The 92,784-nt window shown below is 60.0% G+C and carries 88 protein-coding genes (1 of these 88 only partly in view); 35 read left to right on the top strand and 53 right to left on the bottom strand.

Annotated elements, in window-relative coordinates; translation table 11 throughout:
- Positions 1-1,021: PDR/VanB family oxidoreductase (locus tag ABRP84_RS04940; protein WP_349852894.1), on the top strand; the 1,021-nt coding region annotated here is incomplete at its 5' end.
- A 75-nt stretch (positions 1,022-1,096) separates the two neighbouring features.
- On the opposite strand, the gene ABRP84_RS04935 is transcribed toward ABRP84_RS04940, so the two are convergent.
- The 4 genes from ABRP84_RS04935 to ABRP84_RS04920 all read right to left on the bottom strand — a co-directional run bounded on the left by ABRP84_RS04935 (position 1,097) and on the right by ABRP84_RS04920 (position 5,670).
- Positions 1,097-2,020 (bottom strand): DMT family transporter, encoded by a 924-nt coding sequence (locus ABRP84_RS04935; protein ID WP_349852893.1) that lies wholly within the window; start codon positions 2,018-2,020, stop codon positions 1,097-1,099.
- Positions 2,021-2,165: 145 nt separating this feature from the next.
- Positions 2,166-3,542 (bottom strand): acetyl-CoA carboxylase biotin carboxylase subunit, encoded by a 1,377-nt coding sequence (gene accC / locus ABRP84_RS04930; protein ID WP_023023364.1) that lies wholly within the window; start codon positions 3,540-3,542, stop codon positions 2,166-2,168.
- A 17-nt stretch (positions 3,543-3,559) separates the two neighbouring features.
- Positions 3,560-4,111: an acetyl-CoA carboxylase biotin carboxyl carrier protein gene (gene accB / locus ABRP84_RS04925; RefSeq protein WP_349852892.1), complete on the bottom strand. Its 552-nt coding sequence runs from the start codon at positions 4,109-4,111 to the stop codon at positions 3,560-3,562.
- Positions 4,112-4,113: 2 nt separating this feature from the next.
- Positions 4,114-5,670 carry a hydroxymethylglutaryl-CoA lyase-like TIM-barrel protein gene (locus tag ABRP84_RS04920; protein WP_349852891.1) on the bottom strand — a complete coding sequence of 519 codons (1,557 nt, stop codon included), beginning with the start codon at positions 5,668-5,670 and terminating at the stop codon, positions 4,114-4,116.
- A 425-nt stretch (positions 5,671-6,095) separates the two neighbouring features.
- Here ABRP84_RS04920 and ABRP84_RS04915 point away from each other — a divergent pair, with 425 nt between their 5' ends.
- A complete protein-coding gene (locus ABRP84_RS04915) occupies positions 6,096-7,442 on the top strand; it encodes an MFS transporter (protein ID WP_349852890.1) in 1,347 nt (448 codons plus the stop codon).
- 75 nt (positions 7,443-7,517) lie between these two features.
- On the opposite strand, the gene ABRP84_RS04910 is transcribed toward ABRP84_RS04915, so the two are convergent.
- The gene (locus ABRP84_RS04910; protein WP_284641414.1) at positions 7,518-8,159 is read right to left on the bottom strand and encodes a 3-oxoacid CoA-transferase subunit B; all 642 of its coding nucleotides are present in this window, start codon (positions 8,157-8,159) and stop codon (positions 7,518-7,520) included.
- The gene (locus tag ABRP84_RS04905) at positions 8,159-8,902 is read right to left on the bottom strand and encodes a CoA transferase subunit A (RefSeq protein WP_005278125.1); all 744 of its coding nucleotides are present in this window, start codon (positions 8,900-8,902) and stop codon (positions 8,159-8,161) included. Before ABRP84_RS04905 ends, ABRP84_RS04910 begins: the two co-directional genes overlap by 1 nt.
- Positions 8,903-9,017: 115 nt before the next feature.
- On the opposite strand from ABRP84_RS04905, the gene ABRP84_RS04900 reads away from it, so the two are divergent.
- Together ABRP84_RS04900 and ABRP84_RS04895 are read left to right on the top strand one after the other, a co-directional pair.
- Positions 9,018-9,791 carry an IclR family transcriptional regulator domain-containing protein gene (locus ABRP84_RS04900; RefSeq protein WP_284624378.1) on the top strand — a complete coding sequence of 258 codons (774 nt, stop codon included), beginning with the start codon at positions 9,018-9,020 and terminating at the stop codon, positions 9,789-9,791.
- A 9-nt stretch (positions 9,792-9,800) separates the two neighbouring features.
- Entirely contained in the window at positions 9,801-11,018 is a 1,218-nt protein-coding gene (locus ABRP84_RS04895) for an acetyl-CoA C-acetyltransferase (RefSeq protein WP_349852889.1), read from the top strand.
- A gap of 46 nt (positions 11,019-11,064) precedes the next feature.
- Here ABRP84_RS04895 and ABRP84_RS04890 read toward each other — a convergent pair whose 3' ends face one another.
- Both ABRP84_RS04890 and ABRP84_RS04885 read right to left on the bottom strand, forming a co-directional pair.
- Positions 11,065-12,351 (bottom strand): acid phosphatase, encoded by a 1,287-nt coding sequence (locus ABRP84_RS04890; RefSeq protein ID WP_349852888.1) that lies wholly within the window; start codon positions 12,349-12,351, stop codon positions 11,065-11,067.
- 144 nt (positions 12,352-12,495) lie between these two features.
- On the bottom strand, positions 12,496-12,621 hold the full coding sequence (locus ABRP84_RS04885) for a hypothetical protein (protein ID WP_349852887.1): 126 nt from the start codon (positions 12,619-12,621) through the stop codon (positions 12,496-12,498).
- Positions 12,622-12,759: 138 nt separating this feature from the next.
- Between ABRP84_RS04885 and ABRP84_RS04880 the strand changes: the two genes are divergently transcribed.
- Positions 12,760-13,041, top strand: a complete 282-nt coding sequence (locus ABRP84_RS04880) for a hypothetical protein (RefSeq protein ID WP_023023385.1) — start codon at positions 12,760-12,762, stop codon at positions 13,039-13,041.
- 53 nt (positions 13,042-13,094) lie between these two features.
- On the opposite strand, the gene dnaG is transcribed toward ABRP84_RS04880, so the two are convergent.
- A complete protein-coding gene (gene dnaG, locus ABRP84_RS04875; RefSeq protein WP_349852886.1) occupies positions 13,095-15,014 on the bottom strand; it encodes a DNA primase in 1,920 nt (639 codons plus the stop codon).
- A gap of 225 nt (positions 15,015-15,239) precedes the next feature.
- Between dnaG and ABRP84_RS04870 the strand changes: the two genes are divergently transcribed.
- Entirely contained in the window at positions 15,240-15,662 is a 423-nt protein-coding gene (locus ABRP84_RS04870; RefSeq protein ID WP_034659067.1) for a guanyl-specific ribonuclease, read from the top strand.
- 2 nt (positions 15,663-15,664) lie between these two features.
- Positions 15,665-15,898 carry a hypothetical protein gene (locus tag ABRP84_RS04865; protein ID WP_349852885.1) on the top strand — a complete coding sequence of 78 codons (234 nt, stop codon included), beginning with the start codon at positions 15,665-15,667 and terminating at the stop codon, positions 15,896-15,898.
- A gap of 172 nt (positions 15,899-16,070) precedes the next feature.
- Here ABRP84_RS04865 and ABRP84_RS04860 read toward each other — a convergent pair whose 3' ends face one another.
- From ABRP84_RS04860 to ABRP84_RS04845, 4 genes are all read right to left on the bottom strand, one after another.
- On the bottom strand, positions 16,071-17,363 hold the full coding sequence (locus tag ABRP84_RS04860; protein WP_349852884.1) for a deoxyguanosinetriphosphate triphosphohydrolase: 1,293 nt from the start codon (positions 17,361-17,363) through the stop codon (positions 16,071-16,073).
- A 50-nt stretch (positions 17,364-17,413) separates the two neighbouring features.
- Positions 17,414-19,177, bottom strand: coding sequence for a hypothetical protein (locus ABRP84_RS04855; RefSeq protein ID WP_023023394.1), 1,764 nt, complete (start codon positions 19,175-19,177; stop codon positions 17,414-17,416).
- 3 nt (positions 19,178-19,180) lie between these two features.
- Positions 19,181-19,816, bottom strand: coding sequence for an ABC transporter ATP-binding protein (locus tag ABRP84_RS04850; RefSeq protein ID WP_023023396.1), 636 nt, complete (start codon positions 19,814-19,816; stop codon positions 19,181-19,183).
- A 144-nt stretch (positions 19,817-19,960) separates the two neighbouring features.
- Positions 19,961-20,536, bottom strand: coding sequence for a YdcF family protein (locus ABRP84_RS04845; RefSeq protein WP_284869539.1), 576 nt, complete (start codon positions 20,534-20,536; stop codon positions 19,961-19,963).
- 71 nt (positions 20,537-20,607) lie between these two features.
- Here ABRP84_RS04845 and ABRP84_RS04840 point away from each other — a divergent pair, with 71 nt between their 5' ends.
- Positions 20,608-22,605 carry a TPM domain-containing protein gene (locus ABRP84_RS04840; RefSeq protein ID WP_349852883.1) on the top strand — a complete coding sequence of 666 codons (1,998 nt, stop codon included), beginning with the start codon at positions 20,608-20,610 and terminating at the stop codon, positions 22,603-22,605.
- Positions 22,606-22,653: 48 nt separating this feature from the next.
- Here the strand turns inward: ABRP84_RS04840 and ABRP84_RS04835 are convergent, their stop codons facing one another.
- From ABRP84_RS04835 to ABRP84_RS04825, 3 genes are read right to left on the bottom strand one after another with little or no spacing between them, the layout of a single operon-like run.
- Positions 22,654-23,169, bottom strand: a complete 516-nt coding sequence (locus ABRP84_RS04835; RefSeq protein WP_349852882.1) for a hypothetical protein — start codon at positions 23,167-23,169, stop codon at positions 22,654-22,656.
- An 11-nt stretch (positions 23,170-23,180) separates the two neighbouring features.
- Positions 23,181-23,690, bottom strand: coding sequence for a hypothetical protein (locus ABRP84_RS04830; protein ID WP_349852881.1), 510 nt, complete (start codon positions 23,688-23,690; stop codon positions 23,181-23,183).
- A gap of 4 nt (positions 23,691-23,694) precedes the next feature.
- Positions 23,695-25,074: a glycine--tRNA ligase gene (locus tag ABRP84_RS04825; RefSeq protein WP_284853558.1), complete on the bottom strand. Its 1,380-nt coding sequence runs from the start codon at positions 25,072-25,074 to the stop codon at positions 23,695-23,697.
- A 188-nt stretch (positions 25,075-25,262) separates the two neighbouring features.
- Here ABRP84_RS04825 and ABRP84_RS04820 point away from each other — a divergent pair, with 188 nt between their 5' ends.
- Both ABRP84_RS04820 and ABRP84_RS04815 read left to right on the top strand, forming a co-directional pair.
- Complete coding sequence (locus ABRP84_RS04820; RefSeq protein WP_349852880.1) at positions 25,263-25,427, top strand: ArsR family transcriptional regulator; 165 nt, start codon at positions 25,263-25,265, stop codon at positions 25,425-25,427.
- Between the two features lie 194 nt (positions 25,428-25,621).
- Complete coding sequence (locus tag ABRP84_RS04815; protein WP_084529590.1) at positions 25,622-26,041, top strand: Fur family transcriptional regulator; 420 nt, start codon at positions 25,622-25,624, stop codon at positions 26,039-26,041.
- A 44-nt stretch (positions 26,042-26,085) separates the two neighbouring features.
- Here ABRP84_RS04815 and ABRP84_RS04810 read toward each other — a convergent pair whose 3' ends face one another.
- From ABRP84_RS04810 to hemW, 11 genes are all read right to left on the bottom strand, one after another.
- Complete coding sequence (locus ABRP84_RS04810; protein WP_349852879.1) at positions 26,086-26,838, bottom strand: isoprenyl transferase; 753 nt, start codon at positions 26,836-26,838, stop codon at positions 26,086-26,088.
- A gap of 10 nt (positions 26,839-26,848) precedes the next feature.
- Positions 26,849-27,565 carry a DNA repair protein RecO gene (gene recO / locus ABRP84_RS04805; protein ID WP_349852878.1) on the bottom strand — a complete coding sequence of 239 codons (717 nt, stop codon included), beginning with the start codon at positions 27,563-27,565 and terminating at the stop codon, positions 26,849-26,851.
- Between the two features lie 6 nt (positions 27,566-27,571).
- Positions 27,572-28,609: a GTPase Era gene (gene era / locus ABRP84_RS04800; protein ID WP_023023416.1), complete on the bottom strand. Its 1,038-nt coding sequence runs from the start codon at positions 28,607-28,609 to the stop codon at positions 27,572-27,574.
- Between the two features lie 900 nt (positions 28,610-29,509).
- Complete coding sequence (locus ABRP84_RS04795; RefSeq protein ID WP_023023423.1) at positions 29,510-30,529, bottom strand: formamidase; 1,020 nt, start codon at positions 30,527-30,529, stop codon at positions 29,510-29,512.
- Between the two features lie 127 nt (positions 30,530-30,656).
- Positions 30,657-31,505 carry a pyridoxal kinase PdxY gene (pdxY, locus tag ABRP84_RS04790; protein WP_023023424.1) on the bottom strand — a complete coding sequence of 283 codons (849 nt, stop codon included), beginning with the start codon at positions 31,503-31,505 and terminating at the stop codon, positions 30,657-30,659.
- Between the two features lie 51 nt (positions 31,506-31,556).
- On the bottom strand, positions 31,557-32,177 hold the full coding sequence (ybeY, locus tag ABRP84_RS04785; protein ID WP_023023427.1) for an rRNA maturation RNase YbeY: 621 nt from the start codon (positions 32,175-32,177) through the stop codon (positions 31,557-31,559).
- Positions 32,178-33,155, bottom strand: a complete 978-nt coding sequence (locus ABRP84_RS04780) for a PhoH family protein (RefSeq protein ID WP_005284200.1) — start codon at positions 33,153-33,155, stop codon at positions 32,178-32,180.
- A gap of 10 nt (positions 33,156-33,165) precedes the next feature.
- Entirely contained in the window at positions 33,166-33,909 is a 744-nt protein-coding gene (locus ABRP84_RS04775) for a 16S rRNA (uracil(1498)-N(3))-methyltransferase (RefSeq protein ID WP_023023429.1), read from the bottom strand.
- Complete coding sequence (gene dnaJ, locus ABRP84_RS04770) at positions 33,909-35,069, bottom strand: molecular chaperone DnaJ (RefSeq protein ID WP_023023431.1); 1,161 nt, start codon at positions 35,067-35,069, stop codon at positions 33,909-33,911. Before dnaJ ends, ABRP84_RS04775 begins: the two co-directional genes overlap by 1 nt.
- Positions 35,070-35,149: 80 nt before the next feature.
- Positions 35,150-36,190 carry a heat-inducible transcriptional repressor HrcA gene (gene hrcA, locus ABRP84_RS04765; protein WP_023023433.1) on the bottom strand — a complete coding sequence of 347 codons (1,041 nt, stop codon included), beginning with the start codon at positions 36,188-36,190 and terminating at the stop codon, positions 35,150-35,152.
- 164 nt (positions 36,191-36,354) lie between these two features.
- The gene (gene hemW, locus ABRP84_RS04760) at positions 36,355-37,494 is read right to left on the bottom strand and encodes a radical SAM family heme chaperone HemW (protein ID WP_023023436.1); all 1,140 of its coding nucleotides are present in this window, start codon (positions 37,492-37,494) and stop codon (positions 36,355-36,357) included.
- A 149-nt stretch (positions 37,495-37,643) separates the two neighbouring features.
- Here hemW and ABRP84_RS04755 point away from each other — a divergent pair, with 149 nt between their 5' ends.
- The 4 genes from ABRP84_RS04755 (at position 37,644) to ABRP84_RS04740 (ending at position 42,486) form a co-directional block, all read left to right on the top strand.
- Entirely contained in the window at positions 37,644-39,032 is a 1,389-nt protein-coding gene (locus ABRP84_RS04755; protein WP_023023438.1) for a hemolysin family protein, read from the top strand.
- Positions 39,032-40,090 (top strand): CNNM domain-containing protein, encoded by a 1,059-nt coding sequence (locus tag ABRP84_RS04750; protein ID WP_023023440.1) that lies wholly within the window; start codon positions 39,032-39,034, stop codon positions 40,088-40,090. Before ABRP84_RS04755 ends, ABRP84_RS04750 begins: the two co-directional genes overlap by 1 nt.
- A gap of 110 nt (positions 40,091-40,200) precedes the next feature.
- Positions 40,201-41,355: an ATP-binding protein gene (locus tag ABRP84_RS04745; RefSeq protein WP_023023442.1), complete on the top strand. Its 1,155-nt coding sequence runs from the start codon at positions 40,201-40,203 to the stop codon at positions 41,353-41,355.
- A 165-nt stretch (positions 41,356-41,520) separates the two neighbouring features.
- Positions 41,521-42,486 (top strand): hypothetical protein, encoded by a 966-nt coding sequence (locus tag ABRP84_RS04740; RefSeq protein WP_023023444.1) that lies wholly within the window; start codon positions 41,521-41,523, stop codon positions 42,484-42,486.
- Between the two features lie 129 nt (positions 42,487-42,615).
- Here the strand turns inward: ABRP84_RS04740 and ABRP84_RS04735 are convergent, their stop codons facing one another.
- From ABRP84_RS04735 to ABRP84_RS04720, 4 genes are all read right to left on the bottom strand, one after another.
- Positions 42,616-43,296: a hypothetical protein gene (locus ABRP84_RS04735; RefSeq protein ID WP_005278077.1), complete on the bottom strand. Its 681-nt coding sequence runs from the start codon at positions 43,294-43,296 to the stop codon at positions 42,616-42,618.
- Between the two features lie 224 nt (positions 43,297-43,520).
- Positions 43,521-45,353, bottom strand: coding sequence for an AMP-dependent synthetase/ligase (locus ABRP84_RS04730; protein WP_023023446.1), 1,833 nt, complete (start codon positions 45,351-45,353; stop codon positions 43,521-43,523).
- Positions 45,354-45,504: 151 nt separating this feature from the next.
- Positions 45,505-45,780 (bottom strand): hypothetical protein, encoded by a 276-nt coding sequence (locus tag ABRP84_RS04725; protein WP_023023448.1) that lies wholly within the window; start codon positions 45,778-45,780, stop codon positions 45,505-45,507.
- Positions 45,773-45,976 carry a hypothetical protein gene (locus ABRP84_RS04720; protein WP_023023450.1) on the bottom strand — a complete coding sequence of 68 codons (204 nt, stop codon included), beginning with the start codon at positions 45,974-45,976 and terminating at the stop codon, positions 45,773-45,775. The genes ABRP84_RS04725 and ABRP84_RS04720 overlap by 8 nt, the downstream gene beginning before the upstream one ends.
- A gap of 38 nt (positions 45,977-46,014) precedes the next feature.
- On the opposite strand from ABRP84_RS04720, the gene ABRP84_RS04715 reads away from it, so the two are divergent.
- The gene (locus tag ABRP84_RS04715) at positions 46,015-47,277 is read left to right on the top strand and encodes a carboxylesterase family protein (protein ID WP_349852877.1); all 1,263 of its coding nucleotides are present in this window, start codon (positions 46,015-46,017) and stop codon (positions 47,275-47,277) included.
- Between the two features lie 6 nt (positions 47,278-47,283).
- Here ABRP84_RS04715 and idi read toward each other — a convergent pair whose 3' ends face one another.
- Together idi and ABRP84_RS04705 are read right to left on the bottom strand one after the other, a co-directional pair.
- Positions 47,284-47,826, bottom strand: a complete 543-nt coding sequence (gene idi / locus ABRP84_RS04710; RefSeq protein ID WP_023023455.1) for an isopentenyl-diphosphate Delta-isomerase — start codon at positions 47,824-47,826, stop codon at positions 47,284-47,286.
- On the bottom strand, positions 47,823-48,371 hold the full coding sequence (locus tag ABRP84_RS04705; RefSeq protein ID WP_023023457.1) for a hypothetical protein: 549 nt from the start codon (positions 48,369-48,371) through the stop codon (positions 47,823-47,825). Before ABRP84_RS04705 ends, idi begins: the two co-directional genes overlap by 4 nt.
- A 167-nt stretch (positions 48,372-48,538) precedes the next feature.
- Here ABRP84_RS04705 and ABRP84_RS04700 point away from each other — a divergent pair, with 167 nt between their 5' ends.
- The 11 genes from ABRP84_RS04700 to ABRP84_RS04650 all read left to right on the top strand — a co-directional run bounded on the left by ABRP84_RS04700 (position 48,539) and on the right by ABRP84_RS04650 (position 63,464).
- Positions 48,539-50,425: an ABC transporter ATP-binding protein gene (locus ABRP84_RS04700; RefSeq protein ID WP_023023459.1), complete on the top strand. Its 1,887-nt coding sequence runs from the start codon at positions 48,539-48,541 to the stop codon at positions 50,423-50,425.
- A gap of 42 nt (positions 50,426-50,467) precedes the next feature.
- Entirely contained in the window at positions 50,468-51,598 is a 1,131-nt protein-coding gene (locus ABRP84_RS04695) for a MalY/PatB family protein (protein ID WP_023023461.1), read from the top strand.
- Between the two features lie 214 nt (positions 51,599-51,812).
- On the top strand, positions 51,813-53,240 hold the full coding sequence (gene brnQ / locus ABRP84_RS04690) for a branched-chain amino acid transport system II carrier protein (protein ID WP_023023463.1): 1,428 nt from the start codon (positions 51,813-51,815) through the stop codon (positions 53,238-53,240).
- Positions 53,241-53,429: 189 nt separating this feature from the next.
- Positions 53,430-54,449, top strand: a complete 1,020-nt coding sequence (locus ABRP84_RS04685; RefSeq protein WP_023023465.1) for an LLM class flavin-dependent oxidoreductase — start codon at positions 53,430-53,432, stop codon at positions 54,447-54,449.
- Positions 54,450-54,637: 188 nt separating this feature from the next.
- Positions 54,638-56,158 (top strand): ABC transporter substrate-binding protein, encoded by a 1,521-nt coding sequence (locus tag ABRP84_RS04680; RefSeq protein WP_349852876.1) that lies wholly within the window; start codon positions 54,638-54,640, stop codon positions 56,156-56,158.
- Positions 56,155-57,120 carry an ABC transporter permease gene (locus ABRP84_RS04675; RefSeq protein WP_023030384.1) on the top strand — a complete coding sequence of 322 codons (966 nt, stop codon included), beginning with the start codon at positions 56,155-56,157 and terminating at the stop codon, positions 57,118-57,120. The genes ABRP84_RS04680 and ABRP84_RS04675 overlap by 4 nt, the downstream gene beginning before the upstream one ends.
- The gene (locus tag ABRP84_RS04670) at positions 57,117-57,938 is read left to right on the top strand and encodes an ABC transporter permease (RefSeq protein ID WP_349852875.1); all 822 of its coding nucleotides are present in this window, start codon (positions 57,117-57,119) and stop codon (positions 57,936-57,938) included. Before ABRP84_RS04675 ends, ABRP84_RS04670 begins: the two co-directional genes overlap by 4 nt.
- Positions 57,935-59,383 carry an ATP-binding cassette domain-containing protein gene (locus ABRP84_RS04665; protein WP_349852874.1) on the top strand — a complete coding sequence of 483 codons (1,449 nt, stop codon included), beginning with the start codon at positions 57,935-57,937 and terminating at the stop codon, positions 59,381-59,383. The genes ABRP84_RS04670 and ABRP84_RS04665 overlap by 4 nt, the downstream gene beginning before the upstream one ends.
- A gap of 61 nt (positions 59,384-59,444) precedes the next feature.
- On the top strand, positions 59,445-61,136 hold the full coding sequence (locus tag ABRP84_RS04660; RefSeq protein WP_349852873.1) for an FUSC family protein: 1,692 nt from the start codon (positions 59,445-59,447) through the stop codon (positions 61,134-61,136).
- A gap of 145 nt (positions 61,137-61,281) precedes the next feature.
- Positions 61,282-63,084, top strand: a complete 1,803-nt coding sequence (locus ABRP84_RS04655) for a BCCT family transporter (RefSeq protein WP_349852896.1) — start codon at positions 61,282-61,284, stop codon at positions 63,082-63,084.
- Positions 63,084-63,464, top strand: coding sequence for a hypothetical protein (locus ABRP84_RS04650; protein WP_284869577.1), 381 nt, complete (start codon positions 63,084-63,086; stop codon positions 63,462-63,464). Before ABRP84_RS04655 ends, ABRP84_RS04650 begins: the two co-directional genes overlap by 1 nt.
- Before the next feature lie 69 nt (positions 63,465-63,533).
- Here the strand turns inward: ABRP84_RS04650 and ABRP84_RS04645 are convergent, their stop codons facing one another.
- Positions 63,534-64,910 carry a M20 metallopeptidase family protein gene (locus ABRP84_RS04645; RefSeq protein WP_284869579.1) on the bottom strand — a complete coding sequence of 459 codons (1,377 nt, stop codon included), beginning with the start codon at positions 64,908-64,910 and terminating at the stop codon, positions 63,534-63,536.
- 157 nt (positions 64,911-65,067) lie between these two features.
- Here ABRP84_RS04645 and ABRP84_RS04640 point away from each other — a divergent pair, with 157 nt between their 5' ends.
- Positions 65,068-66,057: an HNH endonuclease signature motif containing protein gene (locus ABRP84_RS04640; RefSeq protein WP_349852872.1), complete on the top strand. Its 990-nt coding sequence runs from the start codon at positions 65,068-65,070 to the stop codon at positions 66,055-66,057.
- Between the two features lie 397 nt (positions 66,058-66,454).
- On the opposite strand, the gene efeB is transcribed toward ABRP84_RS04640, so the two are convergent.
- From efeB to lepA, 4 genes are all read right to left on the bottom strand, one after another.
- Positions 66,455-67,681, bottom strand: coding sequence for an iron uptake transporter deferrochelatase/peroxidase subunit (gene efeB, locus ABRP84_RS04635; RefSeq protein ID WP_349852871.1), 1,227 nt, complete (start codon positions 67,679-67,681; stop codon positions 66,455-66,457).
- On the bottom strand, positions 67,681-68,802 hold the full coding sequence (locus tag ABRP84_RS04630; protein ID WP_349852870.1) for an EfeM/EfeO family lipoprotein: 1,122 nt from the start codon (positions 68,800-68,802) through the stop codon (positions 67,681-67,683). Before ABRP84_RS04630 ends, efeB begins: the two co-directional genes overlap by 1 nt.
- Positions 68,803-68,805: 3 nt before the next feature.
- Positions 68,806-70,704: a phospholipase C gene (locus tag ABRP84_RS04625; protein ID WP_349852869.1), complete on the bottom strand. Its 1,899-nt coding sequence runs from the start codon at positions 70,702-70,704 to the stop codon at positions 68,806-68,808.
- 250 nt (positions 70,705-70,954) lie between these two features.
- On the bottom strand, positions 70,955-72,805 hold the full coding sequence (gene lepA / locus ABRP84_RS04620) for a translation elongation factor 4 (RefSeq protein WP_349852868.1): 1,851 nt from the start codon (positions 72,803-72,805) through the stop codon (positions 70,955-70,957).
- An 18-nt stretch (positions 72,806-72,823) separates the two neighbouring features.
- On the opposite strand from lepA, the gene ABRP84_RS04615 reads away from it, so the two are divergent.
- Together ABRP84_RS04615 and rpsT are read left to right on the top strand one after the other, a co-directional pair.
- Positions 72,824-73,360 (top strand): type II toxin-antitoxin system PemK/MazF family toxin, encoded by a 537-nt coding sequence (locus ABRP84_RS04615; protein ID WP_005278018.1) that lies wholly within the window; start codon positions 72,824-72,826, stop codon positions 73,358-73,360.
- 220 nt (positions 73,361-73,580) lie between these two features.
- Positions 73,581-73,844 carry a 30S ribosomal protein S20 gene (gene rpsT / locus ABRP84_RS04610; RefSeq protein WP_023023493.1) on the top strand — a complete coding sequence of 88 codons (264 nt, stop codon included), beginning with the start codon at positions 73,581-73,583 and terminating at the stop codon, positions 73,842-73,844.
- A 97-nt stretch (positions 73,845-73,941) separates the two neighbouring features.
- On the opposite strand, the gene ABRP84_RS04605 is transcribed toward rpsT, so the two are convergent.
- Entirely contained in the window at positions 73,942-74,520 is a 579-nt protein-coding gene (locus ABRP84_RS04605) for a TetR/AcrR family transcriptional regulator (RefSeq protein WP_349852867.1), read from the bottom strand.
- A 341-nt stretch (positions 74,521-74,861) separates the two neighbouring features.
- Here ABRP84_RS04605 and ABRP84_RS04600 point away from each other — a divergent pair, with 341 nt between their 5' ends.
- Complete coding sequence (locus ABRP84_RS04600) at positions 74,862-75,704, top strand: DNA adenine methylase (RefSeq protein ID WP_349852866.1); 843 nt, start codon at positions 74,862-74,864, stop codon at positions 75,702-75,704.
- The gene (locus ABRP84_RS04595; RefSeq protein ID WP_349852865.1) at positions 75,697-77,058 is read left to right on the top strand and encodes a type II restriction enzyme; all 1,362 of its coding nucleotides are present in this window, start codon (positions 75,697-75,699) and stop codon (positions 77,056-77,058) included. The genes ABRP84_RS04600 and ABRP84_RS04595 overlap by 8 nt, the downstream gene beginning before the upstream one ends.
- Here ABRP84_RS04595 and ABRP84_RS04590 read toward each other — a convergent pair.
- The 11 genes from ABRP84_RS04590 to ABRP84_RS04540 form a co-directional block, all read right to left on the bottom strand.
- On the bottom strand, positions 77,055-77,702 hold the full coding sequence (locus ABRP84_RS04590) for a LysE family translocator (RefSeq protein ID WP_239268680.1): 648 nt from the start codon (positions 77,700-77,702) through the stop codon (positions 77,055-77,057). The two genes, ABRP84_RS04595 and ABRP84_RS04590, sit on opposite strands and share 4 nt — an antisense overlap.
- Entirely contained in the window at positions 77,699-78,088 is a 390-nt protein-coding gene (locus ABRP84_RS04585) for an ankyrin repeat domain-containing protein (protein WP_349852864.1), read from the bottom strand. Before ABRP84_RS04585 ends, ABRP84_RS04590 begins: the two co-directional genes overlap by 4 nt.
- A 10-nt stretch (positions 78,089-78,098) precedes the next feature.
- A complete protein-coding gene (holA, locus tag ABRP84_RS04580) occupies positions 78,099-79,067 on the bottom strand; it encodes a DNA polymerase III subunit delta (RefSeq protein ID WP_349852863.1) in 969 nt (322 codons plus the stop codon).
- A 7-nt stretch (positions 79,068-79,074) separates the two neighbouring features.
- A complete protein-coding gene (locus tag ABRP84_RS04575) occupies positions 79,075-80,478 on the bottom strand; it encodes a ComEC/Rec2 family competence protein (protein ID WP_349852862.1) in 1,404 nt (467 codons plus the stop codon).
- 20 nt (positions 80,479-80,498) lie between these two features.
- Entirely contained in the window at positions 80,499-81,152 is a 654-nt protein-coding gene (locus ABRP84_RS04570) for a ComEA family DNA-binding protein (RefSeq protein ID WP_349852861.1), read from the bottom strand.
- A 157-nt stretch (positions 81,153-81,309) separates the two neighbouring features.
- Positions 81,310-82,107: a DegV family protein gene (locus ABRP84_RS04565; protein WP_349852860.1), complete on the bottom strand. Its 798-nt coding sequence runs from the start codon at positions 82,105-82,107 to the stop codon at positions 81,310-81,312.
- Positions 82,107-82,805 carry a histidine phosphatase family protein gene (locus ABRP84_RS04560; RefSeq protein ID WP_349852859.1) on the bottom strand — a complete coding sequence of 233 codons (699 nt, stop codon included), beginning with the start codon at positions 82,803-82,805 and terminating at the stop codon, positions 82,107-82,109. The genes ABRP84_RS04565 and ABRP84_RS04560 overlap by 1 nt, the downstream gene beginning before the upstream one ends.
- Positions 82,806-82,812: 7 nt before the next feature.
- Positions 82,813-83,256, bottom strand: a complete 444-nt coding sequence (gene rsfS, locus ABRP84_RS04555) for a ribosome silencing factor (protein WP_005277990.1) — start codon at positions 83,254-83,256, stop codon at positions 82,813-82,815.
- Positions 83,257-83,373: 117 nt separating this feature from the next.
- Entirely contained in the window at positions 83,374-83,991 is a 618-nt protein-coding gene (gene nadD / locus ABRP84_RS04550; protein ID WP_005277988.1) for a nicotinate-nucleotide adenylyltransferase, read from the bottom strand.
- 18 nt (positions 83,992-84,009) lie between these two features.
- Positions 84,010-84,867: a cutinase family protein gene (locus ABRP84_RS04545; protein WP_349852858.1), complete on the bottom strand. Its 858-nt coding sequence runs from the start codon at positions 84,865-84,867 to the stop codon at positions 84,010-84,012.
- 73 nt (positions 84,868-84,940) lie between these two features.
- Positions 84,941-86,209: a glutamate-5-semialdehyde dehydrogenase gene (locus ABRP84_RS04540; protein ID WP_239268691.1), complete on the bottom strand. Its 1,269-nt coding sequence runs from the start codon at positions 86,207-86,209 to the stop codon at positions 84,941-84,943.
- A 224-nt stretch (positions 86,210-86,433) separates the two neighbouring features.
- Here ABRP84_RS04540 and ABRP84_RS04535 point away from each other — a divergent pair, with 224 nt between their 5' ends.
- From ABRP84_RS04535 to ABRP84_RS04520, 4 genes are read left to right on the top strand one after another with little or no spacing between them, the layout of a single operon-like run.
- Positions 86,434-87,510, top strand: coding sequence for a metal ABC transporter substrate-binding protein (locus ABRP84_RS04535; RefSeq protein ID WP_349852857.1), 1,077 nt, complete (start codon positions 86,434-86,436; stop codon positions 87,508-87,510).
- Positions 87,510-88,208, top strand: a complete 699-nt coding sequence (locus tag ABRP84_RS04530; protein ID WP_023023527.1) for a metal ABC transporter ATP-binding protein — start codon at positions 87,510-87,512, stop codon at positions 88,206-88,208. The genes ABRP84_RS04535 and ABRP84_RS04530 overlap by 1 nt, the downstream gene beginning before the upstream one ends.
- Positions 88,205-89,029, top strand: coding sequence for a metal ABC transporter permease (locus tag ABRP84_RS04525; protein WP_349852856.1), 825 nt, complete (start codon positions 88,205-88,207; stop codon positions 89,027-89,029). The genes ABRP84_RS04530 and ABRP84_RS04525 overlap by 4 nt, the downstream gene beginning before the upstream one ends.
- Positions 89,017-89,814: a metal ABC transporter permease gene (locus ABRP84_RS04520; protein ID WP_349852855.1), complete on the top strand. Its 798-nt coding sequence runs from the start codon at positions 89,017-89,019 to the stop codon at positions 89,812-89,814. The genes ABRP84_RS04525 and ABRP84_RS04520 overlap by 13 nt, the downstream gene beginning before the upstream one ends.
- Before the next feature lie 26 nt (positions 89,815-89,840).
- On the opposite strand, the gene ABRP84_RS04515 is transcribed toward ABRP84_RS04520, so the two are convergent.
- The 3 genes from ABRP84_RS04515 to proB form a co-directional block, all read right to left on the bottom strand.
- Positions 89,841-90,515 carry a metal-dependent transcriptional regulator gene (locus tag ABRP84_RS04515; RefSeq protein WP_349852854.1) on the bottom strand — a complete coding sequence of 225 codons (675 nt, stop codon included), beginning with the start codon at positions 90,513-90,515 and terminating at the stop codon, positions 89,841-89,843.
- Between the two features lie 171 nt (positions 90,516-90,686).
- Positions 90,687-91,616, bottom strand: a complete 930-nt coding sequence (locus ABRP84_RS04510; protein WP_349852853.1) for a D-isomer specific 2-hydroxyacid dehydrogenase family protein — start codon at positions 91,614-91,616, stop codon at positions 90,687-90,689.
- Positions 91,617-91,639: 23 nt separating this feature from the next.
- Positions 91,640-92,784 carry the 3' portion of a glutamate 5-kinase gene (gene proB, locus ABRP84_RS04505; RefSeq protein ID WP_023023537.1) on the bottom strand. It continues 88 nt past the right edge of the window, so only the last 1,145 of its 1,233 coding nucleotides appear in the window; its start codon lies off the right edge, out of view — the gene reads right to left on this strand; its stop codon occupies positions 91,640-91,642.

The raw sequence follows: 92,784 nt of genomic DNA, 5'->3' as shown, positions 1-92,784 counted from the left end.
GCTTGCCGATGCCCCCTCCACCACCGCCACAGTGCAAAACGTCACCGCCGTTGCCGATGACCTTGCGGTCATCGAATTTTCGCTGGACGGTGATGCTCCGCTCGCAGATTACTCCCCCGGCTGCCACGTCGATATCACCCTCCCGGGAGCAAATGGCGAGATGCTTACCCGGCAATACTCGGTTTTTGAGCTGACCGGTTCCTCTTCGCCTGCCGCTGGCCAACAGGAACGGCCAACGTACGGCGTCGCGGTCAAGCGGGAAGAAAACTCCACGGGTGGATCGATTGCGATGCTAAAGCTGCGCAGCGGGGATAGCTTTGAGATCTCGCAGGCGTTTAATAACTTCGAGCTCGTGGCAAACGCTGGCTACTACGTCTTGGTCGGCGCCGGAGTGGGCATTACGCCGATGCTCTCTATGGCCCAATCCCTCGAGCGCGAGAACAAGCCATATATCGTGCTCTTTTTCGCGCGCGATAGCCACCACGCAGTGCTCCTCGAGCAATTGCGCGACACCTGCGGCGATAAGCTCATTGAGGTCTTTGGCCGCCCGCGCGAGAAGCAAGCAGACATCTACCGGCACTTGTTGGGCCAAGCGCCGAAGGAGACGGCCTTTTATGTCTGCGGACCGCAAGGCTTTATGGATTCTGCCAAGGAAGTCGCGCTCGACTACCTGCCCGAGCACGCATTTCACTGGGAGAACTTCCACCCCGATCTAAAAGCACTGTCCGGTGAGAAAAACGCCGGGGCTGGCGACGGGCCATTCGATGTAGAATTTTGCGGCGAGACGGTAGAAATTCCAGAGAATAAGACGGTCCTAGAGGTCCTCGAGGAACTCGATCTGCCCGTAAAATCGCGCTGCTTGGAAGGCACGTGCAGCACCTGCATCATGCGCGTGGTCGACGGCGAACCAGATCACCGCGATTCCGTCTATGACGCGCAAATGTATGCCGATGGTGCTTTCGCGCCGTGCGTCTCCCGCGCATTAAGCCCCAAGCTCACCTTGGAGCGCTGGCGGCAATAAAACCAGCTCTCTTACGCTACTCGGGTGGGGAAGCTGGGCTGGGAAAATTGGGGCATCGGCAAGCGCAGCACTGACCTATAGGGCGCGCACCATAATCACGCCGATGATGACCAAGACTAGGCCGATGATGCGGTGCACCGGCGGCAGGCCGCGCTCGGCATTGCCCCAACCCAGCGATTCGATGACCTGGCCGCAAATGATTGAACCTACTAGCGAGCCGATAACCGTCGTGCCGGTGCCAATCATGGGCGAAAGCGTCGCGCCGCCCACCACAAAGAGCGCGCCGAGCACACCACCAAGCCACATCCACCAGGGCCCGGGTGCGATGCCGCTCAATAAGGCGCGGCGAGGAGCCTTCCACCCCAGGGTTAGCAGGGCCAATAAAATCACGCCAACGCCCAGGGAAATCACGCTGGCGGGCATGGGGCTGTGCAACGCACCTCCCAGGTAGCCGTTAACGGCTGTTTGGGTGGCAGAGCCCATGCCGATGAGCACGCCGAAGACACGCCACAGCCACAGCGAAAGCCCGGTAGCTTGTGCGCGGGTGGTGACGGCACCCCGGCCTATTTCTAATACCAAGGCGATGCCACCCACCACAATGAGGGCACCGAGGACGCGCAGCGGGCCGACCGGCACCAGCGGCGATTCAAAAAGGCCGGTCAGATCATAAACTAGGCCCATCGTCACCTGACCCAAGATGGGAAGAATGACGGTCTCTACGCTGCCGATGCGCGGGAAGAGCAAGATATTTCCCACGATGAAGGCCACGCCCATAAAACCGCCGAGCCATACCCACCACGGTTGCGCGGCCGCCAGCGCCAGGTCCGGTATCGCGTCACCGGTGACTATCAGCGCGAGGATGGCGGAGACGGCAAAGCCGATAATAAAGGAGAAGAACCCGGCAGCGATGGGCGAGCCCACGGACTCGCGCAGACGAGTATTAATGGCCGTTTGCGCCGGCACGATGGCGCCGACCAGCATGGCGGCGATAACCAACATTGTTTTTCCTTCCCCACAGGTTTGGGTCTAAGCAAAGCCTGGGACTAGGCGTGACATAGAGCTATAAATTTAGAGACTTAAAATGCAAAAGAGTGCAGGCCAGCACAAAGCGGAACCTGCACTCTCTCGCTAGAAGGAGCCGGGGTTAGTCATCCGTAGGGATGGAGTCGGTACCTTCCAGCAGCTTGGCAACGTAACCAGTGTTGAACTCGCCGCTGCGGAACTTTTCACTGTCCAACAGCATGGCCTGGAATGGCGCCGTGGTGACAACGCCTTCTACCTGCAGCTCGTCGATGGCGCGCAGCATACGGGTAATGGCCTCATCGCGGTCTTCTGCCCATACGATGAGCTTGCCCACCATGGAGTCATAGAACGGCGGGATGGTGTATCCCGTCTCGATGTGGGTATCCATGCGCACACCGAAGCCACCTGGCACGCGGTAGTGTTCGATCTTGCCCGGCCGCGGCGCGAAGTTCTGGTTCGGATCCTCGGCGTTGATGCGGCACTCGATGGCGTGGCCACGAATCTCCACATCATCCTGGGTGATGGACAGCTTTTGCCCGGAGGCAATGCGCAGCTGCTCCTTGATGAGGTCCACACCGGTGATCATCTCCGTTACGGGGTGCTCCACCTGGATGCGGGTGTTCATCTCGATGAAGTAGAACTTATCCTCGATGTTATCGAAGACGAACTCGATGGTTCCGGCGTTTTTGTACTTCACCTCTTTACACAGGTTAATCGCGGCTTCCTGCATTTCCTGGCGCAACTCATCAGTCAGCACCGGCGAAGGGCCTTCCTCAATGAGCTTCTGGTTGCGGCGCTGCGAGGTGCAGTCGCGCTCTCCCAGGGCAACGGCATTTTCGCCATCGGCCAGCACCTGAATCTCGATGTGGCGGATATCCGTCAAGAAGCGCTCGATATAGACCGACGGGTCATTGAACGCGGACTCTGCCTCGTTCATGATCTCGTTGAGGTCCTTTTCCAGCGTGTCCTCGGATTCCACGACGCGCATACCGCGTCCACCACCGCCGGCGGCTGCCTTAATCAGCAGCGGGAAGCCGGTCTCGCGGGCAACCTCAAGCGCCTCATCGAATTCGGTGACCACGCCGTCGGAGCCCGGAACGGTAGGAACACCGGCGGACTTAGCGATGCGCTTAGCCGCGATCTTGTCACCCATCAAGCCGATGTGCTCAGCTGAAGGGCCAACAAAGCCGATCTCTTCTTCTTCCACCATGCGGACAAAGTCCGGCTTCTCGGACAAGAAGCCGTAGCCCGGGTGAATGGCATCCGCCTTGTACGCCATGGCTGCGGAGATAACCAGCTCAGGGCTGTTGTAGCTCTTGGAGACATTCGCTGGGCCGATGCATACTGCTTGATCGGCGAGCTTTACCGGCAAGGAGTCCTTATCGCCTTCGGAATAAGTAAGGATGGACTTAATGCCCAATTCCTTGCAGGCGCGAATGATACGAAGCGCAATCTCACCGCGGTTAGCGATGAGCACGCTACCTAATAGATCTGACATATTTTCCTCCAGATCGATTACTTCGGCTGGATGACCATGATGGGCTGACCGTGCTCCACGGCATCCTCGTTATCAACGAGGATTTCCTTCACGGTGCCGGCAACCTTGGACTCGATGTTGTTCATCAGCTTCATGACCTCAACGATGCAGAGCACCTGGCCAACCTCGACCTCGTCGCCCACCTTGACGAACGGATCTGCGCCTGGCTTCGGAGCAGCGTAGAAGGTACCGACCATGGGAGCCTTCACGGTCTCGCCCTCTGCGGAAGGCTCACCGGAGCCGGAAGCCTTGGGCTCTTCCTTCGGTGCTTCCTCTTGTGCAGGAGCAGGCTTGGACTCAGGCTCAGCGGCAGGCGCGGAAGCCGGTGCGGCTTCCTGTGCTGGTGTTGTTGCTGGAGCTGCGGCCGGAGCGGCTTCCGGAGCCGGCGCCGGGCGGTTCAGGCCGCCCGGGGTGCGGGACATCGCGAGCTCGACATCGCCGTACTTAATCTGCAGCTCTTGGATGTCATCAGAAAGGTTGGCCCACTTCAGCAGGGACTTCAGGTCGTGCAAGTTGGTGGAATCAGTCATGGTTACTTTTCTCCTTTGGTGAGGTTGATTTCCAAGTCGGAAGTCTTGAGGCGGAAGTCGGTGGTATCGGAAGAGTCGTAGATTTGCTGTACCAGGGAGGTAAGGACGCCGCCCTTGACGCCTTCACCCTCGCCGCCGCGGCCTTCGGCCACAAAGCGCTTCATCTCATCGACCTGGCTGCCGGCGAACATCACGCGCAGCAACAGGGTGTCGATGTCCTCGTCCGGGTGGGCCTTCTTCAGATCCGGCAGAACCGGCTTGAGTTCGGGGATTTCCTCCGTGATTTCGGAGGAACCGTTGGCCATGATCTTCTCCAGCACGTCTGGGTCTAGCGGAGCGAGCGGCTCGCCGTAGTAGCCCAAGGCGTACTTCTTAATCTCGTTCGGGACCACGGAGTAACGGTCACCCGTCATCACGTTCATGACGGCCTGGGTACCCACGAACTGGGCAAACGGCGTAATCATGATGGGGTATGCGAGCTCTTCGCGCACGCGAGCCACCTCGTACAGCAGTTCTTCGAAGCGGTCACCCAACCCAGCGGTTTCCAGCTGGGATTCGAAGTTGGTGAGCATGCCGCCAGGTAGCTGGTGCATGTAGTGCAAGCCATCGAATGCGCGCGGAACGCCAACCGGTTTATCTTCCGTATCGGCGATTTCCTGAATGCGCTCGCTGGCGGAATCGATACGCTCATCGTCGACGTCCACCGTGTAACCCAGCGCGCGAAGATCGCGCACCACGGCTTGGGTGGCTGGCTGTCCCGGGCCATTGGCCAGCGGAGCGATAGAGGTGTGGATGGAGTCCACGCCCAATTCCGCTGCGTAGAGGTAGGTCAGCGGCGACAGTCCGGTCAGCGAGTGGGTGTGTACTTCGAGCGGTACGTCACCGATGGAGCTGCGGATCGCCGGGATGAGGGTCTTCAAACGGTCCGGAGTCAGCAGGCCGCCGGCGTCCTTCAGCATGATGCGGTCCACATCGGTGCGCTCGAGCAGCTCCGTAGCCTTCCGCTTGTACAAATCATCGGTGTGCACCGGGCTCAAGCAGTAGGACAATGCACCGAAGGTTTCGGCACCGAGTTCCTTGGCCAACTTGAGGCCCTGGTCGATGTTGTCGATGTCATTCAAGCCATCAAAGGAGCCGATCACACGGAAGCCATTGGCATAGAGGCGCTCGGTCCAGTTCAAGATGGCGTCATCCGGCAGGAAGTCGAAGGAAGCCAGGTTCTTGGAACGAATGAGGGCGCGGAACTTGGTGCCCGGCGCGGCGTTCTCGTGCACGAGGCGAACGCGCTCCCACGGGTCTTCTTTGAGGTAGCGCACGGAGACGTCGAATTGGATGGGCGCTACCAAGTCCACGTGCTCGAAACCAGCGTTGGTGATGTCATCCAATAGCGAAAGGATGTGGCTCGTGGTCATGCGGGTGGCCCAGATGCTCTGGTGCGCATCGCGCAGGGTGGTATCGATGATGTTGATCTTGCGCTCGCTATCGGCTGGGCGTCCGCCCGCGGCCATGATTTCGGCGAGGCCTTCTGTGCTTAGTTCCTCGGGACTAAGAGCAGTCATAAATCCCTCCTTAGGGTGTGGCTCCGGAAAGACTCGGTTGGTTCACAGTGATGGTTCACTTTGGTGGTTCAAGACTCTTCGAAAACCTTCCGTGTCGTGGCTCACACGCTACACCACGCCTAAATCTTCAGTGCCGGAATTACAGCCAGAAATGACCTTTTCCTGCGAATTCCAAGCTCGTTACGGCAAAGAATTTGCCCAAATACCCCTATACGGGGTCACATTGCGCACTACTGTTCACTTAGCGAACGTAAAGTTTTTTCGGTCACCTCCCCTAAAAAGTGGTGGACGACATGCACTTTCTAGCCAGCAACCACATCCACCTCGATGGTGTCGGAATTTGCGTGGCTCACATCGCGAACTAATCGAAGTGTGATGTGCGTAATATCTTCCTCAATATTTCGGACCCATCCCTAGGAGGAACATTGACTTCTACCGCCCCACCGAGCCCCACGCCCACCACGCCAACGGGTGCGACGAAGATAGACCGCAAATCCCTCGCAGCCAGCCTGACCGGCCAGGTCCTTGAATGGTACGAGTGGAGCTCGTACGCGGTCTTCGCCCCGTTCATCGCCGCGGCGATGTTCGACAAGGGCGATACTGCTTCCGCACTGCTTGCCACCTTCGGTGTCTTCGCCGTCGGCTTCTTGGTCCGCCCGCTGGGCGGCATCATCTTTGGCCGCATCGCTGACCAGCGGGGCCGCAAGACCGTCTTGATGACTACCATCATCATGATGGCCAGCGCCTCCGTCCTCATCGGCTTGATGCCCACCTACGAGACCATTGGCATCTGGGCTTCTGTCGGCCTGCTCTTCATCCGCGTGCTGCAGGGCTTTGCACACGGCGGTGAATCTGCAGCCGCCAATAGCTACATTCCCGAAATCGCCCCGAACGCCCACCGCGGCCGCTGGGGTTCCATGGTCTACGTCTCCATCTTCGGCGGCTCGGTCATCGCCTACGTCTTGGGCGGCGGTATTTCGCTGGTCCTGACGGACGAGCAGATTGGCGCATGGGGCTGGCGCATCCCGTTCCTCTTGGGTGCCGTCGCAGCGCTGATCGCGTTGTACCTGCGCCGCCACATGAAGGAATCCGATCACTTCCAGGAGATCGATAGCGCGGAGCCCACCGTTGAGGCCCCGAAGCGCACCAAGAAGTCCGTGAATTCGCAAAAGCCTGCCTCGGTTGTTCGCCCGGCATGGCAGAATATCTTGCTCGTCGTGGGCATGGTCTCCGGCGTTACGGCCGCGCACTACACGTGGACGTCCTATGTTTCCACCTACGCCATTAGCCACGAGGGCATGTCCACCCAGGGTGCTTATTGGGTCACCGTGGCCGCACAGACCGCGGGCCTCATCGCCCTGCCGCTGTGGGGCAGCCTGTCCGATAAGATTGGCCGCAAGCCCGTCATTTATATCTGTGCGATTGGCCTAGCCGTTCTGCAGATCCCGCTAATGAACTTCATCGATGACCGCCCATGGACCCTGCTGGTGGCCTCCACTGTCGGCGTGGTCATCGTCGCCGCCGGCGGCGCGCTGTTGTCCTCCATCATGTCCGAGGTCTTCCCCACCGCTCAGCGCACCCGCAGCATCGGCCTGGCCTACTCGCTGTCCGTCGCCGTCTTTGGCGGTACCGCACCGTATATTTACCAGTGGTTCGTGGCCCACGGCCTTACCTGGGCTTCTGGCTTCTACGTGGTCGCACTGTGCATCCTCACGCTTGTCAGCATGTACATCCTGCCTGAAACCAAGGGCGTGGACCTGCGCGATGTCTAATCCACCCACGTAACGCTAAAATCGCCGCTTCCCAGTCTTTCCCGGGAAGCGGCGATTGTTTACGTCCATAACTAATTAGTCAAGCGCTACCTTAAAGGGCGCGTCCGTAACCTCACGGATGGACTCCTCGGTTTCACCCTCGGCGACCTCGATAAGCGTCAGGCCCTCCAGCTCGTCCACAGTGAATACGGCGCGGTCGGTGATGATGAGATCCACACACCGCGCGCCGGTCAGCGGCAGCTGGCACTCCGCCAGAATCTTGGAATCGCCGTGCTTGGAAACGTGCTGCATCATCACCACGATGCGCTTGGCGCCATGCACTAGATCCATCGCACCGCCCATGCCCTTGACCATCTTGCCGGGAATCATCCAGTTGGCTAGGTCGCCAAATTGGGATACCTCCATGGCACCGAGCACCGCGACGTCGATGGCGCGGGAGCGGATCATGGCAAAGGATTCGGACGAGGAGAAGAAGGATGCGCCAGGGGCTTCGGTAATGGTTTCTTTACCGGCATTGATTAGCTCCGGATCCACCTGGTCCTCTTCAGGGTAGGCGCCAACGCCCAAGATTCCGTTCTCGGAGTGCAGGACCACCTCACGGCCCTCTGGCAGGTAGCCAGGGATGAGCGTCGGCATGCCGATGCCCAGGTTGACGTAGTCACCATTGTCCAGTTCTTGTGCGGCGCGCGCCGCCATTTCTTCGCGTGACCAGGTCATTACTTGCTCACCGTCCTGAATTCGATTCCGGTTTCTTGCTTGCCCACTTCCACTACGCGGTCCACGTAGATGCCGGGCACATCCACCTCTGCGGGCGGAACGGCCTCTACCAGCTGTTCCGCTTGCACGATGGTGATATCGGCAGATTTGGCTGCATCTGGGTTGAAGTTCTGGGCGGTCTTATTAAAAGCGAGATTGCCAAAGCGGTCCGCGCGAGCGGCGTGGACGAAGGCGAAGTCCGGGGTGAGTGCTTCTTCCATAACGTAGAGCTCGCCATTGAACTCGCGGGTTTCCTTCGGGGCGGAGGTCTCCGCGATGGTGCCGTCGGGATTGTAGCGGGTGGGGATATCGCCATCGGCAAGCGGCGTGCCCACGCCAGCCTTGGTGTAAAAGGCTGGAATGCCCGCGCCACCGGCGCGCATGCGCTCTGCCAAGGTACCCTGCGGGGTGAACTCAACAGTGAGCTCGCCCTCGAGGTACTGACGCGCATATTCCTTATTGGTTCCCAGGTAGGAACCGATGGAGCGGGCGATGCGGTGATCCTTGAGCAGCAGGCCCAAGCCGAAATCATCCGTACCAAGGTTATTGGAAATGATGGTGAGCTCGCTCGCGCCCTGGGAACGCAGCGCAGCAATGAGTTGCGCCGGGATACCCACAAGGCCGAATCCGCCCACCGCGATGGAGGAACCGTCCGGGATATCCGCGACGGCCTCCTCTACTGAGGCTATGACTTTATTCAACATGGCCTTAGACTACGTGCGGTTCACAGACAGCACAAGGGTTCAGAATGCGAACATTATCGGGTATACTAAAGAGACCTGGGCCACTTAACCCTAAAAATAGCTTGGAGGACACACCGTGGCAGATACCCCCGTAGTGCAATCTCTAGCCCGCGGACTCAACGTCATTCACTCGTTTAATGGCGAACGCCCGCGGCAGACACTGGCCCAGGTCGCCGAGGTCACAGGCTTAGCGCGCGCCACCGCACGCCGCTTTCTACACACGCTTGTCGCAGAAGGTTATGCCCGCACCGATGGCTCAGATTTTTGGCTCACCCCCCGCGTTTTAGAACTGGGCTATTCGTACCTATCGAGCTTGGGACTGCCAGATATTTCCCAACCCCATTTGAGGGAGTTATCCACCAAACTCGATGAGTCCTGCTCCGTCAGCGTGCTCGACCGCGACACCGTGGTCTATATCGCCCGCGCCGCAGCGCACCGCATCATGTCCACCAATATCACCATCGGTACGCGCTTCCCAGCGCACGCTACGTCCATGGGTCAGGTGCTGCTCGCTGATTTAACGCCGGCGGAGCTGGATGAGTATTTCGCCACCACCGCCCCGCTCGAGCAGGTCACCCCGCACACCCTGGTATCCCAGGACGCGCTGCGAGCCCGCCTCGGTGAGGTGCGGCGGCGCGGCTGGGTCATCGTGGATCAAGAGCTAGAAATCGGTCTGCGCTCCATCGCCGTTCCCATCCGGGATCGCACCGGGCGCGCAGTAGCGGCCATCAATATTTCCACCCAGACCTCCGTGTATTCCACCCAAGATCTCACCGCGCAGATCCTCCCGGAGCTCCTCACTACGTGCGCGGCCATTTCCCACGATCTCACTACCACCGAAATTTCCTAAGGAGAATCCATGCATACCCAAGACGTTGTCCTGTGCTACCCCAAGCGCACCCCAGTCGGCCGCTACGGCGGCGCGCTCAAATCCGTAGCCGTCCAGGATCTAGCCAGCTTGGTGGTATCTACCATCGTGGAAGAATCCGGCATCGATCCGAACGCCATCGATGACATTATCCTCGGCCAAGCCTCCCCGAACGGCGCTGCGCCTGCCCTCGGCCGCGTCGCCGCACTCAATGCCGGCCTGCCCGTCTCCGTGACCGGCATGCAGCTCGACCGTCGCTGTGGCTCCGGCCTGCAAGCCATCGTCACCGCCGCCGCCCACGTCGCCACCGGCGCAGCCGAGGTAGTCATCGCCGGCGGTGCCGAATCCATGTCGCGCACCGAGTACACCGTGGACGGCGACATTCGGTGGGGTGCGAAGGGCGGCAACATGGTCTTTCGCGATCGCCTCCAGGAGGCCCGCGAAACCGCCGGTGGCAAAAACCACCCCATCCCCGGCGGCATGATCGAAACCGCCGAGAACCTCCGCCGCGAGCGTTCCCTGTCGCGCGAGGACCAAGATGAGCTTGCGGTGCGTTCCCACCTCAATGCCGTCCGCGCGCAAGAGCAGGCGCTTTTCGATGCCGAAATCGTGCCCGTCTCCGTTCCCCAGCGCAAGGGGGATCCCATCATCGTGGACAAGGATGAGCACGTGCGCGCCGATTCCAGCGTGGAAAAACTATCCAAACTGCGCCCGGTGATGGGCAAGCAGGACGACGAGGCCACGGTGACCGCAGGTAACGCCTCCGGCCAAAACGACGGTGCCGCCGCCGTGCTCGTTACCACCCGCGAAAAGGCCGACGAGCTCGGCCTCGAGCCGATGGTGGTATTGAAGGGCTGGGCGCTTGCCGGTGTAGAACCAGAGCGCATGGGCATCGCACCAGTTGAGGCCACCCGTAAGGTCATGGACCGCCTCGATCTCACCTTCGATGACCTCGACCTCATCGAGCTCAATGAAGCCTTTGCCGCGCAAGCCCTCGCGGTACTAGATCAGTGGGGCATTTCCCCCGAAGATCCTCGCTTCAACCCCAACGGTTCCGGCATCTCGCTGGGCCACCCGGTGGGCGCGACCGGCGCCCGCATCGTGGTTACCGCCGCGCACCACCTGCGCCGCACCGGTGGCAAGCGCGCGCTGGTCACGATGTGCATCGGCGGCGGCCAGGGCCTTGCCGCCATAATCGAACCCGCCTAGTCCTCGCAGTGAGGGCCTAGGCGGTATCGGGGGACGGGCGACCAAGCTAGCCTTGGACGCTCACGCTGCCATCTGCATTAACGGTAACTTGCGCCGCCATGGCGCGGGCCACGTTAAGCCGCTGCCAGGAGCCGTCCTTGCCTTGCCAATCCAATGGATTGCCGGCAGGGCGTGCGGTCTGGCGTAGCACCTCGGCGCGCTGTTCCGGAGTCAGATCCGGGTGGGAAGCAGCGAGTAGTACCGGGGCGGCCTGCGGCACAACCATCGGCGCATCCGTTGGATTGCTTTGAGTGAAATCATAATCCAAGAACTCCGTGTATTCGTCTACAGCATCTGTAGTGGACCGGTATTCCTTGCCATCGGCCTTATCCTGTGCGACGAGTTCTTCTACAGATTTGCCCGTCCGCCACTGAATCTCTTCCCGAATTTCCTGCGCAGCCTGTTGCAATGCATCGCGCATGCGGTCATCGTTCAAACGATCCGCCGCCGCAGCTTGACCAGTCATGCGGCCTCCGATGACGTCCAATGGGTAGTGCACACCCAGGACGACGCGGTGGTTTCCTGCTTCGGCGCCGCGCAGCATCAACTGCGGGCCTACCTCTGGGAGCATTGAGGCCATCAAAGTGGTGATCCACGTTGCCTGGTTAGTGTGCCCAGAGGGGAAAGCCGGCGAGGTGGAATAGAGATCCTTCGACTCGTCTTCGTAGCGGTTAATAGCATCGGGTGCCTGCACGAATGGGCGGTCGTAATGGAAATAGTACTTTTCTGCGAAGGTGGAGCTAGCTATCCCACCGGCACGGGCGGCGTAGCCATTGCCCAGCAAGTACTGGGTCTTTGGCAGTCGATGCTCTGCCAAGGCCTCGCGGAATGCGCCGCCCAGGCTCTCTCCCATGGAGTCAGAAATGGCTTCTAGCATCCCACCGGAGCTTGCCTTGGCATCGGATTGCGCACGGGCGATCAGCTCAGGGTCATCGGCAGCCGCATTGTTAATTGCCACTACCTTGTCCATGTTTTCTTCAAGGACCTCAGGCTGGTGCTTAATCTGGTCAAACCCGCGGACAACCTGCCAATAGTTGCCAAATTGGTAGGACGAGATATCGGATTCAAAGCCTGCAAGATAGTCCACACCAAAGGGCTGAGGAACCGGCGCGCCTGGGTGTTGCACTGGAGAGGGGCCAATGCTGGATCCACTGCTAGATCCCTGTACCTGCGGCACCTTGGACGAAAGCTCACCCGCCTGCGCGGCGGGTGCAAAGGAAGCAACGGTGAAGCTGGCGGCCGCTCCGAGAGCAAGTACTCGGCGCGAAACACCACGATTGAAAATACGGGTCATATATCGCAACTTTCAGCTAGAAGTGATTTCCTCTGCACACTAACCAGCTAACGTTAAGGAAGAATGAACTTCGCACTAACCCTTTTCAGCGCTTTTTTAAACAAATAGTTATATGACCGCTCAAGCTAATCGATGCCTCCCTGCCTACTCCACCCAGAACCGTGTCTCCTCGGCCGGTTCGGCACCTGGCACGGACAAGCCCGCCGTGGCGAGCGCAGCAAATGCCACCGCGGCGGCCATGGCCGAATCTCGCTGCTGATGAAGAATCATTAACTCAACCTAGCGCGAATAGGTGCCAATGAAAACAGGAAAGCACTTCCAGCGGGCAGTTTCGGCGCGAAAGCGTACATACGCGGTAAGCTAGAGAGGAACTTTTGCTCGCATAGGATAAAGGGGAATTAGTCAATAATGATCCAATTCGTCTTCGGCGCCGCCGCAGGGTACGTATTTGGCACCAAAGCGGGCCGCAAGCGCTACCACCAAATGAAAAGCGCCTACCAAAAGACCGTCAACTCCCCCGCCACCAAATCTGCGGTGCGCTCCGCGCGCAAGATGGTAGCCAACCGCCTGGATCCCGAGCCACGCATGCGCGAAATCCACGACCTTTCCGAAAAGCGCCGTGGCAAAGGCAAGGCTCGCGGGAACCAGGCTCCACAGGCAGACCGGATTTATGAGCCCGATGAGGATTAAAACCCTTCCCCGTGCAGCACCTGAACTAGCGCTCGAGTGCCTGCCCGGGGATTTTATATACCTGGCGTTCCGCGAAAGGCGCGGTCATTTAGCTCGCGGCGGGCCTGCTCCAAGGCAATGAGGTCCGCGAACAGGGAGTTATAGCCGGCCTCATCATCGGTAGGCCGCATCCGGCCCAACTGGGCTTTCAGCTGTGCAATCTGATCGCCCACGACGGTTTCCTGCAGCCGCGAGAGCACGGAATCCGCATATTTTTCCGCGCCCACGTCCGTGGGCAGGATAGCCTCGACTGCCAGCTCGGAGACGAAATTCCTTCCCGTAAGATCCTGCATTTCCCCGGCAACGGCGGCAATCCAATCCACCCCGGACATAGTGGCGCCCTTGTCTGCCCCGCCCACGGCGGAAATCGCCTGCCGGACAATGCGGTAGGCGTCGTTGGTATAGGCATCGGCAGTAATGCCATCAAAGTACGAGCCAACGACCTCCGGCATCTGCAAGGCCAACTTTAGCGCCTCCCGCTGCGGCCACAGATGGGTCTCCTTCGGGCTGGGCGGATGGATCATGGGCACATCCTGCTGCGCCGGCTGCGGCTGTGCATTATCAAAGCGGCGTATCGTCGGCTTATCCGCCTTCTTCGGTTTCTTCGCCTCCGCGCGCACTTGGCGGAGCACCTCTTCCGGATCGTTCCAGCCCACCCAGCCGGCAAGCCGGCGGGCGTACTCGCGCTGCAGGGGCTGGTCCCGGATTTGCGCGACGATGGGCACCGCCCGCCGCAAAGCCTGCAAGCGGCCTTCGGCAGTATCAATCCGGAAATCAGCAATAACTGACTGAATGACGAATTCAAACATGGGGATGCGGTCTGCCACCAGATCGCGCACCGCGGCATCGCCCTTTTCAAGGCGCAGATCGCACGGGTCCATGCCGTCTGGCGCCACAGAGACGAAGGATTGTCCGGTAAATTTCTGCTCCCCGTCAAAGGCACGCATCGCGGCCTTCTGTCCCGCTTCATCACCATCGAAGGTGTAGATGAGCTCGCCGTGGAAATAAGAATCATCCAGCATGAGCCGACGCAGCACCTGCAAGTGCTCCCCACCAAAGGCCGTACCGCACGAGGCCACGGCAGTTTTAATGCCTGCCGCGTACATGGCCATCACATCCGTATAGCCTTCCACCACCACGGCCTGGTGTCCTTCTGCAATATTGCGCTTGGCCAAATCCAGCCCAAAGAGCACCTTGGACTTGTGATAAAGCATGGTCTCGGGCGTATTCATGTACTTGCCCAGCTTGTCATCATCAAAGAGCTTGCGCGCACCAAAGCCAATGACGTTGCCGGAAAGATCCTTAATGGGCCACAGCAACCGGCGGTGAAAACGGTCAATGGGTCCGCGCTTGCCCATCTTGGAAATGCCGGCCGCCTCTAGTTCTTCAAAGGAAAAGCCCATGCGCAATAGGTGCTTTGTGGCGGTGTCCCAACCTTCTGGGGCGTACCCGCACTCGAAATCATAAATAACCTCGCGGCTAAACCCGCGGTCCAGCAAAAAATTGCGCGCCGTTGCCGCCTCTGGGGTTTCCAGCTGCTTCCGGTAGAACTCGTGCACCGCTTTATTCGCAGCGATGAGCCGCTGCCGAGTACCCGGCTTCTCATTGCGCGCACCGGTCGAGCCGCCCTGGTAATTAATGTGGTAGCCGATCTTCTGCGCTACGGCTTCCACGGCCTCCGGAAAAGAGACCTGTTCCATTTCCATTAGGAAGCTGAATACATCGCCGCCTTTACCGGTGGAAAAGCAGTGATAGTATCCCCGCTGCGGGCGGACGTGGAAGGACGGCGTCTTTTCATCCTTGAAAGGGCTCAGGCCCTTCAAAGAATCATGCCCTGCTGGTTTGAGCTGCACATATTCGCCTACGATTTCTTCTAAAGGCGCGCGTTCACGGATAGCTTGGATATCACTGTCCGGAATTCTGCCCTTTGCCATGGCTACAGACTACCCCGCCCATTTATCGAATGCTCAACCGCCAAAGCCAGGATGGTCGCATTAGGTTGTCCCGATCAACAAGTACACAGAATCACCGTGTTTTACCCACATGTGGGGCAGCCTTTCGCCAGGTATTCCCACCCCCGGGACGGGGCAATTTTGGATATTGCTCTTGACGCAGTGGACGTTTATGTTTTCGAGATATTTCCTGCAACAATAGAGAGCATGTCCAAGTCCAAAGCGTCTAAGAAATCGCTTCCAGTGGCCCTTGGTGGACTCGCCATCGTCGCAGGCGCTAGTTATTTCGGCTTCGACCTCGGCGGTGATGAGGATGCAACGTCGACGGATGAGACCTGCGCAATTTCTTCCCTTCCCAGCGAGGCCGAAGAAACTGCAGACGATATTCTGGCCGGCGGCCCTTATGACTACCCCGACAAAGACAATTCCCATTTTGGCAATTATGAAGGCGTCCTCCCCCAGCAGGCGCAGGACTATTACCGCGAGTACACGGTAGAAACCCCTGGCAGTAATCATCGCGGATCGAGGCGCATCGTCACCGGCGGTGGCACCGAAACCGACCCCGATGTGTGGTACTACACCGATGACCATTACCAAACATTCTGTTCTATCCCGGACGCAGAGGATTAATAGTGCACCGCATTTTAATTACGGAACCCATCCGTACCCGTACGGATTTCTTCAATGCCTTAGGACGCACCCATGGATGTGTGGATTGTGGCCCGCGCAGCCTAGAAGATCTAGCTAAATTCCTGCGCGAGAATGAAATATCCACCATCGTGGCTGCCAACATGGAAATGGAATTGGATGACTTCGCGGCCATCGCCGCCGTTGTCCACGATGAAGGCGTTAGGCTCGCGCGCTAATAGCTAGTCCGCAGATACTGACATTCCGCGATGCTATAGGTCCACTGCAATAACTGAGCATTGCGCGCCCTCAAGTATCACTTTTCCGCCTCAAAAATAGCAGCGGAGGTTGCACTTTTAGAGAAAGACCGCGGCCAAGCCCCTCAAAAGGGCAACCAAGCCTGCAAAGCTATTAGTCCAAGAACCCCGAAAGGTCAGCGCTCCGGCGGGCCAGCCGCTCGAGGCGGGATTCGGTCATGGAAGCGATCTGATCAATGATGGCGCGGTCGCGAGCGGCGTCGGTATCGGCCTGCTCCCACCACAGGCGGAAGGTGGCATCGAGCGAACCGGGCGCACCGGCAACGAGGTAATCGTAGACGCGGTAGATGCGCTCGCGCTGGCGGTCTTGGCGCGCTAGGTGCGCCGGTTCGTCCATTACGTAAAGCACAGCAATCGTCTTTAAGAGCTTGACCTCTGCCTGCGCCAAGGGCGGAACGCGCAGGTCACCGTGCATGCGGCCGAGCGTATTGGCGCTGATGAGCGCAGCATTCGCCTCCGAGGTTGTGCCAATAGTGGCACCCACATAGCGTCCCACCAGCTCAGAGGTCATCTTTTTCAGCTTGGCATAATCGCGCAGGGTGTAGTCGAAATTGCCAAGGGCGTTGATGACATCGAGATTGCGCAGGCTATCGGCGGCTTCCAAGAGTTCATCGGCAGTTCCGCCAAAGGCCCCGGCGCCCTTTTCTGCAAGGTGGGCTAGCTCCACCAAATCCCACAACACGTTCAAGGAAATGCGCTGGGAGATGATGCCGTCTTCCACGTCGTGCACGGAATAAGCAATGTCATCGGACCAGTCCATGACCTGGGCCTCGATGCACTTTCGGTTATCGGTGTGGCCCTCGCGCAACCACGTTAAAAGGTCCGAGTCCTCATCATAAGCGCCGTATTTCCGGTTGATGGTGCCATCCGGATTGGTCTTGGTCCAAGGATATTTGCACGCGCCATCGAGCGCAGCGCGGGTGAGATTGAGGCCAAAGCTGTGGGCGGTGCCATCGGCGTCCTCGACGAGGACTTTGGGCTCTAAGCGGGTCAAGATGCGCAGCGTTTGCGCATTTCCCTCGAAACCGCCTTGCGCGACCTCATTGAGCGCATTTTCGCCGTTGTGACCATAGGGCGGGTGGCCAATATCGTGGGTGAGCCCGGCCATGTCACAGAGATCCGGATCGAGGCCGAGGCCGGCGCCGATGCCACGGGCAATCTGGCCAACCTCGAGCGAGTGGGTAAGCCGCGTGCGCGGGGTATCGCCATCGCGTGGGCCTACGACCTGGGTTTTATCCGCCAATCGCCGCAGCGCAGCCGAGTGCAAGACGCGGGCACGGTCGCGGGAGAATACCCCGCGGTGTTCTTCGATATCGCTAATCGTGGATCCCTTGGGCCGTTCTTCGGCCAGCCGGGCAAAATCAGCTGCAGCATAAGAATAAGACACGCTCTAAGTTTATTCTGTGAACTGGCCTTTTGGGGCAGCAACGTGGCTGCTTAGCTCTTTGTACCTTGCGGACCTTTCACGAAATTACCGCCGATCGAAGCCAAGCCGACGACCACAACTAAGAAAAAGATGAGCCCAATAGGAACAGCGGGGAAATGTAGCACAAGCTTTTGCGCAATATTGTAGTTCATGTACAGACTCAAAAGTCCGGCTGATCCTAGCGATAAAACTACTGCAAAGGCAGACGGCAGACAGTTAGCAAGTATCCTATTGCGGTGTGCTTCTGCGGCTGAAACTCCTTGCTGCCAAGCGATGGTAACGAAGCGGATGAGCCGACCTTGCTGTGCCAAGGCGAGTCCGAAAATGAGAACCGCTCCCCCAACAATCACATAAGCGAACAGAGGGATAAACTCGCTAGTACCTGTACCATTCGGACCGTAAAACAATGTCGAAGGTAAGTTCTCGGCCCATTGATTAGCGCCTATAACGTGCAATGCCCCGAAATCCCGCAGCTCTACTTCCTTCGAGAATACAGCTACAGAGTAGGCTGCACCTTCTTCTTCGGCCCTTTCCCACGCAGGATCCTCCCGAGAATTAAAGGTTTGATCCCATGGCCGCATCCAAGTCTGATCAAACGGCGATCTAGGTTCCCGCTCGGTTACCGTTGGGTTTCTCACCAACGAGCCGACCGTTCCTTCCCGATCTTCCACTAAAGCAAAGACCGCGCCTTCTTCTGGGGTGGAAGGCTGAAGTCCGTTTGGGCCCTCGACAGCAGGCACCCAGCTAAGAACACCTAAGCAGTCTTCCGAGTGGGTCCGGCAAGCATTCTCAGCGTTAACCGAGCTAGAAGTGTCGCCTTCCTCCGGCGTCGCGACGTACACATCCTTAGCGTTGTCTGCTAATGCTTCTCTAGCGGAGAAAAGTGCAGAATCATTCGCAATAAAAAGAATGATTGGAAACATGACAAAGATACAAGAAACCCGCAATACGGTAGTAGCAATAAAGGACCGTGTGTACCGGACTCCCAAAAGCAGAGGACTCCATCTCCTGAGCTTAAGGGCAAAAAATTCGACAAGATAGAGGACAACAGCGTAAATAAATACAGAAGCCGCACTCACCAAAAACGGAACGCAATATACAAAGATCAATGGCCACCTACTTGCAGGTGTCGCCTGAGGAATTAATCCAAGTCCTCCAAGTAGCACGGCAAAAGCCACTATACCCAGCGGATAGCGAAGAAGCTGTGCAGCTCGTGGGCTTCGTGGTATTGAATCCCTACTAGTCGGGCCCCGACTCAAATTCTCCAAAACCTTCGTTTCCTGTTGAAAGGGAACAAAGCTCAGGACTGTGAGTATGCACCACGAAATTGGCGCAATTAGCAACGGTGAAGGAAGTCCTTTGGGAAGCTCAACGCCAAAGCCCGAATACAAAAAGAGAAAGATTGGTTTCATCAACACGGGAACAAGAAAAGCGCTGATAATAGCAAAGCACGCATACGCCGTAAGTAATTCGAGAAATAATTCTCGCCGAATTCGCTTTAGCGACAGTCCAAATAGACGAAGAGCTTCATAGTGGTGGCGCCTCCCTTCCACCACATGCCTTATGCAGTATTTGAGAGCTAGGGCAAAGGGAACAGTGGAGATAATAGCTGAATACATCAGCCCCATTGACATAGATTCAGCTACCTCTTCCGCAGCTATAGTCGAGATCAACAGGCTCACGAAGAACATAAGTACAAGCGCCGTTGTGAGCAATGGAATACTTTCCGCGAAAGTGTCTTTGCGTATCCTAGATTCGACCGCGCGAAAGTTCATTAGTTAACCCCCGATTTCCAAGACCTGATCAGTAAATTTCTCTAATCGGTCGTCATGGGACACGACCAATGCGATTGTCCGGTTTTCTTTTACATAGTTATGCAAATAGCGCAATACTGAGTACGCATTTTTCTCATCTAACGCGCTTGTTGGCTCATCTGCGAGAATTAGTCGAGGCCCTTTGGAAATCGCCGTGGCTATGGCTGCACGTTGACGTTGCCCGCCCGAAAGCTCGTGTGGAAGTGAGTCAGCATATTCACTCATGCTAAATTGAGCCAACAGCGAACGATTGTCTTCCTGCGTTGTAGAAGTCCCACTTAGCTCTCGAGCGAAGGATAGGTTTTCGTCGATCGTCAGACAGGGGACTATGCCGGAATCTTGAAAGACAATTCCCATTGACTTCGCTCGAAGCCTATCTCTGTCCTTTTCAGAAGAGCTCCACAAATTGTTTCCGAAGATGTTAACTGTTCCCGATGTGGGTTTTTGGAGGCCACAAACCACACGGAGCAGTGTAGTTTTACCAGACCCAGAGGCTCCACGAATCCAGGTGAGGGTACCTGGCTCATGCACGGAATTGATGGAAAATAACGGTCTACTTTTCCTGCTTAACTGTACCACTAGGTCTTCTAGTTGCAGCATGTTCTCCACGTGAATCTCCGAAGCATTTCAAAATGTGCGAGGATAGCTTTTCATGATGACCCGATAACCACATCAATAAACAAGATCCCCTATTTAAAAACTATCATCAGCCTATAAAATAGCATATGAAAATCACTTTTATATTTAAGGAGTCCTTTCTTTATTTTGCATCGTTTCGTGCCGCAGCTTCTGATTCGGCCGCAGCATCAGTTCAATACGGTACAGGCGCCTTTTCCAGGCACGCGCGCACCGGGGAGAAACGATGCTGGCGAGCCCAATATAAAACAGCCCGCCGGATTCGTGCGCGAGGTAGCGCCACCAGGGCTTGGAAAAGCGCCGGGCGGGATAATAGGGCGTGCCCGAGACCGAGGCATTGAGCCCTTCTTGCTTGGCGATGACCCACGTGCGCAACCTGTGCAAGGGATCGGTGACGATGATGGCATCGGCAAGGCCGTGGGCATCGATAACCGCAGCTAAGGACTCACGCGTATCGAGGCCTTCCTCCACGGCGGATACCTGCAGCCCAGGGAAGTTCTCGCGCAGGTAATCGCGCGCGACCCCGGCCTCGGTAAATCGATCCCCGGGCAGCTGGCCGCCGACGGTTATAACGGGCAGGCCGCGGGAGGTGGCCAGCTCCCCGGCATGGCGCAGACGCCCGGCTAGGATGCGGGAGGGGCGGCCATCGTATTGCGCGGTGCCTAAAACAACGACGTATTTCACAATACTTCCCACCCTACTGCCTGCAGAGGAGGTTCTCCGGATTGGGCGTTCGGGCAGGTAGAGTTGTGGGCATGAATCTTAGTGCACGAATCGGCCGCGCTACCATCGCGGCATTTTTGCTCGGCTGCACCTCCATTGGCGCAGGCCAGGCCCTAGCCGCGGAGACCACTACCATCGCCCAAGCCCCGGATACGGCAGCGGTGACGGATAGGGTAAACGATAAGGCAGGGGTCTTAAGCACCGAGGAAATTAGGGAGATCAATGAGAAGATCACCCAGCTACAAAAAGACCAGTCGCTCATCATCTTCGTTGTCTTCGCAAACGATCTTGGCACTGATCCAGAAAGCTATGCACGCAACATCGTCAACGAGAAGGGCCCGAATTCCGCGGCCTATGTCGTTGGCGTGAACGAGCGCCAGGTGGGCGTGCAGACCGGCGATCAATGGCCCGAGGGCCGCCTGGATCAGATGTACGATGCCGCCTATAGCAAGCTCTCCAATGAGGAATACGGCGCTTCTGCGATCGCGCTTGCCGATGCTGCCCTTGGTAACTCCAGCTCCTCCGATTCTTCTGGCATGGCCTGGTTGGGCGGTGGCGCCGCCGCCATCGTCGCTGCAGGAGGTGGCGTCTGGTATTACTCGCGCCGCAATACAAAGAAGAGTAAGGCAAAGATTTTAGAGTCTGCCCGCGAGATTGCGCCAGAAGATACCGATCAATTAAACCGGCTGCCGCTAGATACCTTGGATAAATTGGCCCAGGAAGAGTTGGTTTCCACGGATGAATCCATCCGCCGCGGCAAGGAAGAGCTCAATATCGCCCTGTCTGAATTCGGGCCGGAGCGCACCCGCCCGTTTACCAAGGCGATGAATCATTCCACCTCTACCCTGCAAAAGGCCTTCAAGATTCGCCAGCGCCTCGATGATGCGGTACCGGAATCCCAGGCCGAGCGCCGGCAAATGCTGGTAGAAATAGTCTCCACCTGCGGCCAAGCCGATGACGCACTGGATAGCCAGGCAGAAGAGTTTGCCCGGATGCGAGACCTGCTGCTGCAAAGCGACTCTAAGTTGGACGAACTCACCCAGCGCACCGTCGGGCTGCGCACTCGCCTGCCGGGCGCCGAAGGTACCCTCACAAAGCTTCAAAAGGACTACCCCACAGAGGTCTTATCCTCCATTGCAGATAACCCTGAATTGGCGAGCGCCTCCCTCGATGAGGCGGAAAAGCTCCTGGACCAAGCCCGCGAGGTGCAAGGCCAGCCGGCCGGGAAACAAGGTTCGCTCGTGGGGCTTATCCGCGATATCGAGCACGCCACGGAGGCCACCGATAGGCTCCTGACCGGAGTGGAGCACGCCGAGGAGAATATTTCCTCCGCCCGCCGTAATCTGGGTGCGCTTATCACCGAGGTCGAGGGCGAAATCGAGGAAGCCCGCGAGCTAGAGCGCCAAGGCAAATCCCAGGGAACCCAGGCGGATTGGGAGGCCCTCGAGGAGCTGCTTGAGCGCGCTTCCGCCGCGGTAACTGACGCCAAGCAGCAGGGCGATACGGATCCCTTGGGCCAGCACACCGCGCTCATGAGCATCGATACCGAGCTTGATGAACGTCTTGACCGCGTGCGGGAAAAGACTTCTACCCACGCGCGCCAGATCGAGCTTTTCCACCAGCAAATGTCGGTGGCAGAATCCAATATTCAGGCCGCCGAGGATCTCATTTCCTCGCGCGGGCGCATTGTTGGTTCCGGCGCCCGCACCGCGCTTGCCGATGCCAAGCGTCTCCACGCCCAAGCCCTGCACACCCAGCGCAGCGATATCCGCGGCGCGTTGCAATCCTCCCGGGAAGCCGTTGCCGCAGCGCAAGCCGCCTTGCAGCGGGCCAAGGATGATTCCGACGAGTATCGCCGCCAGCAACAACGCCAGCAGACGAGTTCTGCGGCCGGCAATATCATCACCGGTATGGTGTTGGGCCAAATCCTTGGCGGCGGTGGCCGCGGCTTCGGCGGTGGTTTCAGCGGCGGCGGCGGAGGATTCTCCGGCGGCGGTGGCGGAGGCGGTTTCCGCGGCGGCTCCTTCTAAGGGCGGTGCCTTCTAAGCCGCCGGCTTGGAAGGCCTGCTGGTTGGCGGTTAGCCGCGCACGATGCGCGGTGTGGCATCGACAAGCAGGCAGGCATAACTCAGCACCACTGCATCCACCTCCGGCAGGCCCTGCCCGCTGGGGTTGGATAACTCTAGGCCGCTCCCCCGCGGGTTAAGGCGGGCAACTTCGGAGCCCTCCGCGCTACCATCTTCGGCAAGGGCCAGTATGCGGCGCTGCTTACCAAAGATTGCGGACCGCTCCAAAAGATAGTGGGTGTCTCCGCAGGTAGCGCGCAGGCGCGTGACGGTCAAACCCGCCTGCGAGACTTCACACTGCTTTGCTGCCTCGGAGTCCGCGCTGCGGCTGGCACGCGGCAGCGCCCGCAAGAAAAAGCGCGGGGATGCGGTCGTCCCGTCTAGCGAGGTCTCCACGTCAAAAAGCGTATCTGGTTGTGTGGGATCCCCAGAGAGCGCGCCGGCAATGGTCAGTGCTCCGTCTCGCACCCAAGCGATATCGGTTCCGCGCGCATCGCGCAGAGTAGCACCATTCCACTGCCACGGCATCGTTCCCGCCATTAGAAAATGAACACCGCCAACAGGGCGACGATGGAGGCCAATACCAGCGTGATGATCCATACCCACGCGGAATTTTTGGTGTTCTTTTCCAAAATCGCGCGGGTAAACCAGCTCAGACCGGCGATCTCGGCGGTGCTCAGACCTTCTGCATCGTCCTCGAATTCCAAGATGGCCTTACGCACACCGGAGTTCTTAGCGGAAAACTGCGCCACCTTATTATCATCGACATCATCAATGATCCAATCGCCGCTATTTTCATTGACGTAGTGAAAAGTGCGGCCATTGAGCGAGGCTTCAAGGCGCTTATCGCGGCCGAGGCGGCCAGCAAGGCGGTAAACGGAGCCATCATCAAGCGTGGCCGAAGCCCCCAAATCGCTGACCTCGACGCGCCAAAAGTTCCCGTCTACATCGGCGGAATGTTCCGCAAAGACGCCTAGGCGCTCCGGGCCCTCCTCAACGAGGAGGACGGGCTTGTCGCGCTCGGAGCGATCCCAGCTGGTGTAGTGCATCTGCTTAGCACCCAATCAGGCGCGCGGAGAGGTAGGACTCAAGATCCTCAATCTTTACGCGCTCTTGCTCCATGGTGTCGCGCTCGCGCACGGTTACTGCGTTATCCTCGAGCGAATCGAAGTCGAAGGTGACGCAGAATGGCGTACCAACCTCGTCCTGACGGCGGTAGCGGCGGCCGATGGCTCCAGAGACATCGAAGTCCACGTTCCAGTAGGCGCGCAGCTTATCCGCCAGCTCGCGGGCCGGAGTGGATAGCTCCTCCTTCTTGGACAACGGCAGGACGGCAACCTTGATGGGCGCCAAGCGGCGGTCCAAGCGCAGAACCACGCGCTTGTCGGTGCCGCCCTTAGCGTTCGGTGCCTCTTCCTCGTCATAGGCATCTACCAGGAAGGCCATCATGGAACGGCCCAAACCAGCGGCCGGCTCGATGACGTACGGAATCCAGCGCTCATCATTGGCCTGGTCATAGTAAGACAGATCCTCGCCAGAGCCCTTGTCGTGGACGGAAAGGTCATAGTCGGTGCGGTTGGCCACACCTTCCAGCTCACCCCACTTGGAGCCCTTGAAGCCGAAGGCGTACTCCACATCCACGGTGCGCTTGGAGTAGTGCGACAGCTTTTCCTTTGGGTGCTCGTACAGGCGCAGGTTTTCTTCCTTGATGCCCAGGTCGGTGTACCACTTGTAGCGGTCATCAATCCAGTACTGGTGCCACTCTTCGTCCTCGCCAGGCTTGACAAAGAACTCCATCTCCATCTGCTCGAACTCGCGGGTGCGGAAGATGAAGTTACCCGGGGTGATCTCATTGCGGAAGGACTTACCAATATTGGCGATGCCGAATGGCGGCTTCATGCGCGAGGAGGTCATCACGTTCTTGAAGTTGATGAAAATGCCCTGTGCGGTCTCCGGGCGCAGGTAGTGCAGGCCCTGCTCGTCATCGACTGGCCCCAGGAAGGTCTTCAGCAGGCCAGAAAAGGCCTTCGGCTCGGTCCAGTCACCCGGCTGGCCGGTTTCCGGGTCGTTAATATCAGCCAGGCCGTTTTCTGGCTCGTGGCCGTGCTTTTCTTCGTAGGCCTCGAGCAAGTGGTCGGCGCGGTAGCGCTTACCGGTGTGGCGGGATTCCACCAGGGGATCGGTAAAAACCTCCACGTGGCCGGAGGAGACCCACACCTGGCGCGGCTGGATGACGGAGGTATCCACACCTACGACATCGGGGCGAGATTGGACCATGTGGCGCCACCACTGGCGCTTAATGTTTTCCTTCAACTCCACACCAAGAGGACCATAGTCCCAAGCGGAGCGGGAACCGCCGTAAATCTCACCCGCCTGGTAGACCAAGCCGCGGCGTTTACACAGATTAACAACGGTATCGATAAGGGATGCCATGGTTGTAAAGGACTCCTCTGGTAGGGGATAGTCGTGACAATCTCATTCAGTCTAACCCTTATCCCCCATCAGTAGTGGGATCAGGGGGTGCAAATTTAAATCGGTTAATGTACAGGTAATGAACAACTTGAGGTAATATAGTAGTGGTCGACAGATAATAGATACCGTATTGAAGGTGCCCACTCCCTATGACGACCGTTCAATTAGCATTTAATAACTCTGCGGCCGCAAGCGTTATCGCGGCCCTCGATTCCCCGCTGCGCATTTCCATTATTACCCGCCTAGCGGAGCGCGACCATTACGTACACGAGCTGGTTAAAGCCACTGGGAAGTCCCAGCCGCTGATTAGCTAGCACCTGCGAGTTCTTAAGCAAGCAGGAATTGTCAGCTCTGAGCGCAATGGGCGCGAGGTGACATACTCTCTGGTCGCACCGGAGGTTTTAACCCTTTTGGAAGACGCCGCGAAAATCGCCTCTTAATAACCGGTCTGCATATAAAGACGATTTATTATAGCGCTTGTTGAAAAAGAGTTGATAATATGAATGTCATGTCCATTCATGAGAGTATCCCCAAGCTCGGCTCGCGCAATACTAAACAGCGCACCGCGGTTGTTGAGGTCCTGCGGGACATCGACAAGTTCGCCTCCGCCAAGGAAATTTATCACCAGCTCCAAGAGCGGCAAGAAAAAGTCGGTCTCACCACTGTCTACCGCACCCTACAATCTCTTTCCGATATTGATGCCGTAGATGCACTACACATGCCCAATGGCGAGACCCTGTACCGCCATTGCGAATCCGATGCGCACCACCACCACTTGGTATGCACCAAATGCGGCCGCACCGAAGAAATCGATGGTGGACCCATTGAAAAGTGGGCTTCGGCCGTAGCCGCCGAGTACAACTTCGAGCTTACCGGCCACGACGCGGAGATCTTCGGCGTCTGTTCGCAGTGCGCGGCCGCACAGTAGTCACCGCACGGTAGGCTCGCGCGCCTTCCTTAGCTGCTACTTCCCTACTTCACAGCACCGAAGCGGCGATCCCGGCGGGCATATTCCTCAATGGCGGCGAAGAGGTCCTCCGGTGTGAAATCAGGAAATAGCTTGTCCTGATAAATCATCTCGGCGTAAGCGGACTGCCACAGCAGGAAGTTCGAAGTGCGCTTCTCACCGGAAGGCCGCAAGAATAGGTCCACGTCCGGCATGCCGGGATCATAGAGATGCTCTGCGATGGTGCTTTCTTTAATATCGCGCGGCCGGATTTCACCAGCGGCGACCTTTTCCGCAAGCTGGCGCACGTCATCGACCATTTCCGCCCGGCCACCGTAATTAACGCACATGGCCAGCGTCATTTTCGTATTATTCTTGGTCAATTCTTCGGCGGCCTCAAGCTCTTTAATCACCGAGCGCCACAGGCGCGGGCGACGCCCTACCCACACCACGCGCACGCCGCGCTCATTGAGCCACTCGCGCTGCCGCCGCAGCACATCGCGATTAAAGCCCATCAAAAAGCGCACCTCTTCCGGGCTGCGCCGCCAGTTTTCAGTGGAAAACGCATATGCCGAAAGATACGGTACACCGGCGGCGAGGCAGGCATCGACGACATCGAGAAGCACCGCCTCTCCCCTGCGGTGGCCTTCCGTGCGTTTCATGCCCTTTTCTTGGGCCCAGCGGCCATTGCCGTCCATCACCAACGCAATATGGCGTGGCAGCAGCTCATCCGGAATATTCGGCGGGGTCAGGCGACGAGAAGGATCTGGGGTAATCACGGGCTACAGTTTACTGTTCCATCACCTGTAATGCGGACACATTTCGCTCCATGTGCCACTGCAGGTGCGCCCGCGCTAGCCGATGCCCCTCCTGCCGCTGCGCATTAGTCGGATCCGTCGGGTAGCCATGTGCCAAAAGCCACAAGTGGTGCAGGGTTTCCGGATCCACCTCCGCAGCTCCTGGCGGCCGGCATTCGTGGCAGGCGGCGCCGCCGACGGCCGGGTGAAAGGCATGGTGCGGGCCGGGGCGCTGGCACTGGGCGCAATCAAAAAGGCTCGGTGCCCAGCCGGCATGCGCCATGGCCTGCAATAAGAACGCATCAAGCGTTTGCGTCGGCTCCTCGGTTTGCAGCTGCTCGAGCGTCGCCACCACCGCGTTGTAGAGGTACGGGTCGCCGTCTCCATCCGCGTAGATGAGCCGCTCGGCCGATTCCAAGACCGCACAGGCGGCCGTATAGCGCTCGTAGTCTTCGATGAGGCGCGCACCAAAATAATTCACCGTATCCGCCTGGGAAATCGTGGCCAGGTTCTTTCCTATATACAGCTGCACATCCAAATTGACGAAGAGCTGCAGCCGCGATCCAAAGCGGGATTTTGCTCGGCGCACGCCCTTGGCCACCGCACGCACCAACCCATGGTTTTGGGTGAGCAGTACGATGACGCGGTCGGCTTCCCCAAAATCATAGGAGCGAATGACCACGGCGCGGTCGCGATAATTTTCGCGCATGGCCTTTTAGAACCCGAGCCTGCCCAGCGACTTGGCATCAGATTGCCAGTTCTTCAGCACCTTGATGCGCAGATCCAGGTACACGTTCTGGCCCAGTAGCTCCATGATTTCCTTGCGGGCATTGCCCACGATGCGGCGGAAACGCAGGCCATCTTTACCCTCGATGATCCGCTTTTGCCCTTGACGCTCCAAGTACATGATGGCGTGAATATCCAGCACTCCCTCACGCGTGCGCGAAGGCAGCATTTCATCAATCTGCACCGCAACCGAGTGTGGTAGCTCTGCCTTCAGGCCAGAGAGCGCAGCCTCACGGATGAGTTCTTCGATGCGCTTTTCTTGCCCCTCATCCGTGATGTGATCATCCGGGTAGAACTTCGGGCCCTCCGGCAAGTGCTCCACGATGACCTGCACCAAGTCATCCAGTTGCACGCCCTTTTTACTAGAAACCGGAATCACCACGGCCTCCGGATCTTCTTGCGCCAAGAGCTCGTGCAAGGCCAAAAGCTGCGCGCCCACCTGGTCCTTAGAGGCTTTATCCAGCTTGGTCACGATGCCGATGATGGGGGTCTTCGGCGCAATCGAGCGCACATTATCCAGGATCCACCGGTCACCCGGACCGATCTTCTCATCAGCAGGAATGGTCAAGCCGATGACATCCACATCCGCATACGTTTCTTTAACCACTTCATTAAGCCGCTCGCCCAACAAGGTGCGGGGGCGGTGCAGACCCGGTGTATCCACCACGACGACCTGTGCGTCCTCGCGGTGAACCAGACCGCGGATGGTGTGGCGGGTCGTTTCCGGCTGGTCCGCGGTAATGGCGATCTTTTGGCCCACCAGCGCGTTGGTCAGCGTGGATTTACCCGTATTCGGGCGGCCCACAAAGGATACGAATCCAGAGCGGAATCCTTCTGGGGTATCCGTGTACTGCGAATAATCTAACGGAGCTGCCTTCTCCCCGGCGGCTTCCGGAGCAGCATCATCGGGGTCATCTGGCAGGCCCTCGAATGCCGCATCAAACTGTGTATCAATGTCAGAACTCATTACCTGCAATGATAACCCACCGCACCAAAATCTCCGATTGTTTCACGCACTAACAAATCTGCAGGCTAAGCTAAGACCGTTCTCTCCTCCTCGGTGTATTTCTCACCGCTTCCTGAAAGACACTCCGCCATGCCAACCAAGTCTCCCCTACTGCTCCTAGGTGCCATCCTCACCATTTCCATTAGTGCTTGTTCATCCCCTGATGCTGGCCCCTCGCCTTCCGAAGAGGAATCCACCAGTACTTCAATCAGTCCATCTTCCAGCTCACCTAGTGCGACCTCATCGAGCAGCATTGCACAATCAACCACGCAAGAGCCCACTACCGAAATCCCAACAGAACCAGAAACCCAAGTAGCAGCTGAGGAGCCAGGTGCACAACCGCAGGCGGCAGCCGCTGAGCCAGAGCTGCTGTATTGCGAAATAGGCCTTGGAGCATTCGGGAAGTTTTCTGATGACTCTTCCCACCAAACCGAACTGTGCAATACCCCTGCACTCCAGCGTTCCATGCGCGCGGAACGAGTATGCGGTGGCCTTAATGGACACTTGCTTTATCCAGACGAATGGCCAGAGCTTTGCAACGGTGGCGCTCCATATTCGGGAACGCCGCAGGGCGGAGCGTCACCAGAATCCTATGACGACGATTCTCTTGCGGAAACGCCCTCGCAGGCACAAGGCCTCTAGAGCTGCGTCTTCAGGCTGTGCCCCGTCGGCTTTTCGCAGATGCTATAGGTCCACTGCTATAACTGAGCATTTTCGCACCTGAAATGTAGCAAATCGCGCTCAGATATACCCGAGGACGTTGACCTTTTGCATTTTCGATCGGCCCAACACCAGCCCGAAGGCCCCGTACCCTCAAAATGTACGAGGGTGCGGGGCCTTCAGTAGCTAATAGCCGTGTACCTATTTCTTGAATTCGTCCGGAAGCGGGCCAAGCTGCGGTCCGTCCGGATAGTACTTCCAGCCGTCCTTAATACGGACATCGTCGGACCACGGTAGTTTGTACTCGCCCTTGGCGAGGTCTTCTACCCAGGTGAGGTAGTTTTCGGTCTTTCCGCCTGGGTAGCCAACATAGCCGCGATTACCCAGGTTGAAGATGTTGTTTTCGAGGCCCCAGTTGATGCGCGCCTTATCAGCCAGCGCTGGGAATACCTCTGCAGTGACGATTTCGCCCGGGTTGCGGTGGCCCTCAGAAATCATGTGGCCGTCGTAGTTGCAGACATTGCCTTCACCGAAGTAATAGAAGACTTGGTCATAGCCCGCCAAGTTCACCGATGCCGTGTACATGAGGTTCTGGAAGGCGTTGGTCTTATTGGTCATGATCCACTGGTCTTGGGTCTGGGTGGAATAGCCCGAGATGCGGATATAAACATTGGCTCCCTTATACGCTGCTTCGCGGGCGAGCTCGGGGAACATGCCATCGTGGCAGATATTGACTGCAAGCTTGGAACCCTTGGGGCCATCGCATACCGGCATGCCCAGGTCACCTGGGTACCACGGCTCGATGGGGGTCCATGGCTGCAGCTTGCGGTAGTGCAGCGCAATCTCACCGTCGGAGTTGATGATAATCGCCGTGTTGAACGGCGGCTTTCCCTCTTCATGGTTGGGTTCCATGATGGAGAAGACGCCCCAGACGTCGTTATCCTTACAAGCCTGCTTGTACTGGTCCACCTTGGGGTCATCGAGGCCGATGAGGAATTCATCGTAGGACCAAATCTTGGTGTTCAGGCCCGAAGAGGAGTATTCCGGAAAGACGATGAGATCTAGGTCTGGGTAGCCAGCCTTGGTCGAGGCCACCATGCGGCAGATTTCATCGACGTTTGCTTGAACGTCTTCCGGGGAATTGACTACGGGAACTGGGTATTGAATAAGGGCCATCAACAGGCCGTCGGGGGATGCGCTGATACTTCCGGTGCTGGACAAGACGGGACTCCAATCACGTCGTTGATTACGTTACACCTATCACTTTATAGGTATTCACCAAGTTATGCACCAAAACAGCGGATTACTTGTCTCGGATTGCAGACCACACCACTCCACCAGTGCAGCTTTAGAGCTCCTCCGCCTGGAATTGCATACTCGGGTGGGCGAAGGCGTCCTGAGCTTGAATAAGCTGCAGCTCAGTGGATTCCGCCTCATACGTCGTGCGCAGAAGCTCATAGACGGAAGATGCGGTGCGGCGCAGCGCCTCTTTCACGTCATCGGTTTCAACGTAGTGGCCAGTAAACAGCGCCGCGGTCACGTCACCAGAGCCGTTGCGCTTAACCGGCAACAGCGGGGTCGAGAGCAAGAAAGCGCGTTCACCATCAACGGCGAGCATCTCAATCTGATCCGCAGGGGTTTCCGGGCGTTTTACGGAGGTAACCAATACCGTCTTCGGCCCCATTTCCTGCGCCTTCTTCACCGCAGCCAAGGTCTGGTCCAAGGTATTGACCTCGGTACCGGTAAGGTAGCCCAGCTCAAATTGGTTCGGGGTGATGATATCGGCCACGGGCACCACGCGGTCACGCAGCAGCGGCGGAATGTCATCTGAAACGAAGCAGCCCGACTTCGCATTACCCATCACGGGGTCGCAAGCGTACAGCGCCTTGGGGTTGACGGCCTTGATTCGGCGAACGGTGTCCACGATGGCATCAGCAATGTCGGAGCCGCCCTGGTAGCCAGAAAGGATGGCGTCGATACCTTCAAAAGCACCGCGCTTTTCGATGCCATCGATGATCGACGTGACATCACTGGCCGGAATCATCGGTCCACCCCAGTCACCGTATCCAGTGTGGTTGGAAAAATTCACCGTGTGCACGGGCCACACCTCGTGGCCGGCGCGCTGGAGAGGAAAGACGGCCGCGGAATTTCCCACATGGCCGTAGGTGACATGAGACTGGATGGAAAGGATAGTCATAGCTATCCATTGTGCTACTGCTTATGCACAGAGACAAAGGAATGGGCGAAATTATTCTTGGGTTTCCTCGTCGCGTGGTTCCCCAATCGCGGGGATGCCGCCGCCGGGTACCTGTTCATCGAGGCGTGCTCGCTCGGCAGCATCCGGAAAGGCCTTCGGGCCCGAAGGCTTTGGCTGGTAGCTCTTCCCGCGTGCAACGAGGTCATCGTACCAATCCGCCAGCAGTTCATTCTGCCGGGCAAACATTTCCTTTTCTTCCGCCGCGGTGGCGTGATCGTAGCCCAGCAAGTGCAGGCAGCCGTGCACCGTCAACAGCGCGAGCTCGTGCCCGAGCGAATGTCCGGCGGCATCGGCCTGTCGCAGAGCGAACTCGGGGCATAAGACAATATCGCCAAGCATGGCAGGGCCCGGATCGGCGGCATCGGGGCGCCCGCCACCAGAAGTGGCGCCGGGGGTAAGCTCATCCATGGGAAAACTCATGACATCGGTAGGGCCTTCCAAGTCCATCCAGCGGATGTGCAGATCCTCAATGGACTTCAGATCCACGCAGGTAATGGTGCATTCCGCATCGGGGTTGATGTCCATGGCACCGAAGGTAAAAGAGGCGACATCGATAAGCATCTCCTCGTTGACGCCATCAAAACCCGACTCGTTGAGAAACTCGATACTCACTTATTTCCCCTCGTTTTCCGCAGCCTGTTTATTGTCAAAGGAATCATAGGCATCCACGATGCGGCCGACCAGCTGGTGGCGCACCACGTCCTGGGCGCTGAGATCCGCAAAGTGGATATCGTCCACGTTATTGAGAATTCGTCGCACGATGCGCAGGCCGGATACCTGCCCGCGCGGCAGATCCACCTGGGAAATATCGCCGGTGACCACGATGGTGGAGCCAAAGCCCAGGCGGGTCAAAAACATCTTCATCTGAGCCGGCGTGGTGTTTTGCGCCTCATCAAGGATGACGAAAGCATCATTGAGCGTACGCCCGCGCATATACGCCAGCGGGGCGACCTCGATGATGCCGGCATCCATCAGCTTGGGGATCATCTCTGGATCGAGCATGTCCCGCAGCGCGTCATACAGCGGGCGCAGGTACGGGTCGATCTTGTCATTCAGCGTACCCGGCAAAAAGCCCAGGTTTTCGCCCGCCTCGACCGCCGGACGGGTAAGAATAATGCGCGAGACTTGCTTATTTTGCAGCGCCTGCACGGCCTTCGCCACCGCCAGGTAGGTCTTGCCGGAACCGGCCGGGCCAATGCCAAAGACCACCGTATTATTGTCGATGGCCTGCACATATTCGGATTGCCCCACGGTCTTAGGGCGGATGGACTTGCCGCGGCGCTTGACGATGTCCGCCGCCATCGCCGCTGCCACCGACTGCGGCGCCTCTACGGCGACCATGTCCATGGTGTGCTTGACCGTATCGGTAGATACGGCATGGCCGCGCCTAGCGATGGCCTCGAGCTCATCGAGGATCTTCGCCGCGCGGGCTACCTCGTAATCGGGGCCGGTGACGGTGACAATATTGCCGCGGGCAAAAAGGTCCGCATCGAGGCGGTCATTGAGCACGCGGAGGTTATCGTCCGCGCTGCCCAAAACGCTGCTGACATACGCGGAATCGATCTCACATTTCTTGGTGATGATAGGCACGTCTAATAGGCTACCAGCGCTCAGTCCGCATGCCGATAGCCGCCAAGGCCACCATCGCCGCGCTGGCGGTGCGCAAAACCTCCGGGCCCAATTTGATAGGAACGGCCCCGGCCTCGCGCAGGGTTGTCAGCTCATTTTCCCCGATTCCGCCTTCGGGGCCGACCAGGAGGAAGACCTCGCCGCGCAAGTCCACCTCGCGGATGGATTCGGTGGCTTCCTCGTGCAGGACTAACACGCGCGCGGATTCTGCGCGCTCTGCTAGCTCCGCAACCAATTGGCGGGTAGTCAGCGGGCCGCGGATCTGCGGGATGCGGTCTCGCCGAGATTGCTTTGCGGCCGCTTCGGCTGCGGCCTGCCATTTGGTTATGGCCTTCGGCGCCTTCTTCCCGTCCCACTTGGCCACGCAGCGATCCGCCTGCCAGGCGATGATCTCATCCGCCCCTGCCTGTGTAGCCAAGTCAACGGCTAGCTCGGCGCGCTCGGATTTGGGAATCGCCTGCACCACGGTTACCCGCGGATTCGGCTCCGGTAGCTGGGTAACGGACTCGACGGTGCCGGTCAAGTGGTCCTTGCCCGAGGTCTCGGTGACGGTGAGGGTAAGGCGGATTCCGGTGCCATCGATAAGCGCCAGCTTCTCCCCCTGCTGCATCCGCTTGACCGTCACGGCGTGGCGCGCCTCAGGCCCAGACAGCGTGATGGCGTCTCCGGCCTGGGCGGCGGAGAGATCCGGGTGGATGAAGACGGGCAGCGACATTAGCGGCGGAACTTATCGCGCAGGCGGGTAAAGAAGGAGTCTTCCTGCCCGTCGCTGGCGGTGCGCACGCGGGCGCCCTCATCGCGGGTATTGCGGATCTTTTCCAGCGCCTCGCGGCTCTTGCGATCCAGATCCTTGGGGACGACCACATCCACGTGGGCAAACAGGCTGCCGTAACCATCGGTGCGCAGGCGTGGCATGCCCGCGCCCTCGACCTTGATGGACTCGCCTGGCTGGGTGCCCGGCTCGATATCGATGGTGAGCTCTTCGCCATTAAGCTGATCGATGGTGAAGTTGGTGCCCAGCGCAGCGTCGATCATCGGCACGTGCACGGTGACGTTCAAGTCATCCGCATTGCGCTGGAAGACCTCGTGTTCTTGGGTGTGCACCTCAACGTAAAGGTCACCTGCGGGCCCGCCGCCGTGGCCGACCTCGCCCTGGGAGGCCATGCGGATGCGCATGCCATCGTTGATGCCAGCCGGGATGGACACCGTAAGGTCGCGACGCTTTTTCACGCGGCCATCGCCGGCGCACTGGTTGCAGGGATCCTCAATGATTTCGCCAAAGCCCTGGCACTTCGGGCACGGGCGGGTGGTCATCACATTGCCCAAGAAGCTGCGCTGCATCTCCTGGATCTCACCCATGCCATTGCAGTTATCGCAGGTAACGGGCTTGGACTTGGAGTTCGAGCCGGTGCCGCCGCAGGAATCACACAGCACCGCGGTATCGACGGTGACCTTCTTCTTCAGGCCGGTATAAGCCTCTTCCAGGGTAATTCGGGTGCGCAGGAGGGCATCGTTGCCGGGCTGCACGCGCGACTTAGGCCCGCGGGATCCGCCGCCGGCGCCACCGCCGAAGAACTCGGCGAAGATATCACCTAAGCCACCGCCGCCGAAGCCGCTAAATCCGCCGGCACCGGCACCAGCGCCACCGCCGCCTTGCTCCATGGGATCGCCGCCCATATCGACGATCTGGCGCTTTTGCGGATCCAGCAAAACTTCTTGGGCAACCGAGGCCTCGCGAAATTTCTCCGCCGCTGCCTCATCATCCGGGTTCACATCCGGGTGATACTTGCGGGCCAGTTTGCGGTACGCCTTCTTAATTTCCTGGTCCGTTGCGTCCTTATCAACACCGAGGATGCCGTAATAGTCACGAGCCACTGTTAGAGATATTCCTTCTCGATCGTCTTGTTGGTATTACCTTGAAAAAATTTATGTAGCGACCGGCTAGTCTACCCGCACTACTCGCCGGCCAAAATTTCGCTTACGTATTGTGCAACAGCAGAGACCTTAGAGATTGTTCCCGAATAGTCCATAAACGTCGGGCCCACCACGCCGAGGCCGCCCAGCGTCGCCGCCTGTCCCCCGGTTCCAAAACCATACCCGGCGGCAACGACGGAGGCATCACGCAGTTGATCCTCTTCGTTTTCGTCTCCAATCACCACGGAAACATTGCCCAGATCCGGCACCCGCGCCAACAATTTCAGGACGACGACCTGTTCTTCTAAGGCCTCGATAATTTTGGGCAGGCCTTCTGGGAATTCGCGGGCGACGCGGGTGAGGTTGGAGGTGCCCGCCATAATCAGGCGATCGGAAGGCTGTTCCACCAAGGTTTCAATGAGCGTGGTCGCCACCTTGAGCACGTGGTGGCGGATATCTAGAGGGGCGTCATCGACGAGGTGGGCGAGCTCCACGGAGGCATCAGTAAGCGTCTTGCCCACTAGCGCATTATTGACGATGTCCCGCAGGCGATACGTCTGGTCTTGGTCAATGACCTCATCCAGTTCCACGTTGCGTTGATCCACGCGGCCATTATCCGTAATCAGCACGAGCAGCACCCGCACCGGAGATAGCGTGACCACCTCGCAGTGCTTGACGCGCGAGACCTTCAAATTGGGCAGCTGCACCACGGCCGCCTGCTCCGTGACCTGGGCCAAAAGCTGCACGGAGCGGCGAAGCACATCTTCGAGGTCTACCCCGCCTTCCAGGAAGTTCAGCATCGCTTTGCGCTCAGGGGTAGAAAGCGGCTTAACCTCGTGGAGAGAATCAACGAACTGCCGGTAGCCCTGCTGCGTGGGAACGCGCCCTGAGCTGGCATGCTGCTGCGAAATCAGACCCTGAGATTCCAGCACAGCCATGTCATTGCGGATGGTCGCGGAAGAAACGCCCAGCCGGTAGCGCTCTACCAGCGTTTTGGAACCGACGGGTTCTTGGGAGGCAATGTAATCCGCAACGATGGCCCGCAGGACCTCCTTGCGGCGGGCATCAGTTGAGGTGGACACTTCTCAACGCTCCTATTCTCTGCGGGTTAGTTTAAGTCGATGTACCGGCGTCTCTCTATAAATACAGCGTAAATCCAGTGCCAATCTTAAAAGTCTAACAAGAATAAGCCCGAATAAGAGGTTTTGGTGGTTCAGGGGAAAATATAAGAACTTTCTGGCGGCGGCTAGGACTCTTCGGCGATGAGGAGGTCGGAGACAATGCCATCGGCAAGCAGGCGCCCGCGCTTGGTCACGCGCACGCGCTGGCCGGCGCGCTCGAGCAGGCCGCGGTCGATGAAGCCCTCCAACGCAGGGGCTGCGTGGGCATCGAGCCAGGATTCTGGGATGCCCTCGCGCAGGCGCAGGCCGAGCATCACCTTTTCCATGTGGCGATCTGCCCCCGTTAGGGTTTCGCTGTCTTTAATGGGCAGCTCACCGTTTCCTATCGTTTGGATATAGCGGTTGGGGTGCTTGACGTTGTAAAAGCGCTCGTCGCCTAAGTGGGAGTGGGCACCGGGACCTGCGCCCCACCAGTTGCCGTCGACCCAATAAATGCGGTTGTGCTCGCATTCTCCGCCGGGCAGCGACCAATTGGAGACCTCGTACCACTCGAATCCGGCGTTTTCCAGAGTGGAGGAAATCATTTCGTAGCGCCGGGCCAGCACGTCTTCATCCGGAGCGGGCAACAGTCCCTTATTCACCTTGCGGGCCATACGGGTGCCGTCTTCTACGATGAGCGAGTACGCGCTGACGTGGTCGACGCCGGTCTCGAGCACACGGTCCAAGGTCTCGCGGACGTTATCGTCGGTTTCGGTGGGCGTACCGTAAATCATGTCGAGGTTAACGTGCTGGAAGCCGGCCGCACGGGCCTCGCGCGCGGCGTCGAAGGCGCGCCCGGGGGTGTGGGCGCGCTCGAGCACCTGGAGCACGCTGTGCGAGGCGGACTGCATGCCGAGGCTGATGCGGTTAAAGCCGGCATCGGCAAGCGCGGCAAAGTACTCCGGCGAGGTGGACTCCGGGTTGGACTCGGTGGTGACCTCGGCACCTGGGCTAAGCCCAAAAGTAGAGCGCACCGTATCCAGGATGCGGCTCAGGCCCTGACCACCCAAGAGCGAGGGAGTGCCGCCGCCGATGAAAACCGTATCCGCGGTGCGCCCCACGCGGCCAGCCGCCATCTCCAGCTCCTTGTCTAGGGCGTCGAGGTACGGTCCGGTGAGATCTCGCGGGCTGCCCAACTCGCCGGGGGTATAGGTATTGAAATCGCAATAGCCGCAGCGGGTGGCGCAAAAGGGAACGTGGATATACAGCCCGAATGGTTCAGTCATGAATCAAACCCTAATAGGCGGGGAACAAAATGGCCGAAATGGGTGTTAAACATGTAGTATATTGCCAACTTCCCGCGTATAGAAAGGTACCTTCAGTGGAGCCTCCCAGTCGATGTCCCCGCCACCTTATAGGCGGTGGGGAGTAACTCATGTTATCGGCTATTTTGATGATCCTGGCTGGCTTTGTCGTCATCGGAATCATCATCGTCGCGAACGCTTATTTCGTGGCGCAAGAGTTTTCATTCATGTCTGTGGACCGCACCCAATTGCGGTCCATGGCCGCTGAAGGTGATAAATCCGCCCAGCGCGCGCTGGACATTACCAAACGCACCTCCTTCATGCTTTCCGGTGCGCAGCTCGGCATTACCATTACCGGCCTGCTCATTGGTTATGTGGCAGAGCCCCTAGTGGGCCAGGGCCTTGGCGTGCTGCTCGGCGGCGTAGGCATTCCCACCGGCGTATCCGTGGCTATCGGCACCATCGCGGCGCTGTTTATTTCCACCATCGCCACGATGCTTTTCGCGGAGCTTTTCCCTAAGAACTACACCATCGCCGCGCCCATGAAAACGGCGCTGCGCTTGGCCGCGTCCACGCAGTGGTATCTGCTCATTTTCGGCTGGCTCATCCGCTTTTTCGAGTACTCTTCCAACGCGATTTTGAAGCTATTTCGCATCGAGCCGGTAGAAGACGTCGATTCTTCCGCAACAGCCGATGACCTCGAATCCATCGTCGATTCCTCGCACGAAACTGGCGTTTTGGATGAGGATACTTATATGGTCTTGGACCGTTTGCTCGACTTTCCAGAGCACGACGTCGAGCACGCCATGATCCCCCGCTCCCGCGTGGACGTGATCGACCCAGGCACCACCTTGGGTGAGGTGCGCGAATTGATGTCTGAAAACCACACGCGCTACCCCGTCATCGATGATGAGCACAATCCCATCGGCGTGGTGCATCTTTTCGATGTCTTGGGCTCCGATCTCCCTGCTGCCACTAGCGCTACTGCCATCATGCGCGAGCCCTTGGTAGTTCCGGAGCTTATGCCGCTTCCCGATGTCGTCGATGAACTGCGCGGCGAAGAACAAAAGCTGGCCTGCGTCATCGATGAGTACGGCGGATTTGTCGGCATCGTCACCATGGAGGACTTGGCCGAAGAGATCTTGGGCGATGTCACCGATGAGCACGATATCGAGGAAACCGAAGAAATCACCGAGCAGGACGAATCCCACTGGCTGGTGGATGGCGATACGCCGCTGGATGAAATCGAGCGCGCCATTGGCCACGATCTTCCGGAGGGCGATTTTGAAACCATCGCCGGCCTGCTCATCGCACATGCCGGCGCCCTGCCAGAGGTAGGCGAGGTCCACACCATCGACCTAGAGGCCGAGCCGGACGACTGGGTGGATCAGGACGAAGCACCGACTCGCTCCATTCGCATGCGCGTGGATGACGTAGACCGCCACGTGCCATCCTCCCTGGCCATCGAGCTTATTGAGGACTACGTTCATGACAGCGAAGAAGAAGAGGAGGAGGCATAATGACCGATACGTGGTGGTTCAACCTCATCGTCACGCTGCTCATTATTGCGGCTTCCGGCTTCTTCGTGGTCATCGAGTTTTCCCTCATGGGCTCGCGCCGCAACCGGCTTGAAGAAAACGCGGAATCCTCGCGCACCGCCCGCGCCGGCCTGCGCTCGCTCAATGAGCTGACCATCATGCTGGCGGGCGCGCAATTGGGCATTACTGCTGCCACCTTCGTGCTCGGCGCCGTGACCAAGCCCTGGGTCCATCACCTCCTGATGACCCCGCTAGAGGCCCTTGGCCTGCCGCTGGGCATTGCCGATGTCGCCAGCTTCATCCTCGCGCTATTCATCGTCACCTTCCTACACTTGGTGCTGGGTGAAATGGCGCCCAAGTCCTGGGCCATCGCCCACCCAGAATCTGCCCTGCAGGTCATTGCCATCCCCGCCCGCGGATTCGTGTGGGTCTTCCGTCCGCTGTTGAAGTGGATTAACACGATGGCCAATAAGTTGGTGGCCATGACGGGTGAGGAACCGGTCGACCGCGCCGGCGCTGCCGGCTACGATGCCGAGACGCTGCGCACCTTGGTCGAGCACTCCCGCGAGACCGGCGCGCTTGACGATAATTCCGCCAACCAGATTTCCGATGTCATCGAGCTCGAGAACTCCACGGTGGGCGCCATGGCGCGCGCCCACGGCTCCGAAGTTGTGCCCCTGCCTTCCGATGCCACGGTGGAACAGCTCCAAGAGCTCGTCCTGCGCAAAAACATCATGCGCGTCCTCGTCTTCCCCAAGGATTCCCGCGTGCCCCGCGTGGTGCACGTGCGCGATACCCTCTTGGCCAATCCCGATACCCCAGTCCTCGAGTTTTCCCGCGACCCGATTTCCGTCTCTTCTGCTACCACCGTGCAAAAGACGCTCGATCACATGCGCGCCCGCAATGAGCAGCTCGTTGTCGTGGGCAAGGCGGATAAAGACAAGGCCGTGTGGATCCTTACGTGGGATGACATCATGGGCCAGCTGTGGCCGCAGATTACCGAGCAGCTGGACAAGGTCACCCCTCCCCCTGCGGTATAGCGTCCTCACCGAAACCAACCAGTCCCGTTGGTTTCGGTACCTAATAGTTTTATAAACAAAATTCAAAAGATAAACAAGCGTACACAAGCGCGGTGTTTTACACTTGAGCTATGACCCACCGGAAGAATCCGTTTACCGCCACGCTTGGAGCCACGCCTCCCTACCTAGCTGGCCGTAAAGACTCCATTGAGGAGTTCGCTTATGCCTTGGACGATGGCCCCGGATCCCATGAACGTATTTCTCTCGTCGTGGGTCCGCGCGGTATCGGCAAGACGGTGTTGCTCAATGCTTTCGAAGACACCGCGTCAGATCGCGGTTGGCGCATCCTTAATGACACGGCATCTGCCGGTTTTGCAGAGCGGCTCCGAGCTGAAATTATTAATACCCTTCAACTCAACCGCACAGCGCTAAAAGGTTTCAACCTGCACCTTTTTCAATTAGGCATAGGGATGGAATGGGATCCAAGGACATTATCCGTGGAATCCTATCCCTTAAGAAGGGCTTTGAAAGACCTCCTCCATGCGCAGCGCGAACTCGACCAGATTTCCCACGGCGAGCCCACCGGGGTGCTCATTACGTTGGATGAAATGCACCACCAGCGCAGTGATGAGGTCATCGATTTTGGTGCTACCATCCAGCACCTCGTGCGAGAAGGGGAAAATATTGCCGTGGTCATGGCAGGGATCCCTTCCTCGATTAAACCGCTTTTAGCCAGCCAGGATGACTCTAATCCTGTCACTTTTCTCCGCCGTGCGAACCGTATTGAATTGGACCGAGTGGCGGATACGGACGTCCGGAAGGCACTCAAGGCTCCCGTAGAAGAAACAGAGGTTAATTGGGACAAGGACGCGCTGAAATCTGCCGTATCCGCTTGCCAGGGATACCCCTTTATGATTCAGCTCGTCGGCCTATGGGCTTTCCGCCACCGAACAGACAATACGATTTCGGTGGAAGCTGCGCAGGAAGGCATTTCCAAAGCACGACGAAAGCTAGGGCAGCTAGTCCATGAGCCCGCCCTAGCGGAGCTTTCCCCCATCGATCGGACATTCCTGCTCCATATGGCGCAAGACAATGGCCCCTCATCCATGAGTGATATCACGGCCCGCCTAGGAAAAAGCTCGCAATATGCATCCAATTACCGCCGCCGCTTGCTTGACTCGGAACTAATCGAGATACCAGCCAGTGGCCAAGTAGACTTTGCCCTGCCCTACCTTCGAGATTATTTGCGCGAGCATGCCGCTAGCTTGGTAATCGATTCGTACTAATCAAGCTCAGTCGCACAACCCACCAATAGCGCGGGTGTGGATAACTTAAGCTCGTGGCGCCACTCGAGCACCACGGTTCACACTTAGTGAAGATTCAACGAGAACTCCACAGCCTCGCGCGCATTCGGGCAGCAGGCATCGTGCGCCTCATATGTGCTCGGGGTCATGAGCAAAGCACTAACTAATATTCCTTCCATCCGGCACAACCATCCCACCTTCGGCCGCGACCTCGATAACGGCACCTACCTCAAGCTCGCGCCCCGCATCGCGGTACACCGCGACCATTACCACGGTTTGAGCCTATCCTCCCAGCTGCGCCTGCGCGCCATCGCCGCCGCCCGCAGCGCTTATACCGCGGTGCTCATCTCTAAGTCCGCCGCCCGCGTCCACGGGCTATGGGTGCTTGCCTCCGCGGAAGAAAAGGTGGAAATGGCCCTTCCCCATAACTCTTTACCCAATAAAGATCGGCGCCATCCAGAACGCATGTACCGCAAAACGAAATTACCCGAACCGATGCTGGTGCATGGCTCCCGCACCGTTTCGCCAGCCCGAGCTGTGATCGATATCGCCCGATTCCACGGTTTTCGCGAAGGTCTCGTTGCCGCCGACTCTGCCTTGCGGGCAGGAATTACAAAGAAGAAACTCAGGCAGGAATTCGCGCGGATGGGCAGGGTGCGCAATAGCGCGGTCGTCCGGGACGTGATCCACCACAGCTGCGCCGCCTCCCCGTCTCCCCATGCCTCCTTTGCCCGCGCCCTGCTCATCCAGGCGGATTTTCCGTGGCCAATGTTTTTCGAGGTTCAGTACACTGCCCTTCCCGGCATTACCGCGGAGTTGTGTATCAATAAGACCTACATCATCGACATCACTGAACCGAACGATGACCATACGGCCGGGGCCTCTTCCACAGCCGTTGGGCGGCCAGACGACGCCGCGGCCACCACGATGCCAACGAAGCCGCGGGACCAAACCGGCCAATCCCGCGAAAAGCGCCTGCACGATGCGGGTTTTACCGTCATACGATTTTCCCCGCGTCAGTTAGTACAGCACCCGGAACGCTTCATCACTGAGGTCACTGCCACTATCTCTGCGCGCCAGAACGCGGTACGCACCCAGTGGTCTCGCCGCTGAATTCTCACTGGCACCGGAGATTTCGGCAGGTTCGCGGGATGGTCATTTACAAATGAAACGGCCACCGAGAGAGGGAATCTCGGTGGGCCGCTAAAATTCCCTTGCTTTAAGCAAGGAAGTCTAAAGGATCTATGCAGTTGTGGCCCGGCGGGCTGCCTCGCGCTTGGCGCGGACTTTTTCTACGACCGCGGCAATGCGGGCGCGTTCTTCTAGGAATTGCGGCGGGTTATGCCCGCGCATGGAGCGCACGTACGCCGGGTGCGTATCGAGCACGGTGTGCTTCCACGCCTGCACGGCGATGAGCGCGGATTCCCCTGTGCACTTATACAGGTGCGGCAGGGAGACCATGTCGAGGTTGCGGGCGACGGCATCGGTTTGCGCCAGCACGTAGTCCACGACCTCACGCAGGTAATCTGCTACCGCCTGCGTGCGCTGCCGCAGCGCTTCTGCCAATTCATGCACGACGATGGGCTTGGCAATGGGATAGCGCTCATCCAACAGGCGCGGGGTGAGCTGCTCCGGCTCCTCCGCATCATTCGCGCCGGAGGGAGCGGCAGAGATGGTTCCTGAACGCACACCGGACACCAGCGCTTGGCGAAGCCCAATTAGCTCACCCACGCAGCGGCCCGAGTCCACGCGGGCATCGTCGACAATATCGCCGAGTTCTGCCAGGCAATCCATGGACAGTTCCTCATCCCAATCCTCGATTGCTTCAATGAGGTGCTCGAGGTATTCCGCGACTTCGTCGCCGATATTATAAATCTCCTGGGTGAGCTCGCGGTGACGCAGCTCGGCGGCGATCTTCTGCATAGGCTTCGAGCCACTCCTTCCGCGGTTTTCTTTTTCTAACCTCTAGTAGAGGTTGAGGTTTTCGGCGACGACTCATGACTCTATGCCAGATCGTCCACCGCGAGAGCGCGACACTCCGAAGCGTTTCACAGGTTTATGGCAGGTTCGCGCTTCGCCCATTGTGACCTGCAAGAAGAAAAACACCCGAGGAATAAAATCCCCGGGTGTACCCGTTTCGCGCCTTTCTAGCGCTTGTAAATGTGCTCGATGGCGCTGGCGTAGCGTTGAGCCACCACGTTGCGCTTGACCTTCATCGTTGGGGTGAGCTCATTTTCATCCTCAGTAAGGTCGCTTTCTAGGATGTAGAACTTCTTGATGCCTTCCGCGTGGGAGACAGTGGTGTTCACCTTGTTGACGGCGTCTTGCACCTCGGCGCGCAGGGTGGCGTCGGTAGCCATGTCGCTCATGGAGCGGTTTTCTGGGATATTGTGGTCCAATTTCCACCGCTTGAGAATATCTGGATCCAAGGTGATAAGCGCTCCCACGAACGGCTTACCATCACCTACGACCATGGCCTGCGAAATCAGGGGGTGCCCGCGCAGGATATCCTCCATCGGGCCAGGCGATACATTCTTACCACCTGCGGTGACAATCAAGTCCTTCTTGCGGCCGGTGATGGTGAGCTTGCCATCATCGTCGATTTCCCCCAAGTCACCGGTGTTATACCAGCCATCCTCGAAGGCTTCCTCCGTGGCCTCGGGGTTATTCCAATACCCTTGGAAGACCATGCCGCCCTTGATGCAGACTTCGCCGTCATCGTTAATGCGCATGGTCACCCCGCCCAGCGGCGGTCCGACGGTACCAATGGATTGGTCCAAGTAGTCCACGGCCGCGGCCGCAGCGGTCTCGGTCAGGCCATAGCCTTCAAAAACGGGAACACCAATGCCGCGGAACCAATGCAATAAATCGTGGCCCATCGCGGAACCGCCGGTGATGCAGTACCGAACATTGCCGCCCACGCCCTGGCGGATGGTGGAATAGACCAGCTTGTCAAAGAGCTTGTGCTTAATTTTCAGCAGACGGTCTGGGCCTTCCGGCGTATCGAGTGCCTTGGAGTATTCGATGGCAATCTTTTCGGACTGCTCAAAAAGGAAGCTCTTGATGCCAGAATCCGCCGCCTTCGAGGCCGCAGAGTTGCGGACCTTTTCAAATACGCGCGGCACGCCCAAAATCACGTTGGGGCGAGAGCGGGCGAATTCGATGGAGATGGTGGAAAAATCGGACCAGTGATTCTGTGAAGCACCGCGAATGGCCACGGCGATCGATACGGCACGGGAAAAGACGTGGGCCAAGGGCAAAAATGTCAGGGTGTGGCTACCCGGCACGGCGAATACGCCGATGGGATTGGTGGTCAGCGCCCTAGCTTCTGAGAGCCAATTCCGGTGCGTCAGGATGCAACCCTTCGGCCGGCCGGTGGTGCCGGAGGTATACACCAAGGAGGCAAGATCATCGGTATTGGTGGCGGCAATGCGCGCAGATACCTCGTCGGTACCAATGCTGCGGCCTTCGAATTTCAAGGTATCGATAGCAGAAGAATTAATCTCTAGTACGCGCCGCAGCTGCGATGGCGAGCCCTTCAGGTTTGGTTCACCGTCGTCTTGTAGGACCAAGTTTTCTACCAATTCGGAGTGCTCGCGGGTTTCGGTAATGGCCAGCACCGCCCCGGAATCCTCAATGATCCAGCGCACCTGGGAGGCGGACGAGGAAGGATAGACCGGAACCGATGCCGCGCCGGCTGCCCAAATGGCGTAGTCCAGCAGGGACCATTCGTAGCGGGTAGCAGAAATGAGGGCAATGCGATCGCCCTGCTTCACGCCTAGCGCGATTAAACCCTGAGCTACTTCAAAGACCTCATCGATAAATTCTTTACCGGTGACATTGACCCACTCGTAATTTGCTGGGCGGGTAAACATGACGCCGTGCGGACGCTTCTTCGCGGTATCCATTAGGGCGGTGAGGCAGGTCTCCCCCGGCTCAATGGTAAATTCCGCCGGGGTGTGCACTTGTTGCAGGGTCACGCGATATCCTTTCGCACAGCTAATAATAATCTGTGCCTACTGTACCAACCGGAGAGCGTATCAACGCGTTTCACCCACGATCGAAGCTGTAATTATTCAGGGCTTATAACACCAGAGTGGCCTATTTATTGGAGCAATTCACCAGCTTGCCCTAGGGCCACAGGCTGCCGATGAGTGCAACGATGAGAACTAGCGCAATCATGGACCACAGCGTGAGCGAGACCCGCGATTTGGGCAGGGAGCGCTTGCGGCGAACGGACTGGGAGGTGCCGGCAACCGGCGTAGTTGTAGCGCGCTCATCCTTTTTGCGCTCTGGATCCCACAGGCCTTCGCGGGGATCTACCGGCTGGATCCTATCCGAGCTGGCGCCGGGTACGTCGCCGCTAGCTGCGTTATCGCCCGCGCCCTCCGAATGTTGTTCAGCCATGGTCTTTTACTGTAGTGCCGCGATCGCGAAACTGGGAAATTAGGGCAGCGCTGCGGTCCACGGCCCACATCAGGCACCAAGCAAGGCCAATCATGATGGGCACCACGATGATGACCACGATGACCATCTGTACCCACACGGGCGCCTGCACCAAGAACTGCGAAAATGCGCTGCTCACCTCAGTCAACCACTCCATGGGTCCTTATATTACTGCCTCACGGTAATCTGGCAGGTATGTCGAGCGCACAGATACCCGTCACTATTGCCACCCCATCTGGACGCATCACCGGCTTTAGCCGCGATGGCCTCTCCTATTTTCATTCGCTGCGCTTTTGCGAAATCCCTAGCCGCTTCGCCCCGTCGCGGCCACTGGAAAAGCCTCTCGACCAAGATGCGCGCACACCGCAGCCGGATGAGGTAGCACTCAGCATCACCGCCCCCGAGAACGCCGCGGATTGCCCCGTGGTGGTCTATATCCACGGGGGAAGCTTTGAAGGCGGTTCGCATGAGGACGAGCGGGTGCCAGGCACGGTAACGGCCCGCAAGGGCATCATCCAAGTCCGGGTGGGCTACCGCGTGGGCCTGGCCGGTTTCGCCCGCTTTGCCGACGATGAAGCGGACCGCTACCGCGGCATCGATGACTGCGTGCTGGCTTTGGAGTGGTTACAGGACAATATCGAATCCTTTGGCGGGGATAAAACGAATATCACCCTGGTGGGCCAATCCGCCGGCGCGGCGATTAGCCTGTGGCTTGCCCGGCGCGATCACTACCGCGGTGCTTTTCGGCGGGTCCTCGCCCTATCGCCTGTCTATCCCCGCGACACTTTTGAACACCGCGTAGCGGGATTGCACAGGTACCTCTCGGTCCCCATCGAACAAAGCGTTTTGGAATCGCTGTCGCCCGAGGCATTAGAAAAGGGTTACAAAAAGTTCCGCAAGAAGCACCGCTATGACTTGGCCCTCGGCCCAGCGCCGATGCAGGCCTCCGAATTGGCGGATATCCCCATCGTGGTGAGCTCTACCCGGGATGAGTTTTATGATCTTCCGGCCGGCAAGCGCATCGATAATATGGCCCTGGGCAAGTTTATTTGTAATTACCTTTCCCAACGCTTCGGCTTCCCACACGGGCGCTACACGCAATGGCGCCAGCTCGCGCAGTACGTGGACCCGGACCGCCTGATGGGCCGGATGATCGGCGATTCCCTCGTTCGCCGCTGGACGGCGCAGGTAGCCTCCGGCGCGCCAGGGCCTACCTGGATGATGGAGTTTACGAGGAAGCTTAAGCCAGCGCTGCACTGCGATGAGCTCTACCCGCTCTTCGGCACCGACTGCGAGCTAAATGAGTGGCTCTGCCACTTCGCCACCACCGGCGAGCCGGGTTTCCCTCGCTATGGCAGCGACCACCGCGTCCTCGAGTTTGATTTGGATACCGGGGATCGGCGCATTGCTTATGCCACCCTGGATTACGTGGCGGCGGCGTTTTATGAAGAGGACTAACTGCTACTACGCCTGAAGCGCCGTGCGCAATTCAGCTTCCGCCAGTTCCTCGCACATCCACGGGCTAAATACCGCCGGCACGGCATCGGTTGCGGCGATGAGGCGAGTTGGCTCGACCCATTCCCAAGAGTCGACCTCGTCCGAGTTCGGCTGCCACTGCGCTTGGGAGTCGAGCTCTACGCAGTAGACGGGGCAGATTTCATTTTCCACCAGGCCGGAAGAATCTACCGCCCGATAAGAAAAGGTGGGCAGCACCTCGCGCAGGTTAGATAGCGCGTCCGCGGGAATCCCTAACTCGAACTCAGCGCGGCGAATGACGGCATCGGCAGTCGCTTCTCCCGGGCCAGGATGCCCGCAGAAGGAATTGGTCCACACGCCAGGCCAGGTTTGTTTGCTCAGCGCCCGGCGGGTGATGAGTACCTTTCCTTGGCAGGTAACCCACGCGGAAAAGGCAAAGTGCAAGGCGGTGTCGGTGGTATGCACCTCGGATTTGAGGGCAGTACCAATGGCTTTTCCATCAGCACCCGCCAAGACTACCCGTTCCGTCATAGGTTCAGATCCCCCACCCACGTGACATTTCCAATATGCAGGCGGGCATTCCAGAGGTTGCCCGGCGCGACATCGTAGCGGTATTGCAGGTTGACCGAGGCGCCCGCGCCCAGCGGGTGATCGAGGCCCGGGGGTTCCACGTCAGGCGCGGAGTTCTCGTCATAGGGCAGTGCTTTTACCTTAGACCAGCCGCCGTTTCCGTCGGCACGCTCGAGGACGGGGTCATCGAAGGCATCGGTTGGCAGGGCCATTTCGTTTTCATTCTTGAGCAAAATAGTCACCACGGAGCCGCCGGAATTATTATCCGCATAAACCCCCTGTAGCTCCCAGCTGACCCCGAGGCCGGCATCTTTCACCGGGCTCGCCAGGTTGGAAGTAACCTCCTTATCGTCGGTGTCTTCCGCTTGATAAGGCGCTTCTTCCGAACTGGAGACGGTGATATTGTCCCCCAACCCGGTCTCTTCCGGCTGGAGAATGCTGCATCCGGCCAGAGTCACGGCGAGAAGGCTGACCACGCCTGCGCCTAAAGTGTGAGAAATTTTCACCGTGGATGGATCCTTTGCACGCGAAGATAACTTTATTTCTGCACAGATACCTTAGCCGAAAGCCCGCCCAAGGTATGCATCTGGGCTGCGCGCCGTGGCGTGTGGCATACTTGACTGTCTCTTTTAGGTACTCTTCCTCCACGCGTCTTTGAATTGAGCATCCCCCTATGAAATCCCTCGTACGCATTACCCGCAGCGCTTCTGCCCTGTGGCCTTATTATCTCGGCGTCTTGCTCGCAGCGACGGTCACCGCCGTCCTTGCGTTGATTTCACCCTTCCTTACCAGGGAAGCCACCGACATCATTGTTGAGGCGCTGCAAACAAACGAGCCGCTTGGCGATGCCCTGCGTGCCGTCCTTTTCCTAGCCCTCGCCCTTTTCCTGGCAGATGCCGCCAATGCTTTATTCCGGAATGTCGGCAGCTATATCGGCGATGTCATGGTCTCGCGCTTGCGCCAGATTTTATCCAATCGCTACTTTGCCAAGCTCTTGGCGCTGCCGCAGGGCTATTACGATAATCAGGTCACCGGCACGATCATTGCCCGGCTGGATCGCTCCATCGCGAATATCACGCAGTTTATCCAGTCTTTTGCCAATAACTTCTTCACGATGATCATCCAGACCATCGCGGTCTTGGCCATTACCGCCTGGTATTACTGGCCGCTGACCATTTTATTGGCGTTGCTTTTCCCCATTTATATGTGGCTAACCGCGCTGACCTCGAAGCGCTGGCAAAAATTTGAGGCCATTAAAAACGAAAACATCGACCAAGCAAATGGCCGCTTTGCTGAGGTCATAGGCCAGGTGAAGGTCACCAAATCCTTCGTCGCCGAATCCCGCGAGCTGGACCATTTTGCCCAGCGCTATGGCACCGTGGTCGATACCACGCGGCCGCAGTCGCGCTGGTGGCACATGATGGATACCTTCCGCGGCATCGCCATGGCCATAATCTTTTTGGGCATCTACGCGGTGATCTTCTGGCGCACCCTCGAAGGCCACTTTTCCATCGGCGATATGGTCATGCTCTTGCAGATGGTCACCATGGCCAAGCAGCCCGTATTCATGATGAGCTGGATGATCGATACGGCCCAACGCGCTATCGCCGGCTCGCGCGACTACTTCAAGGTCATGGAAGAAGACTTGGAGCCCACCGCCCCGCGCGAGCTGGTCGCCGCTATCACGGATTCTGGCACCCCCGAGCTCAACCTCACCCCCATCGCCCCATTGGAGCCCACGCCCGGCGCGCCGGTCTTTGCCTTTGATGATGTCTCCTTTGCCTATGAAGAAGGAAAGCCCGTCGTCAACAACATCTCCTTTAGCGCGCACGAAGGCCAGAAGGTGGCGCTCGTGGGAGAATCGGGCGGCGGTAAATCCACCCTGGTCAATCTGCTGCTGGGCCTTTATCACCCCTCGGCCGGCCACCTCGATGTGCTGGGCCACCGCGTCGATGACCTCACCGCGTCTCGCTTGCGCGCATCGGTAGGCGTGGTCTTCCAGGAGTCCTATCTCTTTTCGGGCACCATCCGCGACAATATTGCCTATGGCAAGCCTGGGGCCACGGAGGAAGAAATCGTGGACGTCGCCAAGCGCGCCAATGCCCATGACTTCATTGAGGCCTTCCCGGATGGCTATGACACGGTCATCGGCGAGCGCGGCCTGAAGCTTTCCGGCGGGCAGAAACAGCGCGTTTCCGTCGCACGCGCCATGCTAAAAGATGCCCCTATCTTGGTGCTCGATGAGGCCACCTCCGCGCTTGATACGAAGGCCGAACGCGCCGTCCAAGCCGGCCTGGATGAGCTGATGAAGGACCGGACCACGCTGATTATCGCGCACCGCCTATCCACCATCGCGGATGTCGATACCATCATCACACTAGAGGCAGGAAGGATCGATGAAATAGGCTCGCCTGCCGAGCTCGCGCAATCCGGCGGCATCTACGCCGAGCTGCTCAAACTCACCCAATCCAGCTCCGCCGCGGACCGCCGCCGGCTGAAAAAGTACGGCTTTGTCACCGGCACTAATTCCCACAGCGAGCACGACGAAGAAAGTGAATAAATCCACTGGGACTAATGCGCTTAAAGCGTTAAGCTTGTGTGCATGCAGTTTCCTAGCCTAGAAGAGTTGCAAGCCCGCGGTACCCGCAAGTGGACCGTCTTTGATGAGGACATCCTCCCGCTGTGGATCGCGGAGTCCGATTTCCCCACCGCCCCCGCCGTCAAAAAGGCGCTGCAGGAAATGGTGGATAATGAAACCTTCGGCTATACCCCCTCCCCCAAGACCTCGGGGCTGCGCGAGGCAGTCGCCGATTTCTATGCGGAGCGCTACGACTGGCGCCCCAATGCCGATCACATCTTCTGGATAGGCGATGTCGTCCGCGGCCTCTTGCTCGGCGTGCAGTACTTTACCCGCGATGATTCCCCCGTCATCGTGCCCGTACCCTCCTACCCACCGCTGCTCGAACTCCCCCGCACGGCGGGGCGCGAGAAGATCGAAACCAGCCTCGAGCTAGATGAAATCGAGCAAGCCTTCAAAGACGGCGCCGGTTCGATTCTTTTGGCCAACCCCTATAATCCGCACGGCCACGTCTTGTCGGAGGACTACCTCCGCGGGTTGGTGGAGTTGGCGGAGAAATACGATGCCCGCATCTTGGCCGATGAGATCCATGCCCCGCTGGTTTATGAAGGAAAGCATATCCCGGTGGCATCGCTAAGCGAGGAAGCAGCGCAGCGCACCGTCACCGTCACCGCCACCTCCAAGGCCTTTAACACCGCAGGACTTAAGTGCGCGCAGATCATCTTTTCCAATGCCGCCGATGCCCAGAAGTGGAACGGGCTTACCGGCGTGGCCAAAGACGGCACCGGCACCTTGGGCGTGCTTGCCGCAGAGGCCGCCTACCGCCACGGCGGGGACTTCTTGGACGAGGAAATCGAGTACTTGCGCGAGACCCGCGACTGGCTGGTTGAAGAACTGCCGCAGCGCATCCCCGGGCTGAAGACCTCGCAACCGCAGGCCACCTACCTGTTGTGGCTAGACTTTTCCGATACCGCCATCGCCGGCAATCCCCAGCCCGCCAAGTGGTTGCGGGAAAACGCCCGTGTGGCCCTCAACGAGGGCGATACCTTTGGCACCGGTGGCCCGGGGCACGCGCGGTTGAATTTCGCCACCTCCCGCGAAATCCTCGGCGAGGCGCTCGACCGCATGGAAAAGGCCTTCGCCGAGCTCGACTAGTTCTCAGCCGCCCTTTCTCCTCGCCCCATCGCACACGCGATGGGGCATTTATTGTATTTTCACCATGCTTTGATTTCTCAACAGGTGGGCAGTAATATCTCATTACACGAATAGTCCCTATAGGGCTACAGAATTCGCATTCTCGTTCGCGTCGCTTGCCACCACGGCCCTCGGCGCGGCCGACGGTTTTAGTACGCAATGTTAAGGAGCCAGGATGGCTACCACCACTGCCTCAGGCACCCCCAAGAGCAAGGCCACCGTTGTCATTGCCTCGCTCATGCTCTTTTCGATGTTCTTCGGCGCCGGCAACCTCATTTTCCCACCGATGGTGGGCGTTTCCGCCGGCACCAACTTCTGGCCCGCCGTGCTGGGCTTCCTCGCCGCCGGCGTGCTCTTGCCCGTCCTAGCCATCATCGCGGTCGCGATTTCCGGCCGCTCCGTCCGTGACTTAGGAGCAAATGGCGGCGCGATCTTTGGCGTCGTCTTTTCCGCCCTGTCCTATCTTTCCATCGGTGCGTTCTACGCGCTTCCGCGTACCGGCGCGGTATCCATGGAAACGGCGATCACTCCCCTGTTGGGCTGGGAAGGCACGATGGCCAGCGGTGCATTCAATACCGTCTTCTTCCTTATCGCGCTAGGCCTGGCGTGGAAGCCCAATTCCATCATCGATACGCTGGGCAAATTCCTCACCCCAGCCCTGGTGGCGCTGCTGGTGGTCCTCATTACCTTGGCGGCGCTAAACCACCCGCGCGACCCCCAGATGCCCACCGAAGATTATGCCTCTTCTCCCATGGTCACCGGCCTTTTCGAGGGCTATAACACCATGGACGCCATCGCTGGCCTGGCCTTTTCCATCGTCATCGTGGGTTCCCTGCGCTCTAAGGGCTTTAAGACCCAAAAGTCCCTGGTGAAGGGCACCATTACCGCAGCGCTTGTCGCCGGCGCCCTGCTTGCCGCCATCTACCTGGGGCTGGCCTGGGTGGGCCAGACCTTGCCCGATGGCCAGTCCTATGAATCCGGTGCGCCGCTGCTTGCCGAGGCCGCCAATCTCACCATGGGCACCTTCGGCCAGGCCCTCTTCTCCGCCATCGTCGTCCTCGCCTGCCTGACCACCGCGGTGGGCCTTATCACCGCCACCTCCGCATTCTTCGAGATGTTGGTACCGAAGACGAGTTACCACTTGTGGGCCTGCATCTTCACCGCGATGTCCATCCTCTTCGCCTTCCAAGGCCTCGACACCGTGCTGTCCATCGCGGTGCCGTTTATCACCTTCCTGTACCCACCGGCCATCTCCCTTATCCTGCTCACGCTTATCCAGCCGGCGGTAAAGAAGTCCATCGTGTTCTACTGGACGTACCGCCTTGCCCTGTGGGTATCGGTCATCTGGTCCGCCCTGACCGTTATTTCCGCGCAGGGTTGGGGCACCGCCGCCCTGGATCCCATCTTGTCGCTGGCGCCGGGCCAAACAGTGGATCTCGGCTGGATTGTACCTACCGTCATCGCGGCCGTTATTGGCCTGATTGTCGATATCTCCACCAGGGCCGGCGAGAAGCACTCTAACTCTGTGACCGCGGCGGCCGATGCCGATGGCGATGCCGTCGTTGACTCGCCGCTCGATGCAGCGGCATCGCCTAAGAGCTAAGCTCTCTCCTTCCACTCCCCGCCGCGGGCCCGCATTCCTCGGGTTCTGCGGCGGGGTTTCTGTCTGCGATTTCAACTCAGCTAGGGACGCCGGGATGCGCATGGTCGCGCGAAAAAGTACGGAATAGCCCCGCCCCACGTACCGTTGCACTATAGGTACTATCCCCGCGAGAAAAAGGATTATTTTCCCATGACTGATCACGCGCCGCTTTCCGTATTGGACTTTTGCACCATCTATGACGGTGAAACCCCTGCCCAATCCATTAACCGGTCGGTGGAATTGGCCCAAGAAGCCGAAAAGCTGGGGTATTCCCGCATGTGGTACACCGAGCACCACAATATGAAGTCCATTATGTCCTCCGCGCCCGCCGTCCTCATCGCGCACATCGGCGCCAAGACGGAGCGCATCCGGTTAGGCTCCGGCGGCGTGATGCTGCCCAACCACTCGCCGTACGTCATCGCCGAGCAATTCGGCACCTTGGAGGAGATGTACCCGGACCGCATCGACTTGGGCGTCGGCCGCGCCCCCGGCACGGACATGAATACCTTGGGCCGTGCGCTGCGCCGCGATGGGCAGTCTGCCGAGCGCTTCCCAGAAGACGTCAAAGAGCTCAATGCGTACCTAGAAGGCAAGGCCTATATCCCTGGGGTCAGCGCGATTCCCGGAGCTAATACGAACGTTCCTATCTATATTCTGGGCTCGTCCATGTTCGGCGCTTCGCTCGCGGCAAAGCTCGGCCTCCCCTACGCCTTTGCCTCCCACTTCGCCCCGCAGCACCTCGAGGAAGCAACCACCTACTACCGGGAAAACTTCCAGCCTTCCGTGCGGTTTAGCGAGCCCTACGTCATCGCCGGAGTAAACGTCACCGCCGCCGATACTATGCAGGAGGCAGAAGCCGAGTACGAGCGCGTGTGCTTCAACCGCGTGAAATCATTCGCCGGCCGCGGCAAGTACCTGACCGACCAGCAGGTAGAGCAGATCATCGAGTCCTACCAGGGCCAGCAAATCCTGGACATGCTGCGCTACTCCGCGGTCGGTACCACCAAGGAAGTCACCGAATACCTGGAGAAGTTCCAAGAGCACGCCAAGGCCGACGAGCTGATGATTTCCCTGCAATCCAGCTCGCACGAGAACGTCATCAAGAATATGCACGTGCTTGCCGAGGGCTGGCAGCTCGATCCAGCCAACGTAGCGGGTACCCCGCGCTAAACCCCGCCTCACTGCGCTACAAAGCGCCGCGTTGGGCCGCCCTCGGCCTCAACGCTGGCCGCTCGGTGCCACCGAGGCTCGCCACACAACAGCCGCTGAGATTGCCCTAATTAATGGCAATATATGCCTCCCCCCGAATGGTTTTAGAGCGTTTATGTGTTGAGTAACACACACGTTATTCTTCATTTATGAAAATTTTGCGCGCGCGCTCAGCGCTGGGCTGTCTCGCGATGGTGACAGCCCTGGGCACGATAACAGCTTGTTCAGCGGGCCATACGGCGGTGGTAGATACCTCCGGCGACAACGCCGCCCTAACGGTGGCATCTAGTTCGGGGGCCACCTCGCTCGATTTCACCACTACCGGTGGGGCCGCCGCGCCCTCGGTGCTTATGGATAATGTCTATGAAACCTTGGTGCGCATCGATGAAGACGGCTCCATCACCCCAGGCTTAGCCAAGGACTGGGACATCAGTGAGGATGCGAAGACCTATACTTTCCACCTGCGCGATGGCGTGACCTTTTCCAATGGCGACCCCTTTACCGCGCAGACCGCAGCCTTTTCCATTAATTACGTAAAAAATGACTGGGCCAACGGCATTTCCGCTGCCATGGACCCGGTCGAAAGCGCCACCGCAGTAGATGACCACACCCTCAAGGTGCGCCTAGAAAAGCCCTCCAATGGCTGGCTGTGGTCCATGGGCACCACCATCGGCGCAATGATGTCGCCTAAGGGCATGGACGACCTCGCAGCGAAGCCTATAGGCACCGGCCCCTACGAGGTGGCGGGATTTTCCCCCTCAGAATTCGTCTCCTTGCACAAGCGCGATGATTATTGGGGCACGCCGTCTGAGCACGATGTCACGGTGCGCTACTTCCCCGATGCCATTTCCTCGGTCACCGCGCTGCGCTCGGGCGGCGTGGACGTCGTCTGGGGCGTGGGCAACCCCGAAATCCTCGATTCCCTGGATGATTCCATCGATACCAACGTAGGCACCACCAATGGTGAGGTCCTGCTTTCGATGAATAATGACCGCGCCCCCTTCGACGATCCGCGCGTGCGGCAGGCCGTGGCCTACGCCGTCGACCGCAAGGCCGCCAATGACATTGTGTGGTCCGGCATGGCCACCGATACCGGCGGCGCGCCCATCCCACCCACCGATCCGTGGTTCGAGGGCAAAAACTATTACGACTTCAACCCGGATAAGGCCCGCTCGCTGCTTGCCGATGCCGACGCTGAGGGCACCCCACTCACCATCACCGTGCCTACGCTCTACTATGCCCAGGCCATCTCTGAGCTGCTGTACTCGCAGCTTTCCGATGTCGGCTTCGACGTCACCCTCGAAACCGCCGAGTTCCCCGCCGTGTGGCTGGGCCAGGTTCACGGCGCCAAGGACTACCAGATGTCGATTATCTCCCACGTGGAGGCCCGCGATATCCCGGCGCTTTTTGGCAACCCGGATTATTACCTGAATTACGATTCCGCCCGCACGCGCGAGCTGCTCGAAAAGGCAGATACCGCGAAGCCTGAAGACTATCCCCGCCGCATGACGCAGGTCGTGGACCAAGTCATGGCCGATGCCGGCGCGCTGACCGTGGTGAATATGCCGAATGTCGTTCTAACGCGCCACGGCATCGGCGGCTTGCACACCGATCAGGTCACCGACGCCATCGTGTTGCGCGATCTCACCGACGATAAGGAGGACCAATGAGTACCTCTCGGGCACAGGCCATAATCCGGCCGCTGCTACGCTTCGTTCTCACGCTTTTTATCGCCTCCCTCATCATCTTCGCGCTCATGCGCGCCGTGCCCGGCAACCCGGCGCGCGTCGCGTTGGGCGTTAATGCCACTGAGGACGCCATCGCCGAGCTCAGCGCGGAACTCGGCCTCGACCGGCCGCTCATCGCGCAATACGGCGAGTGGATGAAGGGCCTTGCCACCGGTGATTTTGGCAAGTCGCTGTCCTCGCAGCAGGACATCACCCCGCTCGTCCTTGACCGCCTGCAGGTCACGCTCATCCTCATCGGCCTGGCCATGGCCTTGGCGCTGGCCTGCGCGATTCCCATCGGCATGTGGCTGGCGCATAACCGCAATTCGCGGGTTGCCGGCCTGGTCTCCGCGGGAACGCAGTTGGGCATCGCCGTGCCAAGCTTCTTGGTCGGCATCATCTTGGTGGCCATCTTCGCGGTCCACCTGGGCTGGCTGCCGGCCAATGGTTGGGTGCCGCCCAACCGCGGCGTGGGCGATTTCCTGCGCCACCTCATCCTGCCGGTCATCGCGCTGGCCCTGGTCCAGGGCGCCATGCTTACGCGCTATATGCGCTCCTCGGTGCTCGACGTTATGGACCAGGACTATATCCGCACCGCCCGCGCCCTGGGCGATTCCCCGCGGGAGGCCCTGCACCGCCACGGGCTGCGCAATGCCGCCCTGCCGGTGCTGACGGTCTCTGGCCTGCAATTGACCTCGATGGTGGTAGGCGCCGTGGTCATTGAATCCGTCTTCGTCATCCCCGGCGTGGGCTCCATGCTGCTCGATGCGGTCTCCGTGCGCGATCTGACCACGGTGCAGACCCTCGTCATGCTGCTGGTCACCTTCGCGCTGGCAGTCAACATGCTTACCGATGTCGCCTACCGCCTCATCGACCCCCGAATCAAGGCAGGTGACGCGCGATGAAAATGCGTTTTTCTGGTTGGCTAGGCGCCGTACTCGTCGGCGCGGTCGTAGTAATCGCCCTCGTATCGCTGGTGTGGACGCCGTACGATCCCACCCTCGCGCAGCCGGGTAGCCGCCTATCCGGCCCCACCGCGGATCACGTCCTAGGCACGGATCGCTACGGGCGCGATACCGCCTCGCGCATCATGGCGGGCGCGAAAATCACCGTCTTCGTGGGTCTTATCGCCGTCGGCATCGCAGGTCTTATCGGCATCCCGCTGGGGATTCTCGCGGGCATGCGCCGCGATACCTGGGTAGAAGCGCTGGTCATGCGCGGCGCCGACGTGGTACTCGCCTTCCCGGCGCTCTTGCTCGCCATCATCGCCGGCGCGGTCTGGGGCCCATCGACGCTGACGGCCATGATTGCCATCGGTATTTCCGGCATCCCCTCCTTTGCCCGCGTGGCGCGCTCTGGCACGCTGCAGGTGGTCACGCAGGACTATATCGCCTCCGCCCACATCTCCGGCGTGCCGGGCTGGAAGGTTGCGGTGCGCCACGTGCTGCCGAATATCGCGGGCCTTATCATCGTCCAGGCCTCGGTGTATTTTGCCCTCGCCATCCTCGCGGAGGCGGGCCTGTCTTACCTCGGTTTGGGCACCCCACCCCCGGCCGCCTCGTGGGGCCGCATGCTGCAGGATGCCCAATCGCTGCTGAGCACCGATCCCCTCCAGGCCCTGTGGCCAGGACTCGCCATCGCCGCCACGGTCTTGGGCTTTAACCTGCTTGGCGATGCCCTCCGTGACGCCCTCGACCCCCGCATGAAAGGAGCCACGCGATGAGCCTTTTAAGCGTGCGCGATCTCAGCCTCAGCGCCTCCGAATCCTCCCTCGTCGGACCTATTAGCTTCGAGCTCGAGGCGGGCGAAAAGCTCGGCATCATCGGCGAATCCGGCTCCGGTAAGTCACTAACCGCGCTGTCCATCATGGGCCTGCTGCCCACGGGGATTTCCGCCACCGGCGAGGTCACCGTGGCCGATCATCAGATCATCGGCGCGCGAGATTCCGCCATCCGTCCGCTGCGCGGCAAGACCATGGCCATGGTTTTCCAAGAACCCATGAGTGCGCTGGATCCCCTAATGCGCATTAGTGCTCAGCTCACCCACGCCGGTACGCGCGATATCGCCGCGGCCCTAGAAGAGGTCGACCTCGACGCCGATCTCGCCTCACGCTTTCCCCACCAGCTCTCCGGCGGGCAGCGCCAGCGCGTCCTCTTAGCCATGGCCATGGCAGGCAGCCCCGACGTGCTTATCTGCGACGAGCCCACCACCGCCCTCGATGCCACCACGCAAGACGGGGTCCTCCGCGTCATCGAGCGCGTGACCGAACAACGCGGCACCGCCCTGCTTTTTATCACCCACGACCTCAACGTCATCCAGCGCATGTGCCCGCGGGTGCTGGTCATGCGCGATGGCTACATCGTGGAGGAAGGTCACACCGAGCGCGTACTCACTCAGCCGCGCCACGCCTATACCCAAGAACTGGTTTCGGCCTCACAGCCGCCAGACTTCGCCCTCACCCCGGCGGGTGGGGAGAAGGAAGCGGTGGTGCTGGAGGGCATCGGCAAGCAGCATGGCTCCCAGGCCGCGCTGGCGGGAATCGATCTCCGCGTGCGCCGCGGCGAGCGGCTCGGCATCGTCGGCGGCTCCGGTTCCGGCAAGACCAGCCTGCTGAAGATCGTGGCTGGACTGGATGCCCCAACCTCCGGAACCAGCACCGTGAACGGGCGCGTGCAGATGGTCTTCCAAGACCCGCAAGGTTCGCTAAACCCGCGGCTGAAAATCTGGAAATCCATCGCCGAGGCCATGCCCGGGCGCCTGTCCAAGGCCGAGCAACGCGAGCGCGCCGCCGCCGCGCTGGAAGAGGTGGGCATGTCCGGCAAGGCGCTCGACCGCTTCCCCCACGAATTTTCCGGCGGGCAGCGCCAACGCATCTCCATCGCCCGCGCGCTGTGCGGCGAACCGGATATCCTGCTTGCCGATGAAGCCGTCTCCGCCCTCGACATGTCCGTGCAGGCCCAGGTGCTGGAATTGCTCGCCCGCCTCATCGAGGACCGCGGGCTGACCCTGCTGTTTGTCACCCACGATCTCTCCGTGGTGCGCGGGCTCTGCGATAGGGTCGCCGTGCTCAACCGCGGCGAGCTCGTCGAACACGGGCCCACCGAGCGCGTGTGGTCTGCGCCAGAAAGCGACTACACCCGCCGACTCATTGCCGCTGCAGGGCAGTAAGATCCCTGCGGCGTAGGGTGGTTGCGGTAGACGTTTTAAACGAAAGGAGTCCAGCAGGCTCGTGAGCACCGACCACCCTATCCCGCAACGCCCCAGCACCACCCAGTTGCTGACCGCCTTTAATACCGCCTCCGTGCGTTGGCCCGGCGCCCTGCGCGCGGCCTTGGCGCTGCTGCTTCCCGGCGCCTTCGCCATGCTCACCGGCCACGACTACGCCATCCTGCTGCTGGCCACCGGCGCCTTCGCCGTTATTTTCGGCGAGGGCCACCCCTTTCGCACCCGGCCCCGCGTCATCCTTACCGCGGGCCTGGCCCTGACCACCGTGGCGACCGTGGGCGTGCTGGTCGGCCACCTGATTTTCGTCTCCGGGCACGGGCACTGGTGGCTGCTGCTCGCCGGGTTCTATTCCCTCCTGCTCGCCGCGCTGTGCGGCTTTGCCCAGAACGCGCTGCGCCTACCGCCGCCAGGCGCCTTCTTCCTCGTCTTGGTCGGCGGCGGCTCGGTGATGCTGGCACGGACGGATACGAGCGTCGGCCAGCTGTTCTTCTGGTCCCTGACCGGCGTGCTGGCCAGCCTGATTCTGGGCATGGCGCCCGCGCTCATTGATGTGCACGGCCCCGAGCGCCGCGCCGTCGCCGCCTTGGAAAAGGCCACCGCTGCGTTTGTTTCCGGCGAGGATGATTCCCTCGCCCGCCACCACCAGGCCCAAACGGCGCTCTCAACGGCCTGGCAAGCGCTTGCCGATGCCGGCATTATCCGCGGCGGCCGCATCATCAACTCGGCAGCCGCGGGCCTGGTGGATCGCACCTTGCAGGCCCAAGGGCGCATCGTCGCGCATAACCGCGCGCTGGACTTGGGTTCTTCTTCCGATCTGCTGACTGATTACGCCACCGATGTGGACCCGCACCGCACCGCTATCCCGCACACCCGCCCCACCGGGCGCTACCGCATCTACCGCGCCGCGGTGCGGGATTCGCATGCCATGGTGACCACGCAGAAGATTGTGTTGTCTGCCGCTATTACCACGGTGGTCAGCCTGTCTTTAGGTTTTGACCGCCCAGACTGGGGCGTGGTCTCCGCCTTTCTCATGCTGCAGTGGGGACCAGACCACGTCGCCGGCACTGTCCGCGGTATCCACCGCATGCTCGGTTCCATCGTCGGCGTCATGCTGTTTTCTATCTTCCACTACTTCGGCGTGTCCGGGTGGAGCTTGCTGGTAGCCCTCGCCGCCTGCCAATTCTGCGCGGAAATTTTCGTGGCCAAAAACTACGCCATCTGCGTCATCTTCTCCACCCCGCTCGCGCTGCTGATGGGCAATTCCGCGCAGCGCCCCCTCTGGCCCACCATCCAGGCGCGCATCAGCGAGGTCCTCATCTCCATCATCGTGGCCACCATCGTGCTGTGGTTCTGGCAGCGTTCCGCGCCCGTCCGCAACCAGCACCGCTTGCAAACCCGCGCCATGGAATCCATGTCCACCCTGCTCGGGCTGCTGTTTATCAATACTCCCGAAGAGGTCCTCGCCAGCCGCCGCGACCTGCAATACGAGTTGTTATCCGAGCGCCGCGCCATGCAATCCCTCGCCGCCGATAACCCCGCCACCGCCCGCGAATTGTGGCAGCGGCACATCGCCATCCAGCACGCGGGCTATTTCTTGCTCGACTATTGCTCCACGCACCCGTTCAGGATGGCAAGCAGGGAGGAGCTAGACGGCATCGTCAAGCAGATTCACGCCGCGCATGCCCAAACGCGCTAGCTTGTGGAATGCGTCGCGGTACTGAACAATTGAAGCCACTCCCCCTCGCCGATCTAAGGACACCGTGACTTCTTCCTCCCGCGCCTACAAGCGCTCCCTCGAACCGCACGATAAGGGCAGCGCCGTCGGGCTCTACCCGCACAATATGCACCCCGGGCTGGTGCCTGGCATCAGCGTTGAGGACCAACGCAACCGCTTCGGCCTGGATAAATCGCTATTTTCCATCACCGCCGTCCTCATCGTGGCCTTTATTATGTGGGGCATCACCATGCTCGATAACCTGGCCGCCGCCTCCTCCACGGCCTTTAACTGGGCCATCACCAATACAGGATGGCTGCTGAATATCACCATGCTGCTGGCCACCGTGACCATGGCCTATATCGGGTTCTCCCGCCTCGGCCGTATCAAGCTTGGCACGGATACGGAAACGCCCGAATTCAGCTACTTCAGCTGGGTAGCGATGATGTTTGGCGCCGGCATCGGCGTCGGCATCTTCTTCTACGGGCCCTCCGAGCCGCTATCGCACTACCTCAGCCCTCCCCCGCACACCGTGGATAACGGCAGCTCCGTCGAGGCACTGCACCAAGCCATGGCCCAATCGCACTTCCACTGGGGCATTTCCCCGTGGGCGGCCTATGCTTTGGTTGGCGCCGCGATTGCCTATTCCTCCTACCGGCGCGGGCGCGTACCCCTCATTTCTTCCATCTTCCAGCCGCTCTTCGGCTCCCGCGCCACGGACGGCCCGCTGGGCAAGCTTATCGATGTCATGGCGCTTATCGCCACCCTCTTCGGTACCGCCGCTACCCTGGGGCTTTCTGCTATTCAAATCGGCCAGGGCGTCAGCATCATTCGCGGCGCGGGCCCCATGACCAATTCCGCACTCATCATCGTCATAGCCGTCTTAGGCTGCGCGTTTATCATCTCTGCGGTCTCTGGCGTCGCGCGCGGCGTGCGCTACCTGTCCAATATCAATATCACCTTGACCTTGGGGCTTGTCGCTTTCGTTTTCTTGGTCGGGCCCACCCTATTGCTGCTGAACCTGATTCCTTCGGGCATCGTGACCTATATCGATCAATTTCTGCCCATGATGGCCAAGGATTTGTCCTGGGGCGATGAGACCATTGAATTCCAGTCTTACTGGACGGCGTTCTACTGGGCCTGGTGGATTGCGTGGACGCCGTTTGTGGGCATGTTCGTCGCCCGCATCTCCCGCGGCCGCACCATTCGCGAATTCGCCGCCGTGACCATCTTCGCCCCCACCGCCATCTTGGCGTTGGCCTTTACCATCTTTGGTGGCACCGCCATTTCCTTCAACCAAGAAGGTGTAGAGGGCATCGACGGTGAATCCTCCAATGAGCAGGTGCTCTTTTCGATGTTCCAAGACCTCCCCCTTGGCAGCATCACCCCATTTATCCTTTTGGTCATTCTCTCGGTCTTCTTTGTCACCTCGGCCGACTCCGCCTCCGTGGTCATGGGCACCATGTCCTCCAAGGGTGACCCAACCCCGAATAAGCTCATCGTCATCTTTTGGGGTCTGTGCATGATGGGCATCGCCATCGTCATGCTGCTGACCGGCGGCGAAGACGTCCTCACCGGCCTTCAAAACCTCACCATCCTGGCAGCGCTGCCCTTCTGCCTCGTGCTGTTGACCATGATGGTGGCGTTCATCAAGGATCTGCGCTCTGATCCGATGTTTATCCGCCGCACCTATGCCCGTTCGGCGATGGACAATGCGGTCATGCGCGGCATCGCAGAGCATGGCGATGAATTCGAGTTCACCGTCCAGCACGCCGAGGACGGACGCGGGGCCGGGCATGACTTCGATTCCGCCGCGGACCGCTATACCGAGTGGTACCAACGCACCGACGAAGAAGGCCGAAACGTCGACTATGACTTCGAAACCGGTAAATGGTCCGATGGATACGACCCAGAAAATGAGGAGAAATAATGGGGCTTCCCAGCGATGTCGTTCTCGATGGCTACACCCTCATCGAGCAGCACGAGATTGACCACGAATTCTTATTGCGCGGCTCACCACTTAGCACGAACACTCCCTTGCTCTTCGCCGCCGCCATCGCCGGCATCGCGCTCGTGGCCGCCAGCTTATTTCTCCGCGGGCGCGGCCGTGTCATCGCCGGTGTACTGGGCGCGGTGCTCGCAGTCAGCAAGCTGTGGTGGATGCCCTTCGCCTTGGCTCGGCACTTCGATGACAGCCAGGTCTTTGGCTATACGCTCAAGTACTTCCCGCAGTACTGGCCGGTAGCCTCCATCATTGTCGGCGCCATCGCCCTCATTGGCCTCGCCTCTGCCGTTATCCGCCGGCCTTAGCCGCCGAGCACGGCACCTGCAGCGACCTACCCACTACTCTGGCGCGCTCGCGCAGTTCACAGGGATGAATTATTTCTGCACGCCGGCTGCCTCTCGCATGGCCCTGGTTTGTGCGGAAGGATGCTCGTTTTCGGTGGCCAGGCGCTCGAAAGCCACGGCGGCGAGCGCTGCTGCCTGCATACCGAGCACGGAGTCATCAAAACGCATCATCGGCGAGTGATTCCACTCGCGCTGGTTCTCGGGCGTCGAAGGGTTGGCCGTACCCATCCACATAAACGTGCCCGGCACTTGGGAAAGGACATAGCCGAAGTCCTCAGAGGCCATCATCGGGGCCTCGAAAGGCTGCATATTTTCCGCGCCAAACATCTGCCCCCACAGCGTGGCGGCAAATTGGTTCTCCCGCGGGTTCGTCTTCGTCGTGGGATACAGCACCTCGAAATCCACCTGCGCGGTGCACCGGTGCGAGGCAGCCACCGAGCTGGAGACCTCGGTGATCATTTGGCGGACGGCGTCGATCTTTTCGTCGCGAAGAACGCGCACCGTCGCCCCCAGCGCCGCGCGATCCGGAATCGCGTTATACGCACCATTGCCCGCCCACAGGTTGGTCACGGTGATCACGATGGGCTCCAGCGCATCGAAGCGGCGCGTCAGCGCGGTCTGCAGCGCCATCTGAATTTCCGCCAGCGCCGCGACGGGGTCGATGGCATCGTGCGGGCGGGAACCGTGCCCGCCCTTACCCAGCACCGTAATGGTCAGGTTGGACGAGCTTGCCATCATCGGCCCGGGAACATAGTGGAACGTGCCCCGATCCTGCGGGCCCACGTGCAGGCCGTAGGCGGCGATTGGGCGTCGGCCAGCGGCATCGAGCACGCCTTCCTCAATCATCGGCTGCGCACCGCCGGGGCCTTCCTCGCCGGGCTGGAACATAAAGGTGACATCGCCATGCAGCTCCTCACGGTGCTCACACAGCATGCGCGCGGCCCCAATCAGCCCCGCGGTATGTAGGTCATGGCCGCAGGCGTGCATGTATTCATTGATCGACGCAAAGGGGCTTCCGGTCTGCTCATGCACCTCCAGCGCGTCCATATCCGCGCGCAACAGCACCGAAACCGGCCGCTCGCCGCGCTTGCCGCCACGCAGCACCGCCACCACGGAGCTGAGATCCTGCCCCACATGGATCTCGAGCGGCAGGCCCTCGAGCGCCTCAAGGACTTTTTTCTGCGTGCGCGGCAGGTGCAGCCCGATTTCCGGGTGACGGTGCAAATCGCGCCGAATTTCCTGCAGGTCCTCCACCATGTTTTCGCCCATGTCCTGAAAAATCTCCGTCGCCTGCTGCTTGCCGATGCGCGCCCTTGTCACCGGCAGCGGCGGCAACTCCTGCGCTTGGCGCGGCGCGGACTTACGTCCGGGGTGGTTGGGGCGAACAATTTTCGTGGGATCAGTCATGTAGGCTCCTTTACTCGCTGTCATATTCGACAATACCGCAGGTTATCCGCAGGGTGAATGGGCGGCGAGGCGACAGGTGTGACGCGTGGGGCGAGTTATCCACAGGCGAGGCGGAGCGGGCTTTCGCGTGGGTGGACGGTGGCTTAACCTCGCAGGCATGACCCGCTTGCAGGACTACGCCCGACAATTAACCTCGCCGATGGAGCTTCTCGGCGAGGTATTCGGCCTTGCCGAGGCGGACCTGCGGCGGCTCGGCATTTCCCGGCAAGAATCGCGCGAATTGCTGCTGCTTGCCGATGCCTACTTCGGCCCTACCTCCTTCACCCGCCGCCAGCGCACGTGCCGGGAAACCAAGCACTGCTTAACCACGCTCAAGCTGATTGAAAAATACGTCTCCCGCACCAAGACTAAGCGAGACGCTTGGGCGCTGCGGGCGGAGTTGTGTGCGACGTCGCGGGACATCGACAAGCTGGCGCGCACCCGGCTCAAGGAGATGTATCCTCCCCGCCAGCCCCAGCGCGGGGTGCGCATGACCCGGCGCAAGGGCGGGCCCTCCACGCTGTCTATTACGGGCGATTCCGATTTCATCGCTGACCTGCACTCCACCATAGGAGAGGATTCCCCGCTCGAGGCCGTCGACCGCATCTTCTTTCGCGGTGGTGCCACGCGCCCAGTGGCTAGCACCAATATCATCATCCACCTCGATGAGCTGGATAAAATCTTAAGCGGCGGCGGTGAAGAGGTCACGCTGCAGATGACCAATGGTGCCGAAATTTCCGGAGCCAAGTTGGTGGAGAAAAAGCTAGCCGAGGTAGGCCTCATCACCCTCATCCATCCCTTCAAAGGCCCGGTCAACCTCTATAGGACCTCCCGGTTCGCCTCCGAAAAGCAGCGGTTGATGGCCGCCGCCGAAAACCCCTCCTGCCCGTGGGCGGAGTGTAATTATCCTGCCGATAAATGCCAGGTCCACCATCTCCAGGCGTGGAAGCACGGCGGCGAGACGAATATGGATAACCTGACCATTGCTTGCCCCTACCACAACGGCGTCAATGACGATGACCCGCACGCCCCACCGGTGCGCGGCCGCCTGCATCGCCACCGCGGCCGCATCGAATGGCTACCACCCTGGGCCTCGCCGCCCAGCTAGGTGCCGCCTTTACTTGATGCGATTGAGCCGGGCCCGAACAGTTCTGGGGTTCCTAAGTAAGTGGCGCCTTTCCTGCCGTTGCTCTTCTTATTGCCGCCGATAGCAACCGCTGGTTTAGCGGTTGCCGGTTTGGCGTGCCATAAGCCTTCTACCCCAAGGCCCGTGCGCCGTAAGGCTCGTGCGCGGTGGGAAGGGTGTGCCATGAGACAGGGCACCCTGGGATCCGGGCGCCGTGGGATCTAGGTGCCCTGGGAACTTTGTGCCGGGAAAACGGTGCACCGGGAGACCCTGTGCCGACGGTGCGTTGTGGTGTGCCTCCATCGCTGGGTGCTAAGTCACGACCTTGGCGCGGTGGTAGATGTTCGCGAGCGACCAGTGGTTAGCTGGGTAGGAGGTTTTAGGCTTCAAGGAGGCTGCGGCCGAAATAATCGGATTCATCGGCGATGCCGGGAAGCGCGAAGAAGTAGCCGCCGCCGTAGGGGCGGATATAGTCAGCCAGCGGTTCGCCTTCGAGGCGTTTTTGCACCGTGATGAACTGTCTTTCCAAGTCCTGCTGGAAGGAAATAAACACCAGTCCCACGTCTAGGGTGCCGTTATCGCGCACGCCGTTGTCGTAGTTATAAGCGCGGCGCAGCATAAGTTGGTCAGCGGTTTCTGGGGTGCGAGGATTAGCCAGGCGGATGTGGGCATCGGTGGGAATGACATCGCCGGTGGCATCATCGAGGTAATCCGGTTCGGCGTGCTCGTCGCCGCCCGATAGCGGGCCGCCCGTTGCGCGGTCGCGGCCGAAGATTTGCTCCTGCTCGGCAATGGAAATGCGATCCCAAAACTCGGTGTACATGGCAATAAGCCGCACCGCCATATAGCTACCGCCTGCGGCCCAGGCAGGCTCATCCGAACCGGCCCACACGAGCGAATCGTAGTTATCGGGGCCAGGATTAACGATGCCATCCTTAAACCCCAAATGATTGCGCTGCGTACCCGATGGCCGCGGGGAATTCATATAACCATTCTGTCGCCAGCGCACCGCCACATCGCCGCGCGTATGGCGCAAGATATCGCGCAGCGCGTGGAGAACGGTATCGCGTTCATCGGCGCAAATCTGCAAAGCTAAGTCACCGTGGCACATTTCTTCTTGCAGGGTGTCATCGGCAAACGATTCCATCGCGCTCAAGTGCGCGGGCTTGTGGGCGGCAAGGCCGAAGCGGTCATCGAAAAGCGAATCGCCCACCGCGAGGGTAATGGATAAGTGGTCGGCCGGCAGCTCTGGGCCCAACTCGCCCGAATCCATCGCCGGATAGGCAATTCCATCGGGCGCCGGCGTGCCACCTGCGGTTAAGATGCGCGCCCTTTCACTTAGCGTGCGCAGGAGCTTGTCCAAGCGGGCTTTTGTCTTCACCTGCACATCCAGCGCCACTACCTCCGAGTACTTCTGCGGAGGATTGATGATGCCTTGCTGGTGTTCGCCGTGAAAATCCAGCGCGCCCGGGCGATCCAGTGAATCGGTGGATTCCAGCGGAAGCGAGGTGGGCTCGGCTCCTGCTCCCGGGGCTGCGCCGACGGCCGCGGAGGCGGCGAGGCCAGATAAAAAGGAGCGGCGGGAAAAGTTAAACGGGCACGGCACTAGTTCATCCTCCGGATAACGGTCATGGTGGCAACCGGGGCGAGCAGCTCATTCGCCTTGGCGACGCCCGCCTGTAAGCGCAAGCGGTCCTCCTGCGTCCAGTCCGCAAAAGCGATGCTAGACGCACCACCGTATTTATCGTCGAATTCCTCAGCCAGGGCGTCCAAGTCCACGAGCTGGTCGTAGATGGGAGCGGTGTCTAAACCGCGATCCTCAACCAAAGAGCGCACGGGATCCAGCGTCACCCGCGTCGATGTAATAACCCCGCGCAGGGCGGTAGGCAGGGCGTGGGCTCCGAAATCGCGCTCGCCGCGCAGATCAAAACGTTCGAACTCCTCCATCACCTCATGCGCGCGCAGCCCATAATCCGGGGCGGGGATGGCGAAATGGGAGGTATCGAGGGCGTGGGCGGTTTTGTCGGTGGCATCGGCAAGCGCGGTGGCGGGCAGGGCGGCATCGCTGGGTGGACGGTTGGACCACAGGATGCGCTCGATGTCTTCGTAGGCCTCCAAATCCGGGCCCGGCCACTCCGCGCTGGAATCGTCGAAGGAGCGGTAATACTCCAGGTAGTCCAGGTAGGCGGCTTGGGCGGCGGGGCGGGAGGAAGAAGTGGCATCGGCAAGCGCATGGGCGCGCTTTTGCAGCTCCGGCACGCGCTTTTTCTGGTTTTCTGCCTGCTTGATGGATACCGCGGCGACCTCGTGGTCCGTAATGGGAACCATCTTGGGAGCATCAGCCACGGTGGAGCCCGCCACCGTGAAATCATCCGACTCCACCGCGGAATCGTTGTGAAATACACAGGTCAGGTGGTAGGTTCCGTCCTCCAGCTGGGGGTTCCACTCGCGGATGGCGGGGGTACCGATGCGCTCGAGGACCTGGTAGGCATTGCCCTTGTCATCTGAAACATAGACCGTGAGGGCAAGCCCGGTGGTGTTATTGATCTTCCATTTCGCCTCGCCCTGCACGTCCTCAGGCGCCGGGCAGGAATACACATCGCGCACGGCGAGCTCGCGCGGGGGTTGCTCGCTGCCCTGCCCGCTGAGCATCGCCTGGGCACCCGTTTGCGAGATGGAAAGTCCAACTGCGAGCGCGAATGCAACAGCAAAACGGGAAATCTTCATAAATTAGAAAGGCAGGTTCTTCAAATCCAGGCCGGGGTGACCACTCATGACCCAGCCGATGATGCCAGCGGCTATGCCCAATGCGGCGAGGATACCGATGATGCCCACCTTGGTGGAACTGGATGCGGCGTGGTTGGTATCCGGCTGCTGGGCCTTATCCAGCGTGGTCACGGCGGGAACGCCCTGCTCGGTGACCTTGGTGTCATTCATGCCATCGACAACCGGCTTCAGATTGGTGCCAGCGCGTGAGGTGTCATCCACGCGCTCTACGGAGTCATAATCCTCTGCGACAGTGCCATCGGTTTCATTGAGGAAGAGCTTCGGAGCCTTATCTGCAGCCCCAAAGTCGAACATGCCGGTGAGCGCACCTGCGCGGTCATCGAAGGCATCCCCGCCCAAGCGGCCAAGGCCCCAGTTGTCCTGGATGAACTTGGTCACCGAGGTCTGCTCGGTATAGGTGGAATCGATGTGGTTGGTCTTGGCATAAGGCGACACAACCAAGAGCGGCTGGCGGGTGCCGGGGCCACACTGGCCGTTCTTATCGCCCTTGATGCCTACCTTTGCAGCAGCGGCGGTGCAAATTTCCTTGTCCTGGTGCGGGTCGGTGGAGCCGTTGAGGATTTCCGGCGCCTTGTGGTCGTACCAACCATCGGAATCGTCGTAGGCGATGACGACTGCGGTGGAATCCCACTCCGGGGAGTTTTGCAGCTCATTGATGTAGTGGGTGATAAACGCCTGCTCATCCAGCGGGTTGGAGTAGCCGGCGTGGCCATCTTGGTAGTTAGCGGCCTTGAGGAAGGACACGGAAGGCAGGTTGCCCTGCTCGATGGCGGTATCGAAGTCCGCGAGGTCGTACTGGTGGTTTGCCTGGTCGGTCTTGCCAATCATGTCATCGCTGGACGGAGCTAGGTGGTGCGGGTTGGCGGTAGAGGCGTAGTACTGGAACGGCTCGTGGTGCGGATTGTAGTCCGTCTGATTCTGGCCGGTCAGCGTGGTGTGCGAAGAGCCGCAACGGGCGCGGGAGTCTTTCGTTGCCTTATCGGTGGGGCGGAATCCGCCTTGGAACCAGCCCCAGGTCACGTCCTTATCGTTGAGCTGGTCACCAATGTTCTTGGAGTGCATCGCGGTGACTTGGTTGGTACCGGCGGAGGACTTATTGGAGCAGTCATCGAAAAGCGGGTCTGGGTCGCCCACCACGGTGGCGGTAGACCCGTCCTCGGATACGCCGGCCAGGGCGTGGTTCTTGCCATCTTCGATTTTCTGCTGGTCGCCCGTGGCTGGGTCGTGCATGGTGGCATCGGCGACGGTGCCGGAAATCAGGTTCAGCGCGCCCGGGGTGGAGGGACCGAAGATGGTGGAGAAGCTGTTGTCATTCAGCGCGAAGTTCTGCGCGTAGTTCCACATACCGGTCACGGTATTGCCGTCGTAGTATCCCATGGTCATGCCCGGGGTGGCGTAGGCACCCTCATTGCTCTTATCGATGTCCGTGGACACCGTCTCTGGGAACTTGTCCATCTTGCCGCCGTTGTAGGCTTCCTGCTCATCGGCGTAGTGGTGGTTCTGGTCCGTGGTCACGGAGTGTTCAGGCGAGATGCGAAAAGGATCGATGGAATTCGGATTGTCCTTCAGCTTGCCGCTGTTTTCGAGATTATCCGCTTTAGGGGTGTTGGCCTTGGCGGTGAACTTAGGGGCAGGTTTCTCGCTTCCCTGCAGCTTTTCGGTCTCGTCATTGAGGGCATTCGGATAGGTACCGAAGTAGTGGTCGAAGGAAATGTTTTCGGAGTAAATGACCACGACGTGATCGATAGGGGTCTTGGTTTCGGCCTGTGCGATACCGGGGGCCAAGAAAGTTGTGGCAGCGGCTGCGGCGCACACTGCCACAGCGCGAGAGCGAAGCTTCATCTTATTTTCCGCCTTAAGTTAAACGAGTGAAACAAAGAGGGAGAAAGTGGCTGTGGCTCGCCGAAGAGTCATCGGTCGCTTTCGAATCGAAATTAAACGCCGCGAAACCATAAACCGCAAACACTCAAAATGGGCATTCCCAGTCTCAGGAATGCCCTATAGGTGCAGTTCAACCTCGCTTTTGCACAGCCGACGCCACAAAGATTGTTAACTGAAAGTTAAGGTACTATTACGCTGCGCTTTCCAGTGCCTAGTCGTCCGCGTCGGTCGACAGCGCCGCTACGAAGGCCTCCTGCGGCACCGACACGGAGCCCAAGGTCTTCATGCGCTTTTTACCCGCCTTCTGCTTTTCCAGCAGCTTGCGCTTACGCGAAATATCGCCGCCGTAGCACTTGGCCAGCACGTCCTTGCGCATGGCGCGGATGTTTTCGCGGGCGATGACCTTGGTACCAATGGCCGCTTGGACGGGGACCTCGAATTGCTGGCGCGGGATGAGCTCTTTGAGCTTCTTGGTCATCTTATTGCCGTACCACTGGGCGGAATCGCGGTGGATGATGGCAGAGAAGGCATCGACCGGGTCGCCGTTGAGGAGGATATCCACCTTGACGAGGTCAGATTGCTGCTCGCCGGCCTCCTCGTAGTTGAGCGAGGCGTAGCCCTTGGTGCGGGATTTCAACATGTCGAAGAAGTCAAAGATGATTTCACCCAAAGGCATGGTGTAGCGCAGCTCCACGCGGTCTTCGGACAGGTAATCCATCCCGCCCATCTGGCCACGCTTGGATTGGCAGAGCTCCATGGTCGGGCCGACGAACTGCTCGGGCACGATGACGGTCATGGAGACAATGGGCTCGTAGACCTCGTTGAGCTTGCCTTCCGGCCAATCTGAAGGGTTGTGAACCCAGCTTTCCTCGCCGTCTTCTCCCACCACGCGGTAGGTCACGGACGGGGCGGTAGAAATCAGGTCGAGTCCGAACTCGCGCTCTAGGCGGTCGCGGGTGATCTCCATGTGCAGCAGGCCCAAGAAACCGCAGCGGAAGCCGAAGCCGAGGGCGACGGAGGTCTCGGGCTCGAAGGTCAAGGAGGCATCGTTAAGCTGCAGCTTTTCCAGCGCATCGCGCAGGTCGGGGAAATCGGCCTGGGAGATGGGGAAAAGCCCGGAATAGACCATCGGCTCAGGGTCCTTGTAGCCCTTGAGCGGGGTTTCGGCGCCGCCGTGGGACCAGGTAACGGTATCGCCCACCTTGGTCTCGCGCACGTCCTTCACGCCGGTAATCAGGTAGCCCACCTCGCCAGGGCCCAATCCCTCACACTTTTGCATCGTGGGCGAGACGATGCCGATTTCCAGCAGCTCGTGGTTGGCGTTGGTGGACATCATCGTCACCTTCTGACGCGGGGTGAGCTTGCCGTCCACCATGCGGATATAGGTCACCACGCCGCGGTAGGTGTCATAGACGGAGTCAAAAATCATCGCGCGTGCGGGCGCATCGGGCTCGTACTCCGAGGACGGCGGCGGCACCAGCTCGCAGACCTTATCGAGCAGCTCAACCACGCCTTCGCCGGTCTTGCCCGATACCTTCAGCACCTCCTCGGGCTCGCAGCCGATGATATTGGCGATTTCCAGCGCATACTTATCCGGGTCCGCCGCGGGCAGGTCGATTTTATTGAGCACCGGGATGATTTCCAGGTCATTTTCCATCGCCAGGTACAGGTTGGCGAGGGTTTGGGCTTCGATGCCCTGGGCGGCATCGACAAGCAGGATGGCTCCCTCACACGCCTCGAGCGCGCGGGAGACCTCGTAGGTAAAGTCCACGTGGCCGGGCGTATCGATCATCTGCATGACGATCTGCTCGCCTGCCGATGCCCCCGATTGCGGCACCCACGGCAGGCGCACGTTCTGCGCCTTAATAGTAATGCCGCGTTCGCGCTCGATATCCATATTATCGAGGAACTGGTCACGCATATCGCGCTCCGCAACCACCTTAGATAGTTGCAGGATGCGGTCTGCCAGCGTCGACTTTCCGTGGTCGATGTGAGCAATAATGCAGAAGTTACGGATCCGGGCGGGATCCGTAAACGTCGTGGCCGCAAAGTTTTCAGACATACGTCTACAATAGTCGACATGAATTCCGGCATGCTCACCCGTCTGCGCGAGGCGCTCGGAATCAGCGAGCGCGAGCCCGTGGACTCCGGCCTCAACCGCATCAACTCCCAGTTAGGGCTGGATAGGTCCACCCACAGCCACGAACCGCGCAAGGCCGCCTCCATCCAGGTCGAGGCCACCGCGGCGCACCCCCGTTCCATCTTCTTCTCCCCCGATATGGACGGCCAGGCCGATTCCGGCGAGGTCGTGTGGGTGTGGACGCCATCGGAAGGCAAGCAGTCCCCTCCCCGCGAGCGCGCCATCTTGGTGGTCGGGCGCACCCGCACCACCGTGACGGGCCTGCTCATTTCCGCCAATCCGGAGCATGCGCTTGACGATGCCTGGCTAGAAATCGGTTGCGGCGAATGGGACGCCTCCGGGCGCAATTGTTGGGTGCGCCTGGACCGTTTATTGGAGGTTTCCGAGGAACAGGTGCGCCGCCAGGGTATTCTTTTTCCAGAACGCAGGTTCGAAAGAATCGCCAACCGGCTGCGTTCGCGGTACCACTGGGCCTAATTCGGCGGCCTGGCGGCTGCGAACTTGGATCAGGGTCGGCTGCGCTGCTATTATTTGCGAGTTACTTACTTTCCGGGCGCGTTGGTCGGGGCGGGCAGGACCTTGGGTTCGCTCTTCGAATACCAGCGCCGAGCGGTTCCCGCACTTGGCGGGGATCGCGGGACACGTCCGGTGGGTTTGTTTCTGAATCAATCATCTTCGATTATCAAGAGGTATTTTCATGGCTAATATCAAGTCCAAGCAGAAGCGCGTTCTGACCAACGAGAAGTCTCGTCAGCGCAACAAGAGCGTGCGTTCCGCGGTTCGCACCGAGATCCGCAAGTTCCACGCAGCCGTAGAGACCGGCGACAAGGCTGCAGCAGAAAAGCAGCTGCGCGTTGCTTCCCGTGCGCTGGATAAGTCCGTTTCCAAGGGCGTCTTCCACCGCAACGCTGCTGCCAACAAGAAGTCCGGTTTGGCCACCGCCTTCAACAAGATGGACTAGTAACTAGCCTTCTTGTCTCCCCCGAACAAAGCACCGCTTCATGCAGCGACTTGTTCGGGGGATTTTTATTGCGCCGGTTTTGTTGCGGCAGATGGACCTAGGCTAGTTCATCGGCAAAGTAGGCCTCGAAGATCTTGCCTGCATCTGCATAGGCCACCGACAATGATGTGCGGCCATGGGATTCCACAAAAGTCTGGATAGCGGTTTGAAACTGCGTGTGGATGATATTGACCGCCGGGATGAGCCGAGGATCCGAGGCCTTCCATCCTTCACGCGCCTGCAATGCCCGGCGGATGTGCATCATGACGCGCTCGTTTCGGCGCCAATACATGGACAGTAATTTCCCATCCTGGGAGAGCGCTTGGGCGGTCAATTGGGAAATCTCCGGGAAATATTCGTTGCCCACTGCATGCTCAAATTCCGCGTTCGCCATGATTGCAGAATCCTCCCGCAGGCTACCGCTGGGCAGGCCAGCGGCGAAGTTTTGCAATTGCTGGTCGAACTTTTCCGAAACTTCCGGGCCGAGTACCGCTGACTCCTTATCTTTGACGTAGTTAAAAAGGGTACGCCGCGATATCCCCACGTGGTGCGCAAGCTCTTCCATGGTGAACCCGTCATACCCGTGGTCAATGACGAGCCGCAGTGCTGCGACGCGGATCTCTGAAATGCGCGGCATACTCTCTCCCCTCTTCCTCACGATATTCAACCCGTGGAAACCCAACTATTCAACCCCATAAATATGGTATTTTTCTTCACCTTATAGTCTTTCTGCCCACCACGAAAAACCGACCCTGGTAGGCTTGCCTAACCGTCTTAAATCGCCGAAGTTACAGCATGTCAACGCGACGTTCCCAGCCCACGCCGGCAAAGCAGGCGCCTACTCAAACGCTAAGACAGCTACTGAAGCAGACGCTTGATCGCCGGGACATTTTACGCTGTAGCAACCAGTTTATAGGCTTATACGTTCGAAAGGGTGATGGTGTTCGTGTCGCCGGGGGCGGCTAAGATAAGTGACCAATGAACAACGTCAAACCTCTGGTGAAATGGGCCGGCGGGAAACGCCAGCTCTTGCCGCATATTCACGCCGCCCTGCCCGCTGGGGCCCCGCGGCGTTATTATGAACCCTTCATCGGCGGTGGCGCGGTTTTATTTTCGCTCACCCCGTCCTCAGCGCGGGTCAATGACCTCAACTCGGAGCTGATTAATTTATATGAGGTAGTGCGCGAAGGCGTCGACGAGCTCATCAACCTGGTATCGACGTATCCGAACGACGCGGACTTTTTCTACCAGCTGCGCGCGGTAGACCGCGATGCAGAACGGTTCGCGGCGCTATCTGCTACAGAGCGCGCCGCGCGGACGCTGTATCTGAATAAGACCTGCTATAACGGCCTGTACCGGGTAAATTCCGCGGGGCAATTCAATGCGCCTTTTGGCCGTTATAAGAACCCCACAATTTGTGATGCAGAAACGCTGCGCGGGGTCCACCAGTATTTTCGGGACAATGACATCGCCTTCACGCAGGGTGATTTCGCTGCGGCGGTGGCAGGTGCCAGTGAAGGAGACTTTGTCTATTTCGATCCGCCTTATGACCCGGTCAACGTCACCAGTTCCTTTACCGGTTATCAAAAGGGCGGTTTTGACCGCGCGGAACAAGAGCGCTTGAAGGCGGTGTGCGATGACCTCGATGCCCGCGGGGTGAAGTTCCTCCTCTCTAATTCCGCCACGGAGTTCATCCGCGACCTCTACGCGGATTTTTCCATCGACACCGTTGCGGCTACCCGCGCCATCAACTCCGTGGGTTCGCGCCGCGGCAAGGTAGATGAAGTGCTCGTGCGCAACTACGAGGTGGGCGATGAGTAAAGTACCGGGCGCACAAGAGCAGCGGGAACTTCGCGCGCTTTTTGATGTCCCAGAAGGCGAAAAGCTTGGCCTCGATGATTGGGGATGGCTGCGCATCATGGCCTCGGGGTGTGGCGAGGAGCTAGAAGAAAACGGATACTTCTACCTAACGGCCAAAGAGCTAAAGGAGCTTTCCGGCCGGGAACCGCGGCTGATGGCCAAGCACGATTTTTCTACCTCTCGACCGTGGATTTTCAAGGAACTGGGCCTGGGGATTCTTCCGGTTAGCCGCAGCGAATACTTCGTCGGGCCGTTGGACCTGTACGAACGGTTCCCGGACCCCACCCACGCCGGGCCAGGTTCTGTGCGCACGTTGGACATGCCAGCGGGCCTTGACACCCTCGATATCGAAAGCGTGAACTCGGAATCGATGGCGTTGAATGTGGCATCGGCAAGCGGCATGCTTGAGCACTTTTTGAGATGCGAACCATTGCAGGCCACCGTCGCCGGGCGCATGTCGTCGCTGGAAATGACGATTCCGGTGCCGGATCTGGGGCTGGAAGTCAAGGTCGAGCGCGCGCAGATGGAAATCGACGGCGGCTTCGAATCGCTCGAGCATTTGGTGCTGGTGGAGGCGAAAAACCACATCTCCGAAGACTTCAATATCCGGCAATTGTATTTTCCGTACCGGCGCTTCCAGCAGCGGCTAACTAAAGCCGTGGTGCCCGTGTTTTTGGTCTACTCGAATGGGATTTTCCACCTGTATCGGTACGATTTCAGCGATCCCGCGGATTTTCGCAGCATCGCGCTGGTAGACCACGCCCGCTACGCCCTGAGCGCTTCGCACCTCAGCGTGGATGATGCGCTGGGCATTATTGGCTCCGTCGATGCTGAGCCGGAGCCGGCAGGGATTCCCTTCCCACAGGCCAATAGCTTCGAGCGCGTGGTCAACCTGGTGGAGCTCATTGCGCAGCAGCCGATGAGCAAGGAGGACATCGCCGAGCAGTACGATTTCCATCTGCGCCAGGCGGACTATTACGCCAATGCGGCCTGCTACCTCGGGCTGCTGGCGCTTGCCGATGGCCACTATCAGCTCACCCCTCGCGGCGAAAAGGCCGTCGCACAGCCGCGGCGCGATGGGCGCAATGCTGCCCTGCTGCGCGCGTTGGCGGCGCGGCGGGTTTTCCGGCAGGCACTGGAGATAAGCCTGGGGCGCGGGAAGGTGGCCGAGACTCACGAGATCGCGGCGTCGATAGAAGGACTCGGCCTGGGCGCTGGCACGGCGAGGCGGCGGGCCTCGACGGTGGCGCGGTGGATCCAGTGGGCGCTGGATGTGGTGGCAGAGGGCGAATCTGAAACCCTGCCCGGGCTTTAAGCCACGAGCTGCTGCACGCCGGCGACGACGAGCGCGAGGCCGGCGATGATGAAGAACAAGCCCGATCCGATATCGATCCACGGGCCCGCGGCGATGAGCTTTCGGCGCACCGCATTCGTGGAAATCACCGTGGCCACCACGAGGAAGAAGGCGAAGGCCGATAGCGCTAGGGCCAGGGTCAGCGCGATGGCCAGCCACAACGGTGGGGATGCCGGCAGCTGCGGGGCAATCATAGCGGCGAGGAAAAGCACGATCTTCGGGTTAGACAGGTTCGTTGCCAGCCCCATTTTGAACGAGTGGCGCAGCCGGCCTAGCTTGGCCTCGGCGTCCTCCAGATCAACGGGTGGGTTGGTGCGCTGTTCGAGGCCGCTGCGCAGCGCCCGCCATCCCATGAAGACGAGGAAGCTGCCGCCGATGGCCTGGACCGCGCCTAAGATTCCGGGGAAGGCGGTCAGGAGGGCGGCCGCGCCAAAGACCGTAGCACCGCACCAGAACAACACGCCGATTTGAATGCCCGCGGCCGCGGCGATGGCGTGGCGGCGCGACTTGGTGGCGTAGCGGGTGACCAGAATGATATCTGGGCCTGGGGAGGCTACGCCCACCAGGTTCATCAGAAGGATAGTGAAAAAAGAAGTCCAGCTCACTGCGCGGACTCGCCTTCCAAGCGGCTGAGCAGATCCTCGCGGCCAAACATGCGGGCTGAATCGATGGCGGTTGGTTGCCCGGCGGTAGCGGAGGCACCGGCGTTTAGGAGGACATCAATAACCGCGTCTTCTTTTTTGAAGATCGCACCTGCCAGGGGCGATTGGCCGCGATCATTGAGCAAGTTCACGTCGGCACCGGCCCCTGCTAGCGCGGCAACGAGATCTGCGTGGCCGTGGTAGGCAGCAAGCATGAGAAAAGACTGGCCGTCTTGGTTGACCAGATTGATATTGACGCCTTGGTCAATATAGTCCAGCAGATCCGGGTTTCCCTCCCGCGCCATGTCAAAGAGCCGACCGGCGAATTCTTGCACTTGTTCCTCAGACATGGACTCTAGCTTAACGTGCCAATTCCGCGACTCGTTTTACGGCCGCCTCAACGGCGAATTCGGGCTCACCACCTTGGCCTTTAACGGCGGCGTCCAGTTCGGAAACGAGGATGACGGCGGTGGTGATGGCATCAGCTGTCCAGCGCCTAGCCACCGGCTGGGTCATTTTCACCACATACGGGGCAAGCCCGGTTTGGCTGGCAAGGGTGTACTGGTCCCCGCGGGCAGAATACAGGCGCGCGACGGCGCCAACCTTATTGGCCAAGGCCGCGGCGATGGCCACGGGGCTAGCACCGAGCTGGAGGGCGCGCCTGCAGGTGGAGACGGCGGCTTCGACGCGGCCGGCGACGGCGGCATCGGCAATGTCCCAGTTGGCGACCTCGGCCACGCCGACGTAGTAATTGCGCACCGCTTCCTGCGTGACGTTGCCGCCCGTATCGGCCACGAGCTGGGAGATAGCGGAAGCAAGCTCGCGGAGGTCGGAACCGACGCCGTCGAGTACAGCGTGCACGACATCCGGGGTGGGGCGCACGCCGTGGGAGGCGAACTCGCGGGTGGCCCACTGGCCCAGCTCATTGGGGTAAAGCGAAAAGACCTCGTGCACCTCCGCAATCTTGCGCAGCTTCGCCACCAGCTCGGGCGCCTTCTTCTTTTTCTTCAGCGTCTTCGCGGCCACGGAATAGACCACCACCATGGTCATGCCCAGCGCGGGATTGGCGCAGGCGCGCAGGATGATATCGACTACTTCTTTCCCGGCGCGTTCGCAATCCGTGATGACGATGACGCGGTTATCGCCAAACAGCGACGGGCTGGTGGCCTCTAAGATTTCGCCCTCGGATACCTCGGAGGCCTTGAGCGTCATCAATTCAGGGCGGGTGGCCTCGCCTTCGGCCGCGGCCTTGTGGATGGTGTGGCGGGCGCGTTCGGTGAGGAATTCATCGTCGCCGAGAATGAGGTGTACAGGAGGCATGCCCATCATTTTAGCGCTAGGCGGCAAGCACACCCAGACAAGCGATAACCCCCGCCAAGGTCAGCCATGGCCGGTGATAGAGCAGCCCGGCGATGACCCATCCGTATCCCAGGAGCGTAAAGAGCGGGTGGGCGGTGATGGTGACCACGGGCAGGCTGGCCACGCCGTGGGCGATGGTATTGATCCACCACGACGCGGGTTCGATGAGTTTCAATAGCCCCGCGGCGACGATGCTCAAGGGGCCTAGCTGCGCGGCGATGGCCGCAAGCAGCCCCACCACTGTAATGGGTGCGGTGGCGGGCGCTACTAAGACATTGGCGAGAACCGAGACAACGGATACCTCGCCGGACATTAGCGCGATAAGCGGCAGGGTGAGGACATCGGCGGCAATCGCCACCGCGATAGCGCGCAGGAAGATGGCGGGCCAGCCGGTGACCGCGAGCTGGGAATAGATGAGCGGGCTCAGCATGACGATGCCGAAAGTCGCCGCGCACGATAGCGCGAAGCCAAAGTGCACCGCGAGGTCCGAATCCACAAAAAGGAGGGTGAGGATGCCGAGGCTGAGCGCGTGGATGGGTTCCATGGTGGAAGAGTGCAGCACCGCTAGCAGACCTACTACCCCGGCGACGGCCGCGCGCTGTACCGATGGTTCAAGGCCCACCAAGACGACATAGGTGGCTAGCGCGGCCAAGGACACCGCCACCCTAGTGCGCGGTCCGGCCGCACACGCGGCGCAGACGATGGCGGCAAAGGAACAGACGATGGCCACATTGGCACCAGACACTGCGCTAAGGTGCGATAGCCCAGTATCGATGTAGAGATCGCGCTCGGCGGGGCTTTGCAGGGAGGTATCGCCAAGCACCATGCCTGGGATAAGCCCCTGGCTGCTCGGGCCTACCGCCTCTAGTACGACCACGCGGAAGTTATCGGCCACCCGTGCGGCCCAGCCGGCCAGGCCCGAAGGGGGCGCGTCGATACGCAGGTGGGAGGCGTTGGCTATCACGGTTCCCACTCCGGGTTGGTCGGACTCGAAAAGCTGTACCGCGGCCGTGACCTGCGTTCCGGCTGGGGCGCTGAGCGGTTCGGGGCTAAAGACCGGAAGCTGCGCGGGATAGCCCGGGACATCGAGCCGGATGAGCCAGCCACCAGTGCTCGTTTGGGTCGGCGCGGTGACCACGCGGCCGGTGATCTCGCGGCCGAAGTCGAAGGCGGCCGCACGCGCCTGCCGCACCGCGGCAACGAAGGCGGCGGCGCTGGCGAGCACGCTGCAAAAAATGGCTTGGCCCCAGTGCCGGGCGAGCAGGCATATCGCTACGACGCTGCCGATGCACATAACGGCCCATCCTTGCCCGAAAACCAGGACCGCTATGACCGCCGCCCACGCGGTCAAGGCGCCAGGCAGCAGGCGGAGTTCTTTCATCGCGGCGTGGCCCCTTAAGCCTACAGCTGCACGTTGTCTTTGAGCTTGGCAAACTTGGCCGGGCCAATCCCGCTGACCTCGAGGAGTTCTTCGACGTCCTGAAATCCCCCGCGCTCCTCGCGGAAGGAGACGATGGCTTCCGCGGTCACCTCCCCTACCCCGCTGAGATCCGTGAGTTCGGCGGCCGTGGCGGAATTCAGGCTGACCTTATCGCCGCCGGCGGGTGCTGCGCTGGGGGCATCGGCAAGCGGGGCACCTTGGGGCAGGACGTGGAGCTGCTGGCCATCGGCAAGCCGCTGCGCTTGGTTGAGCGTCATGGTCTCCGCCTCCGGCAAGGGTGTGGCCGCGGCGAGGGCATCGGCGACGCGGGCACCGGGCTCGAGGGTCTTCAGGCCAGGCGCTGCAACCTCGCCGACGACGGATACGACGATCTCGCTGGGCTCGGCGGTAGTGCTTTCCATCGCCGCGGGTTCGGGCATGCCGGACTCATCCGAGTTGCGGGAGCTAAGGCCCAGCCAGATAATGACGCCCACCACCACGAGGATGGCTACCGCGCAGGCCTGCCAGCGGCTGATGCGCACGCGCGGGCGCGGGTAATCGACGTGGAGGAGTTCTTCCTCGCCGGTGGGTTGGGTAAATTCGCGGAGTCGTTCGCTGATTTTGGGTGCCGCCATGGCTCACAGGCTAGAAAGCGGCGCTGGGCGCTGCGAGGCTATGGAGGAAGGCGCTGTGGATAAGTCGTTGATGGGGCCAACTAGGCGGACTGTGCGGGGTGGTTATCCACAATCGGGGGCGCACAGGCCGTCCTGCTTCGCCCGTGCGTGCGAGAGTCTAGGAGCTAAATACGGCAGATACCCCAATGGCGGAGGGGCCGGCGTGCACGGCGAGCACCTCGGTTAGGGGCGTGGTGATAAAGGACGTGCCTTCTGGCAGGGCATCGCGCAAGAGGCCCTGCAGCTTGTCTGCCGCTTCGCCGGCCTGGTTGTGCTGAATGGCGATGAAGGCGGGCTCTCCGGCGGCGCGGGCGGCGATGATCTCTACCACCTTGGTAAAGGCCTTGGTCTGCGTGCGGGTTTTTCCCACCAGCTCCAGCTTGCCGTCCACGATGGACATAATCGGCTTGGTGGCTAAAAGCGCGGTGGACAACATGGCGGTAGCGGCAGACATGCGGCCCGAGCGGCGCATATCCTCCGTGGAATGCAGGTACACCCAAGTAGCCGCGCGCTCGATGCTATCTAGCGCCGCCGCGTGGCATACTTCCAGCGCTTCGCCCTGTGCCGCCTTGGTGGCAGCCGCCATCGCCGCCGCGCCCATGACCATGCCGGCCGAGCCGGAGTCGATAACGCGCACCGTATCAGGGAAAACCCCAGCCGCGGCCACCGCCGCCGACCAGGTGGACGAAAGCTCCTTGGACAAGTGGATGGCGATAACGCCATCATCCTGCGCCTTTTCCATCTCCCGGCCGTAGGCCGCGGCCAATTCGAGTGAAGACAGGCCCGAGGTGGTGCGCAGTTTTCCGCCCTTGTCCTCGCTATCCATCACATGCAGGTCAATGACGGTGATATCGAGTTCTTCAGCGATCTCTGGGGGCAGGCTGGCCGAGGAGTCAGTAATGACGCGAACGGTCACTAGGTATCTGCCCCTCCATCACCGGTGACCTCGCCACCCATATTCCAGCCGTCGAAGTACCACTGCGCGCTCGCCACCGTCTCCGGCGTGAATTCCAGGGAGGTCACGGGGGTTTCTGGATTGAAATCCGGGCGGGCGGTCAGCTGCGACCAGTGGGTGTTTTTCAGACCGGATAAAATGCCGTACTGACCGTGATCCAAGCCCAACAGGTGGCAGGTGAGCGCGGAGATTGCGCCACCGTGGGCGACGATGAGCACGGCGCCGTCATCCCAGCCGGAAAATTCCTGCATGAGCTCGTCGATGACCGGACGCGCGCGCCGCGCCACGTCCACGCGGGACTCGCCTTTTGGCGGGGCCCAGGTGGGATCGTGGCGCCAGATGGCGCGGGCGCCGGGAAATTCGGCATCCACTTCGGCAGAGCTCTTGCCCTGCCACTGCCCCAGGTTGGTCTCGCGCAAGCGAGGGTCCGTAGAAAAGTCCAAGCCGAGCGATTCTGCCACCACCCGCGCGGTTTCCCGCGCGCGCTGCAAATCGGAGGCGACGATTTTTACCACGCCCTGATCCCGGAGCAGGCGCGCGGCGGCGCGGGCCTGTTCATAGCCGACATCGGAAAGCTCAGTATCCAAGTGGCCCTGCATGCGCCCGGAGGCATTGTAGGTGGTTTGTCCGTGGCGGATCAGAATCAGGCGGCGGCTCATGATGGGGTTAAAGCTCCTCGTCCTCGCCAGGGGCCTTTTGCGCCAATGGCAGCTCATCAATGGAATCCACGGTGCGCGGATTAACGCCATTGGTCCAATCGCCGGGGCGTTCGGGCGGCTCAATGCCCTCGATCTCCACCAAGGGGCAATCGTGGTAGAGGCGGTCGAGCCCGTAGTGCTCGCGCTGGTCCGTGCGCTGCACGTGGATGACGATATTGCCATAATCCAGAAGCACCCAGCGGTTTTCGCGGTTGCCCTCGCGGCGCTGCGGCTCGAAGCCCTGGGCCGTCATCTGGTCCTCCACCTCATCCACGATGGAGCCGACCTGGCGCTCATTATCGGCAGAAGCCAGCACAAAGACCTCGGTGATGGCGAGGACATCGGAGACATCGATTGCTGCGATATTGCTTGCTAGCTTGTCCTGTGCGGCGTGCGCCGCGGTTGCCGCCATGCGGCGGGCGAGATCAGAAATAGACAATGTATAAAAATTCCCTTTTCGCGTCTGGTGAGGAAGTCTCTTTTAGCTGTCTATTCTTGCACGTTCGGTGCGATTGTGCCCAAACTTGAACTATAAAGGTTTATCCGGCTGCGCCGAGTACAGGTTATTTTTGGTGATGTATTGCACCACCCCATCCGGAACTAGGTACCACACCGGCCGGTTTTGGGCGGCGCGCTCGCGGCAGTCTGTGGAAGAAATAGCCATGGCAGGGATATCGATGAGGTTGATATCTTCCCGCGAGCCGGCCGGCAGCATGTCCGTGCTCAGCTCGTAGCCCGGGCGCGTGACGCCCACGAAGTGTGCCATGTCCAGCATCTCTTCCCAGTTATGCCAGCTCATGATGGATTGCAGGGAATCCGCACCGGTAATGAAGTAGAACTCGGCACCCGGAAAAAGCTCGCGCAGATCGCGCAGGGTATCGATGGTATAGGTAGGGCCCTTGCGGTCGATGTCCACGCGGGAGACGGTAAAGCGGGGGTTGGAGGCCGTGGCAACCATCGTCATCAAATACCGATGCTCCGCGGCGGTGACCTCGCGGGAGGCCTTCTGCCACGGCTGACCGGTGGGCACAAAGACTACGGTATCGAGGGCAAAGCGGTGCGCCGCCTCGCTGGCGGCGACCAGGTGGCCATTGTGGATTGGATCAAAGGTGCCGCCCATGATCCCAATGCGCTGGGAATTGGTCATGGCTGGAGAGTATAGCCGCTACCCTGCTGGGGAGTTAAGCCAGCCAGCCACGGTATCGGCCACGCGGGCATTGTCCTGTTCCACTGCCGCATCGCCCTCGCTATCGCGGAAATACGAAGCGTGGTGGGCGGCCTTAGTGGCCAAGGCGTCTTTGGCATTGCGCAGGTTGAGGTCGCAGACAAAGTCGCCGGCGAGGCAGTAATCGATGCGGCGATCGGCCGGCAGTGCGGCGCTGTGGGGCACGAGCTTCCGCGGAATCGGCCCGGCCATGCCGCCTGGACGCCGCAGGGGATTGCCCAGGTAGATCGCCCCGGCAAGTTTGTCATGGGACGCGAGGTAGCGCTCCGCGCTGGTGGCGATAATGGCTCCTTGCGAATACCCAGCGGTGATATAGCGCGGGCTGCAGCCCGTTTCCTCTTCGTACCTCTCCACCACTCCTGGCGCGTTGTTCATGCCGCTGCGCAGGCTCTGCACAAAGCCGACGGTGACCTGAAAGACCAGCTCGTGCAAGGGGTGTTCCAGCAACACCCCACCGAGGCGACGCATCAGCTGCAGCGGGCGCAGGTTTTCGCACTCTTGGGCCAGCGGTGGCAGGTTCATCGAGGCGGGATAAGCATCCGCATCCAGCGCCAGCACGTAGTCATTATCCATGGTGCCGGGGTGGCGTTGTTCTACCAAGTGTAAGAGCGCGGCAAGGTTAGGGCCTTCATAACCATTGGATTCCGCGCCCTGTTCCGAATAGCGCTGCGGGCCAAAGTACTCCCCGTGTTCCTCGTTTTGGTCCGAGCCGCGCGCGGCAAGGAAGACGTAGTCGGGGCAGGTCTCGGTCTGCGGATGGGTCTCCCCCGCTGCCGCGACAGGTATAAGCACAGGCATGCCAAGCGCCGCCGTGGCGGCAATAGCTACACAACCAGCGGCGGCGCGAGAGCGAGGAAAAAGACGCACGTTCTTATGGGCGTACGTGACCGGTGCCCTGCAGAACCCACTTGGAAGAGGTCAGCTCAGGCAGGGCCATTGGGCCACGGGCGTGCAGCTTCTGGGTGGAAATACCGATTTCTGCACCCATGCCGTAGACCTCACCATCGGTAAAGGCAGTGGAGGCGTTCAGCATGACGGCCGCAGCATCGACCTCGTTGCCGAACTTAACCAAGACGTCCGCATCCTGGGCCGCGATACCCTCGGTGTGGCCGGTGGTAAATTCCGCGATGTGCGCGATGGCAGCGTCAACGCCGTCAACCACCTTGGCACAGATGTCCATGGACAGCGACTCTTCGCGCCAGTCCTCCTCGGTAGCCTGGACGACGTCCGTGGCACCGAAGCCCTCGAGCTCGTCTACGTCACCGTGGACGGTGACGTCTGCGTCTTGGAGGGCGCGGACGATGCGCAGCTTGGTGGCATCATCAAGCGCGGCATCGATAAGCACGCACTCCGTAGAGTTGCAGACCGAGGTGCGGCGGGTCTTGCCGTTGATGACCATGTCGATGGCCTTGTCCATGTCTGCCGAGGCATCGATGTAGAAGTGGCAATTGCCGGTACCGGTCTCGATGGCCGGGACGGTAGCGCCGGTAACCACGGCCTCGATGAGCTTGGCGCCGCCGCGAGGGATGACTAGGTCCACTAGGCCACGGGCGGTAATCAAGTCCTGGACGGAATCGTGGGTCTCGCACGGCAGGAGCTGGACTACCTCGCGCGGCAGATCGAACTCTGCGAGGGTGTCCTGCAGGAGCTCTACTAGCTTGGTATTGGAGTTGCGCGCGGACTTAGAACCGCGCAGCAGCGGCACGTTGCCGGATTTCAAAGCGAGGCCGAAGGCATCCACGGTGACATTCGGGCGGGCCTCGTAGACCATGCCCATCACACCGAGCGGGACGCGCACCTGCTTCATCTGGATGCCGTTATCCATGGTGCGGCCCTGCAGGATCTCGCCTACCGGGTCTTGCAGGCCAGCGACTTGGCGCAGGCCATCGGCAATGCCCTCGACGCGGGCAGCGTCCAAGGTCAGGCGGTCAATCAGGGAATCGGACATGCCGCGTTCGCGGCCTGCCTCAATGTCCTGCTGGTTGGCAGCAAGGATGTCATCGGTGTGGGCAATAAGATTTTCGGCTGCGCGCTGCAAGATTTCATTCTTGCGCGGCGTGGACAGCTGCGCCACTACGGGCGCAACGTCCTTAGCAGCACGGGCTTTGGACAGAACTTCTTCGCGTTCAGTGTTGCTCATGTCATACCACAGTAACGTACCTGCCCGAGTTTTTCAGCTGCCCGCCTTTTATCTCACGCTTTGCCTCAATTGGGCAGGCCGCGCAGAGAAAACCACTTCCCTACCCTAGACCGAAAGTGCAGTGAACCTCACAATACCAAATCTTATTGTTCAATACCTTGAAACTTTTAATTGGGTGTGCTTATTCTTTGTTTGATAAGTTTCAGCCTGAAAAAGGAGCACTCATGAAAAAGAACGTGGCCAAGCTGGGCCTGATGTTGACCCTGAGCGGGCTCGCCCTCGCCGCCTGCAGCACGAATGACGGCGGCAGCGGTTCCAACGCGGGCTCCGGTTCGGGCGACGATCAGACCATCAAGGCCGTCGCCACCACCACGCAGATTTGCGATTACCTCACCCAGATTGCCCAGGGTGGCATGACGCTTCACAAGGTGGATTCCAGCGGCAAGGAGACCACCGAGGGAGGGGGTGATACCACCCTCGATCTCACCTGCCTGCTGGCACCGAATGCCAGCGCGCACGAGCATGAGATGACCCCGCAGCAGATGAGTGCCATGGCGGATGCGGACTTCCTCTTTAAAAACGGCGTTGACCTCGAGCACTTCCTCGATAACGCCGTGGAGTCCTCCGGCTTCGACGGCGAGACCATCGTCACTGCAGGCGATGACGATTCCAACCACAAGGTAGACCTTCGCCCGTGGCCCTTCCCCGGCGAGGACGGCGAGGAACCAGAATTCACCCACGACCCGCACGTGTGGACCTCCCCCAAGAACGCCAAAATCCAGGTACAAAACATCGTGGATGCCTTGGCCGATAAGGAACCATCCGTGAAGGAAGTCGGTGAAAAATACACCAAGCAGCTCGACGAGCTGGATAAATGGGTCACCGAGTCCTTAGAGACCGTCCCTGAGCAGGACCGCGTGCTCTTTTCATCGCACGATGCCTTCGGCTACTTCTCCAACGACTATGACGTGGAGTTCATCGGATCCGCGCTCACGGACTTCAATAACCAACAGGATGCTACTTCCTCGCACATCGAGGATGCCGCCAAGGAGGTCCGCGATTCCGGTGCCAAGGCCATCTTCGCGGAAAACTCCAATAACTCTAAGTCCATCGAAGCCATCGCCCGCGCCGCAGGTGTCAAGGCCATTACGGATGAAGACGCCTTGTACGGCGATTCCTTGGGCGTGCCGAATAGCGACGGCGCCACCTACATCGGCTCCATCATCCACAACGTCACTACCCTGGTAAAAGCCTGGGACGGTGAAGCGGCCGATCTGCCAGACAGCCTGGATAACGCATAATGAGTGCACCGCTTCTAAAGCTTTCCCATGCCTCCTGTGGCTATGGCACCACCACCATCGTGGACAATGTCTCCTTAACCATCCACGAAGGTGAGGCCATCGCGCTGCTGGGGGCTAATGGTGCCGGTAAGTCCACGCTCTTAAAGGCCATCGCCGGCCTTGCCACGCTGCGCGGCGAGCATCAGCGCACGGCCACGCTGGGCTATGTCCCCCAGCACCACACCTGCGATCCCACTTTCCCCGTCACCGCCGGCCGGGTCGTGGAAATGGGCCTGCTCAATAAGGCCTCGTGGTGGGAGCGCATGGGCAGCATGCGCCGCCTGCGCCCGCAGATTACCCAGGCGCTCGAGCTCGTCGGCATGGCGGACAAGGCGAAGACCCGCTGGGATAAGCTCTCGGGCGGGCAGCGCCAACGCATTTTTATTGCCCGCGCGCTGGCCGCGCACCCGGACCTGGTACTCATGGACGAGCCCTTCAATGGCCTGGATCAAGATAGCAGGCAGGTGCTTTTAGGGATCATCGCCAAGCTCAAGGAGAGCGGGGTTGCCCTGCTCATTTCCACCCACGATCCCATTTTGGCGCAGCGCGCCTGCGATGCCGGAATGCTCATCGTGGACGGCCACAGCGAGGTCCTTGATACCGAGGATGCGGTCGAGCGCTACCTGGAGGCCACGTCGGTATTACAGGGGGACATGTGACGCTTCTGCTTACTGCCCCCTATATGCAGCGCGCCGCCCTGTTCTTGTTGTGCGTGGCCTTGACCGGCGCGGTAGTCAGCGTGATGGTCAACCTGCGCCGCATGGAATTTAGCGTCGAGGCGCTGGTCCACTCGGTATTCCCGGGCATCGTCATCGGCTTGGCCGTGGCGGGTTTTCCCGGCATCTTGCCCGGTGCCGCCGTCGCCGCGGGCGTCGCCGTGCTCATCTTGACGCGCCTGAATTCCGGCAGCGATGGCCACGATCATGAATCCGGCACCGCGGTGGTGCTGACCTTGATGTATGGCATCGGCGTGGTCATCAGCCTCGCCGTGGGGGATCGCTCCGGCCAGCTAGAGGCCCTCATGTTTGGCCGCCTGCTCGATCTCACCACCGACCGCATGGTCCCCTCGATCATCCTGTGCGTAGCGGCGGCCCTGCTCATCCTGGCCACGTGGCGATCGCAAATAGCCGTGGCTTTTGACCGCGAATCCGCGCGCGCCACCGGCATCCGCGTGGGGCTAGTCGATGTCATCGCCAACGTAGCGGTGGGCCTTATCGTCGTCGCCGCGAGCTCCGCCATTGGCGTGTTGCTCGTCTTGGGTTTCGTCGTGGTACCAGGCCTGGTCGGGCGCGTCTTAGCCAGTACCCCGGTGCAGATGCTCCTGTGGGCGCTGGTCGGCGCGGTGCTAGCCGTATGCGTAGGCCTGTGGCTCATGCTTTCGGTAACCTCCCACCAGATTTCCCCGCAGGCCATCGTCGCGCTGTCGCTTTCCCTGACCGTTCCGCTCGCACTTTTAGGCAGGCGCATATGGGTGTCTTAACTTTGCCATTCCTCGAAGCCATCGCGGTCGGCTGCCTCTCCGGGCTGGTGGGCACGCTCATGGTGCTGGGCAACCGCGTCTTTTTTGCGGAAAGCCTCTCTCACGGCACTTTTCCCGGCGCGGTCCTCGGCGTCGTCGTGGCCAATGCGCTGGGCGCCAACTTAAGCGATGGGCTCATGCTCGGCTCCGTGGCGGTCTGCATTCCGCTGGCGATTTTCATGCATTACCTGGGTAAGGTGCATGGCGTATCCTCTACCGCTGCGGCGGGCACCACGCTCACCCTGGGCTTTGCGCTGGGCATTTTGCTACTGCGCTGGTTTCAGCCGCTGCCGCTGCACGTCGATAGCTTCCTGGTGGGCTCGCTAACCACGGTCAACCACCGCGATGTCGCCGTCGCGGCTGGCCTTGTCATTATCTGTTTGCTGGCGGTATTGGCCTGCCGGCGCCGCCTCTTCCAGGCCTATTTCGACCCCAGCACGTCCCCGCATAGCGGGCTTTACGATGCCCTGACGCTCGGCCTTATCTGCTTGACGATGGCCGCCGTCATCCCCGCCGTCGGCACCATCTTGTCCATTGCCCTACTCGTGGCCCCGGCCGCGGGCCTGCGCCCGTGGGTATCGCGCCCAGAGGCGCTGCTTATCGGGGCGGGCATCATTGGTATCACCATCGCGGTCGCCGGGCTTTTTATCGCCGCGCACTTAAGCCTTTCGGCCGGCGGCACCATCGCCATTGTGGCCGGCGTCTTTTACCTCGCCAGCATTGCGACCTATAAGGCGATTTCCTAACGTGCGGCGCGGCATGGCGCCGCGCGTTAATTAGACGAGGACAGGCGGACTGTGATCTCGCGGGCGGCCACCTCCGCCAGCGACATCTCGCCGCTTTCAGTCTGCACCGTCAACAGGCCGGCCACGCTATCGCTTACGCGCAGCTCATTGCCCAGCTCCACCCCAAAGCGGTCGAGGTAGCGCAATAGGCCAGGATCCTCATCGCAGACGCGCTCCACGGTCACGGGCGCATCGAGCGGGGCGCTGGCGAGCGTGAGCGTGCCAAGATCCTCGATCCCGCCGCCAATATCGGGAATGGGATCGCCGTGCGGATCGCGGTCGGGGGATCCCAGCAGCGCATCGATGCGGCCAATAAAGCGATCGGAGCAGGCGTGCTCGAGGCGATCAGCGTCCTCGTGCACCTCGTCCCAGGAATAGTCCAGGGTCTCTACCAAGAAGGTTTCTAAAAGCCGGTGGCGGCGCACCATCTGCATCGCCAGCTCGCGGCCCGCAGGGCTCAATGAGACGCCCTGATAGCGCTCATGCTCCACCAGCCCTTGAGCGGCGAGCTTTTTAATCGCCTCTGAGGCAGTAGGCACCTTTTGATCCAGGCGCCCCGCCACATCCTTCAGCCCCACTGGGGCGCCGCCGGAATGCTCCGATAAGTCCCACAGAACTTTGAGGTAGTCCTGGCTGCGGGTAGGGAGTTCTTCTAGGTGCATGTCCACCATCTTAATAATCGTGCTTGTGTTGCCCTTGGATAAGTGTTAAATTAGCAGTAGTTCAACACATTGAACTTTTAATTTCACTTGCCACGGACAGTGGGCGGTACGTCCTTTCTTCGGTACACACACGACGCACCCAGGCTTCGCTGTCCGTGGCTCTTAAGCTTTCTAGTATCCCGCCTCCGGATCTACCTGGGTGGGCATGGGCTCACCCTTATCCCACGCGGCGGCATTGGCATTGAAAATATCGCCCATGTGGTACTGCGCCACATGCTTTGTTGCCCCGATGTGCGGGGTCATGGTGCAATTGGGCAGGGAGAGCAGCGGGTGGTCATCGGGAAGCGGCTCTGGGTCCACAACCTCCAAACCGGCGCCGGCAATCTCGCCCTCGCGCAAGGCATCCACCAAATCATCCGTGACCACGGTGCTGCCACGCCCGACGTTAATAAACAGCGCAGACGGCTTCATGGCGCGGAACTTCGCGGCATCAATAAGCCCCTCCGTTTCCGCCGTGGCGGGCAGGATGCAGAAAATGACATCGGCCTCGCCCCACACGTGCGCGGCGTCATCCATGGCCACCACCTCGTCGGCGCACTCCACCGGGCGGCCGGAGCGATTCACGGCGGTGATGTGGACCCCAAAGGGCTTGAGCAAGGCAATGAGCTGCTTGCCGATGCCCCCAGCGCCCAAAATCGCCACCTTCTTCGGCCCCTGCTGGTCGTAGATCCACTCCTGCGCTTCATCCAGCTCCTTGGCCACCGACCAGGTGCCGGCCTGTGTAAAGGCCTTGTGCTGGTGGGCCTGGGAGAGCAGGAGACCCAAGGCGCATTCGGCCACCGGCTTGGCAAAGGCGCCGGCGGAATTGCACCACGGCAATCCCTCAGGGGTAATCAATCCGGCATCGATGAGTTGGTTGACGCCGGTAAAACAATGCTGCACCCAGCCGATATTGGCCGGCATCTCTGGGATGCGGCGCGGGCTGGGTGTGGTATTGACATAGACCTCTGCGTCTTCGAGGTTTTCTACGCGTTCGTGGCCGGCAGCGCTTAAGTCATCGACCATCGGCTGCCAGGTTTCTGGTCCCATAAAATACTTCATGGGAACCAGCGTACGGCACGCGGCTAGATGCGCGAGGCGAAGTTGGAAAGGTAATCCGCGTGCACGACCGAGCGGCGCTTATCTTCTGGCAGCTCGCTCATCTGCATGCCCTTGATCGCGTTCAATTCCTCGGAATCGAAGCGGACCTCACCGCGGCCGATAACCTCGCCCTTCGGGCCCAAGATATCGATGATCTCGCCCTTGTTGAATTCACCGCGGACATCGGTAATACCCACGGCAAGCAAGGAGGTACCGCCCTTGGTCACGGCTTCCTTCGCACCCTCATCCAGGCGCACGGCTCCGCCGGTATCGGCGCAGTAGAGTGCCCAGAACTTCCAGGCCGAAAGCTGGCGTTCCTCGCGGGTGTGGAAGACGGTGCCGACGGAGGCATCGGAAAGCGCGGGCCCAATATTATCGGTAGAGGTGAGCAGCACTGGAATGCCGCCGCGGGTGGCCAGGCGGGCGGCGGAGACCTTCGTGGCCATGCCGCCGGTGCCGACCTTGCCGCCATCGCCGGCAACAACGCCCTTGAGGTCCTTACCGGTGCGCACCTCGTCGATGAACTTCGCATCCGGCTCGGCCGGATTCTTGTCATAGAGGCCATCAACGTCAGAGAACAGGAAGAGCGCGTCTGCGCCCACCAAGTTGGCGACCAAGGCCGACAGGCGGTCGTTATCGCCGAAGTGCATCTCAGAGGTAGCAACGGCGTCGTTTTCGTTCACGATGGGAATGGTGCGCAGCTGGCGCAGACGATCAATGGTGCGCTGCGCGTTGCGGGCGCGGTCGCGGTGTCCGGCATCGGAGGCCGTAAGCAGCACCTGACCGATGGTGCGCTGATAACGCGCAAAGGAACGGCCCCACTCATAGGCGAGGTGTACCTGGCCCACAGACGCCGAAGCCTGCTTCGTAGCCAGGTCGGTGGGGCGCTGGTGCAGGCCGAGCGGGCCCATACCGGCAGCAACCGCACCGGAGGAAACGATGATGACATCGGAGCGTCCCATGCGTGCGTGGACAGCATCAACGATGTGATCGATCTTTTCCTGCGCCACGCGGAAATTCTCATCCGTCAGCGACGAGGAACCAATCTTTACAACGACGCGCTTGGCCTCAGCGATAGAGTTGCGCAATTCGGATTCAAACCCGGAGGCTATCGGGTTTTCATCAAGGG

The sequence above is a fragment of the Corynebacterium sp. KPL2861 genome, assembly GCF_040225475.1.
GTDB lineage: Bacteria > Actinomycetota > Actinomycetes > Mycobacteriales > Mycobacteriaceae > Corynebacterium.
Note: the sequence above shows the minus strand (reverse complement) of the source record. Positions and strands in the feature narration are given on the sequence as shown.

Excerpts from the sequence above, each read along its gene's own strand:
- ABRP84_RS04735 (WP_005278077.1), bottom strand. The coding sequence starts at position 43,296 with ATGCAGAAGATCGCCGCCGAGCTGCGTCACCGCGAGCTCACCCAGGAG.
- ABRP84_RS04870 (WP_034659067.1), top strand. The coding sequence starts at position 15,240 with ATGTCCAAGTCCAAAGCGTCTAAGAAATCGCTTCCAGTGGCCCTTGGT.
- ABRP84_RS04880 (WP_023023385.1), top strand. The coding sequence starts at position 12,760 with ATGATCCAATTCGTCTTCGGCGCCGCCGCAGGGTACGTATTTGGCACC.
- ABRP84_RS04570 (WP_349852861.1), bottom strand. The coding sequence starts at position 81,152 with ATGGCGGCACCCAAAATCAGCGAACGACTCCGCGAATTTACCCAACCC.
- pdxY (WP_023023424.1), bottom strand. The coding sequence starts at position 31,505 with ATGACTATCCTTTCCATCCAGTCTCATGTCACCTACGGCCATGTGGGA.
- ABRP84_RS04725 (WP_023023448.1), bottom strand. The coding sequence starts at position 45,780 with ATGGCTGAACAACATTCGGAGGGCGCGGGCGATAACGCAGCTAGCGGC.
- ABRP84_RS04715 (WP_349852877.1), top strand. The coding sequence starts at position 46,015 with ATGTCGAGCGCACAGATACCCGTCACTATTGCCACCCCATCTGGACGC.
- rpsT (WP_023023493.1), top strand. The coding sequence starts at position 73,581 with ATGGCTAATATCAAGTCCAAGCAGAAGCGCGTTCTGACCAACGAGAAG.
- ABRP84_RS04685 (WP_023023465.1), top strand. The coding sequence starts at position 53,430 with ATGACTGATCACGCGCCGCTTTCCGTATTGGACTTTTGCACCATCTAT.
- ABRP84_RS04545 (WP_349852858.1), bottom strand. The coding sequence starts at position 84,867 with ATGCCTGTGCTTATACCTGTCGCGGCAGCGGGGGAGACCCATCCGCAG.
- ABRP84_RS04670 (WP_349852875.1), top strand. The coding sequence starts at position 57,117 with ATGAAAATGCGTTTTTCTGGTTGGCTAGGCGCCGTACTCGTCGGCGCG.
- lepA (WP_349852868.1), bottom strand. The coding sequence starts at position 72,805 with ATGTCTGAAAACTTTGCGGCCACGACGTTTACGGATCCCGCCCGGATC.
- nadD (WP_005277988.1), bottom strand. The coding sequence starts at position 83,991 with ATGACCAATTCCCAGCGCATTGGGATCATGGGCGGCACCTTTGATCCA.
- ABRP84_RS04510 (WP_349852853.1), bottom strand. The coding sequence starts at position 91,616 with ATGAAGTATTTTATGGGACCAGAAACCTGGCAGCCGATGGTCGATGAC.
- ABRP84_RS04740 (WP_023023444.1), top strand. The coding sequence starts at position 41,521 with ATGAGCAAAGCACTAACTAATATTCCTTCCATCCGGCACAACCATCCC.
- recO (WP_349852878.1), bottom strand. The coding sequence starts at position 27,565 with ATGCGCGAAAATTATCGCGACCGCGCCGTGGTCATTCGCTCCTATGAT.
- ABRP84_RS04745 (WP_023023442.1), top strand. The coding sequence starts at position 40,201 with ATGACCCACCGGAAGAATCCGTTTACCGCCACGCTTGGAGCCACGCCT.
- dnaG (WP_349852886.1), bottom strand. The coding sequence starts at position 15,014 with ATGGCAAAGGGCAGAATTCCGGACAGTGATATCCAAGCTATCCGTGAA.
- ABRP84_RS04855 (WP_023023394.1), bottom strand. The coding sequence starts at position 19,177 with ATGAACTTTCGCGCGGTCGAATCTAGGATACGCAAAGACACTTTCGCG.
- idi (WP_023023455.1), bottom strand. The coding sequence starts at position 47,826 with ATGACGGAACGGGTAGTCTTGGCGGGTGCTGATGGAAAAGCCATTGGT.
- ABRP84_RS04895 (WP_349852889.1), top strand. The coding sequence starts at position 9,801 with ATGCATACCCAAGACGTTGTCCTGTGCTACCCCAAGCGCACCCCAGTC.
- ABRP84_RS04645 (WP_284869579.1), bottom strand. The coding sequence starts at position 64,910 with ATGACTGATCCCACGAAAATTGTTCGCCCCAACCACCCCGGACGTAAG.
- ABRP84_RS04680 (WP_349852876.1), top strand. The coding sequence starts at position 54,638 with ATGAAAATTTTGCGCGCGCGCTCAGCGCTGGGCTGTCTCGCGATGGTG.
- ABRP84_RS04755 (WP_023023438.1), top strand. The coding sequence starts at position 37,644 with ATGTTATCGGCTATTTTGATGATCCTGGCTGGCTTTGTCGTCATCGGA.
- ABRP84_RS04775 (WP_023023429.1), bottom strand. The coding sequence starts at position 33,909 with ATGTCGCTGCCCGTCTTCATCCACCCGGATCTCTCCGCCGCCCAGGCC.
- ABRP84_RS04530 (WP_023023527.1), top strand. The coding sequence starts at position 87,510 with ATGAGTGCACCGCTTCTAAAGCTTTCCCATGCCTCCTGTGGCTATGGC.
- ABRP84_RS04615 (WP_005278018.1), top strand. The coding sequence starts at position 72,824 with ATGAATTCCGGCATGCTCACCCGTCTGCGCGAGGCGCTCGGAATCAGC.
- era (WP_023023416.1), bottom strand. The coding sequence starts at position 28,609 with ATGAGTTCTGACATTGATACACAGTTTGATGCGGCATTCGAGGGCCTG.
- ABRP84_RS04905 (WP_005278125.1), bottom strand. The coding sequence starts at position 8,902 with ATGTTGAATAAAGTCATAGCCTCAGTAGAGGAGGCCGTCGCGGATATC.
- ABRP84_RS04655 (WP_349852896.1), top strand. The coding sequence starts at position 61,282 with ATGCACCCCGGGCTGGTGCCTGGCATCAGCGTTGAGGACCAACGCAAC.
- ABRP84_RS04535 (WP_349852857.1), top strand. The coding sequence starts at position 86,434 with ATGAAAAAGAACGTGGCCAAGCTGGGCCTGATGTTGACCCTGAGCGGG.
- holA (WP_349852863.1), bottom strand. The coding sequence starts at position 79,067 with ATGATGGGCATGCCTCCTGTACACCTCATTCTCGGCGACGATGAATTC.
- ABRP84_RS04935 (WP_349852893.1), bottom strand. The coding sequence starts at position 2,020 with ATGTTGGTTATCGCCGCCATGCTGGTCGGCGCCATCGTGCCGGCGCAA.
- ABRP84_RS04600 (WP_349852866.1), top strand. The coding sequence starts at position 74,862 with ATGAACAACGTCAAACCTCTGGTGAAATGGGCCGGCGGGAAACGCCAG.
- ABRP84_RS04675 (WP_023030384.1), top strand. The coding sequence starts at position 56,155 with ATGAGTACCTCTCGGGCACAGGCCATAATCCGGCCGCTGCTACGCTTC.
- ABRP84_RS04920 (WP_349852891.1), bottom strand. The coding sequence starts at position 5,670 with ATGACTGCTCTTAGTCCCGAGGAACTAAGCACAGAAGGCCTCGCCGAA.
- ABRP84_RS04665 (WP_349852874.1), top strand. The coding sequence starts at position 57,935 with ATGAGCCTTTTAAGCGTGCGCGATCTCAGCCTCAGCGCCTCCGAATCC.
- accC (WP_023023364.1), bottom strand. The coding sequence starts at position 3,542 with ATGTCAGATCTATTAGGTAGCGTGCTCATCGCTAACCGCGGTGAGATT.
- ABRP84_RS04540 (WP_239268691.1), bottom strand. The coding sequence starts at position 86,209 with ATGAGCAACACTGAACGCGAAGAAGTTCTGTCCAAAGCCCGTGCTGCT.
- ABRP84_RS04625 (WP_349852869.1), bottom strand. The coding sequence starts at position 70,704 with ATGAAGCTTCGCTCTCGCGCTGTGGCAGTGTGCGCCGCAGCCGCTGCC.
- ABRP84_RS04830 (WP_349852881.1), bottom strand. The coding sequence starts at position 23,690 with ATGCACTACACCAGCTGGGATCGCTCCGAGCGCGACAAGCCCGTCCTC.
- ABRP84_RS04650 (WP_284869577.1), top strand. The coding sequence starts at position 63,084 with ATGGGGCTTCCCAGCGATGTCGTTCTCGATGGCTACACCCTCATCGAG.
- ABRP84_RS04575 (WP_349852862.1), bottom strand. The coding sequence starts at position 80,478 with ATGAAAGAACTCCGCCTGCTGCCTGGCGCCTTGACCGCGTGGGCGGCG.
- ABRP84_RS04640 (WP_349852872.1), top strand. The coding sequence starts at position 65,068 with ATGACCCGCTTGCAGGACTACGCCCGACAATTAACCTCGCCGATGGAG.
- ABRP84_RS04890 (WP_349852888.1), bottom strand. The coding sequence starts at position 12,351 with ATGACCCGTATTTTCAATCGTGGTGTTTCGCGCCGAGTACTTGCTCTC.
- ABRP84_RS04520 (WP_349852855.1), top strand. The coding sequence starts at position 89,017 with ATGGGTGTCTTAACTTTGCCATTCCTCGAAGCCATCGCGGTCGGCTGC.
- ABRP84_RS04585 (WP_349852864.1), bottom strand. The coding sequence starts at position 78,088 with ATGTCTGAGGAACAAGTGCAAGAATTCGCCGGTCGGCTCTTTGACATG.
- hemW (WP_023023436.1), bottom strand. The coding sequence starts at position 37,494 with ATGACTGAACCATTCGGGCTGTATATCCACGTTCCCTTTTGCGCCACC.
- accB (WP_349852892.1), bottom strand. The coding sequence starts at position 4,111 with ATGACTGATTCCACCAACTTGCACGACCTGAAGTCCCTGCTGAAGTGG.
- ABRP84_RS04630 (WP_349852870.1), bottom strand. The coding sequence starts at position 68,802 with ATGAAGATTTCCCGTTTTGCTGTTGCATTCGCGCTCGCAGTTGGACTT.
- ABRP84_RS04835 (WP_349852882.1), bottom strand. The coding sequence starts at position 23,169 with ATGCCGTGGCAGTGGAATGGTGCTACTCTGCGCGATGCGCGCGGAACC.
- rsfS (WP_005277990.1), bottom strand. The coding sequence starts at position 83,256 with ATGGCGGCAACCGCGGCGCACGCCGCACAGGACAAGCTAGCAAGCAAT.
- ABRP84_RS04605 (WP_349852867.1), bottom strand. The coding sequence starts at position 74,520 with ATGCCGCGCATTTCAGAGATCCGCGTCGCAGCACTGCGGCTCGTCATT.
- ABRP84_RS04750 (WP_023023440.1), top strand. The coding sequence starts at position 39,032 with ATGACCGATACGTGGTGGTTCAACCTCATCGTCACGCTGCTCATTATT.
- ABRP84_RS04560 (WP_349852859.1), bottom strand. The coding sequence starts at position 82,805 with ATGAGCCGCCGCCTGATTCTGATCCGCCACGGACAAACCACCTACAAT.
- ABRP84_RS04910 (WP_284641414.1), bottom strand. The coding sequence starts at position 8,159 with ATGACCTGGTCACGCGAAGAAATGGCGGCGCGCGCCGCACAAGAACTG.
- ABRP84_RS04825 (WP_284853558.1), bottom strand. The coding sequence starts at position 25,074 with ATGGCATCCCTTATCGATACCGTTGTTAATCTGTGTAAACGCCGCGGC.
- brnQ (WP_023023463.1), top strand. The coding sequence starts at position 51,813 with ATGGCTACCACCACTGCCTCAGGCACCCCCAAGAGCAAGGCCACCGTT.
- ABRP84_RS04515 (WP_349852854.1), bottom strand. The coding sequence starts at position 90,515 with ATGCACCTAGAAGAACTCCCTACCCGCAGCCAGGACTACCTCAAAGTT.
- ABRP84_RS04840 (WP_349852883.1), top strand. The coding sequence starts at position 20,608 with ATGAATCTTAGTGCACGAATCGGCCGCGCTACCATCGCGGCATTTTTG.
- ABRP84_RS04850 (WP_023023396.1), bottom strand. The coding sequence starts at position 19,816 with ATGCTGCAACTAGAAGACCTAGTGGTACAGTTAAGCAGGAAAAGTAGA.
- ABRP84_RS04595 (WP_349852865.1), top strand. The coding sequence starts at position 75,697 with ATGAGTAAAGTACCGGGCGCACAAGAGCAGCGGGAACTTCGCGCGCTT.
- ABRP84_RS04815 (WP_084529590.1), top strand. The coding sequence starts at position 25,622 with ATGTCCATTCATGAGAGTATCCCCAAGCTCGGCTCGCGCAATACTAAA.
- ABRP84_RS04695 (WP_023023461.1), top strand. The coding sequence starts at position 50,468 with ATGCAGTTTCCTAGCCTAGAAGAGTTGCAAGCCCGCGGTACCCGCAAG.
- ABRP84_RS04700 (WP_023023459.1), top strand. The coding sequence starts at position 48,539 with ATGAAATCCCTCGTACGCATTACCCGCAGCGCTTCTGCCCTGTGGCCT.
- ABRP84_RS04820 (WP_349852880.1), top strand. The coding sequence starts at position 25,263 with ATGACGACCGTTCAATTAGCATTTAATAACTCTGCGGCCGCAAGCGTT.
- ABRP84_RS04885 (WP_349852887.1), bottom strand. The coding sequence starts at position 12,621 with ATGATTCTTCATCAGCAGCGAGATTCGGCCATGGCCGCCGCGGTGGCA.
- ABRP84_RS04720 (WP_023023450.1), bottom strand. The coding sequence starts at position 45,976 with ATGGAGTGGTTGACTGAGGTGAGCAGCGCATTTTCGCAGTTCTTGGTG.